Source organism: Flavobacterium sp. OHVDL-2026-0007, assembly GCF_059882335.1.
On record NZ_CM187612.1, the window covers coordinates 2,941,250 to 3,056,592 of the forward strand.

Consider the following 115,343-nt stretch of genomic DNA (forward strand, 5'->3'; position numbering starts at 1 on the left):
CCTTTTCCCTGGAATTGGAGAAATCGTTGGAGGTTCTGAAAGAGAAGAGCGTTACGATGTTTTGGTTGAAAAAATGAAAGCCTTAGAAATCGACGAAGAAGAATTATCATGGTATTTAGATACCAGACGATTTGGCTCTGCAACTCACGCAGGTTTCGGATTAGGATTTGAGCGTTTAGTATTGTTTGTAACAGGAATGACAAACATTAGAGACGTAATCCCTTTCCCGAGAACTCCTGGAAATGCAGAATTCTAAGAAACAGTTATAAAATTTGTTTTAGGTTTCAAGTCTCATACTGTTGAACACTCAACACAATTGAGGCTTGAAACTTTAAACTTTTAATAAAAATAAATGCTAAAGCAATTTTTAAATTTAAAATTATCCCAAAAATTATCTCCTCAGCAAATTCAGCTGATGAAGTTAATTCAATTGCCTACGCAAGCTTTTGAGCAACGTTTATTAGAAGAAATGAACGAAAATCCAGCTTTAGAAGCTGGAAAAGAAGACGAATACGAAGCGGATGAATTCGCTAATGAAGAATACGATGATTATGACGATGCAGAATCGGATAGAATCGAAGCAGACGACATTAATATAGACGAATATCTAAGCGACGACGATACGCCAGATTACAAGACGCAGGTCAACAACTATAGTGAAGATGAAGAGCGCGAAACCCCTTTTGCTTCACCAATCAGCTTTCATCAGGATTTAATCAATCAGTTGAATACTTTCATTTTAAATGATGAAGAGCGCGAAATCGCTGAATTCCTTGTGGGAAGTATCGATGATATGGGGTATATCCGCAGAAGCGTTCCAGACATAGTAGATGATATGGCTTTTACCCAAGCGATCTACACCGATGAGAAAATGGTCGAGAAAATGCTACACATTATTCACGAACTAGAACCATCTGGAGTGGGAGCACGTGATCTACAAGAGTGTTTATTGTTGCAACTAAAGCATAAAACACCAACCGAATATGTTGATCTAGCTATTGACATCATCGAAAACCAGTTTGATGCTTTTACCAAAAAGCATTACGACAAACTACTTCAGAAATACGCTGTTTCCAACGAACAACTTAAAAAAGCCATACACGAAATTGAAAGACTAAATCCTAAACCGGGTGGGTCTTACACAGGTAACAATAAAGTAACCGAAAATGTAGTTCCTGATTTCGCGATCAGAATAGTCGATGGAGAGCTAGAATTGACCTTAAACGGAAGAAATGCTCCCTCCTTGCACGTTTCTAAAGATTATCAAGAAATGATGCAGACCTACAAAGATTCTCGTGATAAATCATCAGCTCAAAAAGATGCGGTGCAGTTCATCAAGCAAAAGTTGGACTCCGCTAAATGGTTTATTGACGCTATTCGTCAACGCCAGGAAACCCTTTTTGTCACCATGAATGCCATTATGCATTACCAGGAGGAATACTTCTTAGACGGGGACGAGACCAAGTTAAAACCGATGATTCTTAAAGATATCGCCGATATGGTTGGTTTAGACATTTCCACCATTTCACGTGTTGCTAATAGTAAATATGTGGAAACACCATACGGAACAAAACTTATTAAAGAGTTTTTCTCTGAAGCCATGAAAAACGACCAAGGGGAAGATGTTTCGACTTTAGAAATCAAAAAAATTCTTCAAAACACCATTGAAGAAGAAGATAAAAGAAAACCTTTACCAGACGATCAATTGGCCGAAATCTTAAAAGAAAAAGGCTATCCAATTGCCCGACGTACTATTGCTAAGTACCGTGAACAATTAGACATTCCTGTGGCTAGAATGAGAAAAAAGATTTAGATCGATTACGAACTACTTTCAAATAGAAAACCCGACAACTTTTAAATTTAAAAGTTGTCGGGTTTTATTTTATATAGATATCCAAAAACTCAGAGGGTGTCAAAACTGCTATCTCTGCATTTTTAAAATCTTTTTTATTACGTGTTATGATAAATTCACATTTGTGATGCAAAGCACTAAAGTATTGTATTGCATCTTCAAAATCCTTAAACTTGGAAATTAAACTCTTATCAACTACAATTTCATCAATAGTGGCAACATCACATATAATTCGAAACTTTTTCAGAGCTTCTAAAACAACCTTTTCTTCAACAAACTTTGAAACGACATAAACAGTATTTACAAAAGATAGTGATGACGCTGCTAATCGAACTTTCTTTTCTTCAGCCAATGAAGCAATTATAGCAATATCTCTATAATAAGGCTCTCTCTGAGCAATCAGGTCAATTAAGACATTTGTATCCAAAAACAAATTCATATCTACTTATATTTATGAGTCAAATACTCTTGTCTCTCTTTTTTGTAATCAAAATCTACTGGAACCTCCCCTTTTCCTATTGACAAGCTTTTAACAAATGAACTTATTTCATCATTGTTTATAATTCGTTCCTTCTGAGTAATTGCTTTCAGGTAATTCTCTACCAAAAGAGACAAACTATGATGATGCTCTGCTGCATAAATTTTCGCCTTCTCAATTACATTTTTATCCAATTTCAACGTTAATTTCACATCCATGACTTCTTATTTTAATACGTACAAATATAAATATTTTATCCGTACGACTAACAAGTGTATCCAAATTTAAAATTTTCTAGCATCGCCGATTTCCTTAAGACTACAATTATCATTAAAATAGAAAACCCGACAACTTTTAAATTTAAAAGTTGTCGGGTTTTATTTTGTATAGAAAAGTCACTTAATTATACTGAGCTGGAGCAATCCTAATAGCAAACAAATACCTCTTTTCCTTATCACTATAATGGTAAACCAAAGTAAACTTATTATCACGAAAAACCTTAAGTCCTGGGTTTGCTTTAACGGTACTAATTAAACTCTCTTCAATATTCTTTTTGACTAACTCCATTTCTACAGTCGCTTTGTCAACATTTACTAAAGTCAAATTGTACTGTACCACCATTTCCTCAGGTAAACTCACGCTATCTAAGCGAATCCCTTCTTGAATGACTAAAGGACAGTTCTTATTGTACTTCCCAACTAATTCCGTTATCTCGATATTGGCGTTAGGATCTTTTGAATTGAAATAAAAAAACAGACACAACCCTAATGCAACAATACCACTTATTACTAAAACTGTTAATCTCTTTTTCCTATTTGCTTTTTGCATCTTGTAGTTTGTTTTGTTGTAAAGATTAGGGAGCTTATTTCTCTTGACTTTTTTTCATCGCATTAAAATAAGCAGCACGACTTAGCGGCTCATACTCTTCAGTTTCCCCAAGCATTACCAATTTATCATTGTCTGTTTTACGGAAACTATAATTGGCTAGATTTCCCGTTCTTGTACAGACAGCATGCACTTTAGTTACATATTCAGCCGTGGCCATAAGCGCCGGCATAGGTCCAAAAGGATTCCCTTTAAAATCCATATCCAATCCTGCCACTATTACACGAATTCCTTGATTGGCTAAATCGTTACAAACCGTAACAATCTCGTCATCAAAAAACTGCGCTTCATCAATACCGATCACATCACAACCTTGTGCAAGTATAGCGATGTTAGCAGCCATAGGAACTGGCGTCGAACGAATTTGATTGGCATCGTGAGACACCACCATTTCGTCGTGATAACGGGTATCAATAGCGGGTTTAAAGATTTCGACTTTCTGTTTGGCGAATTGGGCACGTTTTAATCTGCGGATTAACTCCTCGGTTTTACCCGAAAACATTGATCCACAAATAACTTCAATCCAACCAAATTGTTCTTTGTGATTTACTGTATTTTCGAGAAACATTTTGTATTTTTCTGCCTTTAAAAATGAATAGTTTTTATTACTTTGTACTGGTAATAAATCGATGTGAAAAATTGCTGTTTTTACACTTTTTCAAAAGTAGAAAATTTTTATCAAATCGAAGATTCGCAAACGTTTATTAACAAAAATAAAAAAGGATCTTTCGGATTTCCCCCGAGAACAAAGACATTCAAAAACTAAATATACTAAAATACCCTATTCACAATAATTTCAACAGTTATGAAAAAAAAATTGGAAGCCGATTTAATCAGCATTGCACATCGAATTTTAAAACTTAAAAACAAATCCGATATCAATCAATTGTATCTTGAAACGCAGAAATTATACGAAAAACTAGCCGTTTTAAAGTTTGTTGATGAAAATTACGACACTTTAAAACCAACAATTGGTCTGAGCGAAATCCATGCGGAAGTGGAATCTATTTTTGACAACAAACAAACTATAACTCCTGTGCCAACCACTGAAGAGGAAACACCACTCACCCAAGAAGAAATTCTTGTGGAAATATCTCGAGAACCAGCGATCTTGGAACAGGCTATCGAGGAAATTGTTGCTGAGACTCCAGAAGAAACTATTGCTGAGCCAATTGCTGAAATACCGGAAGAAATCCTAATCGAAGAATCAGTGGAAGCAGTTCTAGAAACTGAAAAAGAGACCCCAGTAGAAATACTTTCTTTTACCACAACAAATGACTTAAATCCAATTCCTGGATTTATACCCGCTTTTGAATTAGAGGATGAAGAAACGGAGGAAGTAGAAGAGCCACATCTAAAAATAGCAGAGGAACCAAAAGAAGAACCAAAAATTGAAACTTCAAAAAGGCCAACTCCTGTTCAAATCTCATTCGAAGATATTATGGGTGCTCACTATGCTGATGCACAATTTGTAAAAGTGGACAGCTTTGAAGCCGTTGCGCCTGCTCCACCAATCAGTGATTTTCAGGAGCAGAAAGCTGCTGTTGAAACAGCCGTTGTAGAACCCGTTGTAGAAGCAAAAACAGCGACTTTAAATGAAAAATTAGCCAAAGGTTTCCATATTGACCTCAACGATCGTATTGCTTTTACCAAAAACCTTTTCGGAAATAGCTCTGAAGATTATAGCCGCGTTTTAAATCAACTAGTGACCTTTGACAACTATAGTGAAGCTCTAGAGTTTATTGAAAACATGGTAAAACCAGATTATAACAATTGGGAAGGAAAAGACGATTATGCAGAACGTTTCCTTGGAATAGTAGAGAAAAAATTCTCTTAAAACCCGATTTTGCCAATTGTATCGATTGGTACCATACAAAACGATACTCTTAGGTGCTCCATCACCGATTGGACTCCCAAGAACATTTTAAATTAAAACAGTATACTGAAAATTATGTCTAAATTATACATCGTTCCAACGCCTATTGGCAATCTTGAAGACATGACTTTTCGTGCCATTAGGATTCTGAAAGAGGTCGATTTAATCTTGGCCGAGGATACCAGAACCAGTGGAAAACTCTTAAAGCATTTTGAAATCGGCACGCACATGCACAGCCATCATATGCACAACGAACACAAAACGACTGAAAACCTAATTGCTCGTTTAAAAGCGGGAGAAACAATTGCCTTAATTTCCGATGCAGGAACTCCTGCTATTTCAGACCCTGGTTTTCTCTTAACACGTGCTTGTGTCGAAAATAAAATTGCAGTCGAATGTCTCCCAGGTGCGACCGCTTTCGTTCCCGCCTTAGTCAACAGCGGTCTACCTAACGATAAGTTCATTTTCGAAGGCTTCTTACCTGATAAAAAAGGACGACAAACTCGTTTCTTGGCCTTAGCCGAAGAAACCAGAACAATGATACTATATGTTTCACCTCACAAACTGGTTAAAACATTAGCCGAATTTATCACCTATTTTGGTTCGGACAGACAAGTTTGCGTATCACGTGAATTATCAAAACTACACGAAGAAAACGTCAGAGGCACGGCACAAGAAGTATTAACCCACTTTGAAAAAACCGCTCCACGTGGTGAAATCGTTGTGGTTGTTGCTGGAAAAACCATAACAAAAGAACCTAAGAAAAGTAAATTTTCTAAGGATGACGAAAAAGAAGAAGAAGAAGAAGAAGAAGAAGATGCTGAAGATACTGAAGAATAACAAACTATAATTTATTTTACTGCAGCAACCAAAGATGGGCATAGATACTTAACTCTTTCAAAATTTTTACCACTGCAAAAACGCATAATATACAAAACATGAGCATTCAAGCCTTTTTAGAAAAACTAAAACAAAACCCAACATCCATAACTTTCCCTGAAACTATTGCGGTAATTGAAGATAATTACACCTTTACTCCTACTGCATTTCAAAACGGGAATCAACACAATGCTGCTGGCGAAAATTCAGGTTCTTGCAAACTATTTGCTTTTGCACAATTACAGCACTTAACCCAAGAAGAAACTTTAGCTTGCTTTGGAGCTTTTTATTTTGAAGAGGTTTTAGGAGATCCAACAGGAACCAATCACCAAAACATACGCAATTTCATAACCCATAACTGGAACGGAATTCAGTTTGATGGAAGTGCATTAGCCTTAAAATAAACTGCATCTAAATTATTTTACCATAGATTCCATCCATTAAAGCGCTTCTTAGATCCTTTAAAACCATTCAATCTTTGGCATTAAAACATCCACTATCAAATGCGTTGGACCTTAAAACCAAAACCTTCTGAAGATAAAATCAAACATTTAGCACAAGCCTTAAATGTAGAAGATTTTGTAGCCACTCTTTTAATCCAACGTGGAATTGAAACTTTTGAAGATGCCAAACATTTCTTCCGTCCCTCATTAGAACAGCTACACGATCCGTTCTTGATGAAGGACATGGATAAAGCCGTTCACCGCATAGAATTGGCTATTAAAAATCAAGAAAATATTTTGGTTTTTGGTGATTATGATGTTGATGGAACTACTGCTGTTTCCTTAATGTCAGCCTACTTAAAATCGCATTATCCCAATGTGGCGACTTACATCCCAGATCGTTATGCTGAAGGTTATGGTGTTTCATTTAAAGGAATTGACTTTGCCGACGACAACGGATTTTCCCTAATTATAGCGCTAGATTGCGGAATAAAATCGATTGATCACGTCGCTTACGCCAAAGAAAGAAACATTGATTTCATCATTTGCGACCACCACAGACCCGGAGACTCGCTACCAGACGCTGTAGCCATATTAGATCCCAAAAGAGAAGACTGCCACTATCCATATGATGAATTGTGCGGTTGTGGTGTTGGTTTTAAATTGATCCAAGCTTTAGGAAAGAATAGAAATGAAACCATTGAAGATTTTCTACCCTATCTCGATCTGGTGGCTACTGCCATTGCCGCAGACATCGTTCCCATCACAGGAGAAAACCGAATTTTAGCCTATTACGGCTTACAAGTCATCAATGCGAATCCAAGACCTGGCATTAAGGCTCTGGTTCATCAAATAAAGAAAAAAACCCTAGACATTACCGATGTCGTTTTTATCATCTCCCCCCGAATTAATGCTGCAGGTAGAATCAAACATGGTAACCATGCCGTTGAACTCTTAACCGAATTCAACTTTGAGCAAGCACAGCAATTTGCTTCGGAAATAGAACAGTACAATTCGGACCGAAAAGATTTAGACAAAAAAATCACCAAAGAAGCTTTTCAGCAAATCGCAGAAAACAAGGAGGAAGATCGATTTTCTACCGTTGTATTTCAGGAAGACTGGCACAAAGGCGTTATTGGTATTGTAGCCTCTAGACTAATCGAAACCTTTTACCGTCCTACCTTAGTTTTTACCAAAAGCGGGGACAAATATGCTGCCTCCGCTAGATCTGTAAAAGGATTTGATGTCTACAATGCTTTAGACGCCTGCTCTGAACATCTAGAACAATTTGGAGGTCATATGTATGCCGCTGGAATGACCTTACACCCTGAAAACTACGCCATTTTTAAAGAAGCTTTCGAAAAACAAGTTTCGGCAACCATACTCCCAGAGATGCGAACGCCAGAAATTGAAATCGATGCCCAAATAAATTTCACTGATATAACACCAAAACTAGTCCGAATTCTAAAACAATTTGAACCTTTTGGCCCGCAGAATACGACACCCATTTTTATGACTAATGCTGTAAAAGACACCGGCTACGCCAAGACTTTGGGTTCAGAAGAAGAACACTTAAGACTATTTGTCAAACAAAACAACTCAGATGGAATTGCAGCTATAGGTTTTGGTCTAGGTAAAAAAATTGCTGTTGTAAAAAATCAACAGTCTTTTGAACTAGCCTACTCCCTATCAGAAAACCAGTGGAACGATACTATTTCAACGCAACTCATGCTAAAAGACATTAAACCAAATGAAACCAAAAACTAAAAAACAAGATCCATATCAAGCCTTACGCTATAGAGAATTTAATGTCTTTTTATTATTGCGTTTTGCCATGGTCTTTGCTTGGTCAATGCAATTTATCGTAATAGAATGGGAAGTATATAGCTTAACTAAAAATCCTCTTTCACTTGGAATTATAGGTTTAATGGAAGTAATTCCAGCCCTTTCAATGGCTTTATTTGCCGGTCATATTGTCGACCAAAATGAGAAAAAAGGTTTATTAGTTAAATGCATTCTTGGTTTCTCAGTTATTAGCTTTGGACTATTTTTATTGACTTGGCCAAAGATCGTTAGTGGACTATCCTCAAATGTCATTTTATACTCCATTTACTTTTTAGTTTTCCTAGGCGGATTAGTTCGTGCTTTTCTTGGCCCCACTATCTTTTCCCTTTTGTCCTTGATCGTCCCTAAAAAAGTATACCCTAATGCTGCAACCTGGAGTAGTTCAGTATGGCAAATTGGTTCTGTTCTAGGCCCAGCTGTTGCGGGATTTTCCATTAATTTCATCGGTGTCCACTGGTCGATGTGTACTGTTTTTGCTTTTTCCCTTTTCGCGCTATTGGCCTTGTCACAAATCAGTAAAAAACCCATATTAAATCCAAAAATTGGCGAACCTGTAATGGAGAGCTTAAAAGAGGGAATCAAATTTGTTTTCAACAACAAAACCATCTTAGGTGTACTTTCACTTGATATGGTGGCTGTACTTTTTGGAGGAGCAGTAGCCTTGCTGCCGATATTCGCACAAGACATTTTAAAAGTTGGTCCAGAAGGTTTTGGTATTTTAAGAGCTGCCCCTGCCGTTGGTGCATTTATCACTATGCTTATTTCGGCTTATGTTCCCTTGTATAAAAAAGCAGGAATGAAACTTCTAGTAGCCATCTTCGTTTTCGGCTTGTGTATTATAGTATTCGGTATTTCTACTCTTTTCTGGGTATCCGTAGCCGCTTTGTTTTTAAGTGGTGTTGCAGATGGTATTTCGGTTGTCATTCGCCAAACGATTTTACAACTTAAAACCCCTGACCATATGCGAGGTCGTGTGGCGGCAGTAAACTCCATGTTTGTTGGCTCATCAAACGAATTAGGCGCTTTTGAGAGCGGTTTAACCGCAAAACTAATGGGAACTGTAACTTCGGTAGTTTTTGGTGGAAGCATGACGCTTTTAACGGTCCTAGGCTTTGGAATACAATCTCCCACCTTTAGAAACTTAGATCTACGCAAAGACATGGAAGAACACCAAAATGCAGAATAAACTATCTCAAAACTTTAAGTATTTTTATTTAGAATAAATATAAATAATATTTATATTTGTGGAAATAAAATCATTTATGATGAGAGAAATAGAACAACTATACCACAATGATTTTGGCATTTCTTTTTATTGGAGAAAAGAAAACGAAACCATTACAGATAAAATACAATTGGTTTTTAAAGAAACCGGCTTTTATTTTACGATTTCAGAATTGAATTATTTTTGCGATTTAATCGAAGATAGTATGGTTGAAAATGCTTGTTGTGAAGCTTGCGAATTAAAAAATTCCTGCCATAAGTTTTTACTTAAGACGCCTTGCTCTCAAATAGACTTGGCCGTTTCCATAAAAGAATTAAAATCAATCAAAGATTTGGTAGAGGGTTCTCTGTTCAGAATAGAGTTGGACGAGTATGTATATGGACCAGGTTTAAACTAAGCAGTAATACGCTTAGCATAATAATCACCTCTCTCATTGTGATCAATCTTGTCTTTATAACAAACAATACCATAGCGACCACAACCAGAAAAAACAACTATTGTTCGAATTTCAGAAGCTCGAAATTCTCGCCATCAAAAACACCATAAGTAAAGTACCCAATCCAGTCCCCTAGATTTACATACTTAGACTCTTCTCCTACTGGAAGAATCATCGGTAAATGGCGGTGACCAAAAACAAAATAATTGTAATGTTTGGTTTCTAGTTTACGTTTAGCATACAAGACCAACCATTCGTTTTCTTCACCTAAAAATTTGACATCTTCGTCTCCAGAAATCAGTTTATTTTTAACCGACAAATATTGCGCCAGACCCACACCAATATCGGGATGTAGCCAACGAAACAACCATTTCGAAAACGGATTGGTAAACACCTTTTTCATGCGTTTGTATCCCTTATCTCCAGGCCCTTTTCCATCTCCATGACCAATTAAAAAAGTTTTATTATTAAAAGTAAACTCTTTAGTATCATGATAAACAGGAATATTTAATTCGGTCTCAAAATAATCGCTCATCCACAAATCGTGGTTACCAACAAAAAAATAGATCGGAATACCACTATCGCGCAATTCTGCTAATTTCCCCAGAACACGTACAAAACCTTTAGGAACCACCTTTTTATATTCGAACCAAAAATCAAATAAATCTCCAAGTAAAAAAATAGCCTCCGCATCATGCTTTACTACATCTAACCAAGCTACAAATTTCTTTTCGCGTGGTAAGCTCAATTCAGCAGTGGGTGCTCCAAAATGCTGATCAGATGCAAAATATACTTTTTTATTTGTTGACATTTAAATTAGGTGTTGTGGATCCTTTTTAAGAATTACAATTAGGTAGTGCTTTCTCCTTCAGAAAAACCAAAGATCTAGCGTATACTTTTTTTATTGAAAATTACTGATTATCGCTGGCATACCATTCAGCAAACGAAGATTCCGTCTCCTGAAGTTTCAGTGAGAACAACGAAATTCCAGAGGGTAAACGCCCAATAATTCTCGCAGCAAAATCCACCACCATATTTTCACTAGTTGGCTGATAATCTACCAAAATAACATGGTGTCCACGATTTTTTAATTCATTAGCCAACTCAATATGAGGAGTCGTTTCGTTAAAAACGGTAGCATGATCAAACTGATCGACGATTTCTTCTTTTACAATCTTCTTTAGATCAGAAAAATCAATTACCATTCCGTACTTCACATTCGATCGATCCGTAATTGGCGAACCAATAACCGTTACCGACAACTTATAACTGTGCCCGTGAACATTTTTACATTTTCCGTCGTAACCATACAAAGCATGTCCAGTTTCGAAACTAAATTGTTTTGTAATTCTGATATTACTCATCGATTTTAATTTTAGGTTGCAAATTTACAAATTAATAACCGTAATCATTGGTTTTTTTTGGAGCTGTTACACTTCCTGCCTAGCAATCAAAAGAAAATAATCCTACAACTACAACAATCTATCAAACTTTTAATCCACTCAATACCCTGACCACCATCCTTTATTTACTCTACCTCACCTCTCAAATGAATACAGATCGCAAAATCTATTACTTTTTAAACTGCAATAAAGCATTCCTTGAAAAATCAGACAATACCAATTTACCTGTTATTTTAGCACGCTCCAAAAGCAATGCATCCCAATACTCAGTCCCTTCCCAAATAATTTCCTTCATTTCAAACAAGGCCTCAGGATTATATGAACTTAGCTTTAAAACAAAATCACTTACCGCTTTATCAAGATTCTCTATATTATGAATCTCGGTAAACAACTTGTTTTCCAACGCCCATATGGCCGATTTCCACTGGTGCGCAGCCAATGTCATTTCCGCCATAGCCATTTTTCCAATTTTACGAGAAACTGCTGGCTCGATCACAAAGGGACCAATACCTATGGCCAATTCGGATAATTTCACTGCACTCTCAGGGGTTGCAAAAACATAATCACAGGCCGAAATAATACCTACCCCACCTCCAACTGCTTTGCCTTGAACTCGTCCTACTATTAATTTAGAACACTTACGCATCGCATTTAGCAGATTAGCAAAACCAGAAAAAAACACGGCTCCTTGTTCTTCATTATCCACTTGCAACAATTCATCAAAAGAGGCACCTGAACAAAAGACCTTTTCCCCTTCACTTTGCAAGACAATCACCGAGACAGCTTTATCTTTACTCAATGCATTTAGCTCCCTAGTCAAGCGATCCAATAATTCTCGTGGAAAAGAATTGCTTGCGGGATGCCCAAATTGTACTGTTGCAATTGAATTTTGAAAAGTTGTTTGTAAAGATCCGTTTTGTTTTTCTGCGCTCATAAAAATAGATTTGATCGTAAAGTTACGGTTTTGAAAAATATTTTCGATAGAACCGTTTTGAAATTTGTTTTTTGAAAATTAATTGACTTTATTTGCTATCGAATTGGGGGATTAGCTCATTTGGCTAGAGCGCTTGCCTGGCAGGCAAGAGGTGATCGGTTCGAATCCGATATTCTCCACAACTAATTATCAAGCCTCACAGCAATGTGAGGCTTTTTTTTATGGATCCTAAATATACTTTTGACCCCAAAAACATATTAACCCCATAGATCCAGTGATCTATGGGGTCAATAATTAAGATTTACGATATTTTTTTCTCAAGAGAAAATTAGTTCATTACCAAATTTTGACTCTTTTGTTTGCAGCCAAATACAGAGAATCAGTTGGTTTTACACCGAAAGCTGTATAAAACTCTGGTATATTTCTAACCACGCCATTTACTCTAAACTTTGAAGGAGAGTGTGGATCGCTGGCCACTTGACTTCTCAGGGCTTCTTCTCTAGATTTACCCAACCAACTTTGTGCCCAACCAATAAATACGCGTTGCTCACCAGTAAAACCGTCCAAAACAGGTGATTTTTTTCCTCCAAGACTTATTTTATATGCTTTCAAAGCAATAGTCAAGCCTCCTAAATCTCCTATGTTTTCTCCTTGAGTAAATTCTCCGTTCACATTCAAATCAGGAAATACTTTAAATTCATTGTATTGTGCCACTAAAGCTTTTGTTTTTGATTTGAAAGCAGTTAAATCTTTTGGAGTCCACCAATTGCGCAGTACACCATCTCCATCAAAAGTACTTCCCTGATCATCGAAACCATGGCCGATTTCATGCCCAATTACGGCTCCAATTCCACCATAATTCACCGCATCTTCCACATTCATATCAAAGAAAGGCGGTTGCAAGATAGCCGCTGGAAAAACAATTTCGTTAAGTGTAGGATTATAATAGGCGTTTACCGTTTGAGGTGTCATTCCCCATTCTGTTCTGTCCACTGGCTTTCCAAGTTTCTTAATCTGCCTGTTGTTTTCAAAAGCGTTAGCTCTTACCATATTACCATAAAGATCTCCCTTACTTACTTTTACAGTAGAATAATCAAGCCATTTATCTGGATAACCGACCTTTATTGTGAATTTTGATACTTTATCTAAAGCCTGTTTTTTCGTCTCAGGACTCATCCAATCCAGCTTTTTTATACTTTCTTCATAGGCTTTAAGAAGATTTTGTACCAAAATGGTAACATGCTCTTTTGCTTCAGGAGAAAAATGTTTTTCAACATAAACTTCACCTACAATTTCACCCAATTTATCGTTAACCGTTTGAACACCCCTCTTCCATAAAGGTTCTTGTTTTTCCACACCGCGCAGCGCCTTCCCGTAGAAATTAAAGTTCTCTTCGTCCAAAGCTATACTTAGCGATTTTGCACCACCTTGAATAGCCTTCCATTTTAGATACATTTTCCAAGTATCTAATGGCGTACTTTTGATAAGGGCGTTAAGTGATTTAATATACTCTACTTGTGGAATAACAATCGTTTTTTGATCAGCAAGTCCAGCACTTTTTAATAGAGCAGTCCAATCAAAATCAGGCATAAGTTGGCTTAAATCTTTTACCTCATATTTATTATACATTTTAGCCATATCTCGCGTTTCCTCTTTCTTCATATGTTTCGAAGCCAAAGCCGTTTCTAAAGCCATCATTTTAGATGCTGCTTCCCCTGAATTTGTTATCGCGCACATCTCTAGCATTTTGGCAATATGAAGTACATACTTCGAACGGATCTCCTTTGATTTAGCATCTGCAAGAAAATAATACTCCCTATCAGGCAAACCAAGTCCACTCTGCCATGACATTAGCATATATTGTTTAGGGTCTTTAAAATCCACTTCCACCCCTAAGACGAATGGACTCTCATTACCCAACTCATTAGCATGACCGAAATAAGCCGCTAGATCACTATAATTAGTAATAGCGTCAATTTTTTTAAATTCAGGAAGCAAGGGTGTACTTCCTTTTTGATTCCTGCTTTTGATATCTAAGAAGGATTCATAGAAATCCCCAATCTTTTGCTCATTAGAACCTGATGCAGCCTTAGCTTTTAAAGCACCTTCTATAATATTCTTTACATCATTTTCTGCTTTGTCATTAATGATATGCCCCACACCATAAGAAGCTTTATCGGCTGGAATTTTATTATTTTTAACCCAAGTACCATTAACATAGGCATCAAAATTATCTCCGGGTTTTACCAGCGTATCCATATTTTTCAACACAACGCCCGACTTTAAGTCTTCTTTTTTCTCACAGGATACAAGGGCCAGTGACAATACCAAAGAGGTGCATAACCCCAAGTGTAATCTTTTGATTTTCATAGTATTTTGTTTTATACCTTCAAAAATAAGAAAAATAAACTGGTTAAAAGACTCTATTTTTCATAGTTTTTCTTAATTCAAAAGCTCTGATTCTTAAATCAATACTACTTAGTTCTAGATTTAACCCGAACACTTAAGCCACAAAAAAAGTCCTCGATTGAGGACTTTCTAATTATACTGTATCAACTAATTCTTAAGATTGATCATCTATTGTAGCATCTGGAGCATTAGATTTTACAGAGGCAATTCCATTTTCTCTGGCTGCAACACTTTCATACATTTCACTCGATCCTATAATTTGACCGTTTGAAGCTTTTAAATTAAAATAAGGCTTTCCGTTAGACGATTCTTTTCTATCAAATCTAGTATCGTCCTGCGAATTGGTTCTAACGGATTCTATTCCGTTCAAACAACCTGGCTTTGCCGTATATCCTTCACTTGCAAGAATAGTTTGTCCATTGCTCGCTTTCAAGTTAAATTGGAACTCTCCGTTAGTTCTCTTGGTAATCACAAATTTCCCCATACAGTTTTGGTTTAAGTTAACAACTAGTTTTAATCTTCTTTATGTTATAAAAATACAAAACTTAGTCTTACAAAATTTAAGCTTAACTATTATTTATCAAATACTAAGCTTTTTAAAATTTACTTCAACAAATAACCAAACCGTATCGACCCATAAAAATACCCCGTATTGGTCGGATGCTCCAACTCTCTGCCTCGGTAAATAAAAGCATAAGACATATTGAAATTATCGTGGCGGTATTTCAAACCAAATTCCCCATTGAACCGAAGCGGTACCAAATCAAAAGTCACTGGGCTTGTATCATTAAACATACTCCCCTCTATAGTGGCATCATAAAATTGATAATTAACCGTAGGGATTGCATAGCAATAAAACTCTCTTATGGTTTGTTTCGGCTGCGCACTTACCGATGCATCGTATAAATTAGATTCATAAACAGGTAGTAGTTTCTTGAAACCAATTCGAGCTAAAAATCCTGTAGAGACGCCTGTAAAAATAGTCCCTAGATCTCCCTGTGACTGAAAATGGAAATCGACATAATCCTGATGATTCTTCGGAAATAATTTCTTCGAATACAATACATGAGTTTGTACAGCAAAGGCATTGTCCAGCTGATTTTCCCAGCCATACACGTTTTTATACCCAATAAGATGATGAAAACTCTCCTGAGTTTCTTGACCTAAAGCATTGGGTCCCATAAAACCCAATCGAAAATTGATCTTTACCGCCGATTCACTTTGGTAAAAAAAACTACGGCCTGCCTCTGCAAAAAGAAGAGCCGTGAAAGGCCGATCATTATCATGAACAGCTTCTTCATTAATAAACCTCGGATTATAAATGTATTGTCCAATACGAAATTCTGTGATTTTTTTATTGATTTTTTCGCTCGTCTGCTTCGATAAAAACCGATAAAAAAGCTCCAAACCATTGGTATAATACATATCGTTTTTAGACGAAGTATATAAATCATTATCCGTAATCAAACCAATTTCCGTACCTCTTCCCTGTCCAAAAGCCAAAACTGATGTCAAGAATAAGAACGCAAAAAAGTTTTTTTTACTTCGCATCGTAATTGATTTTTCCAACCGCTCGCATCTCACGTACTATTCTTTCCTTTCTGCGATTGATATAACTAGAGGACCCTGTGGCTTTAAACTTTCTTGGATTTGGTAATATAGCCGCAATTCCTGCCGCTTGCATAGGAGTTAAACTTGAGGCATCCCGACGGTACCAATGTTCTGTAGCAGCATAGGCGCCGTACACCCCATCCCCCATTTCAATACTATTTAAATACACTTCCATAATGCGTTTTTTACCCCAAATAGTTTCAATCAAAACCGTAAAATAGGCTTCCAAACCTTTACGCAAGTAACTTTTTCCTTGCCATAAAAAAACATTTTTAGCTGTTTGTTGCGAAATGGTACTTCCGCCGCGAATTCTTCGACCACGCTCGTTGCTCTTATAGGCCTTTTGCAACGCCTTAAAATCAAAACCATTGTGCGATAAAAAAGTTCCATCCTCACTAGCAATCACTGCTTTTTGCAAATTCATCGAGATCTTTTCAATTGGCTCCCAATTGTGATCAAAATAAACCTCATTACCATTCATTTTATTTTCAATAGCGCGAATCACCATTAAAGGTGTAAAGAAAACAGGTACATACTTGAGCAGTACGACCGTTGCAATCGACAGCCCAAAAAACCATAAAAATAGCTTGATAAAAAACCATTTAACTTTCACTCCAAAAGAACTGTTTTTTTTCTTTGAGACTGGTTTAGACTTATTTGTGTTTGTATTTTTTGCTACTGGTTTTTTGATCGCCATTATATTAAATCTGCTAATTCTGTTCCTATTAAACTGCCTATTGCCACTCCCATCCCACCTAAACGCACTCCACAAAACACATTTTCAGAGAGTTGTGTAACAATTGGTTTTTTACTACTTCCTATTCCCATAATACCACTCCAACGATGGGCTATCTGAAAATTTTGGTTTGGTAAAATTACATTTTTAAGTAAATCCTCCAATTTATTTTGAACTATTTTAGTCTGCCCAAATTCGGTGGTGTTTTCGGCTTCAAAATCTAAATTCCGTCCGCCACCAAGGAGTATCCGATCCCCAATATTTCTAAAGTAATAATAGCCTTGATCGATGTGAAAAGTACCTTTGATCGCTAAATTGGCAATAGGCTCCGTAATTAAAACTTGCGCCCTTGCAGGTTGTACCGCTCCTTCTGTCAACGCATTAGCAAACCCATTGGTTGCGAAAAGCACTTTCTTAGAGATAAAACTAAAATCATTTAATTGAATCTCCACTTGATTTCCAGTATCGACATAAGCTGTTACGGTTTGCTGATTCAGAATCAAAACATCAGCCGCTACTGCCTTTTTGAGTAATTCCTGCATCATATTTCCTGTGTCAATTTGCGCTTCAAAAGAATTAAAAAGTACCGTCTCTTTGCTGTTTCCAAACCCGAATCGATCGCTTTCTTTCGTAAAAACATCCGTTTTAAAAAGCGGCTTTAAAATCTTGTTGATCCCCGGTAAGTGTGCGCAACATTTATCAAAACTAAATTCCTCTTCTTTTAAAAACAATTCATACCCACCATAGGGTTTAAAATCAAGAGCAGCATCGCCCAAATTTTTTCGCAGTAACTGTAAACCTTTCCAACGTTTTTCAATGAGTGCCACTACTTCTTCTTCGGTCTGTGTTTCTAAATCACTCATGATTTCGGAAAGACTTCCAAAACAAGCAAAACCAGCATTTTTAGTACTTGCTCCCTGGGGCAACATTCCCCGCTCTAGCACAAGAATCTTCGCAGTTGGGAATCGTTCACGCAAGCGCAATGCCGCATGCAAGCCCACAATCCCACTACCTACAATGGCATAGTCAACATTTGTGAACCAATTCTTTAATTCCCAATAACTTAATTCCATTTGTCAATTTTTTATAAAAATAATGTTTTCTCAGAATCTACAATGCGAAGCATTTTAATTTAACAGCCTTAGGTTTATGTGATATTTAAGAAAATACAGTCTTTGATAATAGCACAATTGCTGAAATATATTTGTACTTTTAGCCCCACGAAAATTAGAATTTTATTATGAAAAAAGTATTATTTACAACCTTAATAATGATGAGTTTAAACGCTATCGGACAGCAGGTGATGTCTCCAGAATTGTTATGGAAATTAGGAAGAGTGAGTGCACTAGGACTTTCCAAAGACACTAAAAATATTGTTTTTAAAGTTTCTACCCCTTCAGTAGAAGAAAACAAGTCCTCTTCTAAATTTTACATCATCCCTGTAAACGGTGGAAAAGCAACTGAAATCAAAGATACAAAAGAGGTTTTAGCCGATAAGAATGTTTCCCCAGACGGAAAATTCTTGGTGTACAATGAAGAAGTAAAAATTGACAAGGTTCTAGGAAAAGATTTTTATCCCCAATTGGACAAATCTGACGCTCAAATTTACAATGGCCTTGATTACCGTCATTGGGATACATGGAACGAAGGTAAATTCAATCACGTTTTTTACAAAGAAAATAAAGAAGGTGCTACTGGAATTGATATCTTAAAAGGAGAGAACTTTGACTCTCCACAAAAACCTTTTGGTGGAGACGAAGATTACATTTGGTCACCTGACTCAAAAAGCATTTTGTATGTATCCAAGAAAAAAGCGGGAACTCAATACGCAACTTCTACCAATACGGACATCTACGAGTACAATCTAGAGACTCAAAAAACCACGAACAGAACCGAGGGTAATTTAGGTTACGACACAGCACCACAATTCTCTCCAACAGGAAATCTGACTTGGTTACAAATGAAACGTGATGGTTATGAGTCCGACAAAAACGACATTATTGTTGACTTTAAAGGAATCAAGACCAACTTAACGGCTTCTTGGGATGGAACTGTGGACAACTTTATCTGGAGCAAAGATGGTAAAAACGTATTTTTTGTAGCGCCTGTAGACGGAACAAAACAACTTTTCACGGTAAACTTTCCTGGATTGACAAGAATTGCCGTTCAGGTTCGCCAGCTAACCAACGGAGATTTTGATGTAAATGATCTAGTAGGATTTGCCGGTGATGCTATCATAGTAACCCGAAATGACATGAATCACGCCCCAGAGCTTTTTTCTTTTGATCTAAAGAAAAACACTTGGAAGCAATTGTCGAATGTAAACACAGACACCTACAAAACACTAGCGCTTAGCAAAACTGAAAAACGTTATGTTACGACCACTGATGGTAAAAAAATGTTGGTATGGGTAATTTTACCTCCGAATTTTGATGCTACTAAAAAATACCCAACCTTATTATTCTGTCAAGGGGGACCACAATCAGCACTGACTCAATCCTACTCTTTCCGTTGGAATTTCCAACTAATGGCTGCAAAAGGCTATATTATAGTAGCACCAAACCGTCGTGGTATGCCAGGACATGGTGTAAAATGGAATGAGCAAATTAGTCAAGATTGGGGTGGCCAAGTGATGGATGATTATCTTTCTGCTATAGATGACGCTTCAAAAGAAAGTTACGTTGACAAAAGCCGTTTAGGCTGTATCGGAGCAAGCTATGGTGGTTATTCTGTGTTCTATTTGGCTGGAATTCACAAAAACCGTTTTAAGACCTTCATTGCTCATGATGGCGTTTTCAACACGGTAAGCATGCTAGGAACTACGGAAGAAGTTTTCTTCAACAACTGGGATTTCGGTGGTGCTTATTGGGAAAAAGACAATGCTATTGCTCAGAAAGCTTATACTGTTTTTAATCCAGCAACTTTAGTTCAAAACTGGAACAGACCTATTTTAATCTTCCAAGGAGGTAAAGACTTCCGTGTTCCAATTGGACAAGGTCAAGAAGCATTTCAAGCAGCTCAATTAAGAGGACTTAAGAGTAGATTCGTATATTTCCCTGATGAAAATCACTGGGTATTACATCCTCAAAATGCTCAAGTTTGGCAAGGAGAATTCTTCAAATGGTTAGACGAGACTCTTTAACCCCATAAATAAAAAACATTTTTAGCCACAGATTTACTTTAAAAATCTGTGGCTATTTTTTTTCTACTTGTAATTATGTAAAACATTCCCCCTTATTTATATTTCCAGAACAGAAAATTTTAAATAAATTGCATAACTTCTATTCTACAATTTCCAAACACGACAACAAGCCTCTATGGAGAGTAAAAAAAGTTACATTCCGATTAAAATCCTCTTCAGTTATTTAGTACTAGTAGCCTTAGTGGCAACTGTAGGTTGGATCTTATACTCAGAAAATGCCGTTTATAATAAACTGGAAGATAAAATAGCCCTGGAAAAAACAAAAATACTCCGAGTTAGCAAACTATTCTCCAATGTTTATAAAACAGAAAGTTTGGCAAGGAAGACCATTCAAACCAATTCTGAAAAAGATTTCAAAAATTATCTTAACGAAACCGACTCGCTAAAATTTCGCATAGACACTTTAAAACAAATCGTCACCACACAATATCAAAAAACCTTACTCGATAGCGTAACGTACTTATTAGCTGAAAAAACAAAAAACATTCAGCAACTCAAAACCATTAAAAACAAAGCTGATGACGAAGTCTCGGTAAATGATGCTATTGACGAAATTACCAAAATGGAGTTCAAACTCCGAAAACTAGAACTTCAGGATTTTACCAAAAGCCCCAACCAACTAGGGAACTACCAACGAACTGTACTTCAAAAATATGTGGATTATCTCAATCAAAACATACCCGATGACAGTACCAACACCTTAAGTAAACAAGCCTCCGATTCCATTTTAGCGAATTCAAAAAAGCTTTTAAGCACGGTTAAGTTAAAGGCTGAAAAGAAAAAGGAATCTCTAAACTTTGAAGAAAACAAATTACTAAAAAATGAAATCGCTATCTCTGATCAACTCCGAAAAGTGCTTCGCATCATTGAAAGAGAAATCATTATCAATTCCATAAAAAACAACTCATTAAAAGAAAAATCACTAAAAAAAGTCAATGATGTCGTGACCGCTTCGGCCATTATAGGCTTGTTGCTAACGGTCTTCTTCTCTATTTTAATGGTTAGTGATTATTCGAAATCACAGTTGTATAAAAAACAGTTGGAAATTGCCAACTTCAAAACCAAGAACCTACTCAAAAGCCGTGAACAGTTAATTTCAACTGTTAGTCATGATTTAAAAACACCTTTGAGTACCATCGTGGGCTATACCGAACTTTTGGATCATTCTGAACTCACTACCAAACAGTCTTATTTTATTAAAAACATCAAAAATTCATCCCAATACATCACCCAATTGGTTCAGGATTTATTGGACTTCTCTCAAATAGAAGCGGGCAAAATCACCATTGAAAAAGTACCCTTTTTACTAACGGAAGTCATCACCGATACGGCCAAAAATATTCAAACCGTTTACCAGCATAAAAACATCGAGCTTATACTCGATATCGATAAAAACTTAGATACCTCTATAGTTGGAGATCCATTCCGACTAAAACAAATCCTAAGCAATATCATAGGAAATGCCTATAAATTCACTGAAGAAGGCCACATAAAAATTCAGGCCCAGGTTACACATGACCAACGCTTTTTTACCATTAACATTGAAGACACTGGCATTGGGATCGAAAAAGAAAACCAGCAATTAGTTTTTGAAGAATTTGCTCAGGCCAATGAAAACATCGAGAAAACATATGGCGGAAACGGCTTAGGACTGTCCATCTGCCAAAAGATAATCGCCATCTTAGGTGGTGAGTTAGCCCTGGAAAGCAGTTTTGGAAAAGGAAGTGTTTTCAAAATTAAACTTCCACTGTTATTTGACAACAGCCAAAAGCCAACTAACAAAAGCAAAGAGCCCATACACTTAGAGAACAAAACACATACTTTTATTGTAATTGATGATGATCCCAACTTACTAAATCTAACCGCTGGGGTTTTGAAACAAGCCAAACAAAATGTTTTAGCCTTTTCTCGTGCAGCAGCAGCACTGGAGACCATCGAACATACCGCTTTTGATTTCATCATTACAGACATACAAATGCCTGAAATGGATGGTTTTTCGTTTATCGATCAATTAAAAAAATCAAAAAGTTCCACTTACCAGAATCAACCCGTCATTGCCCTTACCGGACGAACGGATTTGGATCTATCGGTTTATACACAAGCGGGATTTAACAGTGTCATCAAAAAGCCCTACTCCCCAAAAGTATTATTAAAAACCCTAGAGCGAATTCTACAACAGGACACCATTTCAGCTATTGTCATTGAGGAAACGGAAGAAGATACATCATTACAACCGTATTCCTTAAGTACCCTAAACGAATTTTTAGGCCATGATCATGCCGCTTTAAAAGAGGTGATCACTTCATTCATACAAAACAGTGCTGAAAATTTAGCCTTTTTAGAACAGGCCATAGCGGAAGAAAAAACAACCGAAGTCAACTCGATCGCCCACCGAATTGCCCCTATGTTTAAGCAAATAAAAGCTCATGAGATAAGTGAAATTTTAAAAACACTAGAGCATAATGATTTTGAAATTGCCGATTTAGATCGCATTTTCATGGAATTAAAAACAAAAACCAATGTGCTTTTCGAAGCCTTAGGGAAAGAGATTACCTAATCTATATTGTAATGCTTTAATTTATTGTAAAGTGTTTTTCTGGTAATTTTAAGCAATTTTGCTGCTTCAGATTTATTATTTTGTGTTTTAGACAAGGCATGAATGATCGCTTCTTTTTCATTTTCAGACAATGAAAAAGTATCATTAGAAGACTGTTTCTGAATCTGAAAAAATTCCACTGGTAACACATCACTCTCAATAAAATCTCCTTGAGACAAAAGCGTAGCGCGTTTGACACAATTTTGCAGTTCCCTTAGATTTCCTGGCCAATTGTATTTTTGAAAAATAGCCACTACTTCAGGTGAAAAACCAATAATTTCTTTGTTTAATTGTTGATTGGCTTTCTCCAGAAAAAAATCAGCAAAAACCATTAAATCCTCTCCTCGATCTGTTAATGAGGGCGATTGAATTGAAAACTCATTAATTCTATGATACAAATCTTCACGAAAATCACCATTCTTAACAGCTTCTCGTAAATCTTCATTGGTAGCGGTAATGATTCGAATATCAACATCGATTTCTTTATTACTCCCAACAGGCTTTATTTTTCGCTCTTGAAGCGCTCTTAGTAGTTGTATTTGATTTTCATACGAAAGGTTCCCTATTTCATCTAAAAAAATAGTTCCTCCGTTAGCAGCCTCAAAATAGCCTTGCTTGTCATTAATGGCACCCGTGAAAGATCCTTTTAAATGCCCGAAGAACTCACTTGCCGCTAATTCCTTGGGAATTGCTCCACAATCTACTGCTATAAAGTGATTGTTTTTTCGATGGCTTTGTTGATGTATACTTTTGGCAATAATTTCTTTTCCTGTTCCACTCTCTCCAATAATCAACACCGACATATCGGTAGGGCTTACTAGTTGAATATGCTCTAAGAGTTTTTTAGAGGCTACCGAAACTCCTTTCACAAACTCATTTTCAGTCGTGCTTTGTTTTTTGCTAGCTTTTTTCTCTTTCGCGGGAACTTCTTCAGTAGCTTCTGTCTGTAGCGCATTAGTGATCACCAATAAAACCTCGTCAGGATTGAAGGGTTTTGAAATATAATCGGCAGCACCGTTTTTAATGGCTTTTACTGCTGTATTTACATCTGAATATCCGGTCATAAGTACAACTGGAATTTCTGGATACGCGGCTTTAAATTCAGACATCAGTCCAATACCATCCGAATCTGGCAAACGAAGATCCGTCAAAATCAAATCGAAAGATTCATTTTTGATGGCTACTCTTGCTTCTGCAGCGGTAAAAGCTATCGTTACTTCGTATGTTTTTTTTAGTAAAAACTTTTCTAATAATTTACAAAACGAAATATCATCTTCTATCAGTAATATCTTTGGCATTTGCTTTTAGGGACTTTTTTGCTAAAATAAGACTAATAAAATTGTCTTTTCATAAAATTATGCAAAAAAAAAGAGACTGCTAGAAGCAATCTCTTTTTACCAAAAACTTAAATCTAATTTACCTAATCATATTTTCAGCCAGTTACCATTGACATCTGAGTAAACAGTAGCCTTCTGGTCTCCAAGTGATATTTCTAGTTTATACTCTTTCTTTTCGTTCACAAATGCTTTCTCCAACTTAGCCGTAGGATAGGCAGCTTGCAAAGCGGTTTTTACAGCAGTAGGAATTTTATCCACTCCTACCTCCGTATAGGCTGTTTGATCAGAAACGATAATTCTAACTGGTTGGGTGACTATTTTAGCAGTGGCATAAATGGACCAACTACCTAAAGCGATTACTCCAAATAAGATTAGCTTTTTCATAATAGCTATTTTACTTATTTCTTAAGAATCTTTCCGGAAGCATCTGTAAAAATGGTATACTTTTTATCCCCACTTGCAATTTCCAATTTGTATTCTTTTTTCTCATTCACAGACGCTTTTTCAAGTTTTGTGTTTGGAAAAGATTTTTCAACAGTGGATTTCACTGCCTCTGGAAGTGCATCCAACTTAACCTCAGTATATTCATCTTGAATGCTTACTGATTGACTCTTCGAATTCAATACTTCAGGCGCAGTTGCTGCATTTGCAGTTAAACTCCCTAAAACGATTGCTGTTGCTAATAGTAACTTTTTCATAGTGATTGTTTTTAATGGGTTATGGTAATTATTTTTTAAGAATCTTTCCTTGAGCGTCCGTATAAACAATAGACTTTACTTTTCTAACAATAATCTCAATTTTGTACTCCTTTTTCTCGTTCACATAGGCCTTTTCCAGCTCCACACCAGGATAAGCTTCATCCAACGCTTTCTTAACAGCTACTGGAACCGCATTAATTTCTTTATACTCATCTTGGGTTTGTATTGAGGCTACTAAGGAACCAACGATGGTACTAGTAGATCGGGCTTGCATCGACATCCCTCCTAGAAGGATTACCGCTGATAAAATTGCTTTTTTCATAATGATCATTGTTTAATGGTTGCTTTTAATTATTTTTTAATCCAAGTTCCATCTGCATTAGCATAAACGGAACCTACTTTCTCACCCACTGTAACATCTAATTTATATTCTGATTTAGCATTTTTATATGCTTTTGAAAGTACTGCGTTGGGAAATGCTTTTTTCAAGGCTACAGAAATTGGTTCTGGAAGCTCTTCTAATTTGATTTCGGTATATTCCTCTTGAATTGAAACCACTTTCACGATGGTTTCTGTACTAGGAGAAGTTGAAGCGAATGAAGATAAACTTCCTAATACTATTGCGGCTGATAAAAATAAATTTTTCATAAAATTAGTCTTTTAAAATATTATTAAGTGATTTAATTTGAACGGATTACGATTATTTTTTAATCCAAGTTCCGTCAGCGTTAGCATAAAGAGAACCCACTTTATCACCAACTGTTACATCTAATTTATATTCTGATTTAGCATTTTTATATGCTTTTGAAAGTACTGCATCTGGATAAGCTTTCTTCAAGGCTACAGTAATGGGCTCTGGAAGCTCTTCTAATTTGATTTCGGTATATTCCTCTTGAATAGAAACAACTTTCAAGATGGTCTCGGTATTAGGAGAAGTTGAAGCGAATGAAGATAAACTCCCTAATACAATTGCGGCTGATAAAAATAGATTTTTCATAAAATTAGTCTTTTAAAATATTATTAAGTAATTAGAGTTAACGGGATTACGATTATTTTTTAATCCAAGTTCCGTCAGCGTTAGCATAAAGAGAACCTACTTTATCACCAACTGTTACATCTAATTTATATTCTGATTTAGCATTTTTATGGGCTTTTGAAAGTACTGCATCTGGATACGCTTTCTTTAAAGCAACAGTAATTGGCTCCGGCAATTCTTCCAATTTAATTTCTGTGTATTCCTCTTGAATTGAAATAACTTTTACTATGTTGCTAGTAATTGGAGCAGTTGAAGCAAATGAGGTTAAACCTCCCAAAACGATTGCGGCTGATAAAAATAAATTTTTCATAATAGTATATATTTAATTAATAGTTGTTATACACTTCAGATAATGAAATAACTGTGCCGCAACAGCAACAGCAACCCCAAAACCTCACAATCCCCTATAAATAAAGAACTTACACTAAATACCACAAAACCATCTCCCCTGGTAATAGTGTGTAATTTCACAAAACACTGTGTAAAATCTACACAAGAATGGTGTTTCCCTACCAAGCAAAAACGAAAAACCCGACAAATTCTAGGAATTTGTCGGGCTCAAATAAGTGGTATAACAAAAAAGGCTGTCAATTGACAGCCTTTAATGATTATTCTATTGGATTCATTTTAAAAGTATCCATAAATGCAGTAGTATAATCTCCTGCAATATATCTTGGATCATCCATTAATTGTCTATGAAACGGTATAGTGGTTTTCACACCTTCAATTACAAATTCATCCAAAGCTCTTCGCATTTTGCTAATAGCCTCTTCACGAGATTGCGCAGTAGTAATCAACTTGGCAATCATTGAATCATAATTTGGTGGAATACTATAACCAGAATACACGTGAGTATCTAAACGCACTCCGTGACCTCCTGGCATATGAAGTGTCGTAATTTTTCCTGGTGAAGGACGGAAATCATTATAAGGATCTTCCGCATTAATACGACATTCGATAGCATGTAATTGAGGTAAATAGTTTTTTCCTGAAATTGGAATTCCAGCTGCTACCATAATTTGCTCACGAATTAAATCATAATCGATAACTTGTTCCGTAATTGGGTGCTCTACTTGGATACGCGTATTCATTTCCATGAAATAGAAATTTCTATGCTTATCTACAAGAAATTCAACCGTACCTGCTCCTTCGTATTTAATATACTCCGCAGCTTTTACAGCAGCTTCTCCCATTGCAGCACGCAATTCGTCAGTCATAAAAGGCGAAGGTGTTTCTTCAGTCAATTTTTGGTGACGACGTTGTACAGAACAATCTCTTTCAGAAAGGTGACATGCTTTCCCATAAGAATCTCCTACAATTTGAATTTCAATATGACGTGGCTCTTCGATAAGTTTTTCCATGTACATACCATCATTTCCAAAAGCAGCAGCTGCTTCTTGACGTGCACTTTCCCAAGCTTTCAATAATTCATCTTCTTTCCAAACAGCACGCATTCCTTTTCCACCACCACCGGCAGTAGCTTTAAGCATAACTGGGTAACCAAATTCTTTAGCTAATTGCTGAGTTTGCTCGAAAGACTCTAACAAACCATCTGAACCTGGTACACATGGAACTCCTGCCGCTTTCATTGTCGCTTTTGCAGAAGCTTTATCTCCCATTTTATCGATCATTTCAGGAGCGGCACCAATAAATTTGATTCCGTGCTCTTGACAAATCTTAGAGAATTTAGCATTCTCAGAAAGAAAACCATATCCTGGATGTATTGCGTCTGCGTTTGTAATTTCAGCAGCAGCAATAATATTTGACATTTTCAAGTACGATAAGTTACTCGGAGGAGGACCTATACAAACTGCTTCGTCAGCGAACTTAACATGTAGGCTTTCTGCATCAGCTGTAGAGTAAACTGCTACAGTTTTGATTCCCATTTCCTTACATGTACGAATTACACGAAGTGCAATTTCTCCTCTATTCGCGATTAATATTTTTTTAAACATCTTATTTAAATTAAAAATTACAAATTCCAATCTTCAAACTCCAAATAGTTGGATTTTGTGATTTGTCTATTGGAACTTTTAAAAATTATGATGGATCTACTAAGAATAATGGTTGATCAAATTCAACTGGAGACATATCGTCAACAAGAATTTTTACAATTTTTCCTGAAACTTCTGATTCGATTTCATTGAATAATTTCATCGCTTCAATTACACAAAGAACATCTCCTTTAGCAATAGTACTTCCTACTTCAGCAAAAACTGGTTTGTCTGGAGATGGTTTTCTATAAAAAGTTCCAATGATTGGTGATTTTATGGTAATATATTTAGAATCTTCCGCAGCAGCTGGTGCTTCAGTATTAACATTTACTACTACTGGAGCCGCTTGTTGAGGAGCCGCTACTTGTGGCAATGCTGCTTGAGCAGGCAATTGTTGTACATAAGTAGTTTCAGTTACGTTACCTTCTAAAGTTGTTCTGATGGTGATTTTTACATCATCCATTTCTAACTTTACTTCTGCAACACCCGAATTTGCTACAAATTTGATTAGGTTTTGAATTTCTTTTAAATCCATAATGATTCGTTTTTAGTTTTAATTTATTTCTTATCGTAAGCCCATTTTAGGTAAATAGATCCCCAAGTGAATCCACCTCCAAAAGCAGCAAAAATAATATTATCTCCTTTTTTGAATAAGTGTTCAAAATCATTTAATACTAAAGGCAATGTTGCAGAAGTAGTATTACCATATTTTTCAATATTCATCAATACCTTAGAATCTTCTAGATTCATTCTACTTGCAGTAGCATCAATAATTCGTTTGTTTGCCTGATGCGGCACCAACCAACTTACATCTTCATTAGTTAAATTGTTTCTTTTCAGAATCACTTCACTAGCATCAGCCATATTGGTCACAGCATATTTAAACACGGTTTTTCCGTCTTGAATAATATTGTGTTGGTTGTTTTGAACAGTCTCTAAAGTAGTGGGTATTAGAGAACCTCCGGCAGGAATTTTAAGAAAATCGCGTCCTACTCCATCGCTTCGTAAGTACTCATCTTGCAAACCTAAACCTTCATAATTTGGTTCGAATAAAACGGCACCCGCTCCATCTCCAAAAATAATACAAGTTGATCTGTCTGCATAATCTACAATTGACGACATTTTATCAGCACCAATCAATAATACTTTTTTGTATCGTCCTGACTGCACATAAGCTGCAGCTGTCGACATACCGTATAAGAAACTTGAACAAGCAGCTTGCAAATCATATGCAAATGCATTTGTAGCTCCAATTTCTGTTGCAACATAAACTCCCGTAGAGGCTACTGGCATATCTGCTGTAGCTGTTGCCATGATAATCATATCAATCTCTAAAGGATCAATATTAGCTTTGGCAATTAAATCCTGTGCTGCTTTTATAGCAAGAAACGATGTTCCTTTATCAGCATCTTTAAGGATTCTTCTTTCCTTAATTCCAGTACGAGTAGTGATCCATTCGTCATTGGTATCAACCATTGTTTCTAGCACTTTGTTCGAAAGTACAAAGTCCGGAACATAAGCTCCAACAGCGGTAATTGCGGCTGTGATTGTATTCATTATATTCTATTATTTCGTTTCAAATACAGTGTATTTGAAAAATTTTTAAAAGACTTGAAAATTACAAAAAAAAACGAAATGAATTTGTATATAATTTCCTAAAAAAAGAAAATCATAACTAACAAAAAAAACTCTCACTATGTGAGAGTTCTAGTATCATTTACGAAAACGTATTAAGCAACCGCTACAGATTTATCGATAACAACTTGCCCTCTGTAATACATTTTACCTTCATGCCAGTAAGCTCTGTGGTATAAATGCGCCTCTCCAGTGATAGGACATGTAGCGATTTGAGCTACAGTAGCTTTATAATGTGTTCTTCTCTTATCTCTTCTTGTTTTCGAGATTTTTCTCTTAGGATGTGCCATTTTACTATATTATTTATCCGTTAATAGTTGCTTTAATTTGTCCCAACGCGGGTCAATATCTTCTTCTTGTTTACTCTCTTGTTTTTGTTCTGTAACCGTTAATTCATTGAGTTTATCAAGCGCTTCCGTTTTTAAACTTCCGTCTTTTACACCTGGATGAACTCGCTTTAGCGGTACAGATAGCGCAATCATTTCATAAATGTATTGTGCGACATCCATTTCATGCTCTCCATGAGGCAGAATCAACAACTCTTCATTATCGTTATTAAATTCATCTCCAAAACGAACAATTAATTTCATTTTCCCTTTTAAAGGCAAATCAAAATCTTCGTTTGTTAGATCACAAGGTACATTTACTGTCCCTTTGTGTTTGAATTCCAACTCTAACATGCTGCTCTTCTTATCTAAAACCACACTTACTTTGATATCCGAACTTTGAAATTCGTCGTAATCAAAGTCCACAAAGAACGCATTACTTATTTGATACTCAAAATGGTGTTTTCCTAGTTTTAACCCTATGAAAGGAATTAAAAATTCTTTTGTTTTGCTCATTTCAACATCAATTTGACCGATTCATATCTAAAACTCAGATATCTGAATTGGGGTGCAAAGATATAAAATTATTATAAAACTAATAATCTTATTCACCTTTTTTTGTTTATAACTGTTTTTCTTTTATTTTGAGAGGTTTCTCACTAATCTCCTCATACTGATTACGAGAGCGAAAAATATCTATTGCAAGGTAAACTGCCTCTTTAAATGAATTGTAATCTGCCAAGTCTTTTCCTGCTATATCGTACGCTGTACCGTGGTCTGGCGAGGTTCTGACTCTATTTAAACCTGCCGTATAATTCACTCCTTTTCCAAAAGACAAGGTCTTAAAAGGAATCAATCCTTGATCATGATAGGTCGCTACAATTGCATCATATTTTTCGTACTGACCGCTTCCAAAAAAGCCATCCGCAGGAAATGGTCCAAAAACCATGGTTCCTTTTTCAAATATCTTCTTCAAAGTCGGCTTCAAAACCAAATCTTCCTCTTTACCAATTACACCCCCATCTCCACAATGTGGGTTCAATCCTAAAACAGCAATTTTTGGCTTCACTATACTAAAATCCTGAATCAAAGATTTTCTTATTGTTTCAATTTTTCTCACGATCAACTCTTCGGTCAACTGTGATGAAACTTCATTCAAAGGCACGTGATCAGTCAATAAACCTACCCTCAAATTATCTTGAACCATCATCATTAGTGCGTTACCCTCTAACTCTTGATCTAAATAATCGGTATGCCCTGGAAATTTAAATTCCTCTGACTGAATATTATATTTGTTAATCGGAGCCGTAACCAAAACATCTACCAATCCCTCTTTTAAGGCCTTTGTAGCCGCTACAAATGATTTTATAGCATACTCCCCTACTTTCTCATCGTTCACCCCTAAATTAACATCAACACCTTCTTTCCAAAGATTCAAAACATTTACTTTCCCAGGTAAAATCTGATCCAATTTATCGACTCCATGAAATTGAACTGTAGAAGTAAAGCTTTTTTTAACAAAAGAAAGTATTTTAGCGTTTGCAAAAATAACTGGCGTACACAGTTCCAACATACGGGAATCTTCGAATGTTTTAAGTATAACTTCGCTTCCAATACCGTTTAAATCTCCTACTGAAATCCCAACAATTATATTTTCTGCTTTTTTATTCATGAGCTCAGTTTATTTATTACTAATTTTGATGTGCAAATTTAGTAAAATAAAACAACAATGTTCACAGGAATTATAGAAACCCTTGGAAGGATTCACGAAATACAAAAAGACCAAAACAATCTTCACATAACAGTCGACTCTTCTATCACAAATGAGTTAAAAATCGACCAAAGTGTATCGCACAATGGTATTTGCTTAACTGTTGTTGCCATAAAAGACTCCACCTATACCGTAACAGCCATCGACGAAACGATTTTAAAAACCAACATTGGTGACTGGAAAGTAAACGACATTGTAAACCTAGAAAGAGGTATGAAACTCAGTGACCGTCTTGACGGACATATCGTACAAGGTCACGTAGACCAAACGGGAACTTGCATTAAAATTGAAGAAGCTAACGGAAGTTGGAATTATACTTTTCAGTACGATCCAAAAACTAGCAATATTACCATAGAAAAAGGTTCTATAACCGTAAATGGAGTAAGTCTTACAGTGGTAAATTCTAAAACGAATGAATTTAGCGTCTCGATAATCCCGTATACTTTCGAGCATACTAATTTCAAAGATTTTAAAATTGGCACTAGAATCAATCTAGAATTCGATGTAATCGGAAAATACATCTCCAGACTTTACGCGATAAACAAATAGAGAATTACCTCAATTCCTATAAAAACAGCAATTAGATCAGCTATTTTTTTCATCCAACACACTTAAGTCTTTACATAAAAAGGGGCTGTCTCACAGAAAATCGTGAAACAGTCCCTTTCTGTTTATTGTTGAGTATCCCATCCGATATCATGCTTCGAATAGTCAATGCTCAAGAACTTGTTTTCGTTCCCGAAATACCTCTAAACACAACTTTTAAAATAGGTTTATTTAAAAATCCAAGCTAAAGCCAAACCAAATGCTACAGGTCGAATTTTTGCGCTTTTATCCGTACCGTACAATCCATTAGCTTTTCTATCAGCAATAGAGGTCGGATTATACCCTATATAAGATTCATCTTTCTCTGGATCAAGAATAGAACCGTAGCCCTTTTCAAAAAACATAGCTACAGATAAAGCATTCTTTACTCCCATATCAAAGGTAAAACCCAATTCAAACATACTCATCACGATTCCTTTAGTTTGATACTCTCCTGATGCAGCATAATTGTTTTGCTCCCCAAAACCATATTCTGGCAAATCATCAATAGTCAAATTAACATCTGGATAATAAGCAGTACCATTTACAGAAGCTGCCGAGGCTTTAATCTTATAACTTAGGGGTAAAAAATATTTAGCCCCTGCCTTAAAATTAAAATCAATTCCTTTATTAATATTGGTTTTATACTGTAAAAAAAGCGGGATTTGCACTGCACGTAAAGTTTGTCTCTCTCTATAACTAGCCGCAGTAACGGTATAAACAAAAGCAGAACCTGTTTGATCTACTTCAAGGCTAGACAAACTTGCCGATGTTTCTCTAAAAAAAACATCCTGCTTATATTGAGAAAATTCTACCCCAGCTCCAATTCCAATATGATTGTTTAATGAATAAACATAACCCACCTTTAAGGCACCTCCAAGTTCATTACTAGAAGCAAATTCATTTTTTTTACTTTGAATATTACCCACCCCTGTTTGCAAACCCACATAAAACTGTGCACTTACTCCTTGAAAGAAGAACATTGTGGCAATTCCTAAAATATATTTTATATTAAATTTCATTTTTATATTTATTATAATTTAAAAACAACCCATCCTCATTTTCAAAAGCGAGAATGGATTGTTCTCAACAAGTTAATTTTTAACTAGAAGATTTTTAGTAAAATACTTTCCATTTGTCAAGGTCATTCTGACAATATAAATCCCCTCAACATTTGGAGCAATCAGCTCTGTAGTCTTCTCATTAATAATTTTATCCGTCAATAGCATACCCAGCATATTAAACACCTCAACATGCGCGCTCTGCAATTTTGAAGAACTCACATTAGTGATTAGCTGATACCCTGAATTAGTCTTAACTGGATTGGGCGCAATTTTCAAATATTCCTCCTCTATTGATGGAGAAAAAGCCATAGGACATGTAGTAACACTCATACCATCCTTTCTTACCGCTTTAGCAGAATAAACTCCATTTAAAGGTCCATTTTCTTTGAAAAATTGACCAACTTGACCAGGAACTAGCACACCGTCTTTATACCAACTGTAAGATTCAAAACTCTTAGAACTGTTATCAAAGAAAATAACATTATCAAACTGTTTTCTAATTAAATTTGGTTGCGTATTCACCACCGGCAACACCACCACTGGAGCCGCATTATAATTACTATCCCCCACTTGAGAAACCGTAACATTTGCCTCTCCATAACCTTTAAAGACTAGTGAGCCATCTGAAATCATTACAATATCTGTCTTAGAAGAAGTATAACTTAGCGGTAAACCACTATTAGAAGTAGCTGTTAAAAGGATTGTATTTTCCCCATCACAACCTAATCCCAAAGTTTGATTCCATGTAATGATCTGATCTGACTTAGTAATAGTAAAGTCATCTCCTATGTAAGCTATACTATAATTTGTTCCAGCACTTAAACTTCCTTGTTTAATAGCATAAGCTCCCACATTCTCACCAGTCACTCTTGATAAAGCTCCTTTAAATGTATCACTACCCACTAAACTTGGTGAAACCGAATAAACAAAAATAGGATCAATTTTACCGTAAATTTTTGTTTGCGACGCAGCTGCTGTAACCGTAATCGGTTTTGCAGTAATCACAAAATCAGCAGATGCAAAAGCAATACTATAATTTGATCCAGCACTCAAACTTCCTTGTCCAATTGTATAAGTTCCCACATTCTCTCCTGCCGCTCTTTTTAGCAGTCCAGTAAATGCGTCTCCTCCTACTAAAGTTGGAGAAACAGAATAAGCAAAAACAGGATCGACAGCGCCATAAACTTTTGCTTGAGAAGTATCAGCTGTAACGGTAATTGATTTTGCTGTAATTGAAAAGTTCTTATCCACATAAGCAATACTATAGTTGGCCCCTGCAGTCAAACTTCCTTGTCCAATCAAATAAGCTCCTACATTCTCACCTGGAACTCTTGATAAAGTTCCTGTAAATGCATCACTACCCACTAAACTTGGAAAAACTGAGTACGCAAAAACAGGATCAACAGTACCATATACTTTTGCTTGAGAAGCATCAGCCGTTACCGTAATTGGTTTTGCTGTAATTCCAAAATCAGTATCCACATAAGCAATACTGTAGTTCGAACCTGCACTTAAACTTCCTTGACCAATGTCATAAGTTCCAACATTCTCACCAGCAGTTCTCGTTAGTGTTCCTGTAAATAAATCTCCACTTACTAAACTCGGAGAAACTGAATAAGCAAAAACAGGATCAGCAGTACCGTACACTTTTGCTTGAGAAGCATCAGCTGTTACGGTAATTGGTTTTACTGTAATTGCAAAATCAGTATCCACATAAGCAATATTGTAATTGGTCCCTGCGCTTAAACTTCCTTGTCCAATAGCATAAGTTCCCACATTCTCACCATTAGCTCTTGATAGAGTTCCTGTAAATGTATCACTACCCACTAAACTTGGAGAAACCGAATAGACAAAAACAGGATCAACAGCGCCATACACTTTTGCTTGAGAAGCAGCTGCTGTTACTGTAATTGGTTTTACGGTAATTGCAAAATCACTATCCACATAAGCAATATTGTAATTAGCACCTGCACTTAAACTTCCTTGTCCAATAGCATAAGTTCCTACATTCTCACCGGCAGTTCTTGCTAGTGTTCCTGTAAAGATATCACCACTCACTAAACCAGGTGAAACGGAATACCTAAAAATTGGATCAACAACACCATACTCTTTTGCCTGAGAAGCATCAGCCGTAACTGTAATTGGTTTTGCGGTAATTGCAAAATCAGTATCTACATAAGCAATACTGTAATTGGCACCTGCACTTAAACTTCCTTGCCCAATAGCATAAGTCCCAATATTCTCACCAGTCGCTCTTGTTAGCGTTCCTGTAAACGCATCACTTCCAACCAAACTTGGAGAAACTGAATAAGCAAAAACAGGATCAACAGCACCATACACTTTTGCTTGAGAAGCATCAGCCGTTACGGTAATTGGTTTTGCTGTAATTGCAAAATCATCATTTACATAAGCAATACTGTAATTGGCACCTGCACTTAAATTTCCTTGTCCGATTGCGTAAGTACCTACATTCTCTCCAGTCGCTCTTGTTAGAGCTCCTGAGAACACATCAGTACCTACCAAACTCGGAGAAACTGTATAAACAAAAACAGGATCAACAGCACCATACACTTTTGCTTGAGAAGCGGCTGCTGTTACTGTAATTGGCTTTGCTGTAATTGAGAAATCAGCTCCAACAAAAGTCATTAAATATTTAGATCCCGCCGAAAGATTACCTGCATTTACAACATAGTTACCAACACCCTCACCAGCAGCTCTATCTAAAGAGCCACTAAATGTATCCCCCGATTGCAAACTAGGCATCACAATATAAGCCAAAACAGGATCGTCCTGCCCATACTCTTTAGTCTGAGATACAACAGCAGTAACGGTAATCGGTATTTGATTTATTTTCAGCGACATATTATATGTAGCAGTACAAGTGTTCCCATCAGTAACCGTAACAGTAAAATTACTGTCCGCAACCTGAGTTGAAGTTCCTGAAATCTCACCATTTGATAACAAAGTAAAACCTGATGGCAAGCTACCTGCTGTAACTGCGTATGATTTTATTCCAGTACCTCCTGTAGCCACAATAGTTTGGCTATATAAAGTATTAAAATCATAACCTGGCAGAGCTGTAGTAGTAAAACTCAATGCAGCAGGCTCAGTAATTACAAAACTTCTTGTATCCTCACAACCATTAGCATCAGTAACAGCACAAGTATAAGTACCCGCGGTTAAGCCCGAAGCAGTCGCTCCAGTTCCTCCTGAAGGAGACCATGAATATGAATAACTCGGTGTTCCTCCTGTTGGAGCTACTGTAGCCGAACCATTCGATCCACCAAAGCATGAAACATTTGTTTGACCACCGCCTGTAAGAGCACTTAATGCAGCCGCAGGCTGGTTAATTGTAAATGTTCTACTAGTTGTACAACCATTTGCATCGGTTATAGTACACGTATAATCTCCTCTAGTCAAACCTGAAGCCGTTGCTCCAGTTCCTCCAGAAGGAGACCATGAATATGAATAACCCGGTGTCCCTCCTGTTGGAGCTACCGTAGCCGAACCATTCGACCCACCGAAGCATGAAACATTAGTTTGACCACCACCTGCAAGAGCACTTAATGCAGCCGCAGGCTGGTTAATTGTAAATGTTCTACTTGTTGTACAACCATTTGCATCGGTTATAGTACACGTATAATCTCCTCTAGTCAAACCTGAAGCCGTTGCTCCAGTTCCTCCAGAAGGAGACCATGAATAAGAATAACCAGGTGTCCCTCCTGTTGGAGCTACCGTAGCCGAACCATTCGATCCACCAAAGCATGAAACATTAGTTTGACCACCACCTGTAAGAGCACTTAAAGCAGCCGCAGGCTGGTTAATTGTAAATGTTCTACTTGTTGTACAACCATTTGCATCGGTTATAGTACACGTATAATCTCCTCTAGTCAAACCTGAAGCCGTTGCTCCAGTTCCTCCAGAAGGAGACCATGAATATGAATAACCAGGTGTCCCTCCTGTTGGAGCCACCGTAGCCGAACCATTCGACCCACCGAAGCACGAAACATTAGTTTGACCACCGCCTGTAAGAGCACTTAGTGCAACCGCAGGCTGGTTAATTGTAAATGTTCTACTAGTTGTACAACCATTTGCATCAGTTATAGTACACGTATAATCTCCTCTAGTCAAACCTGAAGCCATTGCTCCAGTTCCTCCAGAAGGAGACCATGAATAAGAATAACCAGGTGTCCCTCCTGTTGGAGCCACCGTAGCCGAACCATTCGACCCACCGAAGCACGAAACATTTGTTTGACCACCACCTGCAAGAGCACTTAAAGCAGCCGCAGGCTGGTTAATTGTAAATGTTCTACTTGTTGTACAACCATTTGCATCGGTTACAGTACACGTATAATCTCCTCTAGTCAAACCTGAAGCCGTTGCTCCAGTTCCTCCAGAAGGAGACCATGAATAAGAATAACCAGGTGTCCCTCCTGTTGGAGCCACCGTAGCCGAACCATTCGACCCACCGAAGCACGAAACATTAGTTTGACCACCACCTGCAAGAGCACTTAAAGCAGCCGCAGGCTGGTTAATTGTAAATGTTCTACTTGTTGTACAACCATTTGCATCGGTTATAGTACACGTATAATCTCCTCTAGTCAAACCTGAAGCCGTTGCTCCAGTTCCTCCAGAAGGAGACCATGAATATGAATAACCAGGTGCCCCTCCTGTTGGAGCTACCGTAGCCGAACCATTCGATCCACCGAAGCACGAAACATTAGTTTGACCACCACCTGCAAGAGCACTTAAAGCAGCCGCAGGCTGGTTAACTGTAAATGTTCTAATAGTTGTACAGCCATTTGCATCTGTTATAGTACACGTATAATCTCCTCTAGTCAAACCTGAAGCCGTTGCTCCAGTTCCTCCAGAAGGAGACCATGAATAAGAATAACCAGGTGTCCCTCCTGTTGGAACCACCGTAGCCGAACCATTCGATCCACCATAGCACGAAACATTTGTTTGACCACCGCCTGTAAGAGCACTTAGCGCAACCGCAGGCTGGTTAATTGTAAATGTTCTACTAGTTGTACAACCATTTGCATCAGTTATAGTACACGTATAATCTCCTCTAGTTAAACCTGAAGCCATTGCTCCAGTTCCTCCAGAAGGAGACCATGAATAAGAATAACCAGGTGTCCCTCCTGTTGGAGCCACCGTAGCCGAACCATTCGACCCACCGAAGCACGAAACATTAGTTTGACCACCACCTGCAAGAGCACTTAAAGCAGCCGCAGGCTGGTTAATTGTAAATGTTCTACTTGTTGTACAACCATTTGCATCGGTTATAGTACACGTATAATCTCCTCTAGTCAAACCTGAAGCCGTTGCTCCAGTTCCTCCAGAAGGAGACCATGAATATGAATAACCAGGTGTCCCTCCTGTTGGAGCCACCGTAGCCGAACCATTCGACCCACCGAAGCACGAAACATTAGTTTGACCACCGCCTGTAAGAGCACTTAGTGCAACCGCAGGCTGGTTAATTGTAAATGTTCTACTAGTTGTACAACCATTTGCATCCGTAATTGTACATGTCCACTCACCTACCGTCAGTCCCGATACCGAAGTTGTTCCATCTCCAATAGGATTTCCTGGGGTCCAATTGTACATATAACTACCAGTACCACCAGTAGGTACATTTATTGAAGCTGCCCCAGTTGCACCACCATAACAGGCAATGTTTGTTTGCGAATTTGGTGTTACAGAAATCGCTGCAGGAGCAGTAATAGTAAAAGATTGAGTTGTTGTACACGAATTAGTATCCGTAACAGTACAAACCCATGTTCCTGCTGTTAATCCCGATACCGATCTTGTACCATCGCCAACTAAGGGATCAGGAGCCCAATCATAAGTATAGCCACCACCACCACCTGTAGCCACATTAACACTCGCAGCTCCATTTGAAGCATTACCACACAAAAGGTTAGTTTGGGACGAAGGTGTCAATTTCAAAGTTGAACACGAATCTTGCCACAACATTGCATCAAGAGCTACATATTCAAACGTTCCTGTAGTTGTTACTACATATTGATCTACGATCGCATTCGAATTATCCGAACCTCCATAAGTGGTAAAATCAATTTTTGTAAATCCATTATTTACATTTGGATTCGAATTGAACCCAGTACTTGATGTCGCCGTAAAAACAGTAACTCCTTTTAATTTTCCAGTAATCGTACAGGAACCTGCACCAGGAAGTAAATCAGCCGTAGACAGGAACAAATAAAATGACTTTAAAACAATAGGCCTCTGTCCAGCACTAGAAACAGTAAAACTTACCGGGACATCCCAGTAAGCAGTCGCCGAATTATCTATGTACTTATTGTCTTTTGCCGTACCATTCCAACCCGTTTGAGGCCAATTTATAATATCAAAAGTACCACCAGCTTGAGTGCTGACATTAAAAACCTGTCCATTATTGGTAAATGTGGTAGCACCATCAGTTTCCGTCTCAAAATCCTCCGTTGTCTGAGAAAACATAGTCCCCGTCAAAAACAGCGCTATTATAAAGTAAAAGTATTTTTTTTTCATATATCGGATATTAATTCTGAGAAGGAAAAATCCCTTGCAATGCAATAATATAATTCAAAACTAGATAAGGCTGCTCCGTTTTTATAGCATAAGGGTTCGCAGCCCCCGCATTATCTGTTGCAACACCTGCCAAACCAACATTTGGAGCAGATGAATTAAAACCAAGCAATGGATGGGAATTCGAATTTACAACTACAGCAGGCGCTGCAATTACAGCGTTAGCTACTGGAGCATGTAATGTAGCGGGGCCGTTACTCACTTTTATAGGCTCAACATGCGTGTGAGCCGGCAAATTAGCAGCAGTTAAAGTTAACGATTCAGCCCCTTGTTTCTCTCCTACCTGATAACTTAAACCCGCACCTACAGCAACACGTCCTCTGTAATCTGGCAATGCAAAAGTAGTCTGACCATTTCCCCCATAAGTAGTTCCTAATAGCGAGAAAAGCGCTTGATTTTGATTTATTGGCAAAAACTGCCCGTTACACATTGCCCAACCTTTTGGAGCAAAATTAAATGGCGTTACCCTAATCTCTCCCAAAAAAGGGACATTCTGAGCAAAAAGAGATTTGGAAAACAAAAACAGGATTACAGTTAAATAATATATATTTTTCATATTTTTATATTTTTTAAGGTCTTTGCGGATAAGTTCCTTGTAAGGCAATAATATATCTCGCAGCCAAAATGGGTTGTCGTATATTTAAAGGTGTAGAATTACCTGTAGCAGAAGTAGGCATGGTTTCTAAGGTTACATTACCCGCCACTGAAGTATAACCTTTAGCAGGAACAGTTGCACCATTAAAATTATGATTTGGAGCCGCTAGCGACATCGTAGGACCCGGAATACTACTGGTTCCCTCTGCCGTGCTGATCTTAATCTCTGCAACATGCCTATGGGCTGGTAAATTGTCTGAAAGTAGAACGACATCATCCTCTCCTCCTGTTTGACCAAGCACATACTCACTTAGACCAGACCCTTGCCCTGTTCCGACAACCATACGATCTCGCAAGTCTGGCAAAGCAAAGGTAGATTCCCCATCACCCCCATAATAAGTGCCTAGTAAAGAAAAAAGAGCTGTATTTTGGGATATAGGAAGTAATTGTCCTTCACAAAACGCCCAGTCTGTTGGAGCAAAGTTTCCAGCAAAAAGACGAACCTCACCAATAAACTTTTCCTGCGCAAAAAGCGACTTTGTAAAAAATAAAAAAAATAAAATTAAAAAGTAGTTTTTTTTCATCTATGTCAAATTAAGGATTTATAATTACTATTGAGGCTGTGGAAACACTCCAAATAATGAAATAATATAGTTTAAACCACAATATGGCTTCACTATACTTATCGGCTCTGATTGGCCCGTATAAGCCGTATTAACAGTCTGATAAGTCAAATCTGGAGCAGCGGTGGTAAAACTAAAATTAGGCACAAAGGTTCTACCAGAATTAAATCCAGAAGGCGCCAAACTAGACCCTGCAACTGGCACATTTGTTTTCGCAGCCCCATTGTTTATCGTAATTTGACCCAAATGAGAATGTGAAGGCATATTTGAAATAGTTAAAGAAACCGTTTCTTGACCTGCCCTTTCCCCAAGCATTCGATTAGAACTCAAACCTTGCCCCATTCCCATATGGATCGGCACCCTACCCCTAAGATCTGGAAGAGCAAAGTTACTTTCTCCATCACCTCCATAAGTAGTTCCAATTAACTGAAAAAGGGTCTCGTTTTCAGAAATTGGCATTAAGGTACCATCACAAATTGCCCAACCTGCTGGAGCAAAACTCCCTGCAAAAATTCTAATTTCACCTACATAAGATGCCACCTGCGCTGAAACCATTTTAACGCCTAGAAAGAAGAGCAATACAACATAAAATGTTTTTTTCATAAAATATTAGCTTTAAAAAAATTGTTATTCATTGTTTTTTTGTTAATTCAAATATATAACCGAATATAAAATGCGAAATTAAGAAAACATTAACACTTTTATTAACATTCAATAAGCATTTATTAAAGTTTTATTACAAATCATGAAAAAGGAACCAAACTGCTTCATATAATTAAAATTTACCTCATCTTCCCGTTATATCTTAAAAGAGAGATAAAATTTTAAAGAGACTTCATAAACTGGGAATAAGCAAACACTAACCAATTTGCCGAATTTATACTTGTATCAGCAAGCATTCCCATATTAAGCCACCATATATTGATTATTCACATTACACTTTAGAGCCTTACCATTCATAGCTACCTCATTATGTATGGAATGTTTTTCTCTTTTCTAAGGATCAGTATAATTTTATCATCTAATATAGAACAAGGTTTCTCACTTATTATCAGTTCCATTGGATTGTGATAAAACGGAACCTGCTAACGTTTTTGTAACCTCACTATACTTCTCACTTTGCAGTACTTTCGAAGCTTTTTTTTCCATAGCTTCAGTTGTTTGATTATTAGTATTTGCTTGTGAAAGAACTGAGCCAGCAAGTTGCTTAGCAATTTGTGAAGAATTAGAAGCTTTCAAAGTCTCAGATGCAAGTTTAGTTACTGAGGGTGAGGATTTTTTGTTTGTCATAATAAGTTTACTTTTTATTATTTCACAAATATAGAACAAACCAATTATCAAGAAAACACGTATAAATACCTGATTTAAGATATTATTGGATCTACAAGACAATGTTGTTAATTGGGGGTCAAATAGTTAACAACAAAGCATAAAAAAAGCCCTTACATTGCTGTAAAGGCTTTCTGTGGTCCCACCTGGGCTCGAACCAGGGACCACCTGATTATGAGTCAGGTGCTCTAACCAGCTGAGCTATAGGACCGGTTTGAGGATGCAATATTACTACTATTTTTTATTCACTGCAAATATTTTAAGACATGATTTCTATTTAATTTTAAAACACCTGCCTCCAATCCTACAACATAATTGATTTTCAACATCTTATTTAAAATATAAAAATCACTTTTTTTTATCTGATTTCTTGACAAAGCTCAATTAAAACGCCATTTGTGTTTTTAGGATGCAAGAAAACGACCAGTTTATTATCGGCTCCTTTTTTAGGAACTTCATTGATCAGTACAAAACCTTCCTTTTTCAAGCGGTCTATCTCGAGTTGAATGTCATCCACGTCAAAAGCGATATGATGAATTCCTTCTCCTTTTTTATCTAAAAATTTTGCAATTGGACTCTCAGGATTTGTAGCCATCAAAAGCTCAATTTTATTTACTCCTGTTTGAAAGAAAGAAGTTAATACTCCTTCACTTTGTACTTCTTCCATTTTATAAGACGGAACCCCTAATAATTTTTCGAACAATACATTGGCATCATCCATGTCTTTAACCGCAATCCCGATATGCTCTATTTTATTTACCATAACACTTATTATATACCACAAAGATACACTTACAACTTATTGATTGACATACGTCTTAAAATAACCACATTCCGCAATGACATCCTGATAATACTTGGTATCCGAATACTCTTTCCTTAAAGTCTTAAATCCGCTCCAAGCAATAAAGTTCACCTTATCGTCTTGGATTTCCCAATAACTCTTCACATTATTGTATTTAACATTATAGTAATCGTTGCGCTCGCATTTGGCCAACAGATAAACACACTTTGCTTTTTGCTCTTTCGTACTAGCTGCTTCAAAGGCTTTTTGATAATACATTTTTGACAAATCGTTATTGGTTATCATTTTTCTCATGCTGTCTCTAAACGAATACGGGCTAGATCCATACCCTATAATACTAATTTCATAGAAAGTTCTACCATTTCCAAAATGACTAATATTATAAAAGGCATTCCCCAACAATAAACTATTAGTATAAACATCCTCTTTCTGAGCCAGCTTATCCTGCATGGTTTTTATGGTAGTCAAAAACTCCATTTGAGAATATTTCTTTTTCTGATAAGCGACATGTTCACAATCATGACAGTCTTTGATATTTCCATTAAAAGGATTCCCTAAAAAAGTACGATACTGAGCTGAATCTGCTTCTTTAATAAAGGCGATTGCTTCAGGGATTTTATTTTTAAAGGTGGCTTGAACAGCTTGAAAATTATTGATGTCTTTTAATTTCAGACTATAAATTCCTGCCGCTATTTTCTCTATTTCTGTTTTATCTCCTTTAGCCAAAAATGATTTCATAGCCAATAAATTCTTTTCATCATCATAAAAAGAATTTCCCGTGCCCCAATAATTATTCGGAGAATCTCCAAACAACTCTGCCATTACAGGATTCGCTTTTGCTCTATACAAGGTTGCTAAATAATTCTTACTCCATTGTGCAGCATTTTGATAACGAAATTCTTGTCCTTTATAGGTCTTTGGAAGCTCCTGGTACAGCCAATTCAAATCTCTTAGAATTGTTTTTTCATTGGTATCAGTGAGCTTATCTATCTTATTCATATTATTCACAAAACGAAGCAGCCTCAATTGATATGTAGCTAACTCTGTTTTAGGCATTGCTTTTTCTGCCTTATTAAAATTGGCATCCGCACCAGCAAAATCACCTTGAAGTGTTTGCAAATACCCCAATGAAACATCCCACAAATAAGGCCTGTCTGTATTTCCAGCTTTGGCAATCTTCGCAATTAAATCAATGCTCTTTTTCTCAATCTTAGCTTGATTTTCTTTTTTATTCTCTGCGACGGTTTGTTTGACAACTGTTGCATTATAGTCTGGAGCAGCTCCTGAATTATCTTTTGTAACCTGAAACGAATTGTTGATATCTCGCTCTTGTTTATTGACTAATCGGGTTAACAAATAATTCAAATGCTCACTCTTCGCATCCAGTTCATATATTTTCTCAATAGCTTGTCTTTCATCTTTATAGTAACCGTGAATAGCCCATAGCGCAGCTTTCTCTTTATTACTCTTAGCCATGGTCAAAGACTTATCCCAATCTGCTTCGTTTTTGGGATGAAAACTATAAGCCGTTACCGTTCTCATTTGAGGACAATTATCAAAAACTTGGGCATACAAATAATTCGCTGTCGCATACTTTTTTTGCTGATAATTAATCCCGGCAACATAAGCCAAAGCACGATAGTACAATACATTTTTAGGTACAGTCTGACCTGTTTTATTAAAAAAGTCAATCGCTTTTTGTTTGTTGCTGCTGTAGAAATAAGCTTTCATCGTCAAAAACCAATACCTGTTTTTCAAAAAGGAATCCGCAGTGGTATTGTACACATTTTCGATAGATTGGATCATTTTCAAATCATCAAAAGTTTTAGCCACTACAGGATCATAACTCCAATAATCTTCTCCAATGGAAACTGTTTCTATTTTTTGAGCCAAATACAAAAACTCAATAAAACTTTTCACTTTTGCCTCTTTCAAGTTTATTTTCTTGCCCCATTTTAGAGATGTCGGATTCTCTTTTTTGCTTTTAAAAAACACATGCAATTGAGTCACATCAGCCTTATTATCGGCGATTTTCTTTTTATCGGAAGCATAACCCGTATTTTCCTCTCCTATCAAAAAATAGCGGACACTAGCCGTATCCACTTTCTGTTTTAGATAAACTTCCCAATCCGATTTGATATTTTCATTGAATCTCGAATTGTGCTTGGTATCAAATCCAATACCGTAAAAAATATCGCTAGACAAGAAAAGTGGCGAATAGGATTTATCCGCAAAAATTTCTGGAGTGAAATTAGAATTATACCCAAAAAAATCCCAGTCGTCTCCACCTGCACAAGCATAAATCACACCGTAAGCAAAAAGTAAAACCCCACTAGAAATAAGAAACAACTTGCTTAAAAATATTCTTTTCATAGTTTTTTATATTGAATTGATCTAAATCGTAAAAAATAATTTCTTTTGGCTTTTGAGCCGAATTTTCATTTAAGTCCTGGGCCATTTCAACCAAATCCTCCTCGCTAATCCCTTCCATCTTCAGCAGGTCACTTTCCTCATAGAAAACACCATTTTTATAGTTGGAACGCTTGACTTTAAAAAAAGTTGTACTAATCTGTTGGAAATTGCCATCCTTCTTAAGCTCACTTACATTCAATTTGGAACGCAATCCCATCACTTTCCGATCCCTAATATGAATGGCCCATGAATAAATAGGCAAAGCAAAATCCAATTGTAAGGGATATTTCTTTAAACTCTTAAGATACCTTGCTGCAATTTGGCGATCATATATGGAGTTGAGAGAATCGGTTGCAATAGTCCCCATATTGTAATACATCAAAACCCCTGAATCGACATTTGGAATCTTGGTCTTTTTAAAATACTTGACTTGATGCAAACGAATGGTAGCCGAGAGCTTCTTATGGGAAAGCTTTTTAAAACGTTCAATGAATTTCAGGTAATTATCCTTACTTTTTAGTGACCAATCACAATCAATTTGAACCACTTCACATTTAATTTTATTCTTAGCATTTATCACCTCCACCAAACCAAGTGTTTGCTGAGCCAAATGCTCTATATCCAGATTTGGCTTTAACATCACTTTGTTTTGGATAAAAATCACTGGAACCACCTCAAATCCGACCAAACTATCTTGAAAACGGATAGGACTTATAGGAATCGGCTCTTGCGTTTTAGGATGCAATCCAATGTCAAAATACCGTATATAAAGCTTGGTCACTTTATTATCTTTCAAAACTTCTTTTTCCGAATTAGCTAAGGTAAAGACCGTTTTCCAATAGTAAAAAGCAATAATAGGCCCGTCTTTTTTACCGCAAGCGAGCAATAAAAAAAGTAAGGAACACACCAAAAATCGTTTAATCAAAACTTAGAGAGATTACAATTAGAACCAAAAGTAAGAAATTATATCATATTGATAAATTTCACTTCAAAAAAAACAGTTCAAGACAAAAGACTTCAATCCTAATAAATAGCTAAAAAATTTCGATTAAAGCAAATATAGTCGTTATTTTGTGGAATCAAATTCAAAACAGTTATGTTGAAAAACAACCTCAAATATATTTCATTTTTACTGATTCTTTTAATGATGAGTTGTGCCAAAAGAGGCAGTATTACAGGTGGACTAAAAGATACCTTAGCCCCTGTTTTAACCTACAGCTCTCCTGAAAATTACAGTACCAACTTTCAAGGAAATCAATTTGTTTTAGAATTTGATGAATTTGTAAAGCTTAAAAACCTGAACAAACAATTGATCATTTCACCTCCAATGAAACACGAGCCACTGATTACACCAGCAAACGTGAGCAAGATCATTACCGTAAAAATCAAAGATACCTTACAACCCAATACCACTTATAGTTTCAATTTTGGGCAGGCTATTACCGATAACAATGAGGGAAATGCCATCAATCAATTTAAATACGTTTTCTCAACAGGCTCTTATATCGATTCCCTTTCACTTAACGGAATCATTAAAGATTCGTATGAGAAAAATGTGGACAATTTTGTATCGGTTATGCTCTATGAAGCCAATGATAAATACAGAGACTCCGTAGTTTACAAAGACTCCCCGAGATACATCACCAACACTTTAGACAGTTTACGAACTTTTAAATTAGAAAATTTAAAGGCTGGAAAATACCTTTTAGTGGCCATGAAAGACAAAGGAGGTAACAACAAATACAACCCTAAAGATGACAAAATTGGTTTCATCAAACATTTCATTACCGTACCAAACGATACGATTTTTGAATTAGAATTGTTCAAAGAAAAACTTCCATTAAAGGCGCACAAGCCCCTACAAGCATCAGGAAACAAACTATACCTTCCTTATGAAGGAAACCTGAATTACAAACTTTCACCCCCTAAAATTACACTAAGAAACAATACTGAAATCTTAGAAACTATAATCACCGAATTCCCTAAAAAAGATTCCCTGCAAGTTTGGTACAAACCACTCAAAGTGGACTCTTTATCATTAGAGATCAGCGCAGCCCACTATGATAAAAAATTCACGTTTAAAGTTAAGGATCAGAAAAAAGACACTCTAAACATCCAAGCTTTACAAAACGGGATTCTTAATTTTAGAGATCGATTCACCTTAGAGTCAGCAACACCATTGGTGAAATTTGATAAATCCAAAATCAACCTAGTCAACAAAGATTCTGTTGCTGTTGATTTCACCACGGACTACGATGTCTTTGAACAAAAACTATATGTCGACTTCAAAAAAGAACCTATGCAGAAATACAATTTCACTTTTCTTCCAGGCGCTCTTACTGATTTTTATGACAAAACCAATGACACTTTATCTATCAAATTAACCACCAAGGAATATGAAGATTATGGCAACATCGTATTGAACTTAACCAATGTCAAGCGTTTTCCTGTCATTGTTGAACTAACCAATAAAAAAGGAGATGTGGTATTGGCTAGTCAATACTCAGAAGACCAAACCCGTTTTGAGTTCAATCTGGTAGAACCCAATGCCTTCACGGTTCGTGTCATTTATGACGACAATAAAAACAAAGTCTATGATCCTGGGAATTTCCTAGAAAAAACATACGCCGAAGAAGTCAACTACTATCAAGAAGAATTTGACGTTAGAGCCAATTGGGACCGAGAAGAAACTGTTGATTTAAGCAAACAATACAATCCAGAGATCGAGAAAAAAGAAGACAAGAAAAAGAAAAAAGAAGAGGAGAAAAAGAGAAAAGCTTTCTAAATCCTAATTTCAAATCCCATCAAAATGGACAATGACTTAGTTGAAAATGAAAATTGGCTGAAAAGAAATTGGAAATGGTCTGTTCCTGCAACGCTGGTATTTATTTTTATGACAGGGCTTTTATTGAGCTCGAATCCTCAAGAAAGTATTAGCGCTCTAGCTCAAGCCTACACAGACAATGCTCTTTATGAGAAAGCCATCGAAATTGCCAATACCAACCCAAGAACACTTGAAACTATCGGCACCATCCAACCCATCGATAAATTAGCCATTTTAGAAGGAAACGCTAGCTACACCAACCAGAACACCTCGGTGGCACTAACGGTTCGAATTAACGGCACTAAAGGAAATGGCAAATTAGACATTACGGCCGACAGGGTAGGATCTCAATGGAGATACAAAAAAATCGCTATTCGAACTAAAAGATCAAATGAAGAAATCGTGATTGTGGATGCTTTTAAGAAGTGATTTCAAAAACATCTTTATCACTTAGAAAATCAAGTTTTTTTCTAGTTTCTAACATCCCATTTTTATCTAGCTCCACCACTTGAACACCTTCCCCTTCTTGAGGCTCCAGTATATAATTTCCTAAAAAGTCAACCACTTGCGAATGACCTATATGCTCATACTGGTTCGCATCTAGCCCCACTCTGTTGACCCCTACAACATAACTAAGATTTTCGATAGCCCTCGCTTTTAACAAAGCATCCCACGCATTGGTCCGCACTTTTGGCCAATTAGCAACATATAAAAGCAAGTCATAATTTTCGACATTTCTGGCAAAAACCGGAAACCTTAAGTCATAACAAATTTGCAGACAAATTTTCCAATCCAAGTAGGTCACAATCACTTTTTGAGTACCCCTTTTATAACATTTATCTTCTCCTGCCAACGAAAACAAATGCCGTTTATCATAATATTGAATCTCCGCTGAGGGAAAAACAAACAGCATTCGATTATAAAATTGCCCATTTTCCTCAATGATCATACTCCCGGTAAGGGCGCATTTTCTCTGCTTGGCTATGGATTGCAACCAAAGAACCGTTTCTCCATCCATGGTTTCCGCAACTGCTGAAGCATTCATAGTAAACCCGGTAGAAAACATTTCTGGAAGTACAATCAAATCAACCGCTGAACTAATTTGGTTGATTTTCTCTTCAAAACTTTTTCTATTGCTACTAGCGTCCTCCCAATAAAGATCAGATTGAATAAGGGCTATTTTCATATTATGTTTTCTTTAAATTAAACATCACATCATCACCAAATCCGGAAATTGTGTCTTATAAGCCTGCACTTTTTTATGATCGGGATTTACTTCCGTAACCACATAATCCACCTCAGATAAATCCGCAATTTTCATTTTTAAGACGGTATTCAACTTTTCGGTAATGGTAATAATCGCCGTTTTTTTAGAAGCCTTAATCATCGCTTTTTTTACTTGCACTGTTTCCCAATCGGAATCGGAATACCCGCCCTCTATATCCAAAGCATTTGTTCCCAAAATCAGTAAGTCTGCCTTAATATTTGCTAACTGATGAAAAACATCTCCACTTATACACATCTGACTATAAGACGATATACTCCCCCCTATCATGATTACTTTAATATTGGGCTTATCCAGAAGCTGCACTGCCGTCACCACAGTAATGGTAAAAATAGTTAGATTTAAATCCTCTGGAATTAATCGAATAAACTCTCTAATGGTAGTCCCTCCATCGAGCAACAAAACCATACCATCATTTAGCAAGCTAACAGTCTTCTGCGCAATGATTTGCTTGGCCTCTACTTCATAGGTTTGATTCGAAGAGGAATAATGGTAACCTTTAGTCATAGCACCACCTTTCACCTTAATCAATAGGGCTTCCGATTCAAGTTCATTAATATCACGTCTTATGGTATCCTCTGAAACACCTAATTTAGCAGAAAGCGTTTCAAAACTTACACGGGTATGCAAGTTAATCTCCTTTAGGATATGATTTTTTCGTTCTTCCTTAGTATAATTTACTAATTCATTATCATTCATTAGAATTCGTTTTATTGAAGTAAAAGTAAAACATTTAATGCAATATTACTGCCAAACAAGAATTGAAAAACCCCAAAACAACAATAAAACAAGATCCCATCTGTCCTATCCCAGTGAAAAACAAAACAGCAAAATAAAGCAATAGCCCTCCTAAAAGACCAAATCCACACAGCTTACCTCCTAAACCCTAAATCGAACCTTATACAGCCCTCTATAGCGCACACGGGCGCTCCATCTAACAGCGCGAACTACTATTCTGCAACTAGTGAGCTCCTGTAGCATTCGCACAAGCAAGACAGTATAAGAAACAGACATTTGACTAGCAGATCAGCACTATACCCCAAAGCAAAAAACGCATCCAAATTAATGAATGCGTTTTTCTATTTAAAACTAAATGTATGCTAAAATTTACCCTTTTAGACTTGCTGCTAAATACTCACGATTCATACGTGCTATATTTTCAAGAGAAATTCCTTTCGGACACTCTACTTCACAAGCTCCAGTATTGGTACAGTTACCAAAACCTTCAGCGTCCATTTGATGTACCATGTTCAATACACGATCCGTAGCTTCTACACGTCCTTGAGGCAACAAAGCATATTGCGATACTTTGGCTGCAACGAACAACATAGCAGATGAGTTTTTACAAGTAGCCACACAAGCTCCACATCCAATACAAGCTGCTGCATCAAAAGACTTATCTGCATCATGTTTATTAATTGGAATAGTATTGGCATCGATCGTATTTCCAGAAGTATTTACCGAAACGAATCCTCCAGCATGTTGAATTCTATCGAAAGAACTTCTATCCACAACTAAATCTTTAATTACTGGAAACGCTTTTGCTCTAAATGGCTCGATAAAAATCGTATCACCATCTTTAAACATACGCATATGCAATTGACAAGTCGTTACTCCTCTGTCTGGTCCGTGTGCTTCTCCATTGATGAATAATGAACACATTCCGCAAATTCCCTCGCGACAATCGTGATCAAAAGCAACTGGCTCATCTCCTTTGTTGATTAATTGTTCATTAAGAACATCAAGCATTTCAAGGAAAGACATATCTGGTTCGATTCCGTCAATTGGGTAATCCACGATTCCCCCTTTATCTTGGGCGTTTTTCTGACGCCATATTTTTAATGTAAGTTTCATTTTGTATGAGTTTTAAGTATTAAGCAAGTAACTGAACTTTCTTAAATACTATTTATAGCTTCTTTGAACTAATTTAATATTTTCGTAAACTAGAGGTTCTTTGTGTAATACAGCATCACTTGGTTTTCCTTTGTATTCCCAAGCTGCAACGTATGCAAAGTTTTCATCATCACGAAGTGCTTCTCCTTCTTCTGTTTGGTATTCTTCACGGAAGTGACCTCCACAAGATTCATTACGGTGTAATGCATCTTTCGCGAACAATTCTCCTAACTCTAAGAAATCGGCAACACGAGTCGCTTTCTCTAATTCCTGATTAAATCCGTCAGCGCTTCCAGGAACTCTTACATCTTTATAAAACTCTTCACGTAAAGCGGCAATTTCTTCGATAGCTTCAGTTAATCCTTTAGCATTACGAGCCATACCTACTTTATCCCACATGATTTTTCCTAATTTCTTATGGAAATAATCAACTGAATGAGTTCCTTTATTATTGATAAATCTATCGATTTGATCTTTCACCGCTTTCTCTGCTTCTAAGAATTCTGGCAACTCTGTAGAAATTTCTCCCATTTTAATATCTGGAGCTAAATAATCTCCAATAGTATAAGGCAATACGAAATATCCATCAGCCAAACCTTGCATCAAAGCAGAAGCTCCAAGTCTGTTTGCTCCGTGATCAGAGAAGTTAGATTCTCCAATTGAGAAACATCCTGGAATAGTTGTCATTAAGTTATAATCAACCCAAGTTCCACCCATAGTATAGTGAACCGCAGGGTAAATCATCATTGGCGTTGTATAAGGATCCTCATCAACGATCTTGTAATACATTTGGAATAAGTTTCCGTATTTACTTTTCACGATTTCAGCTCCTAATTTTGTTACCAATTTAGCATCCGTAGCATCTAAACCTTTTACAAAAGCTTCTTCAGTTCCGTAACGTTTGATTGCTGCAGCAAAATCCAAGTAAACAGCTTCTCCAGTTTTGTTAACTCCAAAACCAGCATCACATCTTTCTTTTGCAGCACGTGATGCAACATCACGAGGTACTAAGTTACCAAAAGCAGGATATCTTCTTTCTAAGAAATAATCTCTTTCTGCTTCCGTTAAATCAGTTGCTTTTTTCTTTCCTTCACGGATTGCTTTAGCATCTTCTAATTTAGCAGGAACCCAAATACGACCATCATTACGTAAAGACTCAGACATCAAAGTCAATTTTGACTGGTGATCTCCTGAAACTGGAATACATGTTGGGTGAATTTGTGTATAACAAGGATTTGCGAAAAACGCTCCTTTTTTATGAATTTTCCAAGCTGCTGTTGCATTACTTCCCATCGCATTAGTGGATAAGAAAAATACGTTTCCGTATCCTCCAGAACCTACTACTACAGCGTGAGCAGAATGTCTTTCTATTTCTCCTGTAACCAAGTTACGAGCGATAATACCTCTTGCTTTCCCGTTCACGATAACAATGTCTAGCATTTCGTGACGGTTGTACATTTTTATTTTTCCACGACCAATCTGACGGTTCATTGCAGAATAAGCTCCTAACAATAATTGTTGTCCTGTTTGTCCTTGTGCGTAAAAAGTACGAGAAACCAAAGTTCCTCCAAAAGAACGGTTGTCTAAAAGACCTCCATACTCTCTTGCCAATGGCACCCCTTGAGCCACACATTGGTCAATAATATTAGCTGAAACTTCAGCCAAACGGTGAACGTTTGCTTCACGCGCACGGTAGTCACCCCCTTTTACAGTATCGTAGAACAATCTGTAAACCGAGTCACCATCACCTTTATAATTTTTTGCCGCATTGATACCACCTTGAGCTGCAATAGAGTGCGCACGTCTTGGTGAATCTTGAAAACAAAATGCTTTTACGTTATATCCCTGCTCAGCCAAAGTAGCCGCAGCTGAACCTCCAGCCAAACCTGTACCAACAATGATAATATCTAAATTACGTTTGTTCGCAGGGTTTACTAAATTAATATGATCTTTATAATCTGTCCATTTGTCCGATATTGGGCCGTGTGGAATTTTTGAATCTAATGCCATTATAATTTATATTAATTATTGAAATGATGAACTAACGCGATTATGACGAAAAGTGCTGGTACTACAACCGCAAAACCATAACCGAATTTACTTAAAAATCGAGAATACTTATTGTTCATTCCCATCGATTGAAGAGAAGAACCGAATCCATGCCAAAGGTGAAAACCTAACAACACGAAAGACACACAATATAATCCTGTACGAATTGGATCGTGAAACTTGTGAACTAACTCTCCATAATACCTTGTAGCATCAGGTGCAGTTCCAGCCACATACTTGTAGGCTACTTCCGGAATCCAAAAATCATAAAAGTGCAATCCTAAGAAAGCTAAAATAACCAATCCAGAAATAATCATATTTCTAGAATTCCAAGAAGCATTCGCTGCTCCATTGTATTTTGCATACGCAATTGGTCGCGCGTTTCTATTTTGTACCGTAAGAATAAATCCAAATACAAAATGAAAAATCACACCAAAAGCCAAAACAGGTTGCATAACATACTGTATTAGCGGGTTGTATCCCATAAAATGTGACGCTTCGTTAAAAACGTTTTCACTAAAAATAGAAATTAAATTTAAGGAAACATGCAGCGCTAAAAACGAGATTAAGAACAGTCCTGAAAGTGCCATTGCAACTTTCTTTAAGATGGACGCATTCAATAGTGCAGATTGTGCCATAAGAGTTTAAGTAGTTTGTTTTAAAAAATTATACAAAAATAAAGCAAATAGAAGTGAACTACAACCATTTCGTTGTTATTTATAATGATTTTAAAGAGGTTTCTCTCAGAATTATGCAAATTATTTAAACACAATAAAATAGCTTTTATTCCAAAGCAATTTTAACAGAATCTTGCTTTTTATACAATTACTAAATTGTTATTTTTTACTGCTTTTTTATTTACATTCCTCAAAAGTAGACTCAAACTCAATTTTAATCCCCTAAAAGAGCCTGATTTTAAAGGCATAATTTTACCTTTATCCGCTTCAAAAAAAATGAGAATGAAAACAGGAATTGACGCTATCTCTTTTGACGTAGCCAACATACATTTACCCATCAAAACTTTGGCAGTTGCCAGAAATATTGAACCCGAAAAATTAGAAAAAGGTCTAGGATTACTAAAAATGACCTTACCCGATACACATCAAGATACTATCGTTTTTGGCGCAAACGCACTAACCAAACTTATTCTTGACAACCAAATAAACCTAAGCGAAATCAGCCGCATCTATGTAGGAACAGAAAGCGCTATCGACAGTTCAAAACCAATAAGTTCTTTCTTAATTAGTTTAATGGAACAAAAATTTGGAGAAGACACTTTAGCGGAGTGCGATGTTGTTGACTTCACATTTGCCTGTATCGGAGGAGTTGATGCGTTACAAAATTGTCTTGATTTTGTAAAACTAAATCCAACCAAAAAAGCCATAGTAGTCACTACTGATTTTGCTAAATACGATTTAAACTCTACTGGAGAATACACTCAAGGCGCAGGAGCTTTGGCCATGCTTATCACATCAAACCCTAGAATTATCACTTTCGATGAACATTGGGCAACCAGTACAAAAGGTGTTTTTGATTTTTTCAAGCCTTACCGTAGTATTCCCAAAGAAGCCATTACCAAAAACGAAAACAACGATCCTTGGTTTGACAACTTAGAAGCCGAAATTGAAATCCATAAAGATCAACCCGTTTTTGACGGACAATATTCGAACCAATGTTATATGGATCGTACGCGTAATGCCTACTTTTCATTTAAAAAATTAAAAAATACTACTGAAACAGTATACCATTCTTGGAATAACATCATTATGCATTTGCCCTATTCGTTTCAAGGACGCCGCATGTTGTCCGAAATTTTCGCTTTAGATCATGCAGATAAAATCATTCCTGAAAACATAGCCCCAGGGGACTATCAAAATAAAATTAAAGAAGTTGGGAAATCCGATGAATACAAAAAGTTTGTAACCCAGAAATTACAAGCTGCGGAATTGGCTTCTTCTTTAATCGGAAACCTATATACAGGATCTATTTTCATGGGACTATTGTCTACTTTAGCCCATTATCACGACACCAACAAGGATATTTCAGGAACAAAATTCGGATTCCTTGCCTACGGAAGTGGATCTAAATCTAAAGTTTTTGAAGGAACAATTCAACCTCAGTGGCAATCAGCTTTAGCCAAAACCAAACTTTTTGAAAATCTCCAAGAAAGCATAGAAATTAGTTTTGAAGCCTATGAAAGCCTTCACAAAAAAGAACTAAAACACAGTATAAGAACTCCAAAAAACGAATGGATCCTAGATCGAATCGAAAAAGAAATCCCCAATTTAATAGGCGCACGCTATTACAAATGGGTTGATTAAATTATTCAAAGAGGCAGTTCACTAGAACTGCCTCTTTCATAAATACATCAATTCTATTGTAATTTTAAAAGTACTTAATCGGTTTTCAACCGATTATCTATTGATAAAAACACTTAAAATTTTAAAAAACGAGAATCTCTCGAGGCAATATATCAATCCTTTTTATGTTGCTCTGTATAATTTTGATTCCCTTTAACGGTTTGATCTTCTACGTTCATTCCGTTTGCCATCCCTAACATAAAGGCAGTCAATATTAGAATTAGTTTTCTTTTGATCCAAAGTACTGGTCGTCTAGATCGCTCTAAACGTGTTTTATATTTGTGTTTATACATTTTAAAAATGATAAATGATTAGACATTATTCTATCATCCTATGCGCAGAAACGCATAAATACTTAGAGAAAAGTTCTAAGCTCTGTATAAACCTTTATAAGTGTTGTTGGAGTTAAAAATTTCATTCATAAAAACAGCTTGTTTCACAAATGAAATTAGACTTTGATATAGCCCTTTTCGCATTCTTATTACTAACCCAATTTGAAGACTCTCAATCTGTTTCAACTCAAGATACTGTACCGGAATTATAAAGGCGATTTTCACGAGCGAAATAAACGAACCAAAATGGTAGAGCTGCGCATTTCTAAAATCGAATTTCGGCCCTTCACTTACCACCGAAGATTGGTAATAGGCAGCTGATTTTGCTTGAGACTCTAAAGCACCATCATTCGCAATCATGGCCAAAACCAGAAAGAGCGAAAGGAGATATTTTAGATGTTTATTCAATTTATTTTCAGTTGGATTATCAAACGAAAATACGAATTAAATTACAAATATCAGGCCTATCCCACTTCTATTCGCATTTGCTTTCATCCGGAACTTCTTTGCTATACAGCAACAAAACCAATCCTAAAACAAAAACCGAACAACTCAGCAACATATAAATTCCATCTCTCAAAACAAAAAATGAAAAACCAATCGCTGGTGCAGCCAAAACAACCAGCAAAGCACTTATTCTATTTGTTTTTAGAAAATTCAGCGCATGCATGGCTAATCCAATAAAAAGCAAAGAAGGACCAAGTACAACAAAGGGATAAAGAATCGAAGGTGTATGACTAATCTGCCGACTTAATGCTTCTTTAGCAAGCTCATCCGCTCCATAACTCCACAGGATCAAGTCGATTGTGCAAAGACCTATATGAGCAATAACACCCAAGCTCGTCACTATCGCTGCAACCGAATTTAATCTGTTTTTAGGAAACACCTCATTAAACACTAGCAGTAAACAGGCTCCAATTAAATTAAACCAATGTGCTAAATCAATTGGCAATTGAAAATCAGGTAGAATATTAGAGAAGAATACATAACTACCCAGAAAAAATAATAATCCGATCAGACAAAATTGCTTTGCTTTCATAATTTATTTTAGAATTGATCCAACAAAACTAAAATGAAAAGCTTGCTTAAACCCTAATTTTATTGAATTTGGTATCAAACCAATCCTTTTAGGTATGAAATCACAACGCCAATACGCTTTCTTTATAACTTTTAGAAACCGGAAGTTCTATTTGGGTGAGCATAATGGTATTCTGATTCCTCCAAGATTTAAAATGCAACGGATTTATCAAATGCGAACGATGTATTTGAACTAAAAATCCCAAATCTTCCTGAACTTTTTTGAGTGAAGTTCTAATTAACTTAGATCCGAGCGTACCGTTTTGCGTATAAAAAATCTCCACATAGTTTTGAGCATTCGAAATACATACCAAATCAGCTTTGTTGATTTTTAAAACATCTAATTTATTTTCTCCCCTAATGACTAACCGATCCTCTTTTAGGGGTATAAATTTTATCAAATACCTTCTCGCTAGAACAAGCACAGGAGTTAAAATCAGCGCGACTTTTATAAAGATAATAGAAAAGAATTCTGCAAAACTATACCCACCCTTTACCATTGCACTTTTGTAATACAGGTAAACGGTAATCAAATAAATCACATGAAAAAAAACAATACTTCCTACTTCGAAACCAATATTCCAATTCAAGACTTTTTCGTAAACTCTTTTCTGAAACACAGCCAGCAATGCATAACACAAAAAAGCCATGATGCTAAAACCACAACTGATTAAAAGCCAAGATCGAAAATTTAGAGTCCCGTCATCAAAAGGCCTAATCACAAAGGCAAAAATGAATAACCATAACCCAATGAGTATCCCTACTATTAAGTGATGTTTTACGGAAGGATTTAATTCTTTCATAGTGTAACCAAAACTAGCTATTCATTTTTTGCTTCATCCTTATTTGTAAATTGTGAACTTATTATGCGTTAAACCAAATCCAAGATTTTCATAAATCAGGACATTTTCTAATCTCCTGCGACTTGTAGTTACTTCAATACTTTTTAACTCATTTTGATCCGCGAAATGCATTACTTCTTGCATTAGTCTCCTTCCGATCCCTTTTCCTCGATAATTTTGATAGATAAAAAATTCTTGAATTTCACCCACTATGCCACAATGATGCAATAATTTCTGCGTATGAAAACTAATAAACCCCAAAGCTTGTTTCTCTATTAATGCTATGAGATACATATTAGCTGGATTGGATATATTTTCGATAAAGATCGCCTTGAAGACCTGAAAATCAAAGACCTCCTCTTCAAGCTCACAAATTGCGCTGTACACAAAATCCAAATCACGTTTTTCAACTTTTCTAATTTCAACTTCTGACTGCATAACTCACTTACATTATTTTTACTGTGTATACCAATAAGAAAACCAATTACAAATCCATCTTCTTAAAAGACCAAACTCCATAACTGACCTAAATCAACCTCTAATAGACATTGCTATTTACTCACTTTTACGATTGGGAACTTTCCTAAAAAACTCAGCATTCTCATTTTCATCAAATACCCCCTTTTAAAACGTATCACCCTATTATCGCATAAAGAATTCAAGCCCAAATATCACCCCAATTCTTTACCTATAAAATTAGGCATAAATATTTAAACAAATACCACAACTTTAGCAAACCTATTTTGTTCTTCTAATTCAAAAATTAGTAATTTTGAAATTCGAAGTTCCAAAACCTAGTTATTATGAAATATCATCAAATAAACAGTGCTCTTTTTGTGAAAAATCGCAAGAAATTCACCGCAGAAATGAAACCCAACAGTGTTGCCGTTTTCAATTCAAATGACATTTATCCCATCAGTGCCGACAGCACCCTGCCTTTTGCACAACACCGAGACATTTTCTACCTCAGTGGAGTAGATCAAGAAGAGAGTATTTTACTATTGTTTCCTGACGCGCCATACGAAAACCAAAAAGAAATCCTTTTTCTAAAAGAAACCAACGAACATATCGCCATTTGGGAAGGTGAAAAACTAACCAAAGAACGTGCTTTCCAAGTTTCTGGAATCAGAACCGTTTATTGGTTACAAGATTTTCACAAGGTTCTTAATGAAATGATGACCTATGCCGATACGATGTATATCAACACCAATGAGCATTACCGTGCTGCTGTGGAAACAGAAACTCGTGAAGCTCGTTTTATCAAATGGTGGAAAGAGCGCTATCCAGCACATCAAGTTGCCAAAAGCAACCCGATTCTACAGCGCATTCGCTCTGTAAAAGAAAGTGAAGAAATCGATTTGATTCAGCACGCTTGTGATATTACTGAAAAAGGTTTCCGCAGATTATTATCTTTTGTAAAACCAAATGTTACCGAATATGAAATCGAAGCTGAATTGGCCCACGAATTTATTCGTAACCGTTCTAAAGGATTTGCCTACACCCCTATTATCGCTTCAGGAAACAACGCCAATGTTTTGCATTATATCGAAAACAACCAACAATGTAAGGCCGGAGATTTAATTCTATTGGACGTTGCTGCAGAATACGCTAATTATTCTAGCGATATGACCAGAACAATTCCGGTATCAGGAAGATATACAGACAGACAAAAAGCAGTTTACAATGCTGTTTTAAATGTTAAAAACGAAGCCACCACGATGTTAACTCCAGGAACACTTTGGAAACAATACCATATCGAAGTAGGTAAAGTCATGACCTCTGAGTTATTAGGTTTAGGCTTACTTGACAAAGCAGACGTTCAGAACGAAAGCCCAGAATGGCCAGCCTATAAAAAATATTTCATGCACGGAACTTCTCACCATATGGGACTAGACACGCATGATTATGGCTTGCTTCACGAACCAATGAAAGCCAATATGGTTTTCACCGTTGAACCGGGTATCTATATTCCAGCGGAAGGTTTTGGTATTCGCCTAGAAGACAATCTTGTCGTTCAAGAAAAAGGAGCCCCTTTTAACCTCATGCGTAACATCCCGATTGAAGTAGACGAAATCGAAAGCCTGATGAATTCATAACAGAACAAAACAGCAAAAAAACAGAGACGGTTACAGCAATGTAGCCGTCTTTTCATTTTTAAAAAACGGTAAAAACAGCAAAACACCCCACACAGCACCACTGAGAGCACGAACTTAATTTCGATATTTCTTTTATGCTTTCTTACCTTTGCCTATATACTTTACATTATCATTTTGAAAACGCTTTTATACAAGAATACCCAAATTTCTTATACTGATTCAGGTCAAGGACAAACCATCGTATGGCTCCACGGATTTTTAGAAAACAAAAAGATGTGGAAGCACTACGATAGCCTCTTCTCTGAACACTACCGTGTGATCACCATTGATTTACTAGGACACGGCCAATCAGACTGCCTGGGCTACGTACACACTATGGAAGATAACGCCCGTGTTGTCCATGAAATTTTGGCGCATTTAAAAATAGAGAAAGCCACCATCGTAGGACACTCTATGGGAGGTTATGTAAGTCTGGCTTTTGCCGAACTTTTCCCCAATCAGGTCGAAAAATTAGTTTTGCTAAATTCCACCTCAAAAGAAGACAGTGCTGAGAAAAAAGTAAACCGCAGCCGCGCCATTAAAGCTGTAAAGCAAAATTATGTGAATTTTGTGAATTTGGCCATTGGTAATTTATTCTGTGAAAACAATAGAATCCGTCTGGCCAAAGAAATCGAAACCGTAAAAATAGAAGCCTTAAAAACACCTTTACAAGGTATCATTGCCTCTTTGGAAGGCATGAAAATTAGAAAGGATAGGGTAGCGATTTTACAGCAAAATCAGTTTCCTATATTATTAATCTTAGGCAAAAAAGATCCTGTTTTAAACTATGAAGAGAGTCTTTCACAAATTCAAAACACCAATACAAAACTTTTTTCTTTTGAAGATGGACACATGAGTTCTATTGAAAACGAAAAGGAGCTAAAAATAGTTCTAATGGATTTTTTCAAAACCACTTAAAAATAGCACTTCCCCCCGATACCTTTCCTCAACAATACGTTCAGATTTTCCTAATTTATTTTTTCTTCAAAAGCAATACTGACATCAAAAATCTCTTTCAACAACAAAGCGATTTCTTCTAAATAATCATTTAGTACCGCTTTCGTTATTGTTGTATCCAATTCTTTATCCACCTTAAACCCAAAAGGCAAAAAGCCCGACTTTAAATTTTTAAACGAAATAATACCCGCTTCCATCGGAACTTCTTTAGCTTCATTCTCAAACATGAACGCATAGGCTAAAATCTGAATGATTTTATCGTTTTTAAGCTCCTGAGTCAATCCATTCCATGACTTCAGCGTAACACTTGTCTTTTCCACTTTTCCCGTCTTATAGTCAATGATTCTGATTCTTCCGTTACGCAACTCGATACGATCGACATTTCCCTTGATTAAAACAGGAAAGGGTAAACTAGGATGATGAAACTGTCGCTCAAAGGTTTTCTCCAGGGCTAGAATTTTAACTGCATCTCCATTTTTAATTAACTCTAATTCCATTTTCAAGAAATTAGACACATTTCGTTTGGCTACTTCAAAAGCCAATAGGTTACGACCTTTTTTAATTTCACCTTCTTTATACACCACTTTAAATTGCTTCAACACTTCCTCATCTAACAATTTAAAACAATTCGTAATATTTGCTTCTGAAATAAATTTGTCCACAAAAGGATCGTATAAAGCTTTTAATGTTTCATGGATAATGGTTCCAAGGGTATTTAAAGCAATATTCTCTTCCACTTCTTCGACTTCGCGAATGCGCAATATCTTTTGAAAATAAAACTCAATCGGATTACGGATATAACTGGTCAAAGCAGAAGGAGAAAATCCTACAGTAGCAATTTCTTTCAAGCGGTCCATTACTGCCTGTGATTTTTCAACCACCATAGGCTGATAAGCCGTAGTAGGCAACAAAGGATTGTATATATCAAAGGTCAAATTGTGCTTGGATTGCTTTTCCACCTCTAACTGGGTAATAAAACGACTGCGTTCTCCAGCATCTAACCCATCATTCTCAGTATTATAAATCAGGTAAATATTTTTCGCTCTTTGCAGCAAATGGTAAAAGTGATACGTATAAATGGCATCTTTTTCTTTAAAAGTAGGCAAACCCAACTCTTTTTTCACATCATAAGGAATAAAGGAATTTTGCGACTTACCTGCCGGAAACTTACCCTCATTCATAGAAGTAACAATAACCGTATCAAAATCCAATACTCGGCTTTCTAGCACTCCCATGATTTGTAATCCATGCAATGGTTCCCCTTCAAAGGATACTTCAGCCACATCAATAACTTGTTTATAGATCGCGTACAAAGTATCAATATTATCAATATGCTTGTGCTGAGAATAGTAATTGATTAACTTATTAATTACCTTAAAAATAGCAAATACAAAGGCTTTGGCTATTTTCTCTTCTTCATTATCATTGCTAAAATTTTCTTTTATTAAAATCAAAAGTTTCGAAATATTCTCTAAGACAACCACTGCTCCCTTTTCCCATTTTTGAAACAATAAATCAAATAGTGTTGAAGCACTCGAATGGAGTTCAATTAATCTATGATGCGTAATAAAGGTGTAGTTATTTTCATTGATGATCTTAACCAAACTTTCTGCTTTAGCATAAGGCTTAACCAATGGATGGGTGAGTACATCGAGTACATCTTTATAATAAAAAACATAACTATCTCCTTTTCTAGAAAGGGCATTGGTATGCATCTTAAACAATTTCGCAATCAAGATTTGCGACGGATTGTTCTTACTCGAATACCCCATTGTAATATTCAAAGCTCCTACCGAAGAAGGTAGCGCGTACAAAATAGGCATTAACAAATTCTCTTCTCCAAGTACCACAGCCACTTTATCAAGAGACGACATTGGATTTTGAGCGATAATATTCTCTATTATACTTCCTGTCAACTTGGCTTGACCAATTGTCTTAGGCGTACCGATAACTTGAATATTTTTAGATTGCGAAAAATCATCCACAATCCACTGAAAAGGATTAGACTTATAATGTTTCCAGTTTTCTTTAAAACGTCGAACAAATAGACCTGCATCATGATAGGGATCATTTAAAAAAGTCTGATCCACATCCCAATATATTTTAGCTTGGTCCAAAGCCAACAGATGTTGCACTATTTTTTCTTCAGCAGCATTCAATGCATTGAACCCACCAAAAACAAAAACACGCCCTGAGTTTTCCTTGGCAAAATCATTTAAATTATGAACTGCTTCGCGATAAATAAGCCCTTGATAACCAATTGATTTATTTAACAAATACTTATATAGCGCCTCATAATACATGGGAAGTAACTTCCAAAAATCAATATAATTCTCTAAAAGCTTGGTTTTATTCTCAACCTCTATACCCCATCTTTTAATATCCTCTATGTCTTTTAAGTAAGACAGTACATGCTTAGGATCTAAAAGATAACGATCGATTTCATTAAAGTCTTGTAAAAGTGTCTTAGCCCAATTAGCAAATAACTCAAAGGATTGTTGCTTTGACTTATCCGTAACCGAAAGATACACCTGATAAAATTCAAATAATAGTTCAATAGAGTCAATAGAACGTATTGCGGCTACATCCTGCACAAAATCCTCTATACTAATAATCTCCGGACAAAAAATAGTATTCTTAATCTCCCTTTTAAAAGCTTCCACCAAAAAAACCTTGGCTCTTTTATTGGGTAAAACAATTACTGTATTGGCAAGTTTATCTGAATAATCTTCAATTATAACCGTTGCTAATTTATCGAGAAAGGAAATATTTATCATGTTATAAAAATAAAAAAAGCCATTCAATTAAGAATGGCTTTTAGTATTTATTTAGAAACTAAATTATAGTTTACCTTGGTATTTAGAACCAATGTGCTTAATTTCAGTTCTTCTGTTTTGTGCTCTACCTGCAGCAGTTTTGTTAGTTGCAACTGGTACACTAGGACCAAATCCTTTAGACACTAAGTTATCAACATTAATTCCTCTTTCGATTAAAGCGTTCATTACAGCAGCAGCTCTATCTTCAGAAAGTTTTTGGTTCAATTTAGCAGAACCTGTACTATCTGTATGTCCTTCAATGCTGAATTTAGCGTTAGGATATTTTTTAAGGATTTCTTTGATTGCATCTAATCTAGCTGGAGTTTCTTTGTCACCAACTTTGAAAGTAGCTTTACCTGAGTTAAAGTAAACCGCTCTTGCTTGAACTTTAAGATCTTCTAAAGCTTCAGTAGTTACTTCAGGACAACCTCTGTTACTAGCAGGACCAGCTACAGTAGGACAATCGTCATCTTTATCAGCAACACCATCTTTGTCAGCGTCTAAGAAAGGACAACCACCATTTTCTCTTGGACCAGCTTCAGTAGGACATTTGTCATCTTTATCAGCAATTCCGTCTCCGTCAGTATCAGGACAACCTTTTAAAGCAGCTAAACCAGCAACATCTGGACAAGCATCATCTTTATCAGCAATTCCGTCTCCGTCTTTGTCTGGACAACCGTTTAATGCAGCTGTACCAAATTCAGTAGGACAAGCATCACTAGCGTCAACGATTCCGTCTCCGTCAGTATCAGGACATCCGTTGAATTGTTTCAAACCAGCAACGTCTGGACAAGCATCATCTTTATCGTAAATTCCGTCTCCGTCAGTATCTTTACCTCCGAATTTGAAAATTAAACCAGCAGTGTGCTGGAAGTGAGATGGAGCGTCTGGAGTTTTAGAAGCATCAACTCTATCACCATCAACAGCCCATTTGTATTTTGTAGCAAGCTCAAGACCAATAGCCTCAGTAAACCAGAAAGTTAATCCAGCACCTGGGTTAACTGTACCATAGCTACTATCTCCGAAGAAAGTATAACCTCCACCAACAGATAACGAAGGATCGATTACTTTAGATTTGATTACATCTTTGAAGCTGTATTTAATATCAGCATCAATTCCGTAGTACATTAAATCTCCAGGATTAGTTACAACGTTTCCTCTTGAATCATGACCAACTGCAGTTGGAGCAAAAGTAACGAATTTATCAATTTTGTTTACAGAACCTTGTAAACCAATAGAGAAACCACTTCCTACGTGTCTTGCAACTTTAATGTAAGATAAAGAAGGAAGGATGTTCCAGTTGTCTTTTACAGCGAATGGCTGAGAAAAGTGTTGATCAAAGAAACCATGCCCTGCACCAGAACTAGTTCTTGTGTCAACTGCATTAACTCCAAATGAGATAGCCCATGGATTGTTACTGTCTTGTGCGTGAGAAGTTAAACCCATCACCATCATCACAGCAACTAAAAGTTTGTTAAGATGTTTCATACTTAATTTTTTTAATTACAATTTAGTTAATTACAAGCAAAAGTAACACCAAATTTTTTAAATTCAAAATGAAATGTTAAAAAAAACCTACAAAAAATAAATCAAAGTGGGAATTATATAACTTTTAACATTTGCCCCACTGATACAAAGGCACTGATAGCCTTATCTAAATGCTCTTTTGTATGCGCTGCAGAAAGCTGAACTCTAATTCTAGCCTTGTCTTTTGGCACTACAGGAAAGAAGAAACCAATCACATAAATCCCCTGCTTTAAAAGCTCACTTGCCATAGCCTGAGACAATTTTGCATCATATAACATAACCGGTACAATAGCTGAATCACCATCAATGATGTCAAAACCAGCTTTTTTCATCCCTGCTTTAAAGTAATTCGCATTCCACTCTAATTGATCTCTTAGCGTCGTATCTTTTTCTAATAATTCAAACACCTTAATAGAAGCTCCAACAATTGCTGGCGCTAGTGAATTCGAAAACAAATAAGGTCTTGAGCGCTGACGAAGCAATTCAATGATTTCTTTCTTTGCCGTGGTATAACCACCCATCGCTCCACCTAAAGCCTTACCAAGAGTACCTGTGATTATATCCACTCTACCCATAACGCCTTTTGCTTCCATAGTCCCTTTACCTGTTGCACCTATAAATCCTGCAGCATGACATTCATCCACCATCACTAAAGCATCATATTTATCAGCCAAATCACAGATCTTATCCAAAGGCGCTACTAGACCATCCATAGAGAAAACACCATCGGTCACAATAATCTTAAAACGAGCACCGGCAGCGTTTGCCTTAATTAATTGCTGCTCCAAATCTTCCATATTGTTATTCTCATAACGATAACGAGCCGCTTTACACAAACGCACTCCATCAATAATAGAAGCATGATTTAAACTATCCGAAATAATGGCATCATTTTCCCCTAATAAAGGTTCGAAAACCCCACCATTAGCGTCAAAAGCAGCCGCATATAGAATAGTATCCTCAGTACCATAAAAATCAGCTATTTTCTGTTCTAATGTTTTGTGAATGTCTTGCGTTCCGCAAATAAAACGAACTGATGACATCCCAAAACCATGTGTATCCATAGCGTCTTTCGCCGCTTGTACCACCTCTGGATGAGAAGAAAGCCCTAAATAATTATTGGCACAAAAGTTTAAAACCTTCTCTCCCGTAGAAATAGTAATTTCTGCCCCTTGAGCAGAAGTTATTATACGTTCTGTTTTGAAAATTCCATTTTCCTCAATAGTCTGCAACTCACTTTGCAAATGCTCTTTAATTTTACCGTACATTTTTTATCTATTTATTATGTTAAATATTAACAACTTAGCCTTTTAAAACTGTTAAGATCTGATTAATTTTTTCACAAATTTACTACAACGATTTCTGTTCCTATATATACCAACGCCTTTTTTAACACTTTATACCCCAAATCCTCGATGGCATCTTGATACTCTTGAATTTGCCGCTTGTATTTCGCGTTAACCACACCGGTTTTATAATCCAGTAGATATGCTTCTTTATTTACAGTCAAAACCACGCGATCTGGTTTCAAAATTCTTCCTTCTTTTTGAACAATAGTTTGCTCATTCAACACTGCATGACGGCCATCAAAACAAACACTTAACTCAGGATGGTTCACGATCTCCTTGAGCGATTTCGAAACGACCTCTATTTGACTAAAAGTAATCAAACCATTCTCTAGCGCTTTTGCAACAGCCAAATCAACATCTGATCTATCTTTAACTAGGGCCAAAATTTCGTGAACAATATTCCCATAGGATATCGCCTCTTGTTGATGCGTTCCCCACATCAACGCCTCGCGTTGCGCAATTTTTATATTTTTTGGCTTCAAAACCTCTGCAACCATTGGAATCACTTTTACGAGATCCACCGTTTTTGTTGGCTCTGAAAGTTTCTTTTTATCGCCGAATTCATATTCCAGCTTATCCGAGTCATAAATTCCTTTATGCATCAAATATTTGATAAAAAAAGACGCCATATTATTGGGAAACTCCCCATCTTTTCGCTCTTTTAAGACTTGAGAAATAACATACAACTGCTCTTCAGCACGGGTTAAGGCTACATACAAAACATTGATATTATCCAACAACTCTTCCTGTTTTTTCTCATTAAAAACAGCAGCTGCCTTGTCCCCAAAACCTTCCACAGCACTGCTATTATCAATCAAAGCTTTCGGAATGCCTAAATCAGCATCTTCAGCATCCAACCACAATTTATCTTTTGGCTTTCGACTATAATCCTCTTCAGCAAAAGGCATAATAACCACTGGGAACTCCAAGCCTTTGGACTTATGAATGGTCATAATCCGAACCGCATTATTTCCCTCCGGAGACGGAATACTAAATTTGGATCCATTTTTATCCCAATAACTTAAAAAGTCAGCCACTCCTGCTTGATTGCGAATATCTCGCTCTAAAACAAGATCTAGAAAATACTGCACATAAGCATTCCCCTGGGCAGGGAGAAATTTAACGATGATAATCTCTACCGCCTCATAGAGTGATTTTTTCCTAATATCCTCAAAAGACAAGCTAACATCAACTGACAATAACCATTGCTCAAAATCACTTTCTTGCTTCTGCCCCATTCCCTCAGCAATAAAATCATGAATCGGCACCTCTACTTCTTTAGTGGTTCCCAGAAAATGCAAAAAATGCGCTTTCGCTTCTAAATCAGCGCTATTGTTTAAATATTTCAACAAATGAACAATCAATCGAACTTCAGTGGCATTTTGAATCATCAGCGTTTCCGATGATAAAAGCGGAATATCCTGCTCGGTTAAATAATTCGCAATAGCAATCCCCTGATCTCTTTTACGAGTCAAAATCACGATATCCTTATATTCAAAACCCTCGCGAACTACATTTTGAATAGTATTTAAAGTCGCTAAAACATATAAGTCCGTTTTCTCCACCACTTCTTCCTCATCCGCCGAATCATTCTTTTCTACGAGAGGTAAAAAAGAAACATTCACATAACCCCCTTTTTTTGAATTGGAATTTTGAAAACTGTGATTTTCATACAGATCTTTATAATCCTCGTTTGAAAATTCAGCAGAAATCAATTTAAAAAACGCATTATTAAAATCAATCACCTCACTATAGCTACGGTAATTGGTATTCAAATGCGCGATCTCTTTTTCAGGGTTCGAAAAAGGATTCGCGTCTTTACTCAATTCAATAAATTGCTCAGCCTTCCCTCCTCTCCATCGATAGATCGATTGTTTAGGATCACCCACAATCATTAAAGTCCCTTTCTTTCCAAAATCATCCTGCCCCGCTAGTGCATTATCAATAAGCGGAATCAAATTTTGCCATTGCATTTCAGAAGTATCCTGAAACTCATCAATAAAAAAATGGCGATACCGTTCTCCTAAGCGTTCGTAAATAAAAGGCGCTGGCTGATTTTGAATCTCCCGATGAATAATTGCATTGAACTCCGAAATAGACAATACATTTTGCTCGGATTGAATTTTAGCCAATTCATTACTTACTGTATTTAGGAGTGAAAGTGGCGTTATATTTTTAAGAAAGGCTTTATAGAAATCTCTCTTTTCGTAGTTTTTATATACTTCCTTAAGCAGCTCAAGCAACTCAGGAATACAATTTTCAATTAAGGTTCTATCTTTAGCCGTCTTGTTAATGGCAATATCATCAAATTCATGAAAAGTTTTATTTTTTGAATTAAACTTCCCATTGACGATACTCTCCAAATGGTTTGGAAAAGTTCCCCTTGAAAAAGATTTCAAATCAATTCCATTTTTCTCAATCAGCAAAAGTGCCGCTGTCGCCAAACGAGCATTTTCTTTCTCCAAGTCGAGACACAACGCAGACATCTTTTTCTTAATGACCACAAACTCCTCAATTGAAGTATTCTGAAAGTGCGAAATCTCAGAGCGGTTATTCTCATTTAACACCAATCTACCGGTTTCCAAAATTTCACGAGAAACATCCCAACTTTTGTCGTCGTCTGTTTTTTCCATCGTAAAATCAATCAGCAATTTTGTCAACACTTCATCTTGACCCGCTTGGGCAATAATAGCATCAACTGCCTCCACCAGTAAATTTTCGGTATCCAAGGTAACCTCAAAAGTCATCGGCAAATTCAAATCGTGAGCAAAAGCACGAATCACCTTATGGGTAAACTTATCAATAGTAGAAATATCAAAAGCAGCATAATTATGAATAATATGCTTAATGATATTTTGTGATTTGATTTTAATTTTAAGTACCGAAAGCCCAGTTTCCTTGGAAAGCACTTCCATCAGTTCGACAGTTTTTGCGCTAGGTTCTTCCTTGGTAAACTCCGATAAACTACCCACAATACGACTTTTCATCTCATGTACCGCTTTGTTGGTAAAAGTAATGGCCAGAATATTACGGTAAGCATCATTTTTAGATGAAGAAAGAATAATTTTAAGATATTCTTTAACCAAAGTATAGGTCTTTCCTGATCCTGCAGATGCATCATAAATAGAGAAAGACGGACTTTGCATAATTTTAATTTTAGTAGGGTAAAAATAGCACTTCTACAAGACTAACAATTACAAAACTTAAAAAAAATCAACAACAAAAAAGCTTAGTGTTTAGGGAAAGCTCTTTTATTAAAAAAAAGTAAAATACCAACACCTGTAGAAATTGCCATATCGGCCACATTAAAAATGGCATTAAAAAAAGCAAAATGTTTACCCCCAAAGAAAGGCAACCAACTAGGCAAATTACCTTCCCAAATAGGAAAATAAAACATATCCACCACCAAACCATGAAACCAACTTCCGTAAGGCTCTGGAGAGAAAATGGTAGCTAAGTTATGCGTACTGTCGTCAAAAATTACCCCATAAAAAACAGAATCTAAAATATTACCAGCCGCACCTGCAAAAATTAAAGCAATTGCTACTACCAAATAGTTGGAGTGACGTTTTTTTATTGAATCAGACAACCAAAACCCAATCCCTACTACAGCAAAAATTCTAAAAATGGTCAAAATCAATTTTCCGTATTCACCAGGAATCTTTGTCCCCCAAGCCATACCTTCATTTTCAATAAAATGAATTCTAAACCAATCGGCAATCACAACCTCTTCACCTAAAATAAAATTGGTTTTTACATAGATTTTAGAAATCTGATCCACAATTAAGACTAAAAATACAAGAAGATACGCTTTTCGTAATGACATTATATAGAATTTTGAAGGGCAAAAATAGCAATTTAATCAAAAAAAACGCTCCTAATGGAGCGTTAATTCTTTTGTAATATCACTTATTACATACAACTTACTAGACTTAGCCCTAAAATGAGGCCAATTATAAATTACAAAACTTATTTTACCGCTTTTGAGGCCTCCACTTTTACCGCTTTTGGAGTATCAGCAAAGAAACCAGAAATGGACTTAAAAATACCTTTACTTTCTTTCCCTTCTTTAGCTTTTTTTTCAGCCATTTTTTTTCTGTCAGCCTTCAATTTTACTCGCATTTTTTCGAAATCTTTCATTCGACTTTCTACGTCTGAGTTAACATCTTTGAATTTCAATACTTTACCCATTGTATAGGTTTTTACAGTGAAAATAATTTATTAATGATTCGGAGCTACAATGATACATAAATTATTTTATATTTATTCAGAAAATTAACACATATGCTTTATAAAAAATAGCATTTATGTAAAAACAACATCCTAAATCAGGCAATTTTAACGACTACACAACACACAGCAAAATGAATGAAATCACTACTACTTTAAATGATTACCTGACTAGCACCAAATCAAGTGCAGCCCTAATCATAAATGGAAAAGGAAAACTAATCACCTCCTTACACTTAGACTACGGAGACAGTGTTGCCGTTATGAGCGCTGCCATATTATCCATGAGTGAAAAATTTGTAGCCGATCTAGATCATGGCTCACTTAAACAACTGTTTCTAAAAACAACAGAAGGTGTCATCATCGGAAACAAAATTAACAACTCTAATTTCATCATTACCTTCTCTAAAGACGGAGCCAATTTAGGACTATTGATGAGAACAACTGATAAAATCGCTACCGAATTAAGCAAAAGCTCTTTATTAAAATAAACAATTAATCTATTAATATAAATCCCCAATTTATTAGGAACAATGACTTTTTAAACGTGTTTTTAACAGAAATGAAAACAAATGTAAACGGTTTTGTAGCCGTAGCAGTAACTGAAATCGCATCAGGATTATCTTTCGGAAACTTAAGTATCGATCCTTCTTTTGATCCAGAACTGGCTTCTGCTTACAACCTTGAAGTGGTAAAGGCAAAATTAAGCGCTGTAAAGGCCTTAAATTTAAACCAAGATATTGAAGACATCTTGATTACGCTTTCCTCACAAATTCACATCATTGACATTTCGCCAAACAAAAAATTTATGATTTACTTAGTTGCTGATTCTTCTAAGGCTAATCTAGGAATGACAAGAGCCATTTTAAGAAAACACAAATTAGAACTAGAGAAAAACCTAGCCTAATTACCCTCTTTTTTATTCATTAGAGTTATCTTTCACTATATAGCTCTAGTGGATATCCTATTAGCCGAACTCTTCACTTCGTGTCTTAAAACACCTATTTCTCCTTGTTCTTGTGAAAAAAACTATTACAAATAAGAAACGCCCCTAAAAGGAGCGTTTATTTATTAAAGTATTATCGTTGCAGATTTTTAGCCTCGATACTCATTGTAGCATGAGGAACAATTTTCAGTCTTTCTTTACCGATTAACTTTCCTGTAATTTTACAGATACCGTATGTTTTATTCTCCACACGGAATAAGGCGTTTTTCAGATCGCGAATAAACTTTTCTTGTCTAATAGCCAACTGTGAGTTAGCCTCTTTAGACATGGTTTCACTTCCTTCTTCAAAAGCTTTGAAAGTAGGAGAAGTATCATCCGTCCCGTTATTCAAATCGTTCATGTAAGCACTTTTAATTAAATCCAAATCGGCTTGTGCTTTTTGTATTTTATGTAAAATTATCTCTTTGAACTCCGCCAAATCAGCGTCAGAGTATCTTGTAATTTCATCTACCATCGTATTATTATTTTGAAATTAATATCATTGTTTGAATCCCATCAAACTCAATTTCTATGCCGTTATCTAAAACATCCACAAAAACCAAATTCTCTGTTAATGTCTCCGACTTAATATAGTCTTCATTCTTCAGAATCGCTTCTTCCAAAAGACCACTTCTTTTAATTTGTACTTTAATTTTATCCGTTACTTCAAATCCAGAATCTTTACGGATATTTTGAATTCGATTAACTAACTCCCTTGAAATACCTTCATTTTTTAAATCTTCGGTGATGGTGATATCCAACGCGACTGTTATTCCGTTTGAATTAGCGACCAACCAACCTTCAATATCTTGTGATGTTATTTCGACATCTTCTAATGATAAAGTTACGTTATTTCCTGCAATTACAATACCTAAGGTCCCTTGCTTGTCTAATTCATTGATTTGATCGGCAGAAAAAGACTGTATCTCTTTAGAAATCAAGCCCATATCTTTTCCGAAACGCGGTCCTAGTGTTTTGAAATTTGGCTTAATTTGCTTCACCAATATACCAGAAGCATCATCTAAAAGCATCACTTCTTTCACATTTACCTCCGCTTTTATCAACTCAGAAATAGCCTCAATTTCAGCTCTCTGATTCTCGTCAAGTACTGGAATCATTACCTTTTGCAACGGTTGACGCACCTTAATCATTTCCTTCTTACGCAGTGATAAAACCAACGATGAGATGGTTTGCGCTTTCTGCATTTTGCTTTCTAACGTTTTATTAACAAAGTTTTCGACAAATTTCGGGAACTCAGCCAAGTGAACACTGGCATATTGCTCAGATCCTGTAGAAATCGTTAAATCGCGATACAATTTATCCATAAAAAAAGGAGCGATTGGAGCGCTTAGTTTACTTATCGTTAGCAAACAAGTATACAATGTTTGATAGGCAGCAATTTTATCTTGAGCATATTCACCTTTCCAGAAACGACGACGACACAAACGAACATACCAGTTACTTAAGTTCTCCTGAACGAAGTCAGAAATAGCTCTAGCTGCTTTTGTTGGCTCATAATCTTCGTAACATTCATCCACGAATTTGATTAGCGTATGCAATTCAGACATAATCCATTGATCGATCTCTGGCCTTTCATTTAGAGGAATCTCCGCTTCAGCGTATTTAAAACCATCAATATTAGCATACAAGCTAAAGAATGAATACGTGTTATATAACGTTCCAAAAAACTTACGACGTACCTCAGCAATTCCCTCTATGTCAAATTTCAAGTTATCCCAAGGATTGGCATTGGAAATCATATACCAACGTGTAGCATCGGGACCATATTCACTGATCGTTTCAAATGGATCCGTAGCATTACCTAAACGTTTGGACATCTTTTGTCCGTTTTTATCCAAAACCAAACCATTCGAAACCACATTTTTATACGCTATTTTATCAAAAACCAAAGTTCCGATAGCATGTAAGGTATAAAACCATCCACGTGTCTGATCCACACCTTCTGCAATAAAATTCGCTGGAAAGTCTTTATTGTCGTCAATTTTATCTTTATTCTCAAAAGGATAATGCCATTGTGCATAAGGCATAGCCCCAGAATCAAACCAAACATCAATTAAATCGCTTTCGCGTTTCATTGGTTTACCTGAAGCCGAAACTAAAGTGATTTCATCCACCACATTTTTGTGCAAATCAACTAAATCATAATTTGATTCAGCCATATTTCCAATTTCAAAACCTTTAAACGGATTTTCTTTTTGGAATCCAGCCGCAATAGAAGCTTCAATTGCATTATACAATTCTTCAATAGAACCAATTAAAACTTCTTCTTTTTTATCTTCAGTTCTCCAAATTGGCAATGGAATTCCCCAATATCTAGAGCGAGACAAGTTCCAATCGTTGGCATTTTTCAACCAATTTCCAAAACGTCCTTCACCAGTAGATTTAGGCTTCCAGTTAATGGTCTCGTTCAAATCGAACATACGATCTTTTACGTCAGTTACCTTAATAAACCAAGAATCTAATGGATAATACAAAAGAGGCTCATCAGTTCTCCAGCTGTGTGGGTAACTGTGTACATACTTCTCTACTTTAAATGCCTTATTTTCTTCTTTTAAACGAATCGCAATCTCCACATCAACAGAACGCTCTGGAGCTTCACCTTCGTTATAATATTCATTTTTAACATATTTACCCGCAAATTCACCCATATGTGATGTGAATTTTCCTTGTAAATCAACTAAAGGTACTGGCGTTCCATTTTCGTCTAAAACTAACATCGGCGGAACCTCTGGTTTTGCTTCTTTTGCCACTTTAGCATCATCAGCACCAAAAGTTGGAGCTGTATGCACCACTCCTGTACCATCTTCTGTTGTTACAAAATCCCCAGCAATTACTCTAAAGGCATGTTCAGCATTTTGATAGGGCAAGGTATAAGGCAATAACTGCTCGTATTTAATTCCCACTAAATCGACACCTTTTCCTTCTGCTACTATTGCATACGGAAGTTGTTTATCTCCATTCTTTACCTTTTCGAAGTCAGCCTCTTCTGCGCTAGCAAAAAATCCTTTCCCGAATTGTTTTCCCACTAAATTCTTAGCTAGAACAACATGTACAGGCTCAAAAGTATATTGATTAAATGTTTTCACTAAAACATAGTCTATTTTTGCCCCTACAGTCAAAGCCGTATTGGACGGCAATGTCCAAGGAGTTGTAGTCCATGCTAATATATGAATATCGCCAAAGCCTTGTAAAAAGGACGGTAAAGTTTCCGTCAAGGTCTTAAACTGCGCTACAATTGTAGTATCGGTTACATCACGGTAAGCACCTGGCTGATTGACTTCGTGAGAAGACAAACCAGTTCCTGCTTTTGGTGAATACGGTTGAATCGTGTATCCTTTGTACAACAAACCTTTATCATAGATTTGTTTCAAAAGCCACCAAACCGATTCCATGTATTTGGGTTTATAAGTAACATATGGATCTTCCATATCTACCCAATATCCCATTTTTTCAGTCAAATCATTCCATACGTGGGTATAACGCATTACCGTCTTTTTACAGGCTTCGTTATATTCCTCGATAGAAATAGTTTTACCAATATCTTCTTTAGTAATCCCCAATTCTTTCTCGGTACCTAACTCTACCGGTAAACCGTGCGTATCCCAACCTGCTTTTCTTTTTACTTGAAAACCTTTTTGAGTTTTATATCGACAAAATATATCTTTAATCGCACGTGCCATCACGTGGTGAATTCCCGGCAAGCCGTTTGCAGAAGGCGGACCTTCAAAAAACACGTAAGGCTCTGCACCTTCACGAGTACTTACACTCTTCTCAAATATATTTTCTTTCTTCCAAAAATCAAGTACTTCTGACGCTACTGTTGGCAAGTCAAGTCCTTTGTATTCAGTAAATTTTGTGCTCATTTTATCCTTTTCTTAAACGAGGTGCGAAAGTAAGGAATTTTGAGGAAAATAGATAAAAGATGACAGAAAAAAGACCGACTTGACAAAATTTCCGATAGATTTAGTCGTAAACAGCCTGCTTTTTCTAAATTTCAAGACAAAACTTCTTATAAAAACAGCACAATAAGCCGCTTTTTAAAATTTTACCCCCAAACAATAGCCCCGTAACGACCAAAAAAATAGAAAGATGCAAAATCTCAACGCCTGAGTCCTTGGTTTGCACCACCAAACAACTGTTGATTCTGGTGACAAGATCATCCGACTCATCCGGCGTAAAAAGACTAGGGACTAGGGCCTGATTATTTACACGAATCCAACGCTTCAACAAACTTACACAAGGAAGCTATCTCGTTTTTAAATTCTTTATTATTGGCTCTTGCTGCTAATCTAGGACAGGAATCAGCTAATTCTATAAATTTGGTTCTGGTATTCATTTGCCAACCAACAGAATTTGTCGAATAACCCAACGCTTCACTATGCCTTTTCACGATAACCTCACCTGTCAAGTATTGATACAAGGAAATTGTTTTACCGTTTAAAATTTCTCGCACGAATCTAAATGTCGGTTTTCCCGATGAAGTTTTAGTGGCTTCTTTGAAGGAAACAGTACTATAAAAATCATCTTCTGCAATAATCAATTTCGAAACTTGCTCTGCAAAATAAGTTTTAAACCTATAATTATGATTGCCTTTCTGGTCTGCAATACTTAACGCTACTTTTTTATCTAAGCTCCCTATTTCACTCCATTTTGCATAACCTGAAACTGTATCATTAGAAGTTAAAACAAGTCTAATCAAACCATATTTAGGATCGTTTTTCAAAAAATAATTGGGATCAAAATTCGCAACACTGACCTCGGAATCCTCAACAGCTCCATTGGTGCGCGGCTCTACGTCCATATGTCTAGACTGAACTTGATTCACAGCCAATAACTCTCGTAAGGATGCATTTCTAATTTTCATACCCTGACCATCTGAAGCATCATACTTATTGGCCATTAATTTATCACACCAAAAATCAGACTCATTGGGCTGATCTAGGTAATAGTAGATTACTGCCAAATTAAAATAAGCAGCATATCGCAACTTTCTATGTTTTCTTTCATCTTCAGCATAAGCCTTATCAACTCCTTCTAGATAGCTCATTGCTGGCTCCAGTTGAGGCTTCAAAGGAGAAAGATCTTCATTGTAGCGCATTGCGCCAAAAACAGTCATCACATTGGAAAGTGCCTTGGCATTATTCCCAAATTCAGGATGCTTTTTACTATCCAAAATCCATAGATAATCAGTTGTCTGCTGAATAACAAATCCATAATCACGATTTAGTCTCGTATCCATAGAAGCAATCACATGTCTTAAGTACTCATTTCTGACCGCTCCTACTGCCTCAGCTGCAAATTTTTCAGCGCTTAGATTATTTTCAAATAATCCTTCAATGGTAAAGGAATTCTCTAAACTATATTTTTTATCGAAAGAGGCATCAGAAAGACAAACCACAGCAAAGCTCCCCACTTCCCTGACTTTCACAATCGCTTTATAGGAAATATAAACCTGCTCGACCCCTTTTGCATCTTTTTCTCTACGCTCTATTTTTTTAATTTCTTTGGAGCTAACTAAAGGATCCCATAAATCAACCCGAATCTCAAAATAAGCATTTGATTCGACATTTTTAAAACCATCGATACCAACATTATATTCTAAATTATCTTTAGCATCCCTAAAGTCATAGACATTTCCAGTATTAACAGCGAAGGAAAAGGTTCTGTTTTTTCGCTCTAAAACCGGTTGCTGAGGAAGATTTACAAAAGACAAATTAAAACTTTTAGGATCTAAATCAACAGACTGCGAAAAAACAGGTACCGCTAAAGTTAGCAGTAAAAAAGTAAGTATTATTTTCATGGGGGTTTGTTTTGGCGAGCCAAATATAGGAAATCCGACTTTCTTTTTAGGAGAAAATTTCCTTCAAAACCTCTAAAGACTTCGGTTTTTTAAAACCATCCAGATGAAAGCTATAATAATCGATCAAAATTTTGAGTAGTATTTGCCTCTCCACCACATGAAAAACTTTCTCACTATTATCAAACTTCAAATCAATCAATTTTTTAAACAAAGTTGTCTCATGCTCTGTAAGAGCACTCATACCGTGAAAAAGCATAAAAACACCTTCGTTCATCTCAAAATAAGGCAAATCAATATCTGCCGTATCGGGATAAAATCCCAAATATTTAGTAATCTCTAAAAGTAAAATCAAGTGGAAATTAGCCACCTCATCATGATGATCCAACCAAGTCAGTGCAGTCTCTAAAAAAACAAAAAGAGATTCGTTTTTTTCCTCTTCCTGAATAGAATAATGCAACATCTCAGACAAAAACATCACCATGGTACTTTTGACAATATTGGTGTGAATACTCTGAAATGGAACCGCTGTTTTTATTTCTTTGAAATTCTCTAAAGTGCCTTTGTTTTTATGTACAGCCTCTATTTCAAGAATCGACAACGGCTGAAAATAAGCTATTTTTTGACTCGTTTTTCGACTTGAAAAAGCATCACGCACAAAATAAGATTTCAAGCCATTAGAGAGTGTAAAACATTTCACAATCAAACTTTTCTCTTGAAATTTTAAGGATGAAATAACGATCGCTTTAGTTTTGACTAACAATTTTAGATATTTAGATTTTAGTAATTCGATTTTTCGCTCTACAATTCCATTGGGCTTTACGACCCAGACCAACCTATCATGCCCTTAGATAAATAGTCACAGTCCTACTTCGTTAAACGAAAAATGCCTTCAATTGATAGACAAAAGAAGGCATTTTTAAACTTATAATAAAATTATACCACGCCTTGCGCTAACATAGCATCGGCAACTTTAACAAAACCAGCAATATTTGCTCCTTTTACATAGTCTGTATAACCTGATTTATCAGCACCATATTGCACACATGAAGTATGAATTGCCAACATGATTCCTTTTAATTTTTCATCAACTTCTTCAGCCGTCCAGCTTAAACGCAATGAATTTTGAGACATTTCAAGTCCAGAGGTAGCCACTCCACCAGCATTCGATGCTTTTCCTGGAGCGAATAAAATTTTAGCTTCGTGAAAAACAGCCACAGCCTCATGTGTTGAAGGCATATTAGCTCCTTCTGCAACAGCCACACAGCCGTTAGCGATTAGCTCTTTTGCCTCTTCTCCGTTTAACTCATTTTGAGTTGCACAAGGTAAAGCGACATCACACTTTACTTCCCAAGGACGTTTTCCTGCTACATATTTTGCTTTAGGATATTTAGCAACATATTCACTAATTCTTCCTCTTAATTCATTTTTAAGCTCCATTACAAAAGCTAATTTTTCAGCATCGATTCCCTCTGCGTCATAAATATAACCATCAGAATCAGACAAAGTAACCACTTTAGCCCCTAATTGAGTTGCTTTTTCAACTGCATATTGTGACACATTACCTGAACCAGAAACTACAACAACCTTATCCTTAAAGCTATCCCCTCTAGTTTCCAACATACTTTGTGCAAAATAAACCGTTCCATAACCCGTCGCTTCAGGACGAATCAACGAACCACCAAACGCCATTCCTTTACCAGTTAACACTCCAGTAAATTCGTTTCTTAATCTTTTATATTGACCAAACATATAACCTACTTCTCTACCACCTACACCAATATCACCAGCAGGAACATCCGTATCAGCACCAATATGTTTCGACAACTCGGTCATAAAACTTTGACAGAATTTCATAATTTCATTATCAGACTTTCCTTTTGGATCAAAATCTGATCCTCCTTTTCCACCGCCCATTGGCAATGTAGTCAAGCTGTTTTTGAAAGTTTGTTCAAAAGCTAAAAATTTCAAAATACTTAAATTAACAGATGGATGAAAACGCAATCCTCCTTTGTAAGGTCCAATGGCTGAATTCATCTGTATGCGATACCCTTTATTTACCTGAATCTCGCCTTTGTCGTTTAACCAGTTCACTCTAAACATAATAACACGCTCAGGTTCCACCATACGCTCTAAAAGCATTTTATTTTGATATCTCTTATTCTCTTCAATAAAAGGAATTACCGTTTCGGCAACTTCTAAAACTGCTTGTAAAAATTCTGCTTCATTCGGGTTCTTTTTACTAACCGAATCCATAAAAGCGGTAATACTTTGTGACATGATTATTAGATTATTAACATTAAAGAAAACGTTTTCGTTGTTATGGACAAAGATAATCGAAATTAATATTTGATAAAATTAATTTTCGAACTCCGCTTAAAAAAAATACAATCATTAACAATCATAAAAAGCAGTATTCAAATTAGCAATTATAAAAGAAAACACCCTAAACATATTTAATAAATTAATATTTTAACTAAAGAATCATCAATACACTTCTTTAAATGGTTTTGTCACTTTGTTTTCGTATATTTATCTTGATTTGAAGACCTAAACCATGCTCAAACACACCTTACTCAAAACCTTTACTTTGTTTGTCCTCTCCACAACAGCAGTAGCGCAATCAAAACTGGCTCATGAAGTAGGAATCGTTTTTGGCCCTGTAGCCATGCAATCCGACTATGGTCCAAAAAGTGGTTTTAACCTCAGCTCGGCCAACACTGGTTTTGGACTCGGAGTGGTTCACTTTCTTAATTTTTCAGCCCAAAACGACAGAGCACATTTTTTTTCAGAACATTTTAAAGTAAGATCAGAATTATCCTTTAGCAAAAGCTCTTTTAAAGATCTCAGAACCTCCTCCTCATCACCCTCTGAAGACGAATCACCACAGTTTTCAGCCATCAAAGGAAGTTCTACGGTACTGAATCTTGGAGGCCAAATCGAATACAGTCCCTTTATGTCCATACACGACTTCGAGAATACTATAGGAAGTTTTAGTCCGTATATTAGTTTGGGATTTCTCGTCAGTTACTACAGTGCATCCGTAAGTTCATCATTAGGTGCTTTAGGAACCTCCGCAACCACTCCTCAAGAATTGTTAAGCCCTTCAGAAGGACACCCACATGGCTACTCTAGCGAAGGAGGTATTAGCCCATCTGCTATAGCGAGTATCGGCGTACACTATAAATTAACCAAAATGAGCGATTTAATGTTTGAAAGTCGTGTTCAACTCTATAATTCAGACTGGATAGACGGCATCAACCCTAATCCTGGCCTCTATACAGCAAACAAAACCAAGGATTGGCAAGTTTGGTTTAATGTCGGCTACATTTATTATTTAGAGTTCTAATTAAAAAAAACAACCCCCAATTCGAGAGAAATTGGGGGTTGTTTTTTTATGCTAAAGCCTGTTCTAAATCGGCTATTAAATCCTCTGCGTCTTCAATACCCACGCTCAAGCGAACCAGATCATCCGTAATTCCCACTTCCGCTCTCTTATCCGCTGGAATAGAAGCATGTGTCATTAAGGCCGGGTGATTGGCTAGAGACTCAACTCCTCCAAGAGACTCAGCTAAAGTAAAGACTTTCAATTTTTCTAAGAAAGCAATAGAATCCTCTTTTTTACCAGAAGCAAAAGTAAAAGAAACCATTCCTCCAAAGGCTTTCATTTGCTTTTTAGCAATTTCATGAAAAGGATGGCTTTTCAAACCTGGATAATAAACGGTATTTATTTTAGGATGTTTCGTTAAAAACTCCACCACTTTTTCTCCATTTTCACAATGTCTTTGTACTCTTAATGACAAAGTCTTAATCCCTCGTAAAACCAAGAAACTATCCATTGGTCCAAGTGTGGCTCCCGTTGCAAATTGTTGAAAATGCAATTGTTCCCCTAAGGCCTCATCTTTTACAATTAAAGCTCCAGCAATAACATCAGAATGCCCACCTAAGTATTTGGTCGCTGAATGCATCACGATATCCGCTCCTAAATCAAGCGGCTTTTGCAAATAAGGTGTCGCAAAAGTATTATCAACAGCAAATAAAATTTTATTGGCTTTGGTAATTTTAGCCACTTCTTCAATGTCGGCTAATTTCATCAAGGGATTTGTTGGCGTTTCCACCCAAATCAATTTCGTATTTTCATTGATCAAAGACTTCAATTTTTCAAGATCGGTCATATCAACAAAATGAAATTTAATCCCTGAATCTTTATAAATCCTAGAGAACATTCTATAAGTTCCACCATACAAATCGTCCATTGCAATCACTTCATCTCCTGCTTTAAACGATCTCAAAACACAATCCGTTGCTGCTAAACCTGAAGAGAAAGCCAATCCACGAGTACCATTTTCGATACTAGCCAAAGCATTTTCTAGAGCGCTACGCGTTGGATTCGAAGCCCTACTATACTCATAATCACCCAAAGGCTGACCTGGACTGGTCTGAATAAAAGTCGAAGTTTGATACACTGGAGGCATTACGGCTCCTGTACTGGGATCATGATGTTGACCACCATGTATAACTTTAGTATTGAATTTCATATAGTTACAATTTTTAAATGCTTAAATATTCCACAAATTTACCGTTTAATTTATTCTTATCCTGACACATCTCCTTACCTTTGTGATTAATTAACACTTTTTAAGATGAAACACTACACCCTTCTTCTCATCGTGCTTATATTAGTAACTGGATGCTCGAAAGAATTAACGCTCGAAAATGAAGTCTTTGAAAAAGAATCCACCATACCTTGCAAAAGCGATTGCCCTAAAATCACCCTCAATATCCCTGTAGCCAAAAACATCCCTGTGGTGGCCGACAGCATCAATAGAAAAATACTAATGGTTTTAAAAGAAATCGTTTATTTCGGGGATAAACCCTCTGAGGCAAAAGATTACAATAGCCTAACAAAATCTTTTATTGAAGCTTACGAAAGTATGCACAAAAAATTCCCAGGAGAAACCTATGGTTGGCAAGCTAAAATAGTGGGCAATATCGAATACCAATCAGATGAAATTCTAAACATCAAAATCGATCATTATACTTTTACAGGCGGAGCACACGGTTACCAAGGACACCGTTCCTTATTATTTAATCTGAAAACAGGAAAAACCATTACCACCGACCAATTGTTTAAAAACAGGAAAGAATTTAAAGCTTTCGCTGAAAAAGAATTTAGAGCCAAATATAAAATACCTGCTCAATCAAACATTAATGCCACTGGCTTAATGTTCGAGAAAGATACTTTTGAGTTGCCTCAAAACATCTTCTACACAGATAAAGGCCTGCTTTTATACTACAACTCCTATGAGGTAGCTTCCTATGTTGATGGCCCCAAAGAAATTTGGTTTCCCTATGAAAAAGTCAACAAGTACTTAGTTTTTAAGTAAAGTAGCCCCTTCCTTGTTAGCGGTATAGAATTTTCATGTGACCTTCATCACTCCCCTAATCCCTCAAGCTCTTTAGGACTTCGCGCCTTCTTGAAAATCATATTTCATTTTTCGTAAAATTCGCAAGGCTTCCTTAAACGATAAATACACCTGTGGAAATGGTTTTAAAAGCAATTTGGCGTCAATGAGTTTTTGCTTGGCCTCATCAAAACCATTTAAATAACAAATCATAAAAGTGGACGGAAGATTATCCAAATCTTTTAATTCTCGCTGGGATAAAGCAAATCCCTTTTGCAATTTCTGAAGCAGTGCTAAATTGGCATTATAAATATGAAATAACATTTTTCGATTAAACTCAGGCGGTAGAAAAAGCATTTCACGCTCAATTTTATAGTAGCCGTTATCAAAAAAATGAATGGTTTGTTTCTCTAAAGGATAATAACTTGTTTTATCGTTAAGACCTAATGGGACATATTCGGTAATGGTGAAACTATCATCATCAAAGACGATGGTCACCACATCCTGAGCGGAATAAAAAAGTTTGATTTGCTCATTGATCAACTCTATATCTACGCGGGACAAAAAGGTTTTATCACGGGATTTATGCGGCACTCCAGCCCAACAAATGACAAAAAGTTCTTTGAACACATGATATTTAGGCGACATATCTTTATGTCTGAAATTCATAAAATCAATGACACCGTCCAAGGTATATTGTATGCTGTTTCGAGAACTATTCTCAATCCCGATAACCGTTTCTGTATTTTGATAATTTTTCTCAACTTCTCCCTCAACAGGCACCGAATTACTTCCTCTACGCACAAAAACACTATTGGCTGGAGTGGTATGTATCCCTTTTTTAAAATAGGATATTTTGCTTTTGGGCTTAATGGTAACCAACCCTACCACTTTGTCTTTTGGCAGATTGGGAAAAGGTACATTTTCATATTGGATTCTCGGTGGATTTTCTAAAAAGGCATTGACCAAATTCTGGATTCGGCTGTCGTCAAAAAAATCATCCCCCACGATTTCGTTGTCATGATCTTCAACACCTACGACAATATAAGAATTGTTAGTAGGATTCGAATTCGACAAAGCGCAAATATGCTTAAGGAACTTTCCTTTTCCTTCACGAGAATGCAAATTTAATTGCCTTTTCTTATCATAAAAACTACTCTCATCATTATGAGCAAGTAGGTTTTTTATTAAAAGGCGTTTATTAATCATACTCTAGCTATTTTTTACCAATTACACTTTCTTACCCACCGTTGTTTGGTACGAAAACCTCCTTTTACCCATAGGTAGTCCAGCCAACTCTTTTGAACTTTCACATAATCCTTTATATATCTTTCTTTACAATGGTGGCCGAGGCCTGTGCCGTTGGATACACAATCAGATCTGCTATATTAACATGGTATTTTCTGGACACTACAAAATGGATAATATCCGCAATATCCTCAGCCTGCAAAGCATCCAATCCCTTATATACTGAACTGGCTCTATCGGTATCCCCTTTAAAACGCACTTCACTAAATTCAGTTTCTACCATTCCTGGATGAATGGCTCCTACTCGAATGCCAAACTGATTCAAATCCATTCTCATTCCGTTACTAATGGCATCTACGGCATGTTTTGATGCGCAGTACACATTCCCATTGGGATACACTTCCTTACCGGCAATGGAGCCAATATTTATAATGTGACCTGATTTTCTCGCAATCATTTGTGGCATGATCGCTTTTGACACATACAATAGCCCCTTCACGTTAATATCAATCATTGCGTCCCAATCCTCAAGATCTCCACTTTGAATTGGATCAAGACCGTGCGCATTCCCTGCATTGTTGATTAAGATATCAACCGTCGAAAATTCAGCAGGTAAAGAATTAATGCTTTCAATAACTGCCTCTTTATCTCGCACATCAAAAGATAAAGTATGCACTTCGGTTAAAACAGCAAGTTCTTTCTCAAGGGCTAGTAAACGCTCCTTTCGTCTTCCACAAAGGATAATGTTATAGCCGTTTTTAGCCATTATTTCAGCCGTTGCCTTTCCAATACCACTTGTAGCCCCTGTTATTAATACCGTTTTTTTCATAATATACATTTTCTTTTATTTTAAGACATAATCGCCCTGTTTTACTAGGATTTAATTAAACGTCAAACAAAATTACAGTATAAACGCACTAAAAGAAATTTATTCTGCGTTATAAATTTATTAATTAAAAAATAAACATATGAAAAAAGTAAAGCTTAATTTAGGAATGCTCCTCCTAACATTATTTTTAGCACTATTTGTTACAAGTTGTAATAACAATGATGATAATGACAGTTCACAAACTTCAAAAGTTAGCGTAAGAATGACCGACGCCCCTGGTGATTACGACGAAGTGAACGTAGAAGTAATAGATGTTAAAATCAAAAGCACTTTAGAAAATGGTGAAGACGGATGGGTGAGCATTGGAAACATCACTCCTGGCATCTATAACTTACTTGATTTAACAGGTGGAGTGAATGTGCTCTTAGCCGACAATGAAGTTCCTTCAGGCTTTTTAGGACAAATACGATTAGTTCTAGGTGAACACAATACGGTGGTTAAAGACGGGGTAACTTATCCTTTAAAAACACCAAGTGCACAACAATCTGGTTTAAAATTAAAAGTGAATCAAACCCTAACAGGAGGTGTAACTTATGATTTTCTACTAGATTTTGATGTAGAACATTCAGTAGTAGTGCAAACAGGTAGTACCGGTAATTATAATTTACATCCGGTAATTAGAGTCTCTACTGCGGCCACTTCTGGTGCTATTAAAGGAACTATATCTCCGTTTACTTTTCAAACCTTGATCTCAGTTCAAGTTGGAGATACTACAGTATCTACTTATACTAATGAACTAGGTGCTTTTCAACTTAGCGGTGTTCCAGCAGGAACTTACATTGTGACGATCACACCAGATGTGACTTCAGGATTTCTTCCTATCACAGTTCCTAATGTATTGGTAGTTAACGGGCAAATTACCAACATGACTGCCGTAGTTTTAAAATAATAACAATTTCCAAACCACAAAAAAACAGCTATACTTCCTTTGAAGTATAGCTGTTTTTATTTTAGCCGTGTTATTTACTTATTAAGGCACATCATCTCCCATGCTTTCTGTCCAAATAGCAAACCAATCTTCCTTATCCATTTCTAATTCTACCGCCTTGATCAGTGATTGAATCCTAGCCACATTTACTGTCCCTGCAATTGGAATTACCTTCGCTGGATGTTTGAGCACCCATGAAAGCAATAGCGTATCGGATCCGAAACCATATTTTTTAACCAAATCGGAAAGTAACTTTTTCAAACGACGTGTCTTTCTAGAATCCTCTCTAAAAATGGTTCCTAATGGATTCCATGACAATGGTCGAATGCCGTGTACTTGCATATAATCAAAACTTCCATCAGTCATGGGTTCAAAATTAGTAGCAGAAAACTGCACTTGATTAAAACTCACTTCTGTTTTCTGACGAATCAACTCGGTTTGAGAACTCGTAAAATTGGAAAGTCCAAAATCGACAATTTTCCCCTCTGCTTTTAATTTTTCTACCGCTTCTGCGATTTCATCAGCCTGCATCAAGGGACTCGGTCTGTGCAACAAAAACACATCGACAAAATCCGTTTTTAGTTTTTTAAGCGATTCTTCTACAGACCAGATAATATACTCTTTGGAATAATCGTAATGTTTGACTTTATTTTGACGACCTTCAGCAATCATCTGAATCCCGCATTTGGTAATTAATTGTAATTTTTCACGTGCAATTTTACTGGAATGGAACGCTTTTCCAAAATCAGCTTCGGTGGTATAAGATCCGTAAATGTCAGCGTGATCAAAAGTGGTGATTTTATTTTCGATACAAATTTGTATCATGTTTTCCATTTCTTTAGGTGTTAGACTTTTATCCCAAACACCCCAATTCATAGTACCCGAAATTATAGGCGATAATACTGTTTTACTCATGGTTTAATTGCGTTATTTATGGTCCCAAATTTGCTTTTCTGAAGCATAATCATCAAAGTTCTTAAAAATATAAAAATAGATTCACAATTAGTCCTTAAAATTAGGCCATTGATCGAAGTTTTAACCATTCTTTAACATCTTACTTCTCAAAAAATATTCAATTTGCACTCTCAAAAGTAAGGCATAAAAATCAAGGTTTTAAAAAGGTTTTAAAAATATTTATATGGAAGAAAATACAACGACTTTAGACATTAGAGCGATAAATGAAAAAATTGAAAGAGAAAGTGCTTTTATAGACCTTCTTACAATGGAAATGAACAAAGTTATTGTGGGCCAGAAACATATGGTCGAACGTTTATTAATCGGACTACTAGGTCAAGGTCATATTTTGCTTGAAGGAGTTCCTGGATTAGCAAAAACTTTAGCGATCAATACGCTCTCGCAAGCAGTCCATGGTTCATTTAGCCGTATTCAATTTACACCTGACTTATTGCCTGCCGATGTAGTCGGTACGATGATTTACAACATCAAAGCAAACGAGTTTTCCATCAAAAAAGGACCAATCTTCGCTAATTTCGTACTTGCCGATGAAATTAACCGTGCTCCAGCAAAGGTGCAATCAGCACTTTTGGAGGCCATGCAGGAAAAACAAGTAACCATTGGTGACACTACTTTTAAATTAGACCGACCGTTTTTAGTATTGGCTACTCAAAACCCTGTTGAGCAAGAAGGAACCTACCAACTTCCAGAAGCGCAAGTCGATCGTTTTATGCTTAAAACCGTAATTGATTACCCAAAAATGGACGAAGAGCGCTTTGTCATTCGTCAGAACTTGAAAGGTAGTTACGAAAAAGTAAACCCAGTTGTTTCTGTGGACCAAATTTTACGTGCACAAGAAGCTGTTCGTGAAGTCTATATGGACGAAAAAATCGAAAAATACATCTTAGATATTATTTTTGCTACTCGTTACCCAGAGAAGTACAAACTTGCCGACTTAAAACCGCTTATTAGTTTTGGAGCATCACCACGTGGAAGTATCAATTTAGCTATTGCAGCAAAATGTTACGCTTTCATCAAACGTCGTGGCTATGTAATCCCAGAAGATGTTCGCGCTGTTGTACATGATGTATTACGTCACAGGGTAGGAATCACCTATGAGGCTGAAGCTGAAAACATCACCTCTGTAGACATCATCAACAAAATCATAAACGAGATTGAAGTACCTTAAAAATTTGTTTAACGTTTCCTCTTTCAGGCTGTTATACCACATTCCTGAAGCTTGAAACTTTTAAACTTTAAACAAATAAAATGGATACAAAAGAGCTTTTAAAAAAAGTACGGAAAATAGAAATCAAAACCAAAAGATTGAGCAATCATATCTTTTCGGGAGAATACCATTCTTCATTTAAAGGACGCGGAATGACCTTTAGCGAAGTGCGCCAATACCAATATGGTGATGATATTCGTAACATCGATTGGAATGTTACCGCACGCTATAATGAAGCCCACGTAAAAGTTTTTGAAGAAGAACGAGAATTGACTATGATGCTCATGGTCGATATTTCTGGTTCTGAGAGTTTTGGCTCAAAAAGTCAGTTTAAAAAAGACATCGTCACCGAAATTGCGGCAACGATGGCTTTTTCGGCTACACAAAATAACGATAAAATTGGCTTAATACTCTTTTCGGATATCATCGAATTGTATATCCCACCCAAAAAAGGACGTTCTCATGTTTTGAGAATCATCCGTGAACTCATCGAATTTGAGCCTAAAAGCAAAAAAACCGATATCGCCCAAGCCTTAAAGTTTTTGTCAGGAACACAAAAAAAGAAAGCCATCATTTTCGTGATTTCCGATTTCATGTCTGAAGATTACGAGCACACCTTAAAAATTGCTGCTAAAAAACACGACATTACTGGGGTTCGCGTCTACGATATACGTGAAGAAAAAATCCCTAATTTAGGAATGGTCAACATGTTAGATGCGGAAACTGGAAAAATTCAGCTGGTGGATACTGGTTCCAAGATGGTGCGAACGAACTATGAAAAACAATATCATACTCGAGTAAATTACTTTAAAGAAACCTTTAGTAAATCTGGAGCAGGTATTGTAAACACTAGAGTTGATGAAAACTATGTCACTAAATTATTAGGCTATTTCAAATCAAGATAAAAAATAAAAACCGCTTAAATATGCTTGATCAGCGTTCCTTTTTTAAGCATTCATTTTAGACTAAAATCTGAAATCAAAAATCAAATGAAATTAAAACTGTACATACTTTTATTTTTGCTTTCAACAGCTGTTTTTGCTCAACAAAAACAAGTGGAAACCAGCGTTGATACTACTAAAAATAAAATTGGAGCCGAATTTAAGCTAACGCTCAAAACCATTGTTAGCTCAAAATCGAAAGTCGTTTTTCCACAACTTAAAAAAATTGGAGCCTTAGAGGTGATTCAATCGTATCCGATTGATACCGTTAAAAAAAATGACAGCTACGAGCTTATCAAAAAATATGGGCTTACACAATTTGACTCCGGAAGGTATACCATCCCTAGTATTCAGATTTTAATTGACAAAAAGCCGTATTCAACCGATTCTATTGCCGTAGAAGTCGCTGGGGTAAAAGTCGACACTTTACAACAAAAAATGTACGACATCAAAGATATTTCCTCTGCAGATGATGGACTTGGAAACTGGTGGAAATACCTTTTAGCACTACTTCTTATTCTAGGAATTGGTGCTTTTGTATATTGGTTTATTAAAAAACGTCAACAGAAAAAAATAGCCGAAGAAGTCTACAAAACACCGATCGAAAAGGCAACCAGTTTATTAAACAATCTGGAGAAAAAAGAACTTTGGCAAAAAGGCGAAGTAAAGGAATACTATAGTGAATTAACGGATATTGCTCGTAATTATATTGAGGAAGCCATTCAAATTCCTGCTATGGAAAGCACTACCTCTGAATTGATTCAGGGAATTAGAACAGCTTCCACTAAAAAGAAAATGACCCTAACTCCTGAAACCGTAGAGAATTTAGAGCGCGTTTTACGTCAGGCCGATTTGGTGAAATTTGCAAAATCTAAACCTTTAGAATACGAAATTACCGAAGATCGTAATAAGATTCAGAAGGTAATTCTAACCCTTGACAATGCCATTCCAACTGAAGTGACTGACGAGGAAGATCAACTACTCAATGAGGCTCAAAAACAAAAGCAGATCAAGCTTCAATTGCTAAAAAAACGCAACAAACGTATTGCTATAGCCATTGGAACAGTAGCCTCTTTACTAGTTATAACTACTGGTTTCTTTATCGCAACTAAGGGTTTCACTTATGTTAAAGACAATATTATTGGGCATCCGTCTAAAGAATTATTGGAAAGCGAATGGGTAAAAAGCGAATACGGTAACCCTGGTGTTTTGATTGAAACCCCTAAGGTCTTAAAGCGAATGGATACCGAAAAAGTACTTCCAAAAGAAACTATGGCCTTACTTAAGGAAATGCAATTCTTTGCTTATGGTAGTATGATCGATCATTTTTATGTAACCGTATCCACCAGTAAATTTAAAAACCCAGTGGAGCTCGATTTAGGTAAAACCTTAGAAGGAACTATAAAAATAATAGAGTCTCAAGGAGGTCAAAACATCATCGTAAAACAAGAAGATTTCCAAACCAATCAAGGCGTTCAAGGATTAAAAGGTTATGGTACCATGACGGTTCTAAATCCTCTTGATAAAACCAGCACAAAATCCTATTATGAAATATTGCTTTTCAAACAAGATCAAGGCTTACAACAAATCATGATTATACACGAAGAAGGAGACAGTTATGCCAATGACATTACTGCCCGTATTTTAAATTCTGTTGAACTTAGAAAAGCGACGAACTAATGGGGAAATTAACTTTTTTAAATCCAGAATTTTTTTGGTTGCTGCTCTTAATTCCAATTGCAATCGCTTGGTTTTTCTGGAAACGCAACCAACAGTCGGCTACTTTAAAAATGAGTTCGATTCAGGGCTTTAAAAACAGCCAATCACTGCTAACCAAACTAAAACCTTTTTTATATGTTTTTAGAATTCTAGCCTTAGTTTCGCTAATCGTGGCTTTGGCCCGACCAAGAACGGTAGACATTAGCAATCAAACTAAAACGACAAAAGGAATTGATATAGTCATGGCTATCGACGTTTCTGGTAGTATGCTCGCCAAAGATTTAAAGCCCAATCGTATGGAAGCTTTGAAAAGAGTGGCAGCAGATTTCGTAGGGGAAAGACCCAACGACCGAGTGGGATTGGTTTTATATGCTTCTGAAGCCTATACAAAAACACCGGTTACTAGTGACAAAGCCATTATTCTTGAAGCTATAAAAGGCATAAAATACGATACCACGCTACAAGATGGAACAGGAATCGGAATGGGCTTAGCCACAGCGGTCAATCGTCTTAAAGACAGTAAAGCCAAAAGCCGAGTAATCATTTTGATGACAGATGGTGTTAACAATGCCGGTTTTATTGAGCCAGAAACGGCAGCAGATATCGCCAAACAATATGGCATAAAAGTATATACCATTGGAATTGGAACCAACGGAATGGCACCATCTCCTTATGCTTATGCGCCAAATGGAGGCTTTTTATTTAAAATGCAAAAAGTAGAAATCGACGAGCCACTCATGAAAAGCATTGCTCGAAAAACAGATGGAACTTATTTTAGAGCCACTAGTAATGACAAATTAGTCGAAATATACAATTCGATTAACAAATTAGAAACAACTGAGATCCAAGAGCTAAAATTCTATGATTACGATGAGAAATACAGAGCTTTTGTTTTACTGGCTGCCTTTTTGTTGTTATTCGAATTTGGCTTAAGAAATACCGTGTACAGAAGCTTTATTTAATTTTTACAAAATCGAACAAAGCCCAACAAGCACGCAACAGATTGGCATTTGAAAAATTAAAATTTTAAACGACCACCAAGTTTGGAATTTTAGATTTGAATTTAAAAAACATATGGAATTAGACGAAAAAAAATATTTATATCTCTTGCTACTACTCCCAATTGTGGTGTGTATTTTCCTGTTCAATATGTATTGGAAACGAAAAAAACAACGCGAATTTGGTGATTTAGAAATGGTAAAAAGATTGAGCCCCGAGCGATCTGTTTTCAAACCAGTACTAAAATTATCCGTACTACTTTTGGCGCTTTTTTGCCTCATTATAGGCTTAGTAAATCCCAAAATCGGTACCAAAATGGAAACCGTAAAACGCGAAGGTATTGACATCGTTTTTGCCGTTGATGTATCTAAAAGTATGCTGGCTGAAGATGTGGCACCAAGTCGTTTGGACAAAAGCAAACAGTTGGTCTCACAAATCATCAATCAATTAGGAAGTGACAGAATTGGTATTGTGGCCTACGCCGGCAGTGCTTTTCCTGTTTTACCTATAACCTCTGATTATAGTGTTGCCAAAATGTTCTTGCAAAGCATGACCCCAGATATGGTTTCATCACAGGGAACTTCCCTAGACGAAGCCATTAAAATGTCCGCCACTTATTTTGACCAAAAAAGCAAAACAAGTAAGTTGTTGATTTTAATATCTGATGGAGAAGATCATTCTGAAGGCGCTTCCGTTGCCGCTGAAGAGGCCAATAAAATAGGAATGAAAATCATCACCATTGGCGTTGGAACCGAAAAAGGAAGCACTATTCCTTTAAAAAGAAATGGTGTCGTAGTAAGCCACCAACGAGACAACAGCAATCAAATTGTGATTACCAAACTGAATCAAGAAGGCTTAAAAGCAATTGCCAAAGCAACAAAAGGGGGCTATGTTTATGGCGGAAACACCAAAGAAGTTTTAGAATATGTAAAAAATGCTTTGAACAATATTCAAAAGACAGAATTTGAAGCCACGCAAATGGCCGATTTTGAATCACAATTTCAATGGTTCCTTGGCTTTGCCTTTCTATTACTATTTGCAGATATTTTTCTCTTAGAAAGAAAAACAAATTGGATCAAAGAGTTGAATTTATTTAACGAAAAGAAATAATTATTCCCAATACGATTCGGAATAAAAAACAAAAAAATTAGAATGAAAAATGTGCTTCTTTATATTTTCCTCAGCCTTTCTTTAGCCGTTTCAGCTCAAGAGAAAGACAAGACATTGCCTAATGCCAATGAAGAATATAAGCAGAATAAATTTGTTGACGCTGAAGCGAACTATAGAATTTCAGCATCAAAATTTCCAAAACGTGCTACGGCAACTTATAATCTGGGAAATACAATATACAAACAAAATCAAATCTCAGAAGCTAAATTCGCCTATGGCAAAGCCATAAAAAACACAAAGACTAGGCCCGAAAAACATAAAGCCTACCACAACTTAGGAAATGTTTTCATGAAAGAGAAAGATTACACACAGGCGGTTGAAGCGTATAAAGAAGCCTTGCGCAATGATCCCACTGACGACGAAACACGTTACAACTATGCTTTAGCCAAACAAAAGCTAAAAGAAAATCCTCCTAAAAACGATAAAAACAAGGATAAGGATAAGGACAAGGATAAAAAGAACGACAAAAAAGACGATCAGAAAAAAGACGGCGATAAAGACAAGAAAGACGACAAAGGCGATAAAGATAAAGACAAAAATGACGGTAAAAACGATCCAAAGAAAGACGACAAGTCGGACAATAAAGGAGAGCCAAAACCACAACCAGGAGGCATATCCAAAGAACGCGTTCAGAATTTACTCGATGCCGTAAACAATGAAGAAAAGAAAATTCAGGATAAAGTTAATGCCCAAAAAGTAAAAGGCAATCCTAGAAAAACAGAAAAAGACTGGTAACAATAGAAACCATCATTTTATCGTTTATTTGTTTATTTGAGTACTCACTAAACAAAGTCCGATTAAAATCAAACCTTACAAACGATTACACCATTAAATGAAAAGATATTTAATTCTATTACTATTCACTTTTCAAGGGCTTATGGCTCAAGTTCAATTTGAAGCCAGAGTAAGCAAGAATACGCTTGGAATAAACGAACGACTTCGTATTGACTTTATCATGAATGTTGATGGGGATAACTTTGATCAGCCCTCATTTGATGGATTCAGAATTGTAGCGGGGCCAAGTCAACAAGTCAGCCAGTCCTGGGTGAATGGAAGAAGTTCTTTTCAAAAAGCCTACTCCTACTTCTTACTACCGTCTCAAAAAGGAAATCTGGTGATCAAACCAGCCTCTATTGAGTATAACGGGCAAATTTATAAAACAGCGCCTGTAAAGATCGTTGTTACCAATGCCGTTGCGCAAGAAAGAGATCCTAATGACAGACCTCAAGGCGGAGGAACCGAAACCTTAAATCTTGTTGCAGAGATTTCAAAAACAACTCCCTATGTTAATGAACCCATTACAGTAGTATACAAACTATACTTTAACAATATTGGGGTTACTGGATTTAAAGAATTGGCCAAACCCAAATACAATGATTTCTGGAACCAGAACATAGACATCAAACAATTATCAATTGAAGAAGGTACCTACCAAGGACAAAGATGTTATTTTGTGGTCTTAAAAAAGACGATTCTATACCCTCAAAAATCAGGAAGATTAACCATTGAACCCCTTTCATTAGATATAGGCGTACAATTGCCAACCAACCGCAGAGATATGTTTGGTCAGATGATCATAACAGACGACAATAAAGTTGTTTCCGCTGGAGCCAAAACCATTACGGTGCGACCACTGCCAGAAACGGGTAAACCAGAAGGGTTTAGTGGTGCTGTGGGGAAATTTAACTTTATAGTGACCCCTTCTAAAACGACTTTAAAAAATGGAGAAAGCCTCGATTTAATTGTAAGCGCTACGGGTACCGGAAATATGAAGTTATTTACACTTCCTAAACCTGTTGTGCCTAATGCTTTAGAAATGTACGATCCAGTCCACGATGAGAGCGTAACGACTACCTTAAAAGGAATGTCAGGAAGAATATCCGATAAATACACTATCATTCCACAGTACAAAGGAAAATACGCCATAAAACCAATGGAATTTTCGTTTTTCGATTTGAATACGGGCTCGTATAAAACCATCACTTCACCAGAGATCATGGTAGACGTTTTAGATGGCCCAGTACAAGCCGAAGCCAATACTGCTGCGAATGCTCATAAGAATGTGCTCTCAAAAACAGAACAATTCAAATACATCAAACCAAAAACCAATTTAGTTCCACTAGCTAAAAACGATTTTTATGGTTCTGATTTGTATTACACCTTATTGTTCCTACCTTTTGTCATCTTACCTATTATTGTTCTGGCTAAGAAGAAAAAAGAAGCCCTTGACGGAGACGTAACTGGAAACCGAATCAGAATGAACAATAAACTGGCTAAGAAATATTTATCGCAAGCCAAGAAACACCTCAACAACAAAGAGCCTTTCTATATTGCGTTAGAAAAAGCAATGCATAATTTCTTGAAAGCTAAATTACATATTGAAACTTCAGAAATGAGCAAAGACAATATTAGTACGCTATTGTTATCTAGAAATGCCGATCCAGAAACTGTTCAAAGTTTTATCAATTTGACCGAAAACTGTGAATATGCCCGTTATGCGCCGGCTTCAAGCGCTTCTATTCAACAAGATTTCGACAAGGCTGTTTTAATTATTTCAGCTCTAGAGAAACAGATTGTTTAATCCCTTTTAGCAGAGTACACCAACGAAAAAACAGATTCGTTTGTACTGATTTTAAGGGCATCAAGTTTAAAAAACAAAAGCCGAGCAGTTGTCAAAACCAAACGGTTTAAATAAAATAAAATGAAAAATATAGTCTATCTCTTTCTCTTAATCACTCAGGTTTTCTTTGCTCAAAGCAGCTTTGAGCAAGGCAATGCCTTGTATCAAAAGGGAGAATATCAAGAGGCCGCCCAAGCCTATGAAAGTCTTATAAAAGAAGACCAGTTACATTCAGCTGAACTGTATTTTAATTTGGGGAATTGTTATTACAAACTAAACAAAGTAGCTCCTTCTATCTACAATTATGAAAAAGCTTTGGTTTTAAAACCTCAGGATCCTGAGACCCTAAACAATTTAAAATTCGCTAAAAAGCTTACCATTGATGAGATAAAAGAAGTTCCTAAGGTTGGCTTTGCAAGACTACTCCAAAAATTCACTGGGGGATTTGACTACAATACTTGGGCAAAAATCGCTGTAGGATTTGCATTTGTCTTTTTATTGAGTTTTATAGGCTATTATTTCTCACAACGTACCCTTTCCAAAAGACTCTATTTCATCGGAATGTTTGTCCTGATCATTGGCTTACTTTCCAGTATTTTTGCTGGTATGGCCGAAAAAAGTCATTACAATAATGACCGCCCTGCTATTGTTTTCTCTGAAATAAGTGAAGTGCGTAGTGAACCACAAAAAGCGGGCACTGCGATCATCTTATTACATGAAGGCGCTAAAGTTTACGTAAAAGAAACTTTAAAAAACTGGAAACGAATCGAATTAACAGACGGAACAGAAGGTTGGATCGATGGGGCTACCATTAAAGAAGTAAAATAATACGTCGTAGCTCATTAAAAGTCTAAAATTGGTATACCTGGGTAGTTGTTATGCAATAATCCAGTTTTACATCCGCTTCAAAGACATCTTCAATTAGGCTTTCCGCTTCAAAAAATGAAAGTCCAATTTTAATGGTGTCTGGTTTGCACCCAGCTAAAAATCTATCGTAAAAACCTTTTCCATAACCTACTCTATTCCCTAAAACGTCAAAAGCCAAAAGGGGCACAAAAACCACGTCAAGCGCTGTTGAGGGCACTGGCAATCCATTTACAGGTTCAGGTATGTTGTAGGCATTTTTTTTGATTTTGGTATTATCGGTCAATAGAAAATGAGTCATTTCACCGCTCTCAAAATCACTTTTGGATACCACAATTTCTTTGTCCTTGCCGGAAAGCACATGTAAAACATATTCGGTATTGACTTCTTTTTGCTCTTCAATAGGAAGAAAAACATGGTAATAGGTTTTATCCCAAATGGGTAAGGAGATCAAGTTATTGGCTATAGCCAAACTCTTTTCTTCAATTTCATCAGAGGTCAGCTTTTTTCTAAGATTTTTATACTGCGTCCTTAATTCTTTTTTACTGTGCAACATTTTCTGGTAAAGTTTTAGAGATGTGATAGATGGCATCGCCTTCGTATACTATAGGCGAATGATTGGCATTAATAACAAATCCATCGTGAGGGGCTTTTACTTTTTGCTCAAATTTACCAAAAGGATCCGTAATAATGGCCAAAATAGTGCCTTTGGTGACAAATCTCCCTATCCTATTGTAATCGTGTAACAAACCCGAGCATTTGGCTCGCAACCACACGGAATGTTTAATATAAATGGACGGCTGTTCCGCCTCTTCCACTACTTGTTTAGCGTCTAGCATATTTAAATACTTTAACAACCGCTTCACTCCCATTACCCCTTCATTGGCAATGGCATTGTTGATATCTAAAGATTTTCCCCCTTCAAAAAGCAGCATTTTTACATTGGCTTTTTCGGAAGTATTTCTAAAAGAACCACTAATATTCTTCGAATACAAGGTAAAGGGTGCATTAAAAACATCTGCCAAAATTTTTAACTCGGCATTATTCTCCGTAATTCTAATTTGGGGCGCATTAAAACGACTTGCTCCACCGGCATGAAAATCGACCGCATAATCTAGGATTGGTAAAATTTCTGCCACGATGTGATAGGCAAAACGACTGGCTAGAGAACCTTTCTTACTCCCTGGGAAAACACGATTCAAATCACGTCCATCGGGAAATTCACGGGATCTATTTACAAATCCATACATATTGATAATCGGAATACAAATAATGGTCCCCCTACTAGGGCGGTTAATCTTTTTGCTGATGAGTTGTCGTACCACCTCCACACCATTTATTTCATCACCGTGAATTCCCGCCGAGAATAGTACCACAGGACCTTCATGTTTGGAACGACGCACCACCACTGGAATATTCAGCCTCGTAGTGGTGTGTAATCTCGCAATTTCGACGTTTATCGTTTTATTTTCACCAGGCAAAATTGACTCGCCAAAAATAACCAAGGGTTTACCGTTTTTCATATAGAATTATAAAATCTAAATATAGAAATTATTCTTTTGATTTTGTAAATTTGAAACGAATTCAATGTTAAGCTTGATACCGAAATCAAACTGGCTTCAAAAGAGTTTTCCGAAATCTTCAGAAACAAAACAGCATGCAAACACCAACTTTAGAACTCCAAATTCAAACTTTACCAGACAATCCTGGTGTTTATCAATATTACGATAAGGAGGGAAAAATATTGTATGTGGGCAAAGCCAAAAACCTCAAAAAAAGAGTATCCTCTTATTTTAATAAAATTCACGACACGGCAAAAACCAATGTCCTGGTCAAAAAAATTGTCACCATAAAACACATCGTAGTTCCTACTGAAACCGACGCGCTTTTATTAGAAAACAATTTAATCAAAACCCTGCAGCCTCGTTACAACGTTTTACTCCGTGATGACAAAAGCTATCCATGGATCTGTATCAAAAAAGAACCTTTTTCGAGAATTTTCTCCACCCGTAGAATGGTGAAAGATGGCTCAGAATATTTTGGTCCCTACACCAGTTTTAAAACGGTGCATACTATTTTGGATCTCATTAAAGAATTATATCCCTTACGAACATGCACTTATGATTTAAGCCAATCCAACATCGATTCAGGAAAATTCAAAGTTTGTTTAGAATACCATATTGGTAACTGCAAAGGACCCTGTGAAGGCTTGGAATCTTTAGAAGATTACCAAAGACAAGTTGATGCCATTCGCGAAATTTTGAAAGGGAATTTCAAAGAAAGCATGAAGGATTTCAAACGTCTGATGACGCAATACGCAAAGGATTTACGTTTTGAAGAAGCCCAAAAAATCAAAGAGAAACTAGACGTATTGGAAAACTACCAATCGAGGTCTACCATTGTCAATCCCAAAATTACCAATATTGATGTATTTTCCATTGTCTCAGATGAAAGTGCAGCTTATGTCAACTTTTTGCAAATTTCCCATGGATCCATCATTCGTTCACATACTTTAGAGATAAAGAAAAAATTAGATGAACCCGACGAAGAATTATTGGAACTTGCCATCATCGAACTACGCGAACGCTTTCAATTATTGTCCAAGGAAATCATCGTACCCTTTGAAATCAATTTGGGGGAAAACATTAAAACAACCGTTCCCCAGCTAGGAGATAAAAAACAGATTTTAGACCTATCGATTCGCAATGCCAAATTTTATCGAATAGAACAACTCAAACAATTGCAAATTGTAGACCCAGATCGACATACCAATCGCATCATGGCACAAATGCAAAAAGATTTACGCTTACCGGTAGAACCTAGACATATTGAGTGCTTTGACAACTCCAACATTCAAGGAACAAATCCCGTAGCGGCTTGTGTGGTGTTTAAAGATGGAAAAGCCAGCAAAAAAGACTATCGCCATTTTAACGTAAAAACAGTCGAAGGCCCCGATGACTTTGCCTCGATGACCGAAATTGTTTACCGCCGTTATAAAAGACTATTAGAGGAGAACCAACCTCTGCCCCAACTCATTATTATCGATGGAGGAAAAGGACAATTATCAGCAGCTTTAAAAAGTATTGATGAACTAGGCTTACGCGGAAAAATTGCCATCATTGGAATTGCCAAACGCCTCGAAGAATTATTTTATCCTGGTGATTCTGTGCCCTTGTATTTGGATAAAAAATCAGAAACCCTAAAAGTCATTCAGCAATTAAGAAACGAAGCACACCGCTTCGGTATCACTTTTCATCGTGACAAACGCAGCAAAGCAGCACTTAATTCCTCCGTAGAAAGCATCCCCGGTATTGGAGAAAAGACCATGTTGACCTTGATACAACATTTTAAAAGTGTTAAAAGATTGAAACTAGCCACAGAAAAACAAATATCTGAGGTCATTGGAGTATCAAAAGCCAAAAAAATTGTCGACTTTTACAAAACCAACTAGTGAATTCTTATGCGTCCAAACCAGCTCCTACCAAATACTCGGTCCAGACTTTTTTTTTCTATCCTAAAGGGAAGAACAGCTAAAGCTGCTCTTTGCCTAGAGAAAAAAACAAGGCTTTATGGCTCGCAATATTCAACTTTTAATTGGAACCTCTCTTGGTTTCTATTGACACTATTGGTCTTTCAGACTCCACAAACCTTTTCCCAGGAAAGAAAACAAGACAACGTTAAAAGACCAAAAATAGGCTTGGTCCTAAGTGGTGGTGGCGCCAAAGGATTTGCTCATATTGGTGTTCTAAAAGTTTTAGAAGAAGCAGGAATCAAAATTGATTATATTGGAGGAACTAGTATGGGCTCCATAATTGGAGGACTTTACGCATCGGGTTATAATGCCGCCCAAATTGACTCCATTTTTAAAAAGACGAATTTCGATGAACTTATAAACGATTATATACCGCGTTCCTCTAAAAACTTTTACGGCAAAAAAAATGATGAATTGTATGCCATCGTTTTACCCTTTAGTAATTTTAAAGTCGGTATACCAGAAGCGCTTTCCAAAGGAATGTACAACTACAACCTATTGAGTAGCCTTACCCGAAATGTGCGACATGTTCGTGATTTCAACAAATTACCCACTCCTTTCCTCTGTATTGGTACCAATATCGAAACTGGAGAAGAGGTTTTACTCAACAAAGGTAATTTGGTTCAAGCTATGATGGCAAGTGCCGCATTCCCTTCCCTTTTTACTCCTGTAGAAATTGACGGAAATTTATTAGTAGATGGAGGAGTTGTCAACAATTACCCCCTGAACGAGGTCCGTAAACTTGGAGCAGATATCATTATTGGCGTTGATGTACAAGACGATTTACTCAATCGTAAAAACCTAAAAAATGCCACAAAGATATTGGTTCAAATTACCAACTTGCAATCCATTGAAAAAATGAAAAACAAGATAAAGGATACTGATATTTATATCAAACCAGACATCCGAGACTATGGCGTTATTTCATTTGACAAGGGAGAAGAAATTATCCGAAAAGGGGAAGAGGCTGCTTTTGCCGTCTATGAAAAAATAAAATCCTTGACTGACGAAACCAACTACTATAAAAAACCAAAACTAAAAATAAGCACGGACACGCTACAGATCAAAAAAATAAACAGTGACAAATTAGACAACTTTACCAAAGAATACATCAATGGAAAACTGCGTTTTAAGCCTGGAAGTACCATAACCTATCGAGATCTTAAAACGGGTATCAACAATTTGAACGCTACTCAAAACTTTAGCACCATATCCTATTGTCTCGAAGCAGACGACAAACAAGACGACCTGGAATTAGTCCTAAAAGAAAATCCAACGCAAACCTATTTAAAACTTGGTTTGCATTACGACGGACTTTATAAAAGTGGGATCTTATTAAACCTAACACACAAAAAAACATTTTTAAAGAATGATGTTACCTCAGTGGATGTTATCCTAGGCGATAATTTCCGATATGACTTAAACTATTATGTCGAAAATGGTTTCAATATCAGTTTCGGTTTCCGCTCTCGCTTGAATCAATTCAACCGAAATATCACTGCCAACTTCAGTGAAATAGTGCCTGTAAACACCAATGCCAACCTAATTAACGTGGATTTTCTTGACTTGACCAACCAAGCGTATTTCCAAACCATCTTTGTCCAAAAGTTTTTAATGGGAGGTGGCCTTGAATACAAATACTTAAAAGTAGACTCGCCTACACTTACCGACAGCAGCAACATTATAGACAAAAGCAGCTATCTCAGTGTTTTTGGCTACTTGAAATACGATTCCTTTGACAATAAAAGCTACCCTCATTCGGGCTTATATTTCTCTACAGATATACAAACCTTCTTAGCTTCTTCAGATTACACCAAACTTTTCAAGCCCTTTTCATTAGCAAAAGCAGAAATTGCCTTTGCCAAAACAATATTCAATAAAACAACCGTTAAAATTGAAGCGGGAGCTGGTCTTAATTTTGGTAACGACAGCGTTCCGTTTTTCGATTATATATTAGGAGGTTATGGCTATAATAAGATTAACAACTTCAACTATTTTTATGGATACGACTTCCTAAGTATCGCTGGAAATAGCTTCATTAAGACAGGAATTACTTTCGATTACGAAATGTTCAAAAAAAATCATGTCAATTTTTCGGCCAATTACGCCAACTTAGGAGACGACATTTTTAAGACAGTCGATGCGTTCTCCATGCCTAAATATTCTGGTTATGCCATAGGTTATGGATTAGAAACCATCATTGGCCCTATCGAAATCAAACATTCATGGTCACCAGAAATGTCAAAAAGTTTTACATGGTTTAGTATAGGATTTTTGTTTTAATTTGTAATTTAAATCAATAAAAATTACGACATTTGTTATAATGAAAACAAAATGGACAGGTTTATTAGAATATCTTCAATTCCTCATCAAGAGAAATCCTGAGTAAAACTACCGAATTGAGACAATTAATCAATCAAAAATTGAGCTGATTATCTGTTCATACAATTCACATTTTCGAATTATCTAATTTACAAATTATCTAATTGAAAAGCCATGCCATTATATCATAAACTTGGAAATTTTCCACAAAAGAGACACACCCAATTTGAAAAACCCAATGGTGGTCTATACTACGAACAATTGTTTGGCACCGAAGGTTTTCACGGACATTCGTCATTGTCCTATCATGTGCACAGACCCACTCAGGTTAAAGAAATCCTTAAATCATATTCGGTTGAACCCAAAATCGCCATTGGTAAAAACATTAAATCATTACTTTTTAAAGGTTTTGAACTAAAACCTGAGAACGATTTTTTAGACAGTCGTAAAGCCATGTTGGTCAACAACGACTGCATCATCGGATTGGCAGCCCCAAAAGAATCGCTGAGAAACTATTTCTACAAAAATGCAGATGCCGACGAACTGCTTTTCATCCACAAAGGAAAAGGAAAACTACGCACTATGTTGGGAAATATTCCCTTTGAGTACGGTGATTACCTTATTATTCCAAGAGGTATTATTTATCAAATCGATTTCGAAACCACTGAAAACAGGTTGTTTTACGTCGAATCTCATGCCCCTTTTTACACCCCTAAACGGTATAAAAACCAGTCGGGTCAACATTTAGAACATGCTCCTTTTTGCGAACGTGATTTTATTCTACCCAATGAACTAGAAACACACGATGAGAAAGGCGATTTCTTAATCAAAATAAAAAAAGAAGGCATGATCCATGAAGTAGTCTATGCCACACATCCTTTTGACGTTGTGGGCTGGGACGGCTACAATTTTCCCTACGGCTTCTCCATTCATAATTTCGAACCCATCACTGGGCGTGTACACCAACCACCACCAGTACATCAAACTTTTGAGACCAGTACCTTTGTAGTCTGTTCTTTCTGTCCAAGACTTTACGATTACCACCCGAAAGCCATTCCAGCACCTTATAATCACAGTAATATCGATTCTGACGAAGTGCTGTATTATGTTGATGGTGATTTTATGAGCCGCAACAATATAGAGCAAGGTCATATTACTTTACATCCAAAAGGAATTCCACACGGACCCGCTCCTGGAGCCATGGAACGCAGTATTGGACATAAGGAAACTCAGGAACTAGCTGTAATGGTCGATACTTTTCGCCCCTTAATGGTAACCGAAGAAGCGATGGGGCTTGACGATGGCAAGTACTACAAATCTTGGGTAGACTAATTCAACCCTAAAAAACGATTCCGTACCACTGCTACGACAAGCAGTATTTCCTTACTATAACTTTTAATCTTTTTTTTTCAAAAAAGAACAAAAAACACATCAACATTTTGGTTAATCCTTCCGCGATTTTCCCAATTAAACCAATAAACATCATGTCAAAAGAAGTAAAATCAGTAGAATACGGCTTAGAAAAAATCTTTGAAGGAGCACAAGACTTCCTTCCTTTATTAGGAACAGATTATGTAGAATTCTACGTAGGAAACGCAAAACAATCTGCACATTATTACAAAACCGCTTTTGGCTATCAGTCATTGGCTTATGCAGGACTAGAAACAGGGGTCAAAGACAAAGCCTCTTATGTATTAAAACAAGATAAAATTAGAATTGTTTTAACCACACCACTAACACAAGACTCTCCTATTCACCAGCACCTTAAAAAACATGGAGATGGTGTAAAAGTAGCTGCTCTATGGGTTGAAGATGCTCGCAGCGCATACGAAGAAACCATGAAACGTGGTGCTCGCTCCTTTATGGAGCCTACCGTTGAAAAAGACGAATTTGGAGAAGTCATTCGTTCTGGAATTTATACCTACGGAGAAACCGTGCATATTTTTGTCGAGAGAAAAAACTACAAGGGTGTTTTCTTACCTGGTTACAGAGAATGGAAATCCGACTATAACCCTGAACCAACTGGATTAAAATACATTGACCATATGGTTGGAAATGTAGGCTGGAACGAAATGAATACCTGGGTAAAATTCTACGAAGAGGTAATGGGATTTGTAAATTTCTTATCCTTTGATGACAAACAAATCAACACAGAGTACTCCGCTTTGATGAGTAAGGTAATGTCTAACGGAAATGGAAGAATTAAATTCCCCATTAACGAGCCAGCAGAAGGAAAGAAAAAATCTCAAATTGAGGAATACTTGGATTTCTACGGCGGCCCCGGCATCCAACATATCGCCATCGCTACTGATGATATCATCAAAACAGTTTCCGAATTAAAAGCAAGAGGTGTGGAATTTTTATCGGCTCCACCACATACCTACTACCAAGCCATTCCTGAAAGATTAGGCGTTCATATGGAGATGATGAAAGAAGATTTAACCCAAATAGAAAAACTAGCCATTATGGTCGATGCCGATGAAGATGGTTACCTATTACAGATATTTACAAAACCCGTTCAAGACCGACCAACGCTTTTTTTCGAAATTATTCAACGAATGGGAGCCAAAGGATTCGGCGCAGGGAACTTTAAAGCCCTTTTTGAATCCATCGAGAGAGAGCAAGAATTGAGAGGTACATTATAAAAAAGCATTATTTTTACATTATGCAGAAAAATTCTCGGTAAAACGATGGTTTTTATGCAAATGATATGTTAAACTTGACTTTTGCTATTTATTTTTTAAACTTTCTGCATATCTTTGCACTCGCAAAAAGGAAGGGGTGGTTTCCTTCCGAATTGATATAAATTTCATAATTTATAGTTTTTTGGTTAGTTAATAGCATAAAAACTCAGTCATTCCTTGACTGAGTTTTTTTGTTTTAATACATTTGGAATAAAATTTGCGTTTATAGTTATTAAACAGTCAAATCCTCTTATGAAAAAACTAATCCTCACCATACTCATCCTTACTACCCTTGGTTTTGATTCTCAAAAGGAAGATGCTTTTGACACTGGCGAATTCTTTAAATTTCGAATTCATTATGGAATCGTCAATGCGGGCTATGCTACACTCGAAGTAAAAGAAGCCACGATCAGCAACAAAAAAGTATTTCATGCTGTAGGCAAAGGATATACCACAGGCATGTCTAAGTTTTTTTTCAAAGTAGAAGATTTATACGAAAGTTATTTCGATAAAGACAGTGGAAATCCCTACCGTTACATTCGAAAAATCAACGAAGGCGGATATACTAAAAATCAAGAAGGTTTCTTCAATCAAACCGACAATAAGATTTTGGTTAAAGATTACAAACGCAAAACAGAAAAAACCATCATGCTTACCGACAATGTTCAAGACATTGTTTCCTCCTTTTATTACCTAAGAAATCATCCCAATATTGATAAGCTTCAACCAGGAGAATCCATAGCAATTGATATGTTTTTCGATGACGAAATCACAAAATTTAAGTTAAAATACATAGGCCGTCAAGATATTACGACTAAATTTGGAACCGTTTCTACTATGGTTTTTAAACCCTTAGTACAAGCAGGAAGGGTTTTCAAAGAAAAAGAAAGCTTAACGCTTTGGATAACAGCCGACAACAACAAAGTACCCGTTAGAATAAAAGCAGACCTTGCCGTAGGATCCCTTAAGGCAGATCTTGATGAATTCAAAGGATTAAAAAATCCATTTAAAGTAAAAAAATAATGAACATTACCGATCATTCTGAATCAATTTTAAAAGAAATTGACAATAAATACAAGGCATTAAACCAAAAAACAGATGTTCAGCTTGAGGGATTACTTTGGTCAAAACCAATCACCTATTGGGACTATATCCAAACCGACGCCTTATTAAACCTTCAAATACAACGCACCACTCTTCCCGACGAAATGGTCTTTATCATGTACCACCAGGTAAACGAACTGATCTTTAAAATGATTTTATGGGAAATCGACCAAATCGCCGACACACCTAATATTCAAGTAGCCTTCTTTAGTGAAAGATTATCAAGAATCACACGTTATTTTGACATGCTAACCAATTCCTTTAGCATTATGGAAAACGGAATGGAAGTGGATCAATATATGAAATTCAGAAATACCCTTACTCCAGCAAGCGGTTTTCAGAGCGCGCAATACCGACTCATTGAGTTTGCCTCTACCGATGTGATTAACTTAACGGATCGCCGATACAGAGCAAACTTTGACGAGCATACTGATTTAGAAACCAGTTTTGAACACCTCTATTGGCAAGCAGCAGGAAAAGACTACCAAACGGGTCAAAAATCCTACCTATTGCAAGAATTTGAAAACAAATACAAAGAGCAGTTTTTACGCCAAATGTCCAGTTTTAAAACTAAAAATATCTGGCAAAAATTCACCCAATTACCAGCAGAAGACCAACAAAACGCTGAATTAATTCAGGCAATGCGTCATTATGATCATACGGTAAACATCACCTGGGTGATGCAGCATTTAAACACGGCAATCAAATATATTTTAGAGAGCGGAAAAGGAAATGGCGAAGCCACTGGCGGAAGCGATTGGCAAAAATATATGCACCCTAAATACCAACGACGCATCTTTTTCCCTAAATTGTGGAGCGAAGATGAATTATCCAACTGGGGAACTGAACCCACTATTTAATTTCCTAAAAATTTAAAAGTTTGAAAAAAGCATTCATAATTATACTAGTATTATTTTCTCTATTTTCATGTCAAAAAACCGCTGAAAAAACAGAAACTAAAATTAATAAACCAAAAGCTAAAAAAATTGAGTTTGGGTTTAATTATGCTGACTTTAATGTTCTACAGGATACGATAGAAAAAGGAGATTCTTTTGGATCCATTATTCAAGGTCAAAACATTGGAGACAAAAAAATACATGATATTGTTACTCAGGTAAAAGATTCATTTGATGTAAGAAGTATTCGTTACCACAAACCGTACACCCTTTTACGATCTAAAAACAAAACCAATACTTTACAGGCTTTCATTTACCAACCTGATGCCCTCACCTATTATGTGATTGACTTCAGAGACAGTATAGCCAAGGTCTCCAAAAAGATAAAACCCGTTACCCTCAAACGCAAAATTATCGGTGGCGTTTTAAAAAGTTCCCTTTCTGAAACCCTAGGTAACGAAAGTGTAGAAGCGGCTCTTGCCAACAGAATCACTAAAGTCTTTTCATGGTCCATTGACTTCTTTAAACTCAAAAAAGGAGATCGATATGGATTAATTTTCACCGAACGCTTTATTAACGGTAAAACCTATGACGGAGTTGAAGATCTTGAAGCGGCATTTTTTGAATACAAAGGCAAAATCATTTATGCTTTTCCTTTTGAAAGAGATACCTCTTCTGGAAAAGTAGAATACTACGATAGTGAGGGAAAAACACTGAAAAATTTCTTCCTTAAAACACCTATTAAGTTCAGCCGTATCACTTCTCGATTTACAGCAAACAGGTTCCATCCTGTTCAGCATACCTGGAAAGCACACAAAGGAACCGATTATGCGGCACCAAGTGGAACCCCTATATCGACCACCGCTGCTGGAACTGTAGAAGCTACAGGATACACCGCAGGAAACGGAAACTTTGTAAAAGTAAAACACAATGGAACCTATTCCACGCAATACTTACACATGTCCCGAATTTTGGTACGTCGTGGACAACGTGTTACCCAAGGCCAAACGATAGGATTAGTAGGAAGTACAGGTCTTGCCACTGGCCCACACGTTTGTTACCGATTCTGGAAGAATGGTGTTCAAGTGGACGCGCTAAGACTCAATTTACCAACAGGAGAATCCTTAACTGGAAGTGACAGAACGCGTTTCTTCAAACAAATTGAACCACTCAAGCGAGAATTAGACAGCATTGGAAATCTGTAGTTCTCTTATTTTCAAAATAGTAACAACATGAAAAACACACGCATTAAAGATATTCTTGATGAAACTTTTTCAGACTTAAAACTATATTATAGAGACACTACTCTTGCAGATGATCTACTTTCAAACTATAAAGTTGGACAAATCATCAAGCAGAAAGACTTCACAGATATGTCCTATATCGGCGGAGGACTTTCAGGAAATTGCCGATATTTAATCGCCAGTTCTGACGCTCGAGATTTATCTAAATTCAACCCAGATTCAGTGAAAAACGGTCATTCTCTTTTAGATGACAATTCCTTTTTCAAAGTATTGGACATTCAGCGCATCCAAAACAAAACACAGGTCTTTCTTTTAAATATACCTGGGAATTCACTAGTACTTTTTAAAAACTCTACTTCCAATCTTGAAGAGGAAATCACTGAAAAAGCGCGGCAAAAATTTATTACTAAAATGGATTCGGCACCAATTCCAGCATTAGAAACTGAAGATTGGAAAGAAAGAACAAAACAGCCATTGGGAATGAGCCACAATGGCCAGCTATTTTTTGACGACACCACCATCACTGTCGAAGAACCTAAAAGAATAGAAATCAATAAAGCCAAGAAAAAGATTGAGATCAACAAAAAGCCTTGGTGGAAAATCTGGTAATTCGCGTTTTTCTTAAAAACCAAATTACATCAAATCCCTCATTGAATGAAACTAGTTTTTTTATTACTCCCCTTAACCTTGACAATCGGATGTTCCAATCCAAGGACTTTCGTATTAGAAGACACCCCACAAAACAGCTATACAGTATCCCGCTCCATAGATAATGCTCTTGAAAAAGATCAAATTGACAGCTCTCCTTTGATTGTAATAAACGGCACTCCCCTTGTGTACAACAAAAAACAAGACACCATTGTACTGCCCTTCAAAAAATCCGACCTCATTAGTTTAGAGTTTGTAAACAAGAACAGTAGTCGTATCATCTACAATGATAAAGAAAATGATGGTGCCATCATCATCACTACAAAAACTCAAATTCAGGAGTAGTAAATCGTTTTCGTAACTATTTGTTATATAATTGCCAAGCTTAAAGCTATTAAAACTAATTTCAGTATTTTTGCGTTTTATAACCAAATTTTCAATTACAATCAAAAATGGCTTTAAACACAACAAACCCAACTGGGACTGAAGCGTGGAAAAATCTGCAAAATCACTATAACGCAATTCACGAAACTACCATACAAGAATTATTTCAACAAGACCAGGCTCGTGTTGAAAAATTCAACTTACAATGGAACGACTTTTTAGTCGACTATTCTAAAAACAACATCACTGAAGAAACTACCTCACTTCTATTAGACTTAGCCAACTCAATTGGTCTAAAAGAAGCCATTGCAGATTACTACAATGGAGCGATCATCAATCAAACAGAAAACAGAGCTGTTTTACACACTGCCCTACGTGCTCCAGAATCAGCTGTAATCAAAGTGGATGGTGAAAATGTAATTCCTGAAGTTCACGAGGTAAAAAACAAAATCAAAAACTTTAGCCAAGAAGTAATCTCAGGAGAAAGAAAAGGTTTCACTGGTAAAGCTTTTACAGATGTAGTCAATATTGGTATTGGAGGCTCTGATCTTGGTCCAGCCATGGCCGTTGAAGCTTTGCAATTTTACAAAAACCATTTAAACATACACTTTGTTTCCAATGTTGATGGCGATCACGTGAATGAAGTGATCAAAAAACTAAACCCTGAAACAACACTTTTTTTAATTGTTTCTAAAACTTTTACTACTCAGGAAACCTTATCCAACTCAGAAACGATCAAAGAATGGTTTCTGAAATCGGCTACACAGGAAGATATTGCTAAACACTTCGTTGCTGTTTCGACCAATATCCAAAAAGTAACTGAATTTGGAATTAATCCTGCTAACGTTTTTCCAATGTGGGATTGGGTTGGAGGAAGATTCTCATTATGGAGCGCTGTTGGATTAAGCATCAGTTTAGCCATCGGTTTTGATCATTATAACGAAATGTTGATCGGAGCCAATGAAATGGATGAACATTTCAAATCAGCTGAATTTGACCAAAATATTCCCGTAACCTTAGCCTTATTAAGCATCTGGTACAATAATTTCTTCGGTGCTGAAAGTGAAGCTTTGATTCCTTACACTCAATATTTACAAAAACTAGCGCCTTATTTGCAACAAGCCACTATGGAAAGCAACGGGAAAAGTGTAGGTCGCGACGGAAAACCAGTTAACTATCAAACCGGAACGATCATTTGGGGTGAACCTGGAACCAATTCGCAACATGCCTTTTTCCAATTAATCCACCAAGGGACAAAATTAATTCCTACCGACTTCATTGGCTTCGTTAAACCTTTATACGGAAACACCGATCACCACGATAAATTGATGTCTAACTTTTTCGCACAGACAGAAGCTTTGATGAACGGAAAAACGGCAGCACAGGTTCAAGGGGAATTTGACAAACAAGGACTTTCTACCGAAAAAGCAAGCGCCTTATTACCGTTTAAAGTTTTCACAGGAAACAAACCGACCAACACTATTTTGATTCAAAAATTAACGCCAAAATCTTTAGGTTCGTTAATTGCTTTATATGAGCACAAAATTTTCGTTCAAGGGGTCATTTGGAACATTTTCAGTTTCGATCAATGGGGAGTAGAATTAGGAAAACAATTAGCCAATTCTATCCTTGAGGAAATCAATACCAAGACAGTCAAAAATCACGATAGTTCAACTTCTTTCTTATTGAACCATTTTTTAAAACACAAATAAAAGCCAAAAATTAACTTTTGCAACTTACTGAAACGCCTTAATTTTTATTAAATTAAGGCGTTTTTTCGCATAAAAGCACTACAATCCTCAATTGTCTCGGCATTTTTTGAACGTTAAAGACTACATCTCGTATCGAATTATTGCGAATTTAACAAATAAGAAGCTCTTTAATTCAATAAAAATTGAATATACTTATCATAAATTGAAAAAATCTTTTTAATACGCAACACAAAACGCAAAAGTCATTTTTCTTAACATTTTGATAACACTATCTGATTTATTTGTTATAATTTTGCCAAAAACAATAAACTAAATAACAAATGAAGACAATGAAAAATTGGTTACTCACCGGACTATTGTTCATGATAGTTTCAACCGCATTTTCACAAAGGAAAATCACTGGATCTATTTCCGATGGACAAGGTTCATTACCAGGGGCAAACGTAGCCATTAAAGGAACTACCACTGCAACTTCTGCTGATTTTGACGGTAAATTCACTATTGAAGTACCAAGTAACACTGGAGAACTGGTTATTACCTTTATCGGGTACAACAGTAAAACTGTTAATTTTTCAGTAACAAATGGTACAACTACTAATTTAGGAACCATTGTTCTAGAGTCTGATAATCAATTAGAAGAGATTGTCGTAATGGGTAAAGGAATTATCGATTTAGCCAAAGACAGAAAAACTCCTATTGCAGTTTCTACCATTAAAGCGGCTGAGATCCAAGCAAAAGTGGGTACATCAGACATTACTCAAACTATGGTTAACACTCCATCTGTTTATGTTGCAGGACAAGCAGGAGGATTTGGAGATTCAAGAATAAGCGTACGTGGTTTTGCTCAAGACAACACTGCTTTCTTATTAAATGGTCAACCAATTAACGGTATGGAAGATGGTAAAGTATATTGGTCAAACTGGTCAGGTTTGTCTGATATTGCTAATGCGATCCAAATACAAAGAGGTTTAGGTTCTTCTAAATTAGCTATATCTTCTGTAGGAGGTACTGTAAACTTCATCACAAAAGCTACTGACAAAAGAGAAGGTGGTTTTGTTTCTTTGGGTTTAGCAAATGATAACTATTTCAAATCTACTGTAGCATACAACACTGGTATGAGCAAAAGTGGATGGGGAACTAGTGTAATGTTTACGCACTGGCAAGGTGATGGATACAACGACGGTACAAGAGGAGAAGGTCAAACTTACTTCGTATCAGTTGGATACAAAGCGAACGACAAACACAGCTTCAACTTCCTTTTAACAGGTGCTCCACAATGGCACGATCAAAACTTCTCAAAGTCGATCAGCACTTACCTTAAATTTGGAAGAAAATTCAACAATAACTGGGGATTACAAAACGGAGAATACAAATCTGAAAGAACCAATTATTACCACAAACCAGTTGCCAACTTAAACTGGGATTATGATATTAGCGACAAAACATCTTTATCTACTGTTTTATATGCCTCTTGGGGTAGAGGTGGAGGAACTGGAAGCTACGGAACTAAACTTCCAAACCTAGCTAACGGACAAATCGATTTCGACGGTATCTATGCAAAAAACAAAACTATCGGTACTGGTTTAGGCGATGGTAATTCAAGAAGTTCAAACGGAGCTTATATCATTAGATCAAGTGCAAACAACCACGAGTGGTACGGTGCTGTATCTAACTTAAAACACCAAGTTACAGACCATTTGAACTTAAATGTTGGTTTGGATTTAAGAACATACCAAGGAACACACTTTAGACAAGTTGCTGATTTCGTAGGCTTAACGGCTTGGAAAGATACGTTCGCATTAAAAGGAATGGATCACAAACCAAGCACTACAATGAGAACAAATACAGCTACTGAAACTGCATCTGCTAAACCTTGGCCAGCTACTTTCAAAACAATCGCTGAAAGCCAAAGAATCGATTACGATTATGGAGAAACTATTTCTTACGGAGGTGTATTCTCTCAATTAGAGTACTCAAAAGAAAACTTCTCAGCTTTCTTCCAAGGATCGGTTTCTAATCAATCACACCAAAGAACAGACAGAAACGATTACCAACCTGAATTCCAAAAATCAGAAAAAGTAAACAACATTGGATACAATGTAAAAGGAGGAACTAGCTTTAAAATTGCTGAAAAACACAGCCTATATGCTAATGCTGGTTACTATGATCGTCAACCATACCATGACAACATTTACTTGAACTTCACAAACCAAGTAAACCCATTTACAAAAAATGAAAAAGTTCTTGGATTAGAAGCAGGTTATACTTTCGCTTCAAAATTCTTCACATCTAGTGTGAATGGTTACAGAACTTCATGGAAAGACAGAGTAACTACTACTACTAATAATGCTGTTGCAGCTGATGTTGCTAAATACCCTACTTTACAGTTAGGAGATTTAATTTTATCAACTAACGAAGCTGTTGAACAAATTCACACTGGTATTGAATTGGATTTCGTTGCAAAACCAATCAACAAACTAGATTTAACTGGATTCTTTTCTATCGGAAATTGGGAATACCAAGGAAGTGTTAGAACAACTAAAAGAGACGAAAGTTTAAACACACTTGACGTAGCTACTAGAGACGTAGATGGTGGAAAAGTAGGTGACGCAGCTCAAACTACTTATGGTTTAGGTTTCAGATATGAAATTGCAAAAAACTTATCAATTGATTCTGATTGGAGATATTACGCTAAATTATACTCAAACATTGTTACTAAAGACAACTTAGAGTTACCAAACTACGATTTAGTAGACGCAGGTATCTCATACAAACTGTTTATTGGTAGACAAAAAACCAACTCAATTGGTTTCAGAGTTAACGTGAACAACGTTTTTGACGAAGTATACCTTTCAGAATTAACTAGTGCTACAGCAGCAGGACCAACCGATGTTACTTACAAAGGAATCAACGTTGCTAACAATGGTTACTTCGGTCTAGGAAGAACTTGGAACTTTAGCTTACGTTACAACTTCTAAATATTTAGAATCCAAATAAATACCAAAAACGGCATTGACTTTTACCTCAATGCCGTTTTTTTTATGTCCTTTTTTGCTATATTTGTTTTAACAAAAAAAACAATTTATGTATCATTTTCTACAAAAATTTCATTCTGGTTGGGCTTATTTAGCATTATTACTTTTATTAGTTGCGCTTATTAATGCCATCATTGGCTTAACTTCTAAAAAAGAATTCACTGCTAAAGACCGCAAAATCGCCTTATTTGCCTTAATTGCAACTCACACACAACTATTAGTTGGTTTAATCCTTTACTTTGTTTCTCCACTTGGAAAAGCAGCTTTTGGACAAATGTCTAATGCAGAACTTAGACTTACTTCATTAGAGCACCCACTTATCAATATTATTGCTATTGCTTTGATCACTATTGGATGGTCAAAACATAAAAAAATACTCAATAGCGAAGCAAAATTCAAAACATTCACTATTTTTTACGGATTAGGATTATTGCTTATTTTAAGTAGAATCCCATGGAACTTATGGTTCTAAGAAACTAATAAAAGCCCTAAAGTGGGGCTTTTTTTATCTCGGCACATTATTTGCACAAACTCCCCCGAAGTCTGAAAAAAAATAACACATGAGAAACAGAAAAAACACTATACTCACTATACTTACCCTCACCTTTTTAAGCTGTTATACTTATGTAGGCTGTCAAACAAAACAGCCCATAACCGCTAGAAACAGTCAAGATACGGTAAAAAACATTAGACCAAACATTATCTCCCTACCTGTTGATTCTACCTTCACA

103 protein-coding genes and 2 tRNA genes (2 of these 105 running past the window's edge) are annotated in these 115,343 nt (G+C 36.4%); 43 read left to right on the top strand and 62 right to left on the bottom strand.

The genetic code is table 11. The features are described 5' to 3' along the window. Together asnS and rpoN are read left to right on the top strand one after the other, a co-directional pair. On the top strand, positions 1-256 hold the end of the coding sequence (asnS, locus tag AC51AA_RS11885; RefSeq protein WP_500702450.1) for an asparagine--tRNA ligase. Its footprint begins 1,193 nt before the window's first position; the window shows 256 of its 1,449 coding nt (coding positions 1,194-1,449); its start codon lies beyond the left edge, outside the window; it ends in the stop codon at positions 254-256. Between the two features lie 96 nt (positions 257-352). Then, positions 353-1,813: an RNA polymerase factor sigma-54 gene (rpoN, locus tag AC51AA_RS11890; protein WP_500702451.1), complete on the top strand. Its 1,461-nt coding sequence runs from the start codon at positions 353-355 to the stop codon at positions 1,811-1,813. A gap of 64 nt (positions 1,814-1,877) precedes the next feature. Here rpoN and AC51AA_RS11895 read toward each other — a convergent pair whose 3' ends face one another. The 4 genes from AC51AA_RS11895 to AC51AA_RS11910 form a co-directional block, all read right to left on the bottom strand. Further along, positions 1,878-2,291 (bottom strand): type II toxin-antitoxin system VapC family toxin, encoded by a 414-nt coding sequence (locus AC51AA_RS11895; RefSeq protein WP_500702452.1) that lies wholly within the window; start codon positions 2,289-2,291, stop codon positions 1,878-1,880. 2 nt (positions 2,292-2,293) lie between these two features. After that, the gene (locus AC51AA_RS11900) at positions 2,294-2,548 is read right to left on the bottom strand and encodes a DUF6364 family protein (protein ID WP_500702453.1); all 255 of its coding nucleotides are present in this window, start codon (positions 2,546-2,548) and stop codon (positions 2,294-2,296) included. A gap of 181 nt (positions 2,549-2,729) precedes the next feature. Beyond that, positions 2,730-3,158: a DUF8479 domain-containing protein gene (locus AC51AA_RS11905; RefSeq protein WP_500702454.1), complete on the bottom strand. Its 429-nt coding sequence runs from the start codon at positions 3,156-3,158 to the stop codon at positions 2,730-2,732. A gap of 34 nt (positions 3,159-3,192) precedes the next feature. Then, on the bottom strand, positions 3,193-3,783 hold the full coding sequence (locus AC51AA_RS11910) for a thymidine kinase (protein WP_500702455.1): 591 nt from the start codon (positions 3,781-3,783) through the stop codon (positions 3,193-3,195). Positions 3,784-4,020: 237 nt separating this feature from the next. Between AC51AA_RS11910 and AC51AA_RS11915 the strand changes: the two genes are divergently transcribed. From AC51AA_RS11915 to AC51AA_RS11940, 6 genes are all read left to right on the top strand, one after another. Next, complete coding sequence (locus tag AC51AA_RS11915) at positions 4,021-5,052, top strand: DUF8457 domain-containing protein (protein ID WP_500702456.1); 1,032 nt, start codon at positions 4,021-4,023, stop codon at positions 5,050-5,052. A 114-nt stretch (positions 5,053-5,166) separates the two neighbouring features. Continuing rightward, the gene (gene rsmI / locus AC51AA_RS11920) at positions 5,167-5,931 is read left to right on the top strand and encodes a 16S rRNA (cytidine(1402)-2'-O)-methyltransferase (RefSeq protein WP_500702457.1); all 765 of its coding nucleotides are present in this window, start codon (positions 5,167-5,169) and stop codon (positions 5,929-5,931) included. 98 nt (positions 5,932-6,029) lie between these two features. Then, entirely contained in the window at positions 6,030-6,374 is a 345-nt protein-coding gene (locus AC51AA_RS11925; RefSeq protein ID WP_500702458.1) for a HopJ type III effector protein, read from the top strand. Positions 6,375-6,473: 99 nt separating this feature from the next. Further along, complete coding sequence (recJ, locus tag AC51AA_RS11930; protein ID WP_500702459.1) at positions 6,474-8,180, top strand: single-stranded-DNA-specific exonuclease RecJ; 1,707 nt, start codon at positions 6,474-6,476, stop codon at positions 8,178-8,180. Further along, positions 8,164-9,444 (top strand): MFS transporter, encoded by a 1,281-nt coding sequence (locus AC51AA_RS11935; RefSeq protein WP_500702460.1) that lies wholly within the window; start codon positions 8,164-8,166, stop codon positions 9,442-9,444. The genes recJ and AC51AA_RS11935 overlap by 17 nt, the downstream gene beginning before the upstream one ends. Before the next feature lie 79 nt (positions 9,445-9,523). Then, positions 9,524-9,880 (top strand): hypothetical protein, encoded by a 357-nt coding sequence (locus tag AC51AA_RS11940; RefSeq protein ID WP_500705634.1) that lies wholly within the window; start codon positions 9,524-9,526, stop codon positions 9,878-9,880. A 97-nt stretch (positions 9,881-9,977) separates the two neighbouring features. Here the strand turns inward: AC51AA_RS11940 and AC51AA_RS11945 are convergent, their stop codons facing one another. From AC51AA_RS11945 to AC51AA_RS11955, 3 genes are all read right to left on the bottom strand, one after another. Beyond that, positions 9,978-10,730, bottom strand: a complete 753-nt coding sequence (locus AC51AA_RS11945) for a UDP-2,3-diacylglucosamine diphosphatase (RefSeq protein WP_500702461.1) — start codon at positions 10,728-10,730, stop codon at positions 9,978-9,980. A gap of 100 nt (positions 10,731-10,830) precedes the next feature. After that, positions 10,831-11,283 carry a 6-pyruvoyl trahydropterin synthase family protein gene (locus AC51AA_RS11950; protein WP_500702462.1) on the bottom strand — a complete coding sequence of 151 codons (453 nt, stop codon included), beginning with the start codon at positions 11,281-11,283 and terminating at the stop codon, positions 10,831-10,833. 208 nt (positions 11,284-11,491) lie between these two features. Then, a complete protein-coding gene (locus AC51AA_RS11955; protein WP_500702463.1) occupies positions 11,492-12,256 on the bottom strand; it encodes an enoyl-CoA hydratase/isomerase family protein in 765 nt (254 codons plus the stop codon). Positions 12,257-12,361: 105 nt separating this feature from the next. On the opposite strand from AC51AA_RS11955, the gene AC51AA_RS11960 reads away from it, so the two are divergent. Beyond that, positions 12,362-12,435 (top strand) — tRNA-Ala (locus tag AC51AA_RS11960). Positions 12,436-12,592: 157 nt separating this feature from the next. On the opposite strand, the gene AC51AA_RS11965 is transcribed toward AC51AA_RS11960, so the two are convergent. The 5 genes from AC51AA_RS11965 to AC51AA_RS11985 all read right to left on the bottom strand — a co-directional run bounded on the left by AC51AA_RS11965 (position 12,593) and on the right by AC51AA_RS11985 (position 18,085). Next, complete coding sequence (locus tag AC51AA_RS11965) at positions 12,593-14,626, bottom strand: M13 family metallopeptidase (protein ID WP_500702464.1); 2,034 nt, start codon at positions 14,624-14,626, stop codon at positions 12,593-12,595. Between the two features lie 193 nt (positions 14,627-14,819). After that, the gene (locus tag AC51AA_RS11970) at positions 14,820-15,149 is read right to left on the bottom strand and encodes a YegP family protein (protein WP_500702465.1); all 330 of its coding nucleotides are present in this window, start codon (positions 15,147-15,149) and stop codon (positions 14,820-14,822) included. Between the two features lie 119 nt (positions 15,150-15,268). Further along, the gene (locus AC51AA_RS11975; RefSeq protein ID WP_500702466.1) at positions 15,269-16,216 is read right to left on the bottom strand and encodes a lipid A deacylase LpxR family protein; all 948 of its coding nucleotides are present in this window, start codon (positions 16,214-16,216) and stop codon (positions 15,269-15,271) included. Further along, complete coding sequence (gene mtgA / locus AC51AA_RS11980; protein WP_500702467.1) at positions 16,206-16,973, bottom strand: monofunctional biosynthetic peptidoglycan transglycosylase; 768 nt, start codon at positions 16,971-16,973, stop codon at positions 16,206-16,208. Before mtgA ends, AC51AA_RS11975 begins: the two co-directional genes overlap by 11 nt. Continuing rightward, complete coding sequence (locus AC51AA_RS11985; protein ID WP_500702468.1) at positions 16,973-18,085, bottom strand: NAD(P)/FAD-dependent oxidoreductase; 1,113 nt, start codon at positions 18,083-18,085, stop codon at positions 16,973-16,975. Before AC51AA_RS11985 ends, mtgA begins: the two co-directional genes overlap by 1 nt. Positions 18,086-18,252: 167 nt before the next feature. Here AC51AA_RS11985 and AC51AA_RS11990 point away from each other — a divergent pair, with 167 nt between their 5' ends. Further along, positions 18,253-20,154, top strand: a complete 1,902-nt coding sequence (locus AC51AA_RS11990) for a S9 family peptidase (RefSeq protein ID WP_500702469.1) — start codon at positions 18,253-18,255, stop codon at positions 20,152-20,154. A gap of 175 nt (positions 20,155-20,329) precedes the next feature. Beyond that, positions 20,330-22,771, top strand: coding sequence for an ATP-binding protein (locus AC51AA_RS11995; RefSeq protein ID WP_500702470.1), 2,442 nt, complete (start codon positions 20,330-20,332; stop codon positions 22,769-22,771). Here AC51AA_RS11995 and AC51AA_RS12000 read toward each other — a convergent pair. The 13 genes from AC51AA_RS12000 to pdxA all read right to left on the bottom strand — a co-directional run bounded on the left by AC51AA_RS12000 (position 22,768) and on the right by pdxA (position 31,508). Next, positions 22,768-24,108, bottom strand: coding sequence for a sigma-54-dependent transcriptional regulator (locus AC51AA_RS12000; RefSeq protein ID WP_500702471.1), 1,341 nt, complete (start codon positions 24,106-24,108; stop codon positions 22,768-22,770). The two genes, AC51AA_RS11995 and AC51AA_RS12000, sit on opposite strands and share 4 nt — an antisense overlap. A 126-nt stretch (positions 24,109-24,234) precedes the next feature. Beyond that, positions 24,235-24,531, bottom strand: coding sequence for a hypothetical protein (locus tag AC51AA_RS12005; RefSeq protein ID WP_500702472.1), 297 nt, complete (start codon positions 24,529-24,531; stop codon positions 24,235-24,237). A 14-nt stretch (positions 24,532-24,545) separates the two neighbouring features. Then, a complete protein-coding gene (locus tag AC51AA_RS12010; protein ID WP_500702473.1) occupies positions 24,546-24,845 on the bottom strand; it encodes a PepSY-like domain-containing protein in 300 nt (99 codons plus the stop codon). A gap of 28 nt (positions 24,846-24,873) precedes the next feature. Then, positions 24,874-25,167 (bottom strand): hypothetical protein, encoded by a 294-nt coding sequence (locus AC51AA_RS12015; protein ID WP_500702474.1) that lies wholly within the window; start codon positions 25,165-25,167, stop codon positions 24,874-24,876. 29 nt (positions 25,168-25,196) lie between these two features. Then, positions 25,197-25,493: a hypothetical protein gene (locus tag AC51AA_RS12020; protein ID WP_500702475.1), complete on the bottom strand. Its 297-nt coding sequence runs from the start codon at positions 25,491-25,493 to the stop codon at positions 25,197-25,199. A 52-nt stretch (positions 25,494-25,545) separates the two neighbouring features. Then, the gene (locus AC51AA_RS12025) at positions 25,546-25,842 is read right to left on the bottom strand and encodes a hypothetical protein (protein ID WP_500702476.1); all 297 of its coding nucleotides are present in this window, start codon (positions 25,840-25,842) and stop codon (positions 25,546-25,548) included. A 52-nt stretch (positions 25,843-25,894) separates the two neighbouring features. After that, positions 25,895-26,191: a hypothetical protein gene (locus tag AC51AA_RS12030; RefSeq protein WP_500702477.1), complete on the bottom strand. Its 297-nt coding sequence runs from the start codon at positions 26,189-26,191 to the stop codon at positions 25,895-25,897. A gap of 298 nt (positions 26,192-26,489) precedes the next feature. Next, positions 26,490-27,836: an acetyl-CoA carboxylase biotin carboxylase subunit gene (accC, locus tag AC51AA_RS12035; RefSeq protein WP_500702478.1), complete on the bottom strand. Its 1,347-nt coding sequence runs from the start codon at positions 27,834-27,836 to the stop codon at positions 26,490-26,492. A gap of 85 nt (positions 27,837-27,921) precedes the next feature. Further along, on the bottom strand, positions 27,922-28,410 hold the full coding sequence (gene accB / locus AC51AA_RS12040; RefSeq protein ID WP_500702479.1) for an acetyl-CoA carboxylase biotin carboxyl carrier protein: 489 nt from the start codon (positions 28,408-28,410) through the stop codon (positions 27,922-27,924). A gap of 23 nt (positions 28,411-28,433) precedes the next feature. Beyond that, positions 28,434-29,432, bottom strand: a complete 999-nt coding sequence (locus AC51AA_RS12045) for a beta-ketoacyl-ACP synthase III (protein ID WP_500702480.1) — start codon at positions 29,430-29,432, stop codon at positions 28,434-28,436. A gap of 173 nt (positions 29,433-29,605) precedes the next feature. Then, positions 29,606-29,800 carry a 50S ribosomal protein L32 gene (gene rpmF, locus AC51AA_RS12050; protein WP_007137315.1) on the bottom strand — a complete coding sequence of 65 codons (195 nt, stop codon included), beginning with the start codon at positions 29,798-29,800 and terminating at the stop codon, positions 29,606-29,608. 9 nt (positions 29,801-29,809) lie between these two features. Next, a complete protein-coding gene (locus tag AC51AA_RS12055) occupies positions 29,810-30,352 on the bottom strand; it encodes a YceD family protein (protein ID WP_500702481.1) in 543 nt (180 codons plus the stop codon). 106 nt (positions 30,353-30,458) lie between these two features. Then, a complete protein-coding gene (pdxA, locus tag AC51AA_RS12060; protein WP_500702482.1) occupies positions 30,459-31,508 on the bottom strand; it encodes a 4-hydroxythreonine-4-phosphate dehydrogenase PdxA in 1,050 nt (349 codons plus the stop codon). Between the two features lie 57 nt (positions 31,509-31,565). On the opposite strand from pdxA, the gene AC51AA_RS12065 reads away from it, so the two are divergent. After that, complete coding sequence (locus AC51AA_RS12065) at positions 31,566-32,156, top strand: riboflavin synthase (protein WP_500702483.1); 591 nt, start codon at positions 31,566-31,568, stop codon at positions 32,154-32,156. Positions 32,157-32,380: 224 nt separating this feature from the next. Here AC51AA_RS12065 and AC51AA_RS12070 read toward each other — a convergent pair whose 3' ends face one another. The 10 genes from AC51AA_RS12070 to AC51AA_RS12115 form a co-directional block, all read right to left on the bottom strand. Then, a complete protein-coding gene (locus AC51AA_RS12070) occupies positions 32,381-33,214 on the bottom strand; it encodes an outer membrane beta-barrel protein (protein WP_500702484.1) in 834 nt (277 codons plus the stop codon). 72 nt (positions 33,215-33,286) lie between these two features. Further along, positions 33,287-39,787, bottom strand: a complete 6,501-nt coding sequence (locus AC51AA_RS12075) for an MBG domain-containing protein (protein WP_500702485.1) — start codon at positions 39,785-39,787, stop codon at positions 33,287-33,289. A gap of 10 nt (positions 39,788-39,797) precedes the next feature. Then, positions 39,798-40,400, bottom strand: a complete 603-nt coding sequence (locus AC51AA_RS12080) for a phage tail protein (RefSeq protein ID WP_500702486.1) — start codon at positions 40,398-40,400, stop codon at positions 39,798-39,800. 13 nt (positions 40,401-40,413) lie between these two features. Next, a complete protein-coding gene (locus tag AC51AA_RS12085; protein WP_500702487.1) occupies positions 40,414-41,022 on the bottom strand; it encodes a phage tail protein in 609 nt (202 codons plus the stop codon). 27 nt (positions 41,023-41,049) lie between these two features. After that, a complete protein-coding gene (locus AC51AA_RS12090) occupies positions 41,050-41,664 on the bottom strand; it encodes a phage tail protein (RefSeq protein WP_500702488.1) in 615 nt (204 codons plus the stop codon). A gap of 438 nt (positions 41,665-42,102) precedes the next feature. Beyond that, positions 42,103-42,351, bottom strand: a complete 249-nt coding sequence (locus tag AC51AA_RS12095) for a hypothetical protein (protein ID WP_500702489.1) — start codon at positions 42,349-42,351, stop codon at positions 42,103-42,105. Between the two features lie 176 nt (positions 42,352-42,527). Continuing rightward, positions 42,528-42,601, bottom strand: a tRNA-Ile gene (locus tag AC51AA_RS12100). Positions 42,602-42,748: 147 nt separating this feature from the next. Then, positions 42,749-43,153 carry a methylmalonyl-CoA epimerase gene (gene mce, locus AC51AA_RS12105; RefSeq protein WP_500702490.1) on the bottom strand — a complete coding sequence of 135 codons (405 nt, stop codon included), beginning with the start codon at positions 43,151-43,153 and terminating at the stop codon, positions 42,749-42,751. Positions 43,154-43,189: 36 nt separating this feature from the next. Continuing rightward, positions 43,190-45,568: a hypothetical protein gene (locus tag AC51AA_RS12110; protein ID WP_500702491.1), complete on the bottom strand. Its 2,379-nt coding sequence runs from the start codon at positions 45,566-45,568 to the stop codon at positions 43,190-43,192. Continuing rightward, complete coding sequence (locus AC51AA_RS12115; protein ID WP_500702492.1) at positions 45,528-46,514, bottom strand: hypothetical protein; 987 nt, start codon at positions 46,512-46,514, stop codon at positions 45,528-45,530. Before AC51AA_RS12115 ends, AC51AA_RS12110 begins: the two co-directional genes overlap by 41 nt. 189 nt (positions 46,515-46,703) lie before the next feature. On the opposite strand from AC51AA_RS12115, the gene AC51AA_RS12120 reads away from it, so the two are divergent. Beyond that, entirely contained in the window at positions 46,704-48,392 is a 1,689-nt protein-coding gene (locus AC51AA_RS12120; protein WP_500702493.1) for an Ig-like domain-containing domain, read from the top strand. A 24-nt stretch (positions 48,393-48,416) separates the two neighbouring features. Next, on the top strand, positions 48,417-48,860 hold the full coding sequence (locus AC51AA_RS12125; protein ID WP_500702494.1) for a cytochrome c oxidase assembly factor Coa1 family protein: 444 nt from the start codon (positions 48,417-48,419) through the stop codon (positions 48,858-48,860). Here AC51AA_RS12125 and AC51AA_RS12130 read toward each other — a convergent pair. From AC51AA_RS12130 to AC51AA_RS12150, 5 genes are all read right to left on the bottom strand, one after another. Further along, on the bottom strand, positions 48,850-49,617 hold the full coding sequence (locus AC51AA_RS12130) for a nitrilase family protein (protein WP_500702495.1): 768 nt from the start codon (positions 49,615-49,617) through the stop codon (positions 48,850-48,852). The two genes, AC51AA_RS12125 and AC51AA_RS12130, sit on opposite strands and share 11 nt — an antisense overlap. A gap of 24 nt (positions 49,618-49,641) precedes the next feature. Continuing rightward, positions 49,642-50,415, bottom strand: a complete 774-nt coding sequence (locus AC51AA_RS12135; RefSeq protein ID WP_500702496.1) for a DeoR/GlpR family DNA-binding transcription regulator — start codon at positions 50,413-50,415, stop codon at positions 49,642-49,644. A gap of 408 nt (positions 50,416-50,823) precedes the next feature. Next, a complete protein-coding gene (locus AC51AA_RS12140; protein WP_500702497.1) occupies positions 50,824-51,570 on the bottom strand; it encodes a succinate dehydrogenase/fumarate reductase iron-sulfur subunit in 747 nt (248 codons plus the stop codon). A 48-nt stretch (positions 51,571-51,618) separates the two neighbouring features. Then, positions 51,619-53,619, bottom strand: a complete 2,001-nt coding sequence (locus AC51AA_RS12145; protein ID WP_500702498.1) for a fumarate reductase/succinate dehydrogenase flavoprotein subunit — start codon at positions 53,617-53,619, stop codon at positions 51,619-51,621. A gap of 11 nt (positions 53,620-53,630) precedes the next feature. Then, positions 53,631-54,296 (bottom strand): succinate dehydrogenase cytochrome b subunit, encoded by a 666-nt coding sequence (locus AC51AA_RS12150; protein WP_500702499.1) that lies wholly within the window; start codon positions 54,294-54,296, stop codon positions 53,631-53,633. A 321-nt stretch (positions 54,297-54,617) separates the two neighbouring features. Between AC51AA_RS12150 and AC51AA_RS12155 the strand changes: the two genes are divergently transcribed. After that, a complete protein-coding gene (locus AC51AA_RS12155; protein WP_500702500.1) occupies positions 54,618-55,979 on the top strand; it encodes a hydroxymethylglutaryl-CoA synthase family protein in 1,362 nt (453 codons plus the stop codon). A gap of 152 nt (positions 55,980-56,131) precedes the next feature. Here the strand turns inward: AC51AA_RS12155 and AC51AA_RS12160 are convergent, their stop codons facing one another. From AC51AA_RS12160 to AC51AA_RS12180, 5 genes are all read right to left on the bottom strand, one after another. Beyond that, positions 56,132-56,311, bottom strand: a complete 180-nt coding sequence (locus AC51AA_RS12160) for a hypothetical protein (RefSeq protein ID WP_500702501.1) — start codon at positions 56,309-56,311, stop codon at positions 56,132-56,134. A gap of 75 nt (positions 56,312-56,386) precedes the next feature. After that, a complete protein-coding gene (locus AC51AA_RS12165; RefSeq protein ID WP_500702502.1) occupies positions 56,387-56,758 on the bottom strand; it encodes a hypothetical protein in 372 nt (123 codons plus the stop codon). A 67-nt stretch (positions 56,759-56,825) separates the two neighbouring features. Then, the gene (locus tag AC51AA_RS12170) at positions 56,826-57,389 is read right to left on the bottom strand and encodes a hypothetical protein (protein WP_500702503.1); all 564 of its coding nucleotides are present in this window, start codon (positions 57,387-57,389) and stop codon (positions 56,826-56,828) included. 100 nt (positions 57,390-57,489) lie between these two features. Beyond that, positions 57,490-58,230 (bottom strand): LytTR family transcriptional regulator DNA-binding domain-containing protein, encoded by a 741-nt coding sequence (locus tag AC51AA_RS12175; protein ID WP_500702504.1) that lies wholly within the window; start codon positions 58,228-58,230, stop codon positions 57,490-57,492. A 39-nt stretch (positions 58,231-58,269) separates the two neighbouring features. Continuing rightward, entirely contained in the window at positions 58,270-58,707 is a 438-nt protein-coding gene (locus AC51AA_RS12180) for a GNAT family N-acetyltransferase (RefSeq protein WP_500702505.1), read from the bottom strand. 365 nt (positions 58,708-59,072) lie between these two features. Here AC51AA_RS12180 and AC51AA_RS12185 point away from each other — a divergent pair, with 365 nt between their 5' ends. After that, complete coding sequence (locus tag AC51AA_RS12185; RefSeq protein ID WP_500702506.1) at positions 59,073-60,365, top strand: aminopeptidase P family protein; 1,293 nt, start codon at positions 59,073-59,075, stop codon at positions 60,363-60,365. 174 nt (positions 60,366-60,539) lie between these two features. After that, positions 60,540-61,322, top strand: a complete 783-nt coding sequence (locus AC51AA_RS12190) for an alpha/beta fold hydrolase (protein WP_500702507.1) — start codon at positions 60,540-60,542, stop codon at positions 61,320-61,322. Between the two features lie 50 nt (positions 61,323-61,372). On the opposite strand, the gene AC51AA_RS12195 is transcribed toward AC51AA_RS12190, so the two are convergent. The 6 genes from AC51AA_RS12195 to AC51AA_RS12220 all read right to left on the bottom strand — a co-directional run bounded on the left by AC51AA_RS12195 (position 61,373) and on the right by AC51AA_RS12220 (position 71,244). Then, positions 61,373-64,138: a PD-(D/E)XK nuclease family protein gene (locus AC51AA_RS12195; RefSeq protein WP_500702508.1), complete on the bottom strand. Its 2,766-nt coding sequence runs from the start codon at positions 64,136-64,138 to the stop codon at positions 61,373-61,375. Positions 64,139-64,201: 63 nt separating this feature from the next. After that, on the bottom strand, positions 64,202-65,665 hold the full coding sequence (locus AC51AA_RS12200; RefSeq protein ID WP_500702509.1) for an OmpA family protein: 1,464 nt from the start codon (positions 65,663-65,665) through the stop codon (positions 64,202-64,204). Positions 65,666-65,778: 113 nt separating this feature from the next. Beyond that, on the bottom strand, positions 65,779-66,972 hold the full coding sequence (gene kbl, locus AC51AA_RS12205) for a glycine C-acetyltransferase (RefSeq protein ID WP_500702510.1): 1,194 nt from the start codon (positions 66,970-66,972) through the stop codon (positions 65,779-65,781). A gap of 71 nt (positions 66,973-67,043) precedes the next feature. Further along, positions 67,044-70,199 carry a UvrD-helicase domain-containing protein gene (locus tag AC51AA_RS12210; protein ID WP_500702511.1) on the bottom strand — a complete coding sequence of 1,052 codons (3,156 nt, stop codon included), beginning with the start codon at positions 70,197-70,199 and terminating at the stop codon, positions 67,044-67,046. A gap of 83 nt (positions 70,200-70,282) precedes the next feature. Next, the gene (locus tag AC51AA_RS12215) at positions 70,283-70,879 is read right to left on the bottom strand and encodes a lipoprotein signal peptidase (RefSeq protein WP_500702512.1); all 597 of its coding nucleotides are present in this window, start codon (positions 70,877-70,879) and stop codon (positions 70,283-70,285) included. 143 nt (positions 70,880-71,022) lie between these two features. Beyond that, entirely contained in the window at positions 71,023-71,244 is a 222-nt protein-coding gene (locus AC51AA_RS12220) for a hypothetical protein (protein ID WP_500702513.1), read from the bottom strand. Between the two features lie 173 nt (positions 71,245-71,417). Between AC51AA_RS12220 and AC51AA_RS12225 the strand changes: the two genes are divergently transcribed. Next, positions 71,418-71,774, top strand: coding sequence for a roadblock/LC7 domain-containing protein (locus tag AC51AA_RS12225; RefSeq protein ID WP_500702514.1), 357 nt, complete (start codon positions 71,418-71,420; stop codon positions 71,772-71,774). 71 nt (positions 71,775-71,845) lie between these two features. Continuing rightward, positions 71,846-72,190, top strand: coding sequence for a hypothetical protein (locus AC51AA_RS12230; protein WP_500702515.1), 345 nt, complete (start codon positions 71,846-71,848; stop codon positions 72,188-72,190). Positions 72,191-72,362: 172 nt separating this feature from the next. Here the strand turns inward: AC51AA_RS12230 and AC51AA_RS12235 are convergent, their stop codons facing one another. The 5 genes from AC51AA_RS12235 to gdhA all read right to left on the bottom strand — a co-directional run bounded on the left by AC51AA_RS12235 (position 72,363) and on the right by gdhA (position 80,366). Next, positions 72,363-72,743, bottom strand: coding sequence for a TraR/DksA family transcriptional regulator (locus tag AC51AA_RS12235; protein ID WP_500702516.1), 381 nt, complete (start codon positions 72,741-72,743; stop codon positions 72,363-72,365). A 7-nt stretch (positions 72,744-72,750) separates the two neighbouring features. Continuing rightward, positions 72,751-76,152, bottom strand: a complete 3,402-nt coding sequence (ileS, locus tag AC51AA_RS12240) for an isoleucine--tRNA ligase (protein WP_500702517.1) — start codon at positions 76,150-76,152, stop codon at positions 72,751-72,753. A 338-nt stretch (positions 76,153-76,490) separates the two neighbouring features. Then, positions 76,491-78,089 carry a hypothetical protein gene (locus AC51AA_RS12245; RefSeq protein ID WP_500702518.1) on the bottom strand — a complete coding sequence of 533 codons (1,599 nt, stop codon included), beginning with the start codon at positions 78,087-78,089 and terminating at the stop codon, positions 76,491-76,493. Positions 78,090-78,135: 46 nt separating this feature from the next. Then, positions 78,136-78,849 (bottom strand): DNA repair protein RecO, encoded by a 714-nt coding sequence (gene recO, locus AC51AA_RS12250; RefSeq protein WP_500702519.1) that lies wholly within the window; start codon positions 78,847-78,849, stop codon positions 78,136-78,138. Positions 78,850-79,022: 173 nt separating this feature from the next. Further along, on the bottom strand, positions 79,023-80,366 hold the full coding sequence (gene gdhA, locus AC51AA_RS12255) for an NADP-specific glutamate dehydrogenase (protein ID WP_500702520.1): 1,344 nt from the start codon (positions 80,364-80,366) through the stop codon (positions 79,023-79,025). A 277-nt stretch (positions 80,367-80,643) separates the two neighbouring features. Between gdhA and AC51AA_RS12260 the strand changes: the two genes are divergently transcribed. Further along, a complete protein-coding gene (locus AC51AA_RS12260; RefSeq protein ID WP_500702521.1) occupies positions 80,644-81,435 on the top strand; it encodes a THC0290_0291 family protein in 792 nt (263 codons plus the stop codon). Between the two features lie 46 nt (positions 81,436-81,481). On the opposite strand, the gene AC51AA_RS12265 is transcribed toward AC51AA_RS12260, so the two are convergent. Beyond that, a complete protein-coding gene (locus AC51AA_RS12265; RefSeq protein WP_500702522.1) occupies positions 81,482-82,624 on the bottom strand; it encodes a cystathionine gamma-synthase in 1,143 nt (380 codons plus the stop codon). 105 nt (positions 82,625-82,729) lie between these two features. Between AC51AA_RS12265 and AC51AA_RS12270 the strand changes: the two genes are divergently transcribed. Beyond that, positions 82,730-83,473 (top strand): DUF3298 and DUF4163 domain-containing protein, encoded by a 744-nt coding sequence (locus tag AC51AA_RS12270; RefSeq protein WP_500702523.1) that lies wholly within the window; start codon positions 82,730-82,732, stop codon positions 83,471-83,473. A gap of 72 nt (positions 83,474-83,545) precedes the next feature. Here the strand turns inward: AC51AA_RS12270 and AC51AA_RS12275 are convergent, their stop codons facing one another. Further along, a complete protein-coding gene (locus AC51AA_RS12275; protein ID WP_500702524.1) occupies positions 83,546-84,700 on the bottom strand; it encodes an ATP-binding protein in 1,155 nt (384 codons plus the stop codon). Positions 84,701-84,812: 112 nt separating this feature from the next. After that, entirely contained in the window at positions 84,813-85,568 is a 756-nt protein-coding gene (locus AC51AA_RS12280; protein ID WP_500705635.1) for an SDR family NAD(P)-dependent oxidoreductase, read from the bottom strand. Positions 85,569-85,707: 139 nt separating this feature from the next. On the opposite strand from AC51AA_RS12280, the gene AC51AA_RS12285 reads away from it, so the two are divergent. Then, positions 85,708-86,517 carry a DUF4382 domain-containing protein gene (locus AC51AA_RS12285; protein WP_500702525.1) on the top strand — a complete coding sequence of 270 codons (810 nt, stop codon included), beginning with the start codon at positions 85,708-85,710 and terminating at the stop codon, positions 86,515-86,517. Positions 86,518-86,598: 81 nt separating this feature from the next. On the opposite strand, the gene AC51AA_RS12290 is transcribed toward AC51AA_RS12285, so the two are convergent. After that, positions 86,599-87,471, bottom strand: a complete 873-nt coding sequence (locus AC51AA_RS12290) for an aldo/keto reductase (protein WP_500702526.1) — start codon at positions 87,469-87,471, stop codon at positions 86,599-86,601. 223 nt (positions 87,472-87,694) lie between these two features. On the opposite strand from AC51AA_RS12290, the gene AC51AA_RS12295 reads away from it, so the two are divergent. From AC51AA_RS12295 to AC51AA_RS12330, 8 genes are all read left to right on the top strand, one after another. Next, positions 87,695-88,699: an AAA family ATPase gene (locus AC51AA_RS12295; RefSeq protein ID WP_500702527.1), complete on the top strand. Its 1,005-nt coding sequence runs from the start codon at positions 87,695-87,697 to the stop codon at positions 88,697-88,699. 80 nt (positions 88,700-88,779) lie between these two features. Next, positions 88,780-89,643, top strand: a complete 864-nt coding sequence (locus AC51AA_RS12300; RefSeq protein ID WP_500702528.1) for a DUF58 domain-containing protein — start codon at positions 88,780-88,782, stop codon at positions 89,641-89,643. Positions 89,644-89,727: 84 nt separating this feature from the next. Continuing rightward, positions 89,728-91,359 carry a hypothetical protein gene (locus tag AC51AA_RS12305; RefSeq protein ID WP_500702529.1) on the top strand — a complete coding sequence of 544 codons (1,632 nt, stop codon included), beginning with the start codon at positions 89,728-89,730 and terminating at the stop codon, positions 91,357-91,359. Then, positions 91,359-92,360, top strand: coding sequence for a vWA domain-containing protein (locus AC51AA_RS12310; RefSeq protein ID WP_500702530.1), 1,002 nt, complete (start codon positions 91,359-91,361; stop codon positions 92,358-92,360). Before AC51AA_RS12305 ends, AC51AA_RS12310 begins: the two co-directional genes overlap by 1 nt. A gap of 112 nt (positions 92,361-92,472) precedes the next feature. After that, entirely contained in the window at positions 92,473-93,507 is a 1,035-nt protein-coding gene (locus AC51AA_RS12315) for a VWA domain-containing protein (protein WP_500702531.1), read from the top strand. 42 nt (positions 93,508-93,549) lie between these two features. Then, a complete protein-coding gene (locus AC51AA_RS12320; protein ID WP_500702532.1) occupies positions 93,550-94,302 on the top strand; it encodes a tetratricopeptide repeat protein in 753 nt (250 codons plus the stop codon). Positions 94,303-94,399: 97 nt separating this feature from the next. Then, complete coding sequence (locus tag AC51AA_RS12325) at positions 94,400-96,148, top strand: BatD family protein (RefSeq protein WP_500702533.1); 1,749 nt, start codon at positions 94,400-94,402, stop codon at positions 96,146-96,148. Between the two features lie 120 nt (positions 96,149-96,268). Continuing rightward, on the top strand, positions 96,269-97,015 hold the full coding sequence (locus tag AC51AA_RS12330) for a tetratricopeptide repeat protein (RefSeq protein ID WP_500702534.1): 747 nt from the start codon (positions 96,269-96,271) through the stop codon (positions 97,013-97,015). Positions 97,016-97,037: 22 nt separating this feature from the next. Here the strand turns inward: AC51AA_RS12330 and AC51AA_RS12335 are convergent, their stop codons facing one another. Next, a complete protein-coding gene (locus AC51AA_RS12335; protein ID WP_500702535.1) occupies positions 97,038-97,607 on the bottom strand; it encodes a 5-formyltetrahydrofolate cyclo-ligase in 570 nt (189 codons plus the stop codon). Next, entirely contained in the window at positions 97,594-98,574 is a 981-nt protein-coding gene (locus AC51AA_RS12340; protein WP_500702536.1) for a succinylglutamate desuccinylase/aspartoacylase family protein, read from the bottom strand. Before AC51AA_RS12340 ends, AC51AA_RS12335 begins: the two co-directional genes overlap by 14 nt. Before the next feature lie 134 nt (positions 98,575-98,708). Between AC51AA_RS12340 and uvrC the strand changes: the two genes are divergently transcribed. The 13 genes from uvrC to AC51AA_RS12405 form a co-directional block, all read left to right on the top strand. Next, positions 98,709-100,502: an excinuclease ABC subunit UvrC gene (gene uvrC, locus AC51AA_RS12345; protein WP_500702537.1), complete on the top strand. Its 1,794-nt coding sequence runs from the start codon at positions 98,709-98,711 to the stop codon at positions 100,500-100,502. A 9-nt stretch (positions 100,503-100,511) separates the two neighbouring features. Next, positions 100,512-102,866 (top strand): patatin-like phospholipase family protein, encoded by a 2,355-nt coding sequence (locus AC51AA_RS12350; protein ID WP_500702538.1) that lies wholly within the window; start codon positions 100,512-100,514, stop codon positions 102,864-102,866. Between the two features lie 213 nt (positions 102,867-103,079). Further along, a complete protein-coding gene (locus tag AC51AA_RS12355) occupies positions 103,080-104,237 on the top strand; it encodes a homogentisate 1,2-dioxygenase (protein WP_500702539.1) in 1,158 nt (385 codons plus the stop codon). A 152-nt stretch (positions 104,238-104,389) separates the two neighbouring features. Beyond that, on the top strand, positions 104,390-105,550 hold the full coding sequence (gene hppD / locus AC51AA_RS12360; RefSeq protein WP_500702540.1) for a 4-hydroxyphenylpyruvate dioxygenase: 1,161 nt from the start codon (positions 104,390-104,392) through the stop codon (positions 105,548-105,550). A 291-nt stretch (positions 105,551-105,841) separates the two neighbouring features. After that, positions 105,842-106,612 carry a DUF3108 domain-containing protein gene (locus AC51AA_RS12365; RefSeq protein WP_500702541.1) on the top strand — a complete coding sequence of 257 codons (771 nt, stop codon included), beginning with the start codon at positions 105,842-105,844 and terminating at the stop codon, positions 106,610-106,612. Then, positions 106,612-107,553 carry a tryptophan 2,3-dioxygenase family protein gene (locus tag AC51AA_RS12370; RefSeq protein ID WP_500702542.1) on the top strand — a complete coding sequence of 314 codons (942 nt, stop codon included), beginning with the start codon at positions 106,612-106,614 and terminating at the stop codon, positions 107,551-107,553. Before AC51AA_RS12365 ends, AC51AA_RS12370 begins: the two co-directional genes overlap by 1 nt. 20 nt (positions 107,554-107,573) lie before the next feature. Then, positions 107,574-108,794 (top strand): peptidoglycan DD-metalloendopeptidase family protein, encoded by a 1,221-nt coding sequence (locus tag AC51AA_RS12375; protein ID WP_500702543.1) that lies wholly within the window; start codon positions 107,574-107,576, stop codon positions 108,792-108,794. Between the two features lie 27 nt (positions 108,795-108,821). Beyond that, a complete protein-coding gene (locus tag AC51AA_RS12380; protein WP_500702544.1) occupies positions 108,822-109,442 on the top strand; it encodes a hypothetical protein in 621 nt (206 codons plus the stop codon). A gap of 45 nt (positions 109,443-109,487) precedes the next feature. Further along, positions 109,488-109,826, top strand: coding sequence for a hypothetical protein (locus tag AC51AA_RS12385; protein WP_500702545.1), 339 nt, complete (start codon positions 109,488-109,490; stop codon positions 109,824-109,826). 107 nt (positions 109,827-109,933) lie between these two features. Further along, on the top strand, positions 109,934-111,577 hold the full coding sequence (gene pgi, locus AC51AA_RS12390) for a glucose-6-phosphate isomerase (protein WP_500702546.1): 1,644 nt from the start codon (positions 109,934-109,936) through the stop codon (positions 111,575-111,577). A 320-nt stretch (positions 111,578-111,897) separates the two neighbouring features. Beyond that, entirely contained in the window at positions 111,898-114,555 is a 2,658-nt protein-coding gene (locus tag AC51AA_RS12395; protein ID WP_500702547.1) for a TonB-dependent receptor, read from the top strand. 106 nt (positions 114,556-114,661) lie between these two features. Next, a complete protein-coding gene (locus AC51AA_RS12400; protein ID WP_500702548.1) occupies positions 114,662-115,084 on the top strand; it encodes a hypothetical protein in 423 nt (140 codons plus the stop codon). Between the two features lie 88 nt (positions 115,085-115,172). Beyond that, positions 115,173-115,343, top strand: the 5' portion of a protein-coding gene (locus tag AC51AA_RS12405) for a septal ring lytic transglycosylase RlpA family protein (protein WP_500702549.1). 321 nt of this gene lie beyond the right edge of the window; the window shows 171 of its 492 coding nt (coding positions 1-171); it begins with the start codon at positions 115,173-115,175; the stop codon falls past the right edge of the window.

Bases quoted from the DNA above. Each gene is read 5' to 3' on its own strand.
- AC51AA_RS12065 (WP_500702483.1), top strand. From the start codon at position 31,566: ATGTTCACAGGAATTATAGAAACCCTTGGAAGGATTCACGAAATACAA.
- AC51AA_RS12325 (WP_500702533.1), top strand. From the start codon at position 94,400: ATGAAAAGATATTTAATTCTATTACTATTCACTTTTCAAGGGCTTATG.
- hppD (WP_500702540.1), top strand. From the start codon at position 104,390: ATGTCAAAAGAAGTAAAATCAGTAGAATACGGCTTAGAAAAAATCTTT.
- accB (WP_500702479.1), bottom strand. From the start codon at position 28,410: ATGGATTTAAAAGAAATTCAAAACCTAATCAAATTTGTAGCAAATTCG.
- AC51AA_RS12295 (WP_500702527.1), top strand. From the start codon at position 87,695: ATGGAAGAAAATACAACGACTTTAGACATTAGAGCGATAAATGAAAAA.
- AC51AA_RS12025 (WP_500702476.1), bottom strand. From the start codon at position 25,842: ATGAAAAATCTATTTTTATCAGCCGCAATTGTATTAGGGAGTTTATCT.
- AC51AA_RS11995 (WP_500702470.1), top strand. From the start codon at position 20,330: ATGGAGAGTAAAAAAAGTTACATTCCGATTAAAATCCTCTTCAGTTAT.
- AC51AA_RS12185 (WP_500702506.1), top strand. From the start codon at position 59,073: ATGAAATATCATCAAATAAACAGTGCTCTTTTTGTGAAAAATCGCAAG.
- AC51AA_RS11925 (WP_500702458.1), top strand. From the start codon at position 6,030: ATGAGCATTCAAGCCTTTTTAGAAAAACTAAAACAAAACCCAACATCC.
- AC51AA_RS12130 (WP_500702495.1), bottom strand. From the start codon at position 49,617: ATGAAAATAGCCCTTATTCAATCTGATCTTTATTGGGAGGACGCTAGT.
- pdxA (WP_500702482.1), bottom strand. From the start codon at position 31,508: ATGAATAAAAAAGCAGAAAATATAATTGTTGGGATTTCAGTAGGAGAT.
- AC51AA_RS12215 (WP_500702512.1), bottom strand. From the start codon at position 70,879: ATGTCATTACGAAAAGCGTATCTTCTTGTATTTTTAGTCTTAATTGTG.
- pgi (WP_500702546.1), top strand. From the start codon at position 109,934: ATGGCTTTAAACACAACAAACCCAACTGGGACTGAAGCGTGGAAAAAT.
- AC51AA_RS12140 (WP_500702497.1), bottom strand. From the start codon at position 51,570: ATGAAACTTACATTAAAAATATGGCGTCAGAAAAACGCCCAAGATAAA.
- AC51AA_RS12090 (WP_500702488.1), bottom strand. From the start codon at position 41,664: ATGAAAAAAACATTTTATGTTGTATTGCTCTTCTTTCTAGGCGTTAAA.
- rsmI (WP_500702457.1), top strand. From the start codon at position 5,167: ATGTCTAAATTATACATCGTTCCAACGCCTATTGGCAATCTTGAAGAC.
- AC51AA_RS12350 (WP_500702538.1), top strand. From the start codon at position 100,512: ATGCGTCCAAACCAGCTCCTACCAAATACTCGGTCCAGACTTTTTTTT.
- AC51AA_RS12265 (WP_500702522.1), bottom strand. From the start codon at position 82,624: ATGAAATTCAATACTAAAGTTATACATGGTGGTCAACATCATGATCCC.
- AC51AA_RS12370 (WP_500702542.1), top strand. From the start codon at position 106,612: ATGAACATTACCGATCATTCTGAATCAATTTTAAAAGAAATTGACAAT.
- recJ (WP_500702459.1), top strand. From the start codon at position 6,474: ATGCGTTGGACCTTAAAACCAAAACCTTCTGAAGATAAAATCAAACAT.
- AC51AA_RS12285 (WP_500702525.1), top strand. From the start codon at position 85,708: ATGAAAAAAGTAAAGCTTAATTTAGGAATGCTCCTCCTAACATTATTT.
- AC51AA_RS11940 (WP_500705634.1), top strand. From the start codon at position 9,524: ATGAGAGAAATAGAACAACTATACCACAATGATTTTGGCATTTCTTTT.
- accC (WP_500702478.1), bottom strand. From the start codon at position 27,836: ATGTTTAAAAAAATATTAATCGCGAATAGAGGAGAAATTGCACTTCGT.
- AC51AA_RS12380 (WP_500702544.1), top strand. From the start codon at position 108,822: ATGAAAAACACACGCATTAAAGATATTCTTGATGAAACTTTTTCAGAC.
- rpoN (WP_500702451.1), top strand. From the start codon at position 353: ATGCTAAAGCAATTTTTAAATTTAAAATTATCCCAAAAATTATCTCCT.
- AC51AA_RS12200 (WP_500702509.1), bottom strand. From the start codon at position 65,665: ATGAAACATCTTAACAAACTTTTAGTTGCTGTGATGATGGTGATGGGT.
- kbl (WP_500702510.1), bottom strand. From the start codon at position 66,972: ATGTACGGTAAAATTAAAGAGCATTTGCAAAGTGAGTTGCAGACTATT.
- mtgA (WP_500702467.1), bottom strand. From the start codon at position 16,973: ATGGCGATCAAAAAACCAGTAGCAAAAAATACAAACACAAATAAGTCT.
- AC51AA_RS12230 (WP_500702515.1), top strand. From the start codon at position 71,846: ATGAAAACAAATGTAAACGGTTTTGTAGCCGTAGCAGTAACTGAAATC.
- AC51AA_RS12290 (WP_500702526.1), bottom strand. From the start codon at position 87,471: ATGAGTAAAACAGTATTATCGCCTATAATTTCGGGTACTATGAATTGG.
- AC51AA_RS11985 (WP_500702468.1), bottom strand. From the start codon at position 18,085: ATGGAATTAAGTTATTGGGAATTAAAGAATTGGTTCACAAATGTTGAC.
- AC51AA_RS12355 (WP_500702539.1), top strand. From the start codon at position 103,080: ATGCCATTATATCATAAACTTGGAAATTTTCCACAAAAGAGACACACC.
- AC51AA_RS12045 (WP_500702480.1), bottom strand. From the start codon at position 29,432: ATGAATACAATCACAGCCGCAATTACCGCTGTTGGAGCTTATGTTCCG.
- AC51AA_RS12260 (WP_500702521.1), top strand. From the start codon at position 80,644: ATGCTCAAACACACCTTACTCAAAACCTTTACTTTGTTTGTCCTCTCC.
- AC51AA_RS11905 (WP_500702454.1), bottom strand. From the start codon at position 3,158: ATGCAAAAAGCAAATAGGAAAAAGAGATTAACAGTTTTAGTAATAAGT.
- AC51AA_RS11900 (WP_500702453.1), bottom strand. From the start codon at position 2,548: ATGGATGTGAAATTAACGTTGAAATTGGATAAAAATGTAATTGAGAAG.
- gdhA (WP_500702520.1), bottom strand. From the start codon at position 80,366: ATGTCACAAAGTATTACCGCTTTTATGGATTCGGTTAGTAAAAAGAAC.
- AC51AA_RS12245 (WP_500702518.1), bottom strand. From the start codon at position 78,089: ATGAAAATAATACTTACTTTTTTACTGCTAACTTTAGCGGTACCTGTT.
- AC51AA_RS12145 (WP_500702498.1), bottom strand. From the start codon at position 53,619: ATGGCATTAGATTCAAAAATTCCACACGGCCCAATATCGGACAAATGG.
- AC51AA_RS12170 (WP_500702503.1), bottom strand. From the start codon at position 57,389: ATGAAAGCAAAGCAATTTTGTCTGATCGGATTATTATTTTTTCTGGGT.
- AC51AA_RS12305 (WP_500702529.1), top strand. From the start codon at position 89,728: ATGAAATTAAAACTGTACATACTTTTATTTTTGCTTTCAACAGCTGTT.
- mce (WP_500702490.1), bottom strand. From the start codon at position 43,153: ATGGTAAATAAAATAGAGCATATCGGGATTGCGGTTAAAGACATGGAT.
- AC51AA_RS12160 (WP_500702501.1), bottom strand. From the start codon at position 56,311: ATGTATAAACACAAATATAAAACACGTTTAGAGCGATCTAGACGACCA.
- AC51AA_RS12075 (WP_500702485.1), bottom strand. From the start codon at position 39,787: ATGAAAAAAAAATACTTTTACTTTATAATAGCGCTGTTTTTGACGGGG.
- AC51AA_RS12300 (WP_500702528.1), top strand. From the start codon at position 88,780: ATGGATACAAAAGAGCTTTTAAAAAAAGTACGGAAAATAGAAATCAAA.
- AC51AA_RS12155 (WP_500702500.1), top strand. From the start codon at position 54,618: ATGAAAACAGGAATTGACGCTATCTCTTTTGACGTAGCCAACATACAT.
- AC51AA_RS12340 (WP_500702536.1), bottom strand. From the start codon at position 98,574: ATGAAAAACGGTAAACCCTTGGTTATTTTTGGCGAGTCAATTTTGCCT.
- AC51AA_RS12320 (WP_500702532.1), top strand. From the start codon at position 93,550: ATGAAAAATGTGCTTCTTTATATTTTCCTCAGCCTTTCTTTAGCCGTT.
- AC51AA_RS12020 (WP_500702475.1), bottom strand. From the start codon at position 25,493: ATGAAAAATTTATTTTTATCAGCCGCAATAGTATTAGGAAGTTTATCT.
- AC51AA_RS11915 (WP_500702456.1), top strand. From the start codon at position 4,021: ATGAAAAAAAAATTGGAAGCCGATTTAATCAGCATTGCACATCGAATT.
- AC51AA_RS12070 (WP_500702484.1), bottom strand. From the start codon at position 33,214: ATGAAATTTAATATAAAATATATTTTAGGAATTGCCACAATGTTCTTC.
- AC51AA_RS11945 (WP_500702461.1), bottom strand. From the start codon at position 10,730: ATGTCAACAAATAAAAAAGTATATTTTGCATCTGATCAGCATTTTGGA.
- AC51AA_RS12315 (WP_500702531.1), top strand. From the start codon at position 92,473: ATGGAATTAGACGAAAAAAAATATTTATATCTCTTGCTACTACTCCCA.
- AC51AA_RS12080 (WP_500702486.1), bottom strand. From the start codon at position 40,400: ATGAAAAATATATATTATTTAACTGTAATCCTGTTTTTGTTTTCCAAA.
- AC51AA_RS11950 (WP_500702462.1), bottom strand. From the start codon at position 11,283: ATGAGTAATATCAGAATTACAAAACAATTTAGTTTCGAAACTGGACAT.
- ileS (WP_500702517.1), bottom strand. From the start codon at position 76,152: ATGAGCACAAAATTTACTGAATACAAAGGACTTGACTTGCCAACAGTA.
- AC51AA_RS12015 (WP_500702474.1), bottom strand. From the start codon at position 25,167: ATGAAAAAAGCAATTTTATCAGCGGTAATCCTTCTAGGAGGGATGTCG.
- AC51AA_RS11990 (WP_500702469.1), top strand. From the start codon at position 18,253: ATGAAAAAAGTATTATTTACAACCTTAATAATGATGAGTTTAAACGCT.
- AC51AA_RS12110 (WP_500702491.1), bottom strand. From the start codon at position 45,568: ATGAAAAGAATATTTTTAAGCAAGTTGTTTCTTATTTCTAGTGGGGTT.
- AC51AA_RS11935 (WP_500702460.1), top strand. From the start codon at position 8,164: ATGAAACCAAAAACTAAAAAACAAGATCCATATCAAGCCTTACGCTAT.
- rpmF (WP_007137315.1), bottom strand. From the start codon at position 29,800: ATGGCACATCCTAAGAGAAAAATCTCGAAAACAAGAAGAGATAAGAGA.
- AC51AA_RS12175 (WP_500702504.1), bottom strand. From the start codon at position 58,230: ATGAAAGAATTAAATCCTTCCGTAAAACATCACTTAATAGTAGGGATA.
- AC51AA_RS12055 (WP_500702481.1), bottom strand. From the start codon at position 30,352: ATGAGCAAAACAAAAGAATTTTTAATTCCTTTCATAGGGTTAAAACTA.
- uvrC (WP_500702537.1), top strand. From the start codon at position 98,709: ATGCAAACACCAACTTTAGAACTCCAAATTCAAACTTTACCAGACAAT.
- AC51AA_RS12120 (WP_500702493.1), top strand. From the start codon at position 46,704: ATGTTGAAAAACAACCTCAAATATATTTCATTTTTACTGATTCTTTTA.
- AC51AA_RS12000 (WP_500702471.1), bottom strand. From the start codon at position 24,108: ATGCCAAAGATATTACTGATAGAAGATGATATTTCGTTTTGTAAATTA.
- AC51AA_RS12125 (WP_500702494.1), top strand. From the start codon at position 48,417: ATGGACAATGACTTAGTTGAAAATGAAAATTGGCTGAAAAGAAATTGG.
- AC51AA_RS12220 (WP_500702513.1), bottom strand. From the start codon at position 71,244: ATGGGTAAAGTATTGAAATTCAAAGATGTTAACTCAGACGTAGAAAGT.
- AC51AA_RS12010 (WP_500702473.1), bottom strand. From the start codon at position 24,845: ATGAAAAAGTTACTATTAGCAACAGCAATCGTTTTAGGGAGTTTAACT.
- AC51AA_RS11970 (WP_500702465.1), bottom strand. From the start codon at position 15,149: ATGGGGAAATTTGTGATTACCAAGAGAACTAACGGAGAGTTCCAATTT.
- AC51AA_RS12400 (WP_500702548.1), top strand. From the start codon at position 114,662: ATGTATCATTTTCTACAAAAATTTCATTCTGGTTGGGCTTATTTAGCA.
- AC51AA_RS11955 (WP_500702463.1), bottom strand. From the start codon at position 12,256: ATGAGCGCAGAAAAACAAAACGGATCTTTACAAACAACTTTTCAAAAT.
- AC51AA_RS12195 (WP_500702508.1), bottom strand. From the start codon at position 64,138: ATGATAAATATTTCCTTTCTCGATAAATTAGCAACGGTTATAATTGAA.
- AC51AA_RS12270 (WP_500702523.1), top strand. From the start codon at position 82,730: ATGAAACACTACACCCTTCTTCTCATCGTGCTTATATTAGTAACTGGA.
- AC51AA_RS12385 (WP_500702545.1), top strand. From the start codon at position 109,488: ATGAAACTAGTTTTTTTATTACTCCCCTTAACCTTGACAATCGGATGT.
- AC51AA_RS12150 (WP_500702499.1), bottom strand. From the start codon at position 54,296: ATGGCACAATCTGCACTATTGAATGCGTCCATCTTAAAGAAAGTTGCA.
- AC51AA_RS11975 (WP_500702466.1), bottom strand. From the start codon at position 16,216: ATGCGAAGTAAAAAAAACTTTTTTGCGTTCTTATTCTTGACATCAGTT.
- AC51AA_RS12085 (WP_500702487.1), bottom strand. From the start codon at position 41,022: ATGAAAAAAAACTACTTTTTAATTTTATTTTTTTTATTTTTTACAAAG.
- AC51AA_RS12275 (WP_500702524.1), bottom strand. From the start codon at position 84,700: ATGATTAATAAACGCCTTTTAATAAAAAACCTACTTGCTCATAATGAT.
- AC51AA_RS12210 (WP_500702511.1), bottom strand. From the start codon at position 70,199: ATGCAAAGTCCGTCTTTCTCTATTTATGATGCATCTGCAGGATCAGGA.
- AC51AA_RS12225 (WP_500702514.1), top strand. From the start codon at position 71,418: ATGAATGAAATCACTACTACTTTAAATGATTACCTGACTAGCACCAAA.
- AC51AA_RS12180 (WP_500702505.1), bottom strand. From the start codon at position 58,707: ATGCAGTCAGAAGTTGAAATTAGAAAAGTTGAAAAACGTGATTTGGAT.
- AC51AA_RS12235 (WP_500702516.1), bottom strand. From the start codon at position 72,743: ATGGTAGATGAAATTACAAGATACTCTGACGCTGATTTGGCGGAGTTC.
- AC51AA_RS12095 (WP_500702489.1), bottom strand. From the start codon at position 42,351: ATGACAAACAAAAAATCCTCACCCTCAGTAACTAAACTTGCATCTGAG.
- AC51AA_RS12310 (WP_500702530.1), top strand. From the start codon at position 91,359: ATGGGGAAATTAACTTTTTTAAATCCAGAATTTTTTTGGTTGCTGCTC.
- AC51AA_RS12365 (WP_500702541.1), top strand. From the start codon at position 105,842: ATGAAAAAACTAATCCTCACCATACTCATCCTTACTACCCTTGGTTTT.
- AC51AA_RS12395 (WP_500702547.1), top strand. From the start codon at position 111,898: ATGAAGACAATGAAAAATTGGTTACTCACCGGACTATTGTTCATGATA.
- AC51AA_RS12030 (WP_500702477.1), bottom strand. From the start codon at position 26,191: ATGAAAAATTTATTTTTATCAGCCGCAATCGTTTTGGGAGGTTTAACC.
- AC51AA_RS11965 (WP_500702464.1), bottom strand. From the start codon at position 14,626: ATGAAAATCAAAAGATTACACTTGGGGTTATGCACCTCTTTGGTATTG.
- AC51AA_RS11895 (WP_500702452.1), bottom strand. From the start codon at position 2,291: ATGAATTTGTTTTTGGATACAAATGTCTTAATTGACCTGATTGCTCAG.
- AC51AA_RS12005 (WP_500702472.1), bottom strand. From the start codon at position 24,531: ATGAAAAAGCTAATCTTATTTGGAGTAATCGCTTTAGGTAGTTGGTCC.
- AC51AA_RS12280 (WP_500705635.1), bottom strand. From the start codon at position 85,568: ATGAAAAAAACGGTATTAATAACAGGGGCTACAAGTGGTATTGGAAAG.
- AC51AA_RS12335 (WP_500702535.1), bottom strand. From the start codon at position 97,607: ATGTTGCACAGTAAAAAAGAATTAAGGACGCAGTATAAAAATCTTAGA.
- AC51AA_RS12330 (WP_500702534.1), top strand. From the start codon at position 96,269: ATGAAAAATATAGTCTATCTCTTTCTCTTAATCACTCAGGTTTTCTTT.
- AC51AA_RS11910 (WP_500702455.1), bottom strand. From the start codon at position 3,783: ATGTTTCTCGAAAATACAGTAAATCACAAAGAACAATTTGGTTGGATT.
- AC51AA_RS12135 (WP_500702496.1), bottom strand. From the start codon at position 50,415: ATGAATGATAATGAATTAGTAAATTATACTAAGGAAGAACGAAAAAAT.